General features: G+C 64.9%; 88 protein-coding genes, 1 other RNA gene, 1 pseudogene and 1 riboswitch (1 of these 91 cut by a window edge). Of the genes and pseudogenes, 38 read left to right on the top strand and 52 right to left on the bottom strand.

Annotated features, from left to right (window positions below; genetic code table 11):
* From ftsZ to murB, 6 genes and pseudogenes are all read right to left on the bottom strand, one after another.
* Positions 1-273, bottom strand: partial view of a cell division protein FtsZ gene (ftsZ, locus tag Q0030_RS22785; protein WP_298371900.1) — the 5' end (the start) only. It extends 1,512 nt beyond the left edge of the window; 273 of the gene's 1,785 nt are visible here — the first part of the coding sequence; its start codon is at positions 271-273; the stop codon falls past the left edge of the window.
* 89 nt (positions 274-362) lie between these two features.
* Entirely contained in the window at positions 363-1,679 is a 1,317-nt protein-coding gene (gene ftsA, locus Q0030_RS22790; RefSeq protein WP_298371902.1) for a cell division protein FtsA, read from the bottom strand.
* Positions 1,676-2,683, bottom strand: a complete 1,008-nt coding sequence (locus Q0030_RS22795) for a cell division protein FtsQ/DivIB (protein WP_298371904.1) — start codon at positions 2,681-2,683, stop codon at positions 1,676-1,678. The genes ftsA and Q0030_RS22795 overlap by 4 nt, the downstream gene beginning before the upstream one ends.
* Positions 2,623-2,945 (bottom strand): annotated as a pseudogene (locus Q0030_RS22800) (D-alanine--D-alanine ligase); the annotation flags it as partial. The pseudogene Q0030_RS22800 and the gene Q0030_RS22795, both read right to left, overlap by 61 nt.
* Positions 2,946-3,017: 72 nt before the next feature.
* Positions 3,018-4,004, bottom strand: a complete 987-nt coding sequence (locus tag Q0030_RS22805; protein ID WP_298371906.1) for a D-alanine--D-alanine ligase — start codon at positions 4,002-4,004, stop codon at positions 3,018-3,020.
* On the bottom strand, positions 4,004-4,921 hold the full coding sequence (gene murB, locus Q0030_RS22810) for a UDP-N-acetylmuramate dehydrogenase (RefSeq protein ID WP_298371907.1): 918 nt from the start codon (positions 4,919-4,921) through the stop codon (positions 4,004-4,006). The genes Q0030_RS22805 and murB overlap by 1 nt, the downstream gene beginning before the upstream one ends.
* 20 nt (positions 4,922-4,941) lie before the next feature.
* On the opposite strand from murB, the gene Q0030_RS22815 reads away from it, so the two are divergent.
* Positions 4,942-5,277 (top strand): GIY-YIG nuclease family protein, encoded by a 336-nt coding sequence (locus tag Q0030_RS22815; RefSeq protein WP_298372039.1) that lies wholly within the window; start codon positions 4,942-4,944, stop codon positions 5,275-5,277.
* A gap of 56 nt (positions 5,278-5,333) precedes the next feature.
* Here Q0030_RS22815 and murC read toward each other — a convergent pair whose 3' ends face one another.
* The 11 genes from murC to rsmH all read right to left on the bottom strand — a co-directional run bounded on the left by murC (position 5,334) and on the right by rsmH (position 19,166).
* A complete protein-coding gene (gene murC / locus Q0030_RS22820; RefSeq protein WP_298371909.1) occupies positions 5,334-6,737 on the bottom strand; it encodes a UDP-N-acetylmuramate--L-alanine ligase in 1,404 nt (467 codons plus the stop codon).
* Between the two features lie 186 nt (positions 6,738-6,923).
* Positions 6,924-7,763 carry a class I SAM-dependent methyltransferase gene (locus tag Q0030_RS22825; RefSeq protein ID WP_298371911.1) on the bottom strand — a complete coding sequence of 280 codons (840 nt, stop codon included), beginning with the start codon at positions 7,761-7,763 and terminating at the stop codon, positions 6,924-6,926.
* 37 nt (positions 7,764-7,800) lie between these two features.
* Positions 7,801-8,901: an undecaprenyldiphospho-muramoylpentapeptide beta-N-acetylglucosaminyltransferase gene (gene murG, locus Q0030_RS22830; protein WP_298371913.1), complete on the bottom strand. Its 1,101-nt coding sequence runs from the start codon at positions 8,899-8,901 to the stop codon at positions 7,801-7,803.
* A 35-nt stretch (positions 8,902-8,936) separates the two neighbouring features.
* Positions 8,937-10,088 (bottom strand): putative lipid II flippase FtsW, encoded by a 1,152-nt coding sequence (gene ftsW / locus Q0030_RS22835; RefSeq protein WP_298371915.1) that lies wholly within the window; start codon positions 10,086-10,088, stop codon positions 8,937-8,939.
* 321 nt (positions 10,089-10,409) lie between these two features.
* Positions 10,410-11,810 (bottom strand): UDP-N-acetylmuramoyl-L-alanine--D-glutamate ligase, encoded by a 1,401-nt coding sequence (murD, locus tag Q0030_RS22840; protein ID WP_298371917.1) that lies wholly within the window; start codon positions 11,808-11,810, stop codon positions 10,410-10,412.
* A gap of 8 nt (positions 11,811-11,818) precedes the next feature.
* Positions 11,819-12,925: a phospho-N-acetylmuramoyl-pentapeptide-transferase gene (gene mraY / locus Q0030_RS22845; RefSeq protein WP_028332550.1), complete on the bottom strand. Its 1,107-nt coding sequence runs from the start codon at positions 12,923-12,925 to the stop codon at positions 11,819-11,821.
* A gap of 10 nt (positions 12,926-12,935) precedes the next feature.
* Positions 12,936-14,369 (bottom strand): UDP-N-acetylmuramoylalanyl-D-glutamyl-2,6-diaminopimelate--D-alanyl-D-alanine ligase, encoded by a 1,434-nt coding sequence (locus Q0030_RS22850; RefSeq protein WP_298371920.1) that lies wholly within the window; start codon positions 14,367-14,369, stop codon positions 12,936-12,938.
* A complete protein-coding gene (locus Q0030_RS22855; RefSeq protein ID WP_298371922.1) occupies positions 14,366-15,823 on the bottom strand; it encodes a UDP-N-acetylmuramoyl-L-alanyl-D-glutamate--2,6-diaminopimelate ligase in 1,458 nt (485 codons plus the stop codon). Before Q0030_RS22855 ends, Q0030_RS22850 begins: the two co-directional genes overlap by 4 nt.
* Positions 15,824-15,946: 123 nt before the next feature.
* A complete protein-coding gene (locus Q0030_RS22860) occupies positions 15,947-17,704 on the bottom strand; it encodes a penicillin-binding protein 2 (protein ID WP_298372041.1) in 1,758 nt (585 codons plus the stop codon).
* 11 nt (positions 17,705-17,715) lie between these two features.
* Entirely contained in the window at positions 17,716-18,168 is a 453-nt protein-coding gene (locus Q0030_RS22865) for a hypothetical protein (protein ID WP_298371923.1), read from the bottom strand.
* 2 nt (positions 18,169-18,170) lie between these two features.
* Entirely contained in the window at positions 18,171-19,166 is a 996-nt protein-coding gene (gene rsmH, locus Q0030_RS22870; protein WP_298371925.1) for a 16S rRNA (cytosine(1402)-N(4))-methyltransferase RsmH, read from the bottom strand.
* Positions 19,167-19,643: 477 nt separating this feature from the next.
* Here rsmH and Q0030_RS22875 point away from each other — a divergent pair, with 477 nt between their 5' ends.
* Together Q0030_RS22875 and Q0030_RS22880 are read left to right on the top strand one after the other, a co-directional pair.
* A complete protein-coding gene (locus Q0030_RS22875; protein WP_298371927.1) occupies positions 19,644-20,495 on the top strand; it encodes an N-acetylmuramoyl-L-alanine amidase in 852 nt (283 codons plus the stop codon).
* A gap of 251 nt (positions 20,496-20,746) precedes the next feature.
* Positions 20,747-20,971 (top strand): hypothetical protein, encoded by a 225-nt coding sequence (locus Q0030_RS22880; RefSeq protein ID WP_298371928.1) that lies wholly within the window; start codon positions 20,747-20,749, stop codon positions 20,969-20,971.
* A gap of 83 nt (positions 20,972-21,054) precedes the next feature.
* Here the strand turns inward: Q0030_RS22880 and Q0030_RS22885 are convergent, their stop codons facing one another.
* Both Q0030_RS22885 and Q0030_RS22890 read right to left on the bottom strand, forming a co-directional pair.
* Complete coding sequence (locus Q0030_RS22885; protein WP_298372042.1) at positions 21,055-22,290, bottom strand: RNA polymerase sigma factor; 1,236 nt, start codon at positions 22,288-22,290, stop codon at positions 21,055-21,057.
* 72 nt (positions 22,291-22,362) lie between these two features.
* Positions 22,363-22,719 (bottom strand): YciI family protein, encoded by a 357-nt coding sequence (locus Q0030_RS22890; protein ID WP_298371930.1) that lies wholly within the window; start codon positions 22,717-22,719, stop codon positions 22,363-22,365.
* Between the two features lie 237 nt (positions 22,720-22,956).
* On the opposite strand from Q0030_RS22890, the gene Q0030_RS22895 reads away from it, so the two are divergent.
* Entirely contained in the window at positions 22,957-23,112 is a 156-nt protein-coding gene (locus Q0030_RS22895) for a hypothetical protein (RefSeq protein WP_298371932.1), read from the top strand.
* 7 nt (positions 23,113-23,119) lie between these two features.
* Entirely contained in the window at positions 23,120-23,320 is a 201-nt protein-coding gene (locus Q0030_RS22900; protein WP_298371933.1) for a hypothetical protein, read from the top strand.
* A 21-nt stretch (positions 23,321-23,341) separates the two neighbouring features.
* Here the strand turns inward: Q0030_RS22900 and Q0030_RS22905 are convergent, their stop codons facing one another.
* Both Q0030_RS22905 and Q0030_RS22910 read right to left on the bottom strand, forming a co-directional pair.
* The gene (locus tag Q0030_RS22905; protein ID WP_298371935.1) at positions 23,342-23,776 is read right to left on the bottom strand and encodes a PAS domain-containing protein; all 435 of its coding nucleotides are present in this window, start codon (positions 23,774-23,776) and stop codon (positions 23,342-23,344) included.
* A 105-nt stretch (positions 23,777-23,881) separates the two neighbouring features.
* Positions 23,882-24,781, bottom strand: coding sequence for a LysR family transcriptional regulator (locus Q0030_RS22910; RefSeq protein ID WP_298371936.1), 900 nt, complete (start codon positions 24,779-24,781; stop codon positions 23,882-23,884).
* A 134-nt stretch (positions 24,782-24,915) separates the two neighbouring features.
* Between Q0030_RS22910 and rnpB the strand changes: the two genes are divergently transcribed.
* Positions 24,916-25,330, top strand: an RNA gene (gene rnpB, locus Q0030_RS22915) — RNase P RNA component class A.
* 107 nt (positions 25,331-25,437) lie between these two features.
* On the opposite strand, the gene Q0030_RS22920 is transcribed toward rnpB, so the two are convergent.
* A complete protein-coding gene (locus Q0030_RS22920; RefSeq protein WP_298371937.1) occupies positions 25,438-26,889 on the bottom strand; it encodes a GntP family permease in 1,452 nt (483 codons plus the stop codon).
* A gap of 4 nt (positions 26,890-26,893) precedes the next feature.
* A complete protein-coding gene (locus tag Q0030_RS22925; protein WP_298371938.1) occupies positions 26,894-27,913 on the bottom strand; it encodes a patatin-like phospholipase family protein in 1,020 nt (339 codons plus the stop codon).
* A gap of 230 nt (positions 27,914-28,143) precedes the next feature.
* Here Q0030_RS22925 and Q0030_RS22930 point away from each other — a divergent pair, with 230 nt between their 5' ends.
* Entirely contained in the window at positions 28,144-28,323 is a 180-nt protein-coding gene (locus tag Q0030_RS22930; protein ID WP_298371939.1) for a hypothetical protein, read from the top strand.
* A 169-nt stretch (positions 28,324-28,492) separates the two neighbouring features.
* Positions 28,493-29,020, top strand: a complete 528-nt coding sequence (locus Q0030_RS22935) for a hypothetical protein (protein ID WP_298371940.1) — start codon at positions 28,493-28,495, stop codon at positions 29,018-29,020.
* Between the two features lie 68 nt (positions 29,021-29,088).
* On the opposite strand, the gene Q0030_RS22940 is transcribed toward Q0030_RS22935, so the two are convergent.
* A complete protein-coding gene (locus Q0030_RS22940; RefSeq protein ID WP_298371941.1) occupies positions 29,089-29,805 on the bottom strand; it encodes an alpha/beta hydrolase in 717 nt (238 codons plus the stop codon).
* Positions 29,806-29,911: 106 nt separating this feature from the next.
* Here Q0030_RS22940 and Q0030_RS22945 point away from each other — a divergent pair, with 106 nt between their 5' ends.
* Entirely contained in the window at positions 29,912-30,655 is a 744-nt protein-coding gene (locus tag Q0030_RS22945) for a sulfite exporter TauE/SafE family protein (protein ID WP_298371942.1), read from the top strand.
* Between the two features lie 492 nt (positions 30,656-31,147).
* On the opposite strand, the gene Q0030_RS22950 is transcribed toward Q0030_RS22945, so the two are convergent.
* The 3 genes from Q0030_RS22950 to Q0030_RS22960 all read right to left on the bottom strand — a co-directional run bounded on the left by Q0030_RS22950 (position 31,148) and on the right by Q0030_RS22960 (position 36,274).
* A complete protein-coding gene (locus tag Q0030_RS22950) occupies positions 31,148-32,947 on the bottom strand; it encodes an ABC transporter ATP-binding protein (protein WP_298371943.1) in 1,800 nt (599 codons plus the stop codon).
* Positions 32,948-33,312: 365 nt separating this feature from the next.
* Complete coding sequence (locus tag Q0030_RS22955; RefSeq protein WP_298371944.1) at positions 33,313-34,902, bottom strand: DHA2 family efflux MFS transporter permease subunit; 1,590 nt, start codon at positions 34,900-34,902, stop codon at positions 33,313-33,315.
* A 43-nt stretch (positions 34,903-34,945) separates the two neighbouring features.
* Positions 34,946-36,274 carry an HlyD family secretion protein gene (locus Q0030_RS22960; protein ID WP_298371945.1) on the bottom strand — a complete coding sequence of 443 codons (1,329 nt, stop codon included), beginning with the start codon at positions 36,272-36,274 and terminating at the stop codon, positions 34,946-34,948.
* 188 nt (positions 36,275-36,462) lie between these two features.
* Between Q0030_RS22960 and Q0030_RS22965 the strand changes: the two genes are divergently transcribed.
* From Q0030_RS22965 to Q0030_RS22980, 4 genes are all read left to right on the top strand, one after another.
* Entirely contained in the window at positions 36,463-37,110 is a 648-nt protein-coding gene (locus tag Q0030_RS22965; RefSeq protein ID WP_298371946.1) for a TetR/AcrR family transcriptional regulator, read from the top strand.
* A 138-nt stretch (positions 37,111-37,248) separates the two neighbouring features.
* On the top strand, positions 37,249-38,319 hold the full coding sequence (locus Q0030_RS22970; protein ID WP_298371947.1) for a helix-turn-helix transcriptional regulator: 1,071 nt from the start codon (positions 37,249-37,251) through the stop codon (positions 38,317-38,319).
* 134 nt (positions 38,320-38,453) lie between these two features.
* Positions 38,454-39,296 carry a GNAT family N-acetyltransferase gene (locus tag Q0030_RS22975; protein WP_298371948.1) on the top strand — a complete coding sequence of 281 codons (843 nt, stop codon included), beginning with the start codon at positions 38,454-38,456 and terminating at the stop codon, positions 39,294-39,296.
* A 162-nt stretch (positions 39,297-39,458) separates the two neighbouring features.
* On the top strand, positions 39,459-39,752 hold the full coding sequence (locus tag Q0030_RS22980) for a hypothetical protein (RefSeq protein ID WP_176529805.1): 294 nt from the start codon (positions 39,459-39,461) through the stop codon (positions 39,750-39,752).
* A gap of 78 nt (positions 39,753-39,830) precedes the next feature.
* Here Q0030_RS22980 and Q0030_RS22985 read toward each other — a convergent pair whose 3' ends face one another.
* The 4 genes from Q0030_RS22985 to Q0030_RS23000 all read right to left on the bottom strand — a co-directional run bounded on the left by Q0030_RS22985 (position 39,831) and on the right by Q0030_RS23000 (position 44,425).
* Positions 39,831-42,503, bottom strand: coding sequence for an alpha/beta hydrolase fold domain-containing protein (locus tag Q0030_RS22985; protein ID WP_298371952.1), 2,673 nt, complete (start codon positions 42,501-42,503; stop codon positions 39,831-39,833).
* 436 nt (positions 42,504-42,939) lie between these two features.
* Positions 42,940-43,644: an SDR family oxidoreductase gene (locus Q0030_RS22990; protein WP_298371954.1), complete on the bottom strand. Its 705-nt coding sequence runs from the start codon at positions 43,642-43,644 to the stop codon at positions 42,940-42,942.
* 78 nt (positions 43,645-43,722) lie between these two features.
* The gene (locus tag Q0030_RS22995; RefSeq protein ID WP_298371956.1) at positions 43,723-44,043 is read right to left on the bottom strand and encodes a DoxX family protein; all 321 of its coding nucleotides are present in this window, start codon (positions 44,041-44,043) and stop codon (positions 43,723-43,725) included.
* Position 44,044: 1 nt separating this feature from the next.
* Positions 44,045-44,425 carry a DUF4267 domain-containing protein gene (locus Q0030_RS23000; protein WP_298371957.1) on the bottom strand — a complete coding sequence of 127 codons (381 nt, stop codon included), beginning with the start codon at positions 44,423-44,425 and terminating at the stop codon, positions 44,045-44,047.
* A gap of 122 nt (positions 44,426-44,547) precedes the next feature.
* On the opposite strand from Q0030_RS23000, the gene Q0030_RS23005 reads away from it, so the two are divergent.
* The gene (locus tag Q0030_RS23005) at positions 44,548-45,138 is read left to right on the top strand and encodes a TetR/AcrR family transcriptional regulator (protein WP_298371959.1); all 591 of its coding nucleotides are present in this window, start codon (positions 44,548-44,550) and stop codon (positions 45,136-45,138) included.
* Positions 45,139-45,189: 51 nt separating this feature from the next.
* Here the strand turns inward: Q0030_RS23005 and Q0030_RS23010 are convergent, their stop codons facing one another.
* From Q0030_RS23010 to Q0030_RS23030, 5 genes are all read right to left on the bottom strand, one after another.
* A complete protein-coding gene (locus Q0030_RS23010) occupies positions 45,190-45,420 on the bottom strand; it encodes a hypothetical protein (protein WP_298371961.1) in 231 nt (76 codons plus the stop codon).
* A 140-nt stretch (positions 45,421-45,560) separates the two neighbouring features.
* Entirely contained in the window at positions 45,561-45,944 is a 384-nt protein-coding gene (locus Q0030_RS23015) for a response regulator (RefSeq protein WP_092115949.1), read from the bottom strand.
* A 111-nt stretch (positions 45,945-46,055) separates the two neighbouring features.
* On the bottom strand, positions 46,056-47,273 hold the full coding sequence (locus Q0030_RS23020; RefSeq protein WP_298371965.1) for an extensin family protein: 1,218 nt from the start codon (positions 47,271-47,273) through the stop codon (positions 46,056-46,058).
* A gap of 790 nt (positions 47,274-48,063) precedes the next feature.
* Positions 48,064-48,276, bottom strand: coding sequence for a hypothetical protein (locus Q0030_RS23025; RefSeq protein WP_298371967.1), 213 nt, complete (start codon positions 48,274-48,276; stop codon positions 48,064-48,066).
* A 233-nt stretch (positions 48,277-48,509) separates the two neighbouring features.
* On the bottom strand, positions 48,510-49,349 hold the full coding sequence (locus Q0030_RS23030; RefSeq protein ID WP_298371969.1) for a DUF2147 domain-containing protein: 840 nt from the start codon (positions 49,347-49,349) through the stop codon (positions 48,510-48,512).
* Positions 49,350-49,529: 180 nt separating this feature from the next.
* Here Q0030_RS23030 and Q0030_RS23035 point away from each other — a divergent pair, with 180 nt between their 5' ends.
* The 5 genes from Q0030_RS23035 (at position 49,530) to Q0030_RS23055 (ending at position 54,604) form a co-directional block, all read left to right on the top strand.
* Complete coding sequence (locus tag Q0030_RS23035; protein WP_298371971.1) at positions 49,530-50,300, top strand: DUF2147 domain-containing protein; 771 nt, start codon at positions 49,530-49,532, stop codon at positions 50,298-50,300.
* A 220-nt stretch (positions 50,301-50,520) separates the two neighbouring features.
* Entirely contained in the window at positions 50,521-51,624 is a 1,104-nt protein-coding gene (locus tag Q0030_RS23040; RefSeq protein WP_298371973.1) for a helix-turn-helix domain-containing protein, read from the top strand.
* Positions 51,625-51,751: 127 nt separating this feature from the next.
* Positions 51,752-52,366, top strand: a complete 615-nt coding sequence (locus tag Q0030_RS23045; protein ID WP_298371975.1) for a septation protein IspZ — start codon at positions 51,752-51,754, stop codon at positions 52,364-52,366.
* Between the two features lie 156 nt (positions 52,367-52,522).
* On the top strand, positions 52,523-52,849 hold the full coding sequence (locus Q0030_RS23050) for a hypothetical protein (protein WP_298371977.1): 327 nt from the start codon (positions 52,523-52,525) through the stop codon (positions 52,847-52,849).
* A 72-nt stretch (positions 52,850-52,921) separates the two neighbouring features.
* Positions 52,922-54,604, top strand: a complete 1,683-nt coding sequence (locus Q0030_RS23055; protein ID WP_363323479.1) for a FecR domain-containing protein — start codon at positions 52,922-52,924, stop codon at positions 54,602-54,604.
* A gap of 16 nt (positions 54,605-54,620) precedes the next feature.
* Here Q0030_RS23055 and Q0030_RS23060 read toward each other — a convergent pair whose 3' ends face one another.
* Both Q0030_RS23060 and asd read right to left on the bottom strand, forming a co-directional pair.
* The gene (locus Q0030_RS23060; RefSeq protein ID WP_298371979.1) at positions 54,621-55,418 is read right to left on the bottom strand and encodes an NUDIX domain-containing protein; all 798 of its coding nucleotides are present in this window, start codon (positions 55,416-55,418) and stop codon (positions 54,621-54,623) included.
* A 159-nt stretch (positions 55,419-55,577) separates the two neighbouring features.
* On the bottom strand, positions 55,578-56,447 hold the full coding sequence (gene asd / locus Q0030_RS23065; protein ID WP_298372046.1) for an archaetidylserine decarboxylase: 870 nt from the start codon (positions 56,445-56,447) through the stop codon (positions 55,578-55,580).
* A 34-nt stretch (positions 56,448-56,481) separates the two neighbouring features.
* Here asd and Q0030_RS23070 point away from each other — a divergent pair, with 34 nt between their 5' ends.
* On the top strand, positions 56,482-58,146 hold the full coding sequence (locus tag Q0030_RS23070; RefSeq protein ID WP_298371981.1) for an aminotransferase class III-fold pyridoxal phosphate-dependent enzyme: 1,665 nt from the start codon (positions 56,482-56,484) through the stop codon (positions 58,144-58,146).
* A 317-nt stretch (positions 58,147-58,463) separates the two neighbouring features.
* On the opposite strand, the gene Q0030_RS23075 is transcribed toward Q0030_RS23070, so the two are convergent.
* The 3 genes from Q0030_RS23075 to Q0030_RS23085 all read right to left on the bottom strand — a co-directional run bounded on the left by Q0030_RS23075 (position 58,464) and on the right by Q0030_RS23085 (position 61,102).
* A complete protein-coding gene (locus tag Q0030_RS23075; protein WP_298371983.1) occupies positions 58,464-59,081 on the bottom strand; it encodes a hypothetical protein in 618 nt (205 codons plus the stop codon).
* A 241-nt stretch (positions 59,082-59,322) separates the two neighbouring features.
* A complete protein-coding gene (locus Q0030_RS23080) occupies positions 59,323-60,012 on the bottom strand; it encodes a methyltransferase domain-containing protein (protein ID WP_298371985.1) in 690 nt (229 codons plus the stop codon).
* 34 nt (positions 60,013-60,046) lie between these two features.
* Positions 60,047-61,102: a glycosyltransferase family 1 protein gene (locus Q0030_RS23085; RefSeq protein WP_298371986.1), complete on the bottom strand. Its 1,056-nt coding sequence runs from the start codon at positions 61,100-61,102 to the stop codon at positions 60,047-60,049.
* Between the two features lie 138 nt (positions 61,103-61,240).
* Between Q0030_RS23085 and Q0030_RS23090 the strand changes: the two genes are divergently transcribed.
* Both Q0030_RS23090 and Q0030_RS23095 read left to right on the top strand, forming a co-directional pair.
* The gene (locus Q0030_RS23090) at positions 61,241-62,626 is read left to right on the top strand and encodes a TAXI family TRAP transporter solute-binding subunit (RefSeq protein WP_298371988.1); all 1,386 of its coding nucleotides are present in this window, start codon (positions 61,241-61,243) and stop codon (positions 62,624-62,626) included.
* 111 nt (positions 62,627-62,737) lie between these two features.
* Positions 62,738-63,520 carry a sulfite exporter TauE/SafE family protein gene (locus tag Q0030_RS23095; protein WP_298371989.1) on the top strand — a complete coding sequence of 261 codons (783 nt, stop codon included), beginning with the start codon at positions 62,738-62,740 and terminating at the stop codon, positions 63,518-63,520.
* Positions 63,521-63,545: 25 nt separating this feature from the next.
* On the opposite strand, the gene Q0030_RS23100 is transcribed toward Q0030_RS23095, so the two are convergent.
* Positions 63,546-64,760, bottom strand: a complete 1,215-nt coding sequence (locus Q0030_RS23100; RefSeq protein ID WP_298371991.1) for an acyltransferase — start codon at positions 64,758-64,760, stop codon at positions 63,546-63,548.
* Positions 64,761-65,008: 248 nt separating this feature from the next.
* On the opposite strand from Q0030_RS23100, the gene Q0030_RS23105 reads away from it, so the two are divergent.
* The 3 genes from Q0030_RS23105 to Q0030_RS23115 all read left to right on the top strand — a co-directional run bounded on the left by Q0030_RS23105 (position 65,009) and on the right by Q0030_RS23115 (position 68,825).
* Positions 65,009-65,698 (top strand): L,D-transpeptidase, encoded by a 690-nt coding sequence (locus Q0030_RS23105; protein ID WP_298371993.1) that lies wholly within the window; start codon positions 65,009-65,011, stop codon positions 65,696-65,698.
* Between the two features lie 208 nt (positions 65,699-65,906).
* Complete coding sequence (locus tag Q0030_RS23110) at positions 65,907-67,475, top strand: DUF4403 family protein (protein ID WP_298371995.1); 1,569 nt, start codon at positions 65,907-65,909, stop codon at positions 67,473-67,475.
* A 135-nt stretch (positions 67,476-67,610) separates the two neighbouring features.
* Entirely contained in the window at positions 67,611-68,825 is a 1,215-nt protein-coding gene (locus tag Q0030_RS23115; protein WP_298371996.1) for an ABC transporter substrate-binding protein, read from the top strand.
* A gap of 133 nt (positions 68,826-68,958) precedes the next feature.
* Here the strand turns inward: Q0030_RS23115 and Q0030_RS23120 are convergent, their stop codons facing one another.
* The 5 genes from Q0030_RS23120 to Q0030_RS23140 form a co-directional block, all read right to left on the bottom strand.
* Complete coding sequence (locus Q0030_RS23120; protein ID WP_298371998.1) at positions 68,959-69,111, bottom strand: hypothetical protein; 153 nt, start codon at positions 69,109-69,111, stop codon at positions 68,959-68,961.
* Positions 69,112-69,270: 159 nt separating this feature from the next.
* On the bottom strand, positions 69,271-69,573 hold the full coding sequence (locus tag Q0030_RS23125) for a hypothetical protein (RefSeq protein WP_298372000.1): 303 nt from the start codon (positions 69,571-69,573) through the stop codon (positions 69,271-69,273).
* Positions 69,574-69,789: 216 nt separating this feature from the next.
* Positions 69,790-70,467: a TetR/AcrR family transcriptional regulator gene (locus Q0030_RS23130; protein ID WP_298372002.1), complete on the bottom strand. Its 678-nt coding sequence runs from the start codon at positions 70,465-70,467 to the stop codon at positions 69,790-69,792.
* 95 nt (positions 70,468-70,562) lie between these two features.
* Positions 70,563-71,351: an enoyl-CoA hydratase/isomerase family protein gene (locus Q0030_RS23135; RefSeq protein ID WP_298372003.1), complete on the bottom strand. Its 789-nt coding sequence runs from the start codon at positions 71,349-71,351 to the stop codon at positions 70,563-70,565.
* A 25-nt stretch (positions 71,352-71,376) separates the two neighbouring features.
* A complete protein-coding gene (locus Q0030_RS23140) occupies positions 71,377-73,122 on the bottom strand; it encodes a CocE/NonD family hydrolase (RefSeq protein WP_298372006.1) in 1,746 nt (581 codons plus the stop codon).
* Positions 73,123-73,609: 487 nt separating this feature from the next.
* Between Q0030_RS23140 and Q0030_RS23145 the strand changes: the two genes are divergently transcribed.
* The 4 genes from Q0030_RS23145 (at position 73,610) to Q0030_RS23160 (ending at position 79,458) form a co-directional block, all read left to right on the top strand.
* Positions 73,610-74,581: an HlyD family secretion protein gene (locus Q0030_RS23145; protein WP_298372007.1), complete on the top strand. Its 972-nt coding sequence runs from the start codon at positions 73,610-73,612 to the stop codon at positions 74,579-74,581.
* Positions 74,578-76,908, top strand: a complete 2,331-nt coding sequence (locus tag Q0030_RS23150) for an ABC transporter permease (protein WP_298372009.1) — start codon at positions 74,578-74,580, stop codon at positions 76,906-76,908. Before Q0030_RS23145 ends, Q0030_RS23150 begins: the two co-directional genes overlap by 4 nt.
* Positions 76,895-77,866, top strand: a complete 972-nt coding sequence (locus Q0030_RS23155) for an HlyD family efflux transporter periplasmic adaptor subunit (protein ID WP_298372011.1) — start codon at positions 76,895-76,897, stop codon at positions 77,864-77,866. The genes Q0030_RS23150 and Q0030_RS23155 overlap by 14 nt, the downstream gene beginning before the upstream one ends.
* 194 nt (positions 77,867-78,060) lie before the next feature.
* Positions 78,061-79,458, top strand: coding sequence for a glycerophosphodiester phosphodiesterase family protein (locus Q0030_RS23160; RefSeq protein ID WP_298372012.1), 1,398 nt, complete (start codon positions 78,061-78,063; stop codon positions 79,456-79,458).
* Between the two features lie 419 nt (positions 79,459-79,877).
* On the opposite strand, the gene Q0030_RS23165 is transcribed toward Q0030_RS23160, so the two are convergent.
* Positions 79,878-80,255 carry a PRC-barrel domain-containing protein gene (locus tag Q0030_RS23165; RefSeq protein WP_298372014.1) on the bottom strand — a complete coding sequence of 126 codons (378 nt, stop codon included), beginning with the start codon at positions 80,253-80,255 and terminating at the stop codon, positions 79,878-79,880.
* 287 nt (positions 80,256-80,542) lie between these two features.
* Between Q0030_RS23165 and Q0030_RS23170 the strand changes: the two genes are divergently transcribed.
* Both Q0030_RS23170 and Q0030_RS23175 read left to right on the top strand, forming a co-directional pair.
* Positions 80,543-81,280, top strand: a complete 738-nt coding sequence (locus Q0030_RS23170; protein ID WP_021079973.1) for a response regulator — start codon at positions 80,543-80,545, stop codon at positions 81,278-81,280.
* 2 nt (positions 81,281-81,282) lie between these two features.
* Positions 81,283-82,641 (top strand): ATP-binding protein, encoded by a 1,359-nt coding sequence (locus Q0030_RS23175; RefSeq protein WP_298372017.1) that lies wholly within the window; start codon positions 81,283-81,285, stop codon positions 82,639-82,641.
* Positions 82,642-82,687: 46 nt separating this feature from the next.
* Here the strand turns inward: Q0030_RS23175 and Q0030_RS23180 are convergent, their stop codons facing one another.
* Positions 82,688-82,882, bottom strand: coding sequence for a hypothetical protein (locus Q0030_RS23180; RefSeq protein WP_050403193.1), 195 nt, complete (start codon positions 82,880-82,882; stop codon positions 82,688-82,690).
* A 365-nt stretch (positions 82,883-83,247) separates the two neighbouring features.
* Here Q0030_RS23180 and Q0030_RS23185 point away from each other — a divergent pair, with 365 nt between their 5' ends.
* From Q0030_RS23185 to thiC, 6 genes are all read left to right on the top strand, one after another.
* Positions 83,248-83,775 (top strand): lytic transglycosylase domain-containing protein, encoded by a 528-nt coding sequence (locus Q0030_RS23185; protein WP_298372019.1) that lies wholly within the window; start codon positions 83,248-83,250, stop codon positions 83,773-83,775.
* A gap of 199 nt (positions 83,776-83,974) precedes the next feature.
* A riboswitch (TPP riboswitch) is annotated at positions 83,975-84,118 on the top strand.
* The gene (locus Q0030_RS23190) at positions 84,106-85,119 is read left to right on the top strand and encodes an FAD-dependent oxidoreductase (RefSeq protein ID WP_298372021.1); all 1,014 of its coding nucleotides are present in this window, start codon (positions 84,106-84,108) and stop codon (positions 85,117-85,119) included. (Overlaps the previous riboswitch by 13 nt.)
* Positions 85,110-85,307 (top strand): sulfur carrier protein ThiS, encoded by a 198-nt coding sequence (gene thiS / locus Q0030_RS23195; protein ID WP_298372023.1) that lies wholly within the window; start codon positions 85,110-85,112, stop codon positions 85,305-85,307. The genes Q0030_RS23190 and thiS overlap by 10 nt, the downstream gene beginning before the upstream one ends.
* A gap of 176 nt (positions 85,308-85,483) precedes the next feature.
* Positions 85,484-86,266: a thiazole synthase gene (locus Q0030_RS23200; protein ID WP_298372024.1), complete on the top strand. Its 783-nt coding sequence runs from the start codon at positions 85,484-85,486 to the stop codon at positions 86,264-86,266.
* Positions 86,253-86,861 (top strand): thiamine phosphate synthase, encoded by a 609-nt coding sequence (locus Q0030_RS23205; protein WP_298372026.1) that lies wholly within the window; start codon positions 86,253-86,255, stop codon positions 86,859-86,861. Before Q0030_RS23200 ends, Q0030_RS23205 begins: the two co-directional genes overlap by 14 nt.
* 182 nt (positions 86,862-87,043) lie before the next feature.
* Positions 87,044-88,942 carry a phosphomethylpyrimidine synthase ThiC gene (gene thiC / locus Q0030_RS23210; RefSeq protein WP_298372028.1) on the top strand — a complete coding sequence of 633 codons (1,899 nt, stop codon included), beginning with the start codon at positions 87,044-87,046 and terminating at the stop codon, positions 88,940-88,942.
* A gap of 161 nt (positions 88,943-89,103) precedes the next feature.
* Here thiC and Q0030_RS23215 read toward each other — a convergent pair whose 3' ends face one another.
* The 3 genes from Q0030_RS23215 to Q0030_RS23225 form a co-directional block, all read right to left on the bottom strand.
* A complete protein-coding gene (locus Q0030_RS23215; RefSeq protein ID WP_298372030.1) occupies positions 89,104-90,090 on the bottom strand; it encodes a RelA/SpoT domain-containing protein in 987 nt (328 codons plus the stop codon).
* A gap of 8 nt (positions 90,091-90,098) precedes the next feature.
* On the bottom strand, positions 90,099-91,145 hold the full coding sequence (locus tag Q0030_RS23220) for a DUF262 domain-containing protein (protein ID WP_363323480.1): 1,047 nt from the start codon (positions 91,143-91,145) through the stop codon (positions 90,099-90,101).
* A gap of 185 nt (positions 91,146-91,330) precedes the next feature.
* Entirely contained in the window at positions 91,331-93,001 is a 1,671-nt protein-coding gene (locus tag Q0030_RS23225; protein WP_298372034.1) for an NAD(P)/FAD-dependent oxidoreductase, read from the bottom strand.
* Between the two features lie 164 nt (positions 93,002-93,165).
* Here Q0030_RS23225 and Q0030_RS23230 point away from each other — a divergent pair, with 164 nt between their 5' ends.
* Positions 93,166-93,561, top strand: a complete 396-nt coding sequence (locus Q0030_RS23230) for a hypothetical protein (RefSeq protein WP_298372035.1) — start codon at positions 93,166-93,168, stop codon at positions 93,559-93,561.
* The last annotated feature ends 200 nt before the right edge of the window (positions 93,562-93,761 follow it).

The following is a 93,761-nucleotide window of genomic DNA, read 5'->3' on the forward strand; positions in this document are numbered from 1 at the left end:
CTCGTCCATGACCTCCTGCGCGGCCGCAGCGCCGACATCGGGCTGCGAACCGGCGCCGAGCCCCTGGGTGACCTGGGTGCCCATCTGAATGATGCGCTGCGCCTTCGACATGGTCAGTGCCTGCGCGTCGGTGTTGGCGACGACGAAGTCGACGCCCTGCAACCCGGCGGTGATCATGTTGTTGACGGCATTACCACCCGCGCCGCCGACGCCGAAGACGGTGATCCGCGGTTTCAGCTCGCTGATGTCAGGGGGTGTCAGATTGAGTGCCATGGTTGCCTCTCTCGATTATGCGCGCGTTGGTTCGTCCCGGCCGCTGGCCGCAGGAGCTGGTGAAAATGCAATGAGCCGGGGTGCGGTCATCAGAAGCCCTCGCGAAGCCATCGTCCGACCTTTCCGAAGTAACCGTCTGTCCCTGTCCTGAGCTGCCGCGTGCGCCGCGGTTCGACATGTTCAAGATGTGCGTATTGCGGATAGACCAAGAGGCCCGTCGGCACCGAGAACGAGGCGCCCTTCGCCTCGTTCGGCAGCCGGCCGAAGCCGAGCGGACGGCCGATGCGGACCTGACGGTTCAGGATACGGGTGGCAAGCTCGACGGTGCCGGTGAGCTGCGACGCCCCGCCGCTCAGCACGACGCGCGCTCTCGGCTCTGCCGCAAAGGGGGAATCCGCGAGCCGGTCACGGACCATTTCGAAAATCTCCTCGGCGCGATGCCGGACGATGTTCGCGATCGTGGCGCGGGACACGATTTGCGGAGTCTCCCGATCGTCGCCTGCAGTGGGAACGGACATCAGCTCGCGCGAGTCCGAACCGCCGGTCAGCACCGTGCCGTATAAAGTCTTGATTCGCTCGGCATCCGCAATGCACGCGCCGATGCCGCGCGCAAGATCCATCGTGATGTGTTGCCCGCCGAGCGCAAATCCGGATGCGTGCACGAGGCGGCCGCCGGAGTAAGTCGCGATCGTCGTCGAGCCGGCGCCCATCTCGACGACGGCGGCGCCGAGATCGGCCTCGTCATCGGTCAGCACCGACAGGCCGGCGACATAGGGGCTCGACGCCATGGCCTCGACGTTGAGATGGCAGCGCTCGACCACCAGCATCAGGTTCTTGGCGACCGTCGCGTCCGACGTCACCACGTTCATGTCGACGCCGAACTGGCGCGCCACCATGCCTTTGGGATCGCGGATACCCTTGACGCCATCGAGCGCGTAGCCGACCGGCAGCGCGTGCAGCACGGTGCGGCCGGCGCCGGCGGCGTGGCGCATGCCGGCCGAGGTGACGCGGCTGATATCGTCCGCGGTCACCGAGCCGCCGTGGATATCGGCCGCGGCTTCAACCAGCTGGCCATGCAGCCTGCCGCCGGAGACCGACAGCAGGACGGACTCGACACGGACCTTGGCCATGCGCTCGGCCAGCGCCACGGCATGGCGCACCGCCTTCTCGCATTCGGCGAGATCGACGACGGAGCCGGCCTTGACGCCGCGCGACTGGATCTGGCTGTAGCCGATCAGTTCGACCGCGTGGGTGCGGCCGCGCAACGCCTCGTTCGGCGGCGACGGCTTGAGCCGCGCGATCATGCAGGCGATCTTGCTGGAGCCGACGTCGAGCGAAGCCACCATCGCGGTGCGCTTCTGCATCGGGCGGGTCTTCGGGGTCAAATTGCGATCAAGGCCGGTCATGCAGCGTCCCCGGCCTTCTTCTTGGACTTCTTGTCCTTGAACAGTTCGTCGCGCGCCTTGCCGGCTTCCTCGGACAATTGCACGATCAGCCGATCAGGCAGGCGCATGTCGACGGCGACAATGTCGCGCGAGAACAGCTTCTCATCCTTGTCGAGCCTGGAGAGCGCGGCCAAAGCGTTGCCGACGTCGTTCTCGGGCAAGCGGACGTCGAGGCCGTCCTTGAGGCGCAGGTTCCAGCGCCGCTCGCCGACGAAGATCGCGGCCCTGGTCACCGAACGCACTTGCGGATAACGGTCGAGCAGCGCCAGGAAGTCCTGGGCGCGAGTGTCCGCGCCCTTGCCCACCACCAGCGGCAGATTGAGGAAGCGGCGCGAGACGTACGGCTCGAGCACCGCGCCGTCGGAGGCAATCACCGACAGGCGGCCGTTCTGCTGCCACAGCGCGAAGGCGGTGCGCTCGACGATGTCGATCTGCAGCCGGCCCGGATAGAGCTTGAGGATCGTGGCGTCGGCGATCCAGGGATTGGCCTTCAGCTTGGCGCGCACGGTATCGGCGTCGAGGAACAGCAGCGAGGAGCGGCCATTGACGCCGCCGATCGCAAGCACCTCGTCCTGGCTCAGCTGCCTGCGGCCGTTGATGCCGACGGTGGTGATGCGGAAGCCCGCGGAATTGGCCAGCGCGTTGCGGGTGTCGCTGAGCGCGGTGGTGAACTCCTCGAGATGGCCGCCCCTGACGATACCGAAGCCCAGGCTGCCGAACAGGATCGCGAGCGTCGCGACCAGGCCGATGCGGCGCGGCAGATAACGTTCGACCAGCAGGATGTAGCGGTTCGGCGGCTCGCGATCGATCACCTGCGGCTGCCTGGCCGGGCGCTGGCGGCGGCGGGCGAGATGGGCGCCGACATACTCGCGCAGCAGCACCGCCGCTCCAATAGCGGCTGCTCTCAGGTCAGCTTGAGGCCCCAGCGATCGCAGCGATCGGGTGAGGCGTCCTGCACCATCCATTGCACGAGCTCGTCACATGTTGCGCCCGCAAACCCTGCGGGGTCCCGGCACAAATCACGTCTCGGCTAGACCGGTGGGATTAGAGAGGCCCCCTGTTCCCTGGTTGCGATCCTCGAAGCGGTAATCCGCGACAGCTCACGCCCCGGCAGCCAAGCGCTACATGCGCCGCCAGCGTTAACCTTCGGGCTTCCTGGTAAACAAATGGTAAAGGAGTTCAGCCTGAGGTGTATTTTGATCAACGCTCTGAATACTTTGCCGCGAACCCGTTAGCATTTTAGCAACAGCGCCCGGGTTCCATCCGGCCGAGTCGGGCGGGTTCCCCACCCGATCGGCCTTAACTCCTGGCGCGGAGGCGGCCGAGCTCGATCTGGTCGGCCAGGAAGTCGGCAAAGGCGATGCCCTGTGCTTTCAAGGCCTTAGGGTACAGCGATGCCGCCGTGAGGCCGGGCAGCGTGTTGGTCTCGAGGTAGACCGGGCCATTGGCCGACACGATGAAATCGCTGCGCGAATAGCCGGTGCAGGACAATGCCCGGTGCGCCCGCAACGCATGGTCCATGATCGCGGCGCTGACCTCGGGCGCGAAGCGGCCGGGGCAGATCTCCTGGGTCGACTTCAAAAGGTATTTGGCTGTGTAGTCGAAGCCCCCCTCCGCCGGCACGATCTCGATCGGCGGCAGCGCGAACACCGTACCGTCGGATTGCTCGAGCACGCCGCAGGTCGCCTCCACGCCCGATACGAACGGCTCGATCAGATAGTCTTCATGCTTGGCGGCATTGCGGACCGCGACGAGGTCCTGCTTGGCGTTGACGAAGATCAGCCCGTAGCTCGATCCGTCCCTGGCGGGTTTTGCGATCAGCCTGCCGTGCTTCGCGAAGGCATCGTCGATCTGCTCGACGGTGATGCCCAGCGGCGCGTTGAGGCCCGCGATCGCGGCGAAGCGCTTCGCCGATGGCTTGTCGAACGCCAAATGCGACGACGCCGAGCCGGAGCCGGTGAACGCGACGCCGCGCATCTCGCACATCGCCTGCAATTCGCCGTTCTCGGCGCGGCCACCGTGCAAGCCGAGCACCAGCACACGCTGCTCGGCACTGGCTTTGTCGAGTGCCTGGTCGAGTACGATGCCGCGACCATCGGGCTTGAAGTCGATCTCGAAGGGCCGCGTGTGGCCGAGCAGCTGTTCGGACGTCACCGCATGCACGGTGTCGTCGACGTCCCAGAACCAGAGATCAGCGTCGGGCAGCGCCCGGTGCAGCGCCTGCGCGCTCGCCACCGAGACCAGCCGCTCCTTGTTGGTACCGCCGAACAGAATGGTCACCTGCATCAGCTTTTCCCGATCCGCTTGATTTCCCAGTGCAGCTCAATTCCGCTGGTCTGCTTGACCCGCTCGCGCACCGTCTCGCCGAGCGTCTCGATGTCATGCCCGGTGGCGTTGCCGGTGTTGATCAGGAAATTGCAGTGCATCTCCGACACCTGCGCGCCGCCGACCTTGAGGCCGCGGCAGCCGGCAGCGTCGATCAGTTTCCAGGCGCTGTTGCCCGGCGGATTCTTGAAGGTCGAGCCGCCGGTCTTCTCGCGGATCGGCTGCGCGGTCTCGCGATGGGTCTGCACCTCATTCATGCGGGTACGGATCGCGTCCGCATCGGTGATCCTGCCGCGGAAGCGCGCCGAGGTGAACACGATCGACGGATCGACGCCAGAGTTGCGATAGACGAACTTCATGCCGGCATTGTCGAACGTGTGCTTCACACCGTCCCGGCCGATGCCAGTGGCCTCGATCAGCACATCCTTGGTCTCGCCGCCATTGGCGCCGGCGTTCATGCGCAGCGCGCCGCCGATCGTGCCGGGAATGCCGAAGAAGAATTCCATGCCGCCGATATTTGCAGCAGCCGCCGTCTCGGCCACGCGCTTGTCGAGCGCCGCGGCGCCGGCGGTGACGACATCGCCAGCCGCACCGGTCTCGCCAAAGGCACGCGGCGCCAGCCGGATCACGACGCCCGGCACACCGCCGTCGCGCACGATCAAATTGGAGCCGACGCCGACGACATAGACCGGCAGCTCCTGCGGCAGGCGCTTCAGGAAATAGGCGAGATCATCCTCATCGGCCGGCGTGAACAGCACCTGCGCCGGCCCTCCGACGCGAAACCAGGTCAACTCCGAAAGCCGCTGGTTCGCCAGCAGCCGCCCGCGCAGCTCCGGCATCGCGGCTTTCAGGTCGGGCGTGATGTCCGGGAAGGTCATACGTGACCTCTCCATCCGTCATGGCCGGGCTTGTCCCGGCCATCCACGTCTTGCAGTATCTCCACATGGCAGGTGGATACGTCTACTTTCTGACCAACCGTCCGAACGGTGTGCTCTACGTCGGGGTAACGAGCGATCTCGTCCGCCGGATATTCGAGCATCGTTCCGGCTTCGTCGACGGCTTCACCAAGCGATACGGACTGAAGCGGCTGGTCTATTTTGAGCAATTTGACGACATCCGTACCGCCATCCAGCGCGAACACACCATCAAGCATTGGCCGCGCGCTTGGAAGATCCGCAAGATCATCGCAGCGAATCCGGACTGGGAAGACCTGTACGACACGATAGTGCAGTGAAGACGTGGATGGCCGGGACAAGCCCGGCCATGACGTGGTGAGATACGAGGCCTCCATCACCCCAGCGCCTTCAATTCGCCGGGCAATGCGTAGGCCCACTGCGTGATGTTGCCGGCGCCGAGGCAGACGACGAGGTCGCCGGACTTGGCGAGGCCGTGAATGATCTTCGCAAGCTCGCCGGCATTCGGCAGCGGGACAACGTTGCGATGGCCGTGGGCGCGCAGGCCGGCGGCGAAGTGATCGCGGTCGATGCCTGCGATCGGCGCCTCGCCGGCCGGATAGACCTCGGCAACCACGACCGCATCGGCATCGTTGAAGCAGGTGCAGAATTCCTCAAACAGCGACTGCAGGCGGGTATAGCGATGCGGCTGCACCACGGCGACGATCTTGCCGTTGGTGGATTCCCGCGCCGCCTTCAGCACGGCCGCGATCTCGACCGGATGATGGCCGTAATCGTCGATCACGGTGATGCCGTTCGTCTCGCCGGTCTTGGTGAAGCGTCGCTTGACGCCGCCGAAGCCGGCCATGGCCTGGCGGATCACGTCGTCGGACACGCCGAGCTGATGCGCGACCGCGATCGCTGCTGTCGCGTTCGACGCGTTGTGCCGCCCCGGCATCGGCAGCATGATATCAGCGATCTCGTGCGTCGCGCCCGACTTGCGATCGCGGATCGCGACCTTGAATTTCGAGCCACCGCCCATCGGCGTCAGATCCAGCAGCTGCGCATCGGCCTGCGGATTCTGCCCGTAGGTGATGATACGGCGGTCCTCGATCTTGCCGACCAGCGTTTGCACCACGGGGTGATCGGTGCACATCACGGCAAAGCCGTAGAACGGAACGTTCTCGACGAAATTGCGGAATGCGTCTTGGATCGCCTCGAAGGTCTTGAAGTGATCGAGATGCTCGGGATCGATATTGGTGACGATGACGACATCGGACGGCAGTTTCAGGAAGGTGCCGTCGCTCTCGTCGGCCTCGACTACCATCCAGTCGCCGGCCCCGAGCCGCGCGTTGGAGCCATAGGCATTGATGATGCCGCCGTTGATCACGGTCGGATCGAGCCCGCCGGCATCGAGCAACGTCGCCACCATCGTGGTCGTGGTGGTCTTGCCATGGGTGCCGGCGATCGCGACGCAGCTCTTCAGCCGCATCAGCTCCGCCAGCATCTCGGCACGGCGCACCACGGGAATGCGCCGCGCGCGCGCCGCCATCAGCTCCGGATTGTCGCGCTTGATCGCGGTCGAGACCACCACGACATCGGCGCCATCGACGTTCTCGGCGGCGTGGCCGACCGAGACCTTGGCGCCCTTCTTGCGCAGCCGGTCGAGGTTGTAATTGTCAGACGCGTCGGAGCCCTGCACGGTGTAGCCGAGATTGATCAGCACCTCGGCAATGCCGCTCATGCCAATGCCGCCGATCCCGACGAAGTGAATGGGTCCGATCTCGCGCGGCAGTCTCATGTTCCGGTTCCTGATATCATCGTCTTTGTGCGCCTCACATTGGTCGCGCTGTGTACTGGATGCCCCGCTTTTCCCATGCGTGACAAGGGCTTTTTCCACCCCGCAGCCGCGGAAATGTCGCTGTCGTCAGCTAGCGGCCAGTGGTTGCGACCTGACGTCACGGACATCTCCATCTCGGCCCAGCGGCTACGCCGCTCCCGGCCGCACAACGCGCGCCGCGAGCTCATCCTGCATCTCGATGACGCGAAGATAATTGCGCAGCCGGTTGGTCTCGAGCGCACGCAGCAGCTTGTTCTGGTGATAGGGCAGCACGAGCTCGGCAAGCTGTGCGCTCCAGGCGGCGTTCATGTCGAACAGCACCCCTAGGCCGAACACGGCGGGGATCTCGGCGAAGCCGAACTCCCTGCCCTGCGCAAGCTCTTCGGCGAGGAAGTCATCGATCGCAGTCATCACGCCATTGCGCGCGCCGCCGGCGACGTTTGCGAATGCGGCGAAGCCCGCCCCGCGAAATCCACGGCCTTCGACCAACACCGGGCGATCCAGCGTGGCGCCGGCGTTGAAACTGTGCGGGTGACGAAACTCAGCGGGAATCTGGCCGGGCGCGTAATACATGTCGCGGCGCCCGCAGGGCCAGCCGACATCGTGAAGGAAGGCCAGAACGGGCTTGCCGTTACGGCGGCTGATCGCCTCGATCTGCCTGAGCTCGTGATACACCGTGTACCAATTGTGGTCCCCGTCGACGATCCAGGCGTCGGGTGCATCCAGTTCGCCGAACGCATCGAGGCTGGGCTTCGCCACGTGACGCACATCCGGATTGGCGCTCACCCAATCGAGGAATTCGCGCTTCGGCGCCGGATCGACACTGGTGAACTGGCCGCCGCGGGCCCGGCAGTGATCGGCGAGCAGCGCGGACATGCCGCCATACTCGGCACCGATCTCGACGATATCTCGCGCATCCGCCAGACTCAGCGCTTCGAGGATCAGGTCCGAGAATTCCGAGACGGAGTGAATCAAAAGACCCGTCATGATCAAGTCTCCCCCGGCGTCCTGCCGGATTGGCGCATCAAATTCCGGCCACCTTGGCAACCAGATCGGCCAGCCGCTCGGCGGCATCGAGCCGGCCGACACTGCGCGCGGCTCCCGCCATCGCGGTCAGCCTCTCGGGCTCCGCAGCGAAGGCCGTTATCTCGGCTGCGAGCCGTTCCGGCGTGAAGTCGCTCTGCGTGATGCGCAGCGCGCCGTTCGCCTGCGACAGCACGCCGGCATTGGCGAACTGGTCCTGATCGATTGCGCCCGGCAGCGGCACCAGGATCGAGGGCCGGCCGATCGCGGCGAGCTCGGCGACGGTGCCGGCGCCGGAACGCGAGATCACGAGCTGGCTCGAGGCCAGCCGCGCCGGCAGATCAGGAAAGAACGGCGCGAGCTCGGCATCGATCTTGAGCCGGTCGTAGACCGCGCGCACCCGATTCATGTCCTCGTCGCGCACCTGCTGGGTGATGATCAGCCGGCTCCATAGCGCGGGATCGAGCTGCTCGATCGCCGGCGGCACGATGTCGCTCATCACCCGCGCGCCCTGGCTGCCGCCGACAACGAGCAGGCGCAGCGGCCCGTTCACTTCGGGCGGGGTGTATTTCACCGCGGCGGCGGCGAGGATCGCGGGGCGCATCGGCGTGCCGACGGTGGTCGCCTTGCCGGCGAGCGCGGGATCGCGATCGAGCACGCCGGGCAGCGAGGTCGCGATCGCGTTGACGCGGCCGGAGAGGAAGCGGTTGGCGCGGCCGAGCACCGCATTGGCGTCGTGAATGATGCCGGGGACGCCAAGCATCCGCGCCGCCATCAGCGGCGGCAAGGTCGGGTAACCGCCGAAGCCGACGACGACCGACGGCTTCAGGCGGCGCACCACATTGGCGGCCACCAGCGTGCCGTAGCCGAGCATCAGCACGGTCCGCGCCAGCGAGATCGGGTTGCCGCTGCGCACGGTCGCGCTCGGCACGAGCTCGATGCTCTCCCTGCCGAACAGGCCGGAGTAGCGCAGCGCGCGGCCGTCGGTCGCAAGCCGCACCCGCAGGCCGCGTCTGATCAGTTCCACGGCGAGCGCTTCGGCCGGGAACAAATGGCCGCCGGTGCCACCGGCCGCCAGCAGAATCAGGGGCGCGTTGTCCATGGTTTCCAGATAACCGACGCCGCAGTCACAGTCACCTACGCATAGGCGCGCCGAGCGCTGGCGCCTTCCATCGATTCGACCTCGGTGCGCGGCCGCTGCCGCGTCAACGCCAGCATCATGCCGACGCCATAGGCGAGCGAGACGAACGAGGAGCCGCCATAGGAGATGAACGGCAGCGTCATGCCCTTGGCCGGGATCAGTTGCAGATTGACCGCCATGTTGATCGTCGCCTGCACGCCGAACAGGATCGCAAGCCCCGATGCCGCGAAGCGCGAGAACATGTCCTCGGTGGCGTACGCTCGCGTCAGCGTGCGGATCACGATGAAGCCGAACAGCGCGACCAGCATCAGGCAGAGGATGATGCCGAATTCTTCCGCCGCGACCGCGAACACAAAGTCCGTGTGGCTGTCCGGCAGGCTGCGTTTGGCGATGCCCTCGCCCGGCCCGAGCCCGAACCAGCCGCCGTTCCAGAACGCTTCCATCGCGGTGTCGACCTGGAAGGTGTCGCCAGAGGCAGGATTCATGAAGCGCTTGATGCGGCCGGCGACGTGCGGCACCAAAAGATAGGCGCCGAACAGGCCGGCGCCCGCGGCGCCGGCGAGCCCGAACACCCAGATCATCCGCATGCCCGCGATGAAGAACAGCGCGCCCCAGACGGTGAGGATCAGCATGGTCTGACCGAAGTCGGGCTCCATCACCAAGAGCGTGACCAGCATCATCAAGAGCACCAGCGCCATCGAGGTTGCCGGCATCTCCGGCCGCTTGGTCGATTCCGCGAACAGCCAGGCCGCGACGATCACGAAGGCGGGCTTGGCGGCTTCGGAGGCCTGGATGTTGACGCCGAGCAGCGTGATCCAGCGCCGCGAGCCCTTGACCTCGGGCCCGATCAGCAGCGTCAGCACGATCAGCACGATCGAGACCGCGAACACGATCAGCGCGGTGCGCCGGATCTGCCGCGGCGTCATGAACGACACCCCGATCAGCACGATCAGTGACGGCACCAGGAACATGACGTGGCGGTTGAAGAAGTGGAACGGATCGAGCCCGATCCGGGTCGCGACCGGCGGGCTCGCCGCCAGCGACAGGATGACTCCGGCCAGCATCAACGCGGCGATCGCCACAAGCAGCAGCTTGTCGACGGTCCACCACCAGTCCGAGAACGGGGTGCGTTGGTCACGGGCGAGCATGGGCGTCCCCAGATGGCAGAGATAACGTCCATTCGTGGCGCAGGATGGTTTCCAAGGGGTTAACGGGTTGGGTAACTTTTGAGGGAGGGATTTGGGAGGCTCGTTCACTACTGCGAGCCCACGCACAGCTGTCGTCCCGGCGAAGGCCGGGACCCATACGCCGCAGCAAGTGTAGTGAATGGGACTCGTCGTTCCAGCGACGCCCAACAGTATCATTTTGTGGTTATGGGTCCCGGCCTTCGCCGGGACGACGGCGAATGCGTGGCGCGGTCTGATGGGTTTCGCTGCGCTCTACCCATCCTACGATTCTACAATCAGCCGTCACACCACCGGCTTCACACCCGGCAGCGCCTGGACGATGTCGCGGAAGGCTGTGCCGCGGATTTCGAAATTGCGGTACTGGTCGAACGAGGCGCAGGCCGGCGACAGCAGCACGACGGCCTCTGCGAGCCCCGACGCTTCCGCATCGCGCGCGGCGCTGGCGATCGCGACGTCGAGCGTGCCGGACATCTCATGCGCGACGCGGTCGCCGAGCGTGCCGGAGAATTCGGCCGCCGCCTCGCCGATCAGATAGGCCTTGCGGATGCGCGGGAAATAGCCGGTGAGGCCCGTGATGCCGCCCGCCTTCGGCTTGCCGCCGGCGATCCAGTAGATGTCGGCGAACGACGACAGCGCGTGCGCGGCGGCATCCGCGTTGGTGCCCTTGGAATCATTGACGAACAGCACATTGCCGCGGCGGCCGACCTGCTCCATGCGGTGCGCCAGCCCCGGGAAGCTGCGCAGGCCGTTCTGCAAGACGTCGGTCGCGATGCCCATCGCCAGCGTACAGGCGGAGGCGCAGGCGGCGTTCTGCGCATTGTGCAGACCGCGCAGCGAACCGATACCGCCGAGCCGCGCCACCTCGCTGCGCGCCGCGCCGGATGCGCGCACGATGGTCTCGTGCTCGACATAGAGGCCATCGGGCAGCGGGTTCTTCACCGAGATGCGCACCACGCGCTTGCCGGCGCGATCGAGCCGGTCGGCGATGTCGCGGCACCAGCCGTCGTCGACGCCGACGATCGCGGTGCCGCCCTGCTGCACGCCTGCGACCAGCCGCTCCTTGACCGCGGCGTAATGCTGCAGCGTGCCGTGGCGATCGATGTGGTCCTCGCTGATATTGATCAGGATACCGACGGAGGGGTCTAGCGACGGCGCGAGGTCGATCTGGTAGGACGACATCTCGATGACATGGACGCGGCCCATCCGCGGCGGCTCCAGCGACAGGATCGCGGTGCCGATATTGCCGCCCATCTGGGTATCGTAGCCGGCGACCTTCATCAGGTGCGCGATCAGCGCAGTGGTGGTCGACTTGCCGTTGGTGCCGGTGATGGCGACGAATGGCGCGTTCGGTGCGTGACGGCGCCGCTCGCGGCAAAACAGTTCGACGTCACCGATCACCTCGACACCGGCCTCGCGCGCCTTCGACACGCTCCAGTGCGGAGCCGGATGGGTCAGCGGCGCGCCAGGGGTCAGGATCAGCGCGGCGAAATTCGCCCACGACACGGTGCGCAGATCGGCGGTGGTGAAGCCGGCCTGCGCCGCCTTGGCGACATTGTCGGCACTGTCGTCGGCCGCGATCACTTCCGCGCCACCGGCCTTCAGCGCGTGGCAGCTCGCAAGCCCGGAGCCGCCGAGCCCGAAGACTGCGACCGTCTTGCCCGAGAAGGAGGTGACCGGGATCATGGCGACGCTCAGCGCAGCTTGAGGGTGGAGAGGCCGGCGAGCGCCAGCATCACCGAGATGATCCAGAACCGGATCACGATCTGCGGCTCGGTCCAGCCCTTCTGCTCGAAATGATGATGCAGCGGCGCCATCCGGAATACGCGCTTGCCGGTCAGCTTGAACGAGGTGACCTGGACGATGACCGAGACCGCCTCCAGCACGAACAGGCCGCCGATCACCGCAAGCACGATCTCGTGCTTCACCGCGACCGCGGTGGCCCCGAGCATGCCGCCGAGCGCGAGCGAGCCGGTGTCGCCCATGAAGATCGAGGCCGGCGGCGCGTTGAACCAGAGGAAGCCGAGACCAGCGCCAAGTACCGCGCCACACAGCACCGCCAGTTCGCCGGTGCCGGCGACGTAATTGATCTGCAGATAATCCGAGAACACCGCGTTGCCGGTGAGATACGAGATCATGCCGAAGCTCGCGGCCGCGATCATGACCGGTACGATGGCAAGGCCGTCGAGGCCGTCGGTCAGGTTCACCGCATTGCCGGCGCCGACCATCACGAAGGCGCCGAAGATCACGAAGAACCAGCCGAAATTGATCACGAGGTCCTTGAAGAAGGGAATCACGAGCGACGTCGAGGACACATCGCGCCCGAGCCGAACCAGCGCGTAGGTGGCGGCGAGCCCGATCACCGCCTCGATCAAGAGCCTGAGCTTGCCGGCGAAGCCGCTGTGCGACTGCTTTGTGACCTTCAAATAATCGTCATAGAAACCGACGAAGCCGAAGCCGAGCGTCACCGCCAGCACGATCCAGACATAGGGATTGAGCGGGTTGGCCCAGAGCAGCGTCGACACCACGAGCCCGGACAGGATCATCAGCCCGCCCATGGTCGGCGTGCCCTTCTTGGAGATCAGGTGCGACTGCGGACCATCGGTGCGGATCGGCTGGCCCTTGCCCTGCCGCAGCCTTAAGTGATCGATGATCCAGGGCCCGAACAGGAACACGAACAGCGCGCCGGTCACCATCGCGCCGCCGGTGCGGAAGGTGATGTAGCGGAACACGTTCAGAGCGCTGCGGAATGCCCCAAACCCCGGAACGGTGTTGGACAGTTCGATCAACCAGTAGAACATTCAAAAAGTCCTATACCGCTTCTTCGTGCGCGGCCTTGTCGGGGAAGCGTTTTTCCAGCGCGCTGACAATGAGCTTCATCTTCGATCCCAGCGAGCCCTTCACCATGATCACGTCACCGGCACGGACCGCGGCGACCGCTTGCGCTTCGAGCGCCGCCGAACTCTCGGCATAGCCTCCCCGCTTGCCGGTGGAAAGGGCATCCCATAGATTCCGCATCAGCGGACCACAACAATATACAAGGTCGATGCGGTTGGCGGTCACGGCTTCGTTGAGGCCGCGGTGCAGATCGGGGCCGGTCGGCCCGAGTTCGAGCATGTCGCCGAGCACGGCGATGCGGCGGCCATGAGGCCCAGTCTGGGCCTGGCCGAGCACGTTGAGCGCGGCGCCCATCGAGGCCGGGTTGGCATTGTAGCTCTCGTCGATCAGCGTCGCCTCGCCATGGCCGACCTCGAGCGTGCGGCGAAGACCGCGGCCGGTCGGGGCCTCGAGCTGCGACAGCGACAGCGCCGCGCGCGCGATATCGGCGCCGAGCAGCGAGGCGCCCGCCAGCACCGCGAGCGAGTTCATCGCCATGTGGCGGCCGGGCATGCCGATCTTATAGGTGATGTCGTGATCGAGAATGTCGGCGTGCACCGCCGAGCAGGTCGCGTGCAGCGACAGGTCGATCAGCCGCGCCTCGGCGCGCTTGTCGGCGCCGAACGAGACGATGCGCGAGATGCCGGCTTTCTTCGCCTGCTTCTGCAGCCGCGCGAATTGTCCATTGTCGCGGTTGAGCACCACCGCACCATTGGGCTCCAGCCCTGCGAAAATCTCCGCCTTGGCGTCGGCGATCGCCTCGATGCCGGAGAAGAATTCCAGATGCACCGGCTCGATCGTGGTGATGACGGCTACATGCGGCCGCACCATCTTGACCAACGGCGTGATCTCGCCGGCATGGTTCATGCCGATCTCGAACACCGCAAAGCGCGCGCTCGCCGGGCAGCGCGCCAGCGACAGCGGCACGCCCCAGTGATTGTTGAACGACGCGACCGAGGCATGGGTCTCGCCCTGCGCCGACAGCACGCGGCGCAGCGCCTCCTTGGTCGAGGTCTTGCCGACCGAACCGGTCACCGCGATGATCTGCGCTTTGAGCCGCGCGCGCGAGGCATGCGCGAGCTCGACGAGGCCGGCGAGCACGTCGTCGACCACGAGCAGCGGCGCGTCGGCGGGAAATTTGTCGCGCTGCGCGGTTTCGACCACGGCGAGCCCGGCGCCGGCCTTCAACGCGGTTTCGACGAAGGCATGGCCGTCATGGACGTCGCCCTTGATGGCAAAATACGCATCGCCCTTTGCAATGGTGCGGCTGTCGATCGAGAGACCGGTGACGCCCTCCGGCAGTGCGCCTTGCGCGGCGGCGCGCATCGCTTGCGCCATCGCATCCGAGGTCCACAACATCGTGCTCATGCGCCCTCCTCGGCCAATGCATTCGCGACCGCTTCATGATCGCTGAACGGCAGCGTCGTGCTGCCGACGATCTGCCCGACCTCGTGGCCCTTGCCGGCCACGACCAGCGCGTCGCCCGGCTCGAGGCCGGCGATCCCGGCGCGGATCGCAGCGGCGCGGTCGCCGATCTCGCGCGCGCCCTTTGCGGTGGCCATGATCGCGGCGCGGATCGCCTCCGGCTTCTCGCTGCGCGGATTGTCGTCGGTGACAATGATGTGATCGGCATTCTCGGCGGCGATCGCGCCCATGATCGGGCGCTTGCCGGCGTCGCGGTCGCCGCCAGCGCCAAAGATCACGACCAGCTTGCGCTTCGCATAGGGCCGCAGCGCCTGCAGCGCCTTGGCGAGCGCATCAGGCTTGTGGGCGTAGTCGACGAAGATCGGCGCGCCATTGTGCTCGCCGACGAATTCCAGCCGGCCCTTGGCGCCTTCGAGATGTTCGAGCGTGCCGAACACGTCATCGGCGGCGCTTCCGGTGCCGATCGCAAGGCCGGCCGCGACCAGCGCGTTCTCGATCTGGAATTCGCCGACCAGCGGCAGCCGGATCGCGTATTTGCGGCCGCGGTGCTCGATCGCGAGCTGCTGGGCAAAGCCTTCGATCGCGGCGTCTGTGAGCTTGATGCCATCGGTGGCGTCGGCGTTGCGGCCGACCGTGATGATACGTAGGCCGCGCGCCCGCGCCGCATCGATCACCTCTCGCGAGCAGTCGTGATCGGCCGAGATCACCGCGGTGCCGCCGTCGGCGACGAGATCGCGGAACAGCCGGAGCTTTGCAATCAGGTAATGCGCGACATCGGGATGATAATCCATGTGGTCGCGCGACAGGTTGGTGAAGCCGCCGGCTTCGATGCGCACACCGTCGAGGCGATACTGGTCGAGGCCGTGCGAGGAGGCCTCGAAGGCGAGATGGGTGACGCCGTCGCTCGCGATCTCGTCGAGCTGGCGATGCAGCGCGATCGGATCGGGCGTGGTCAGAGAGCCGTAGACGGTGCGCTTGTCCGAGACGAGACCGATGGTGCCGATGCTCGCGGAGGAGTGACCGAGCCGCTGCCAGATCTGGCGCGTGAACGCCGCGACCGAGGTCTTGCCGCTGGTGCCGGTCACCGCCGCGATCGTCGCAGGCTGGCGGGAAAAGAATTTGGCGGCGGCTAGCGCCAGCGCGCGGCGCGGATTGGGCGTGATGACGAACGGAACACGGCCGTGACCTTGCGGCAGATGGTCGCTGGCGACCGCGACTGCGCCCGCGGCAATCGCTGCATCGACGAAGCGCGCGCCATCGGTCCTGCTGCCGGCCAGCGCGAAGAACAGATCGCCCGGCTTCACCGCACGGCTGTCGACCGCAAGCCCTCCGACAATGAGCGAGGAGGCACTCGGATCAATCGTGGCATCATCGCCGAAGAGGTCGCGAAGTCTCATGATCTTCCAGTCTGGCCGGCGCCGTTCTGGCGCCGCTATCTGAGCATGATCTGTTCGGAAAACCGCTTCACACCTTGCGCTATCGCGGCCGTTCCGGTCCCGATCATGCTGTAACCATACGCCTTACTGGGTTGTTCTGGATGCCGCAAGAATAAGGCGGTCGGACGGCGGCAGGTCGAAGCGCGGTTCAACGCCCAAAAGCGGCGCAATTCGGGCGATCACGTTGCCGCCGGTCGGCACCGCATTCCAGCCCGAGGTGATGAAGCCATAGGTCTCCTTCAGGGGCTGCGGCTCGTCGAGCATGATCAACAGCTGATATTTCGGATTGTCGGCGGGCAGGATCGCGGTGAAGGCGTTCAGCACGCGCTTCTTGGCGTAGCGGCCGTTGATCACCTTCTCCGCGGTGCCGGTCTTGCCGCCGATATAGTAGCCCTTGACGTCGGCCTTCTTCGCGGTGCCGATCTCGGCGTTGAGCCGCATCAGATAGCGCATCTTGTCCGAGGTCTCGGGCTTGATGACGCGCTTGGCCAGCGCCATCGCTTCCTGCTCGGTGCGCTTCAAAAAGGTCGGCGGGATCAGGTAGCCGCCATTGACCAGCGCGTCGATACCCATCACCGCCTGCAGCGGCGCCACCGCGATGCCGTGACCGAACGAGATCGTGACGGTGTTCAATTCGCCCCACTTCTTCGGCACGATCGGCGAGGCGCTCTCCGGCAATTCGGTGCGCAGCCGCTCCAGCTGCCCCATCTTGCGCAGGAAGGCCTTGTGCGCGTCGACGCCCATCGCCAGCGCGATGCGCCCGGCGCCGATGTTGGAGGAATAGTAGAACACCTCCTTCATGTTGATCATGCGGCCCATGTTGTGATCGTCATGGATCGCGAACTTGCCGTAATGCAGCGGGCCGCGCGCATCCCACATCGAGTTGAGATCGAACCGGCCGCTGTCCAGCGCCATCGCCAGCGTGAACGCCTTGAAGGTCGAGCCCATCTCGTAAACGCCGGTGGTCAGGCGGTTGATGCGATCAGGGTCGTGCGCCTCCTTCGGATTGTTCGGATCGAAATCCGGCAGCGACACCATCGCCACGATCTCGCCGGTGCGCACGTTGGAGACGAGGCCGGAGGCGGCCTTGGCCTTGAACTTCTCCTTCGCCTTGATCAGTTCGTCGCGCAGCGCGTGCTCGACGCGCAGGTCGACCGACAATTCCACCGGCTTCTGCAGCCGGTCGGTGGCGAAGCCCGCGCGGTGCAGATCGGCCAGACCGTTATTGTCCAGCCACTTCTCCATGCCGGCAATGCCCTGGTTGTCGATGTTGACCAGGCCGATCAGGTGGGCGACCTCGTTGCCGGTCGGATAGACGCGCTTGTTCTCGCGCAGGAAGCCGACGCCGGGAAGGCCGAGGCGGTGGATGTCGAGCTGCTGCTTCGGCGTGATCTCGCGCTTCAACCAGACGAAGCCCTTGCGCGAGGACAGACGGTCGCGCACTTCGCTGGTGTCGAGGTCGGGCAAGGCCGCGGTCAGGAGCTCGATCGCCTCGTCCTTGTCGATCAGGCGGCGCGGCTCGGCGAACAGGCTCGGCGCCTTGACGTCGGTGGCGAGAATTTCGCCGTTGCGGTCGGTGATGTCGGGCCTGGCGGTTGCGATCGCATCCTGCGAGGCCGTGCGTCGTGCGCCATGGCTGTCGGCGCCGACCGCGAACAGCACCAGCCGTCCGGCCAGCACGCAATAGACCGCGGCGAAGGCGAGGATCGCAAGACCGACGCGCGCGCGCGCTTTCGCGGCACGATCGACATTGCTTCCATACAGCAGCGTGCGGATCAGCCGCGTGCGCCAGGGTTCAGCGGCTTTTCCGGCCGGCTTGCTGGCGGGTGCCGGATCGGTCATGGCAGGTCCCGTCATTGCTGATCTCCCCCGCCCTGCTCGGAATCTTCTGCGGGCGCAGGCTGGTCGGCGGCCGGCTGGTCGGTCGCCGGCTTGCCGATCGATCCGGTCGTGCTGTCCGGCGCGGCGGCGGCCTCGATGGTGTCGATCATCGCGCCGATCGGATCGCGCGAACCGGGTCGCGTGAAGCTCGGCGGCCGCTCCGGCAGGTTCTTCAGGGAATCGTACTGATTGGCGTTGACCGGCTTCAGCGGCAGATGTCGCTCAGCGAGCCCCTGCAGCCTGAGCGGCGCGTCGAGCTTGGCCCATTCGGCACGCAAGGTGGCGATCGCGTTGCGCTGCTCGCGGATCTCGGCATTGAGCTGCAGCACGCGTTCGACTCGCGCGGTCGATTCCATCTTGATGCGGTAGACATAGGATGCCGCGAAGATCAGCATGCCGATGACGAGGAGATGGAGGAGGCGCATCGTCAGCCTCCCCGCTTCAGGTCGGACAGCCGCGGCCAAGACGGCAGGTCGTCGTCGGCATGCGCCGGCGCCGCGGTGCGCTCGGCTGCGCGCAGCTTGGCCGACCGGGCGCGCGGATTGGCCGATATCTCCGCCTCGCCCGGCGTCACCGGGCGCTTGGTCAGGATCTGAAAGCTCGGCGCGGATTGCGCCACTTCGGGCAGATGCCGCGAGCCGCTGGAAACCTTGCCGCGCTCGGTGAGGAAATTCTTGACGATGCGGTCTTCCAGCGAATGGAACGAGACCACGGCAAGCCGGCCGCCCGGCTTCAGCACCCGCTCGGCCGCGGCCAGCGCCCGATACAGCTCATCGAGCTCTTCATTGACGAAGATGCGCAGCGCCTGAAAAGTCCGCGTCGCCGGATGGATCTCGTTCGGCTTGGCGCGCACGACTTTCCCGACGATGTCGGCGAGCGCCTCGGTCGTGGTGATCGGCGCGTCCTTGCGCGCGGCGACGATGGCGCGGGCGACGCCGCGCGAATGCCGCTCTTCGCCGAAGATGTAGATGATGTCGGCGAGCTGCTTCTCGGAAGCGGTGGCAACCACATCGGCCGCGGTCAGGCCGCTCTGCGCCATCCGCATGTCGAGCGGACCGCCCAAGCGGAACGAGAAGCCGCGCTCGGCCTGGTCGAGTTGCATCGAGGAGACGCCGACATCCATCACGACGCCGTCGACCTGATCCGCCCCCTGCGATGCGCAGACCTCGACGAGACTGGAGAAGCGGTCCTCGACCAGCGTCAGGCGACCGTCCGCGCCGTCGACCAGATCGAAGCCGCCCGCGATCGCGGTGCGGTCGCGGTCGATGCCGATGACATGCGTACCGGCGACATCGAGAATCATGCGGCTGTAGCCGCCGGCGCCGAAGGTCGCGTCGACATAGATGCCGCCGGCGCGCGGCTCGAGATAGCCGACCGCCTCGCGGCCCAGCACGGAAATGTGACGGGGAGCACGCTCGCTCATGCGCCGCCCCTGGACAGGGCCGCGTTGCTGGCATGCAAGCTGGCTGCGCGCCGACTCATTGCGTCTCGAATCCTCGCGCTGGCTGTTCCGGCAAAAAGGCCGCTGCGTGATCCCAGCGCCAACTCCCGCCCTCGGCCGCAAATCCTGATATCCGACCGGAATTGGGAGGGTTTCCATGGGATTTCGCGCAACAGCGGACCTTGGCCGTCCCCCGAAACCGGTTCGGCACTTCACCTCTCAGTAACGGCACTTAACGTTAAGAAAACGTTGATGATCGGTTAGCGGAACCGCGCGACTTTGATCCGCATTCGAGTGATAGCCTCGGCCCTCGCTTCGGGCATCATCGCGCGGCTCATCATGGAGCCCGTGGAACCGGCAGGCCGATTGCGCGGCCCGCACGGTAAAGGAATAGTAAACGCCTATTTGTTTATCCATATGTCAAAATGCGTTCTCCTGGTTCGGGTTTGAGTGATTCGTATGGCTTCTGGTTCGTCCTCGTCCGGCAACGCTGATTCGAAGCGTCAGCGCGTCCTTCCTGTTCCGAAGGGCGTGGCCGACGTGAAGACGTTCACGCCGGATTCCTCGATCGCCTCCGACGTGATCCCGTCGATGAACTTCGGCGACCGCGCCGACGACCGGCAGCCCGACATGATCGTGCTGCACTACACCGGCATGCCCGACGTCGAGGGCGCGATCGCCCAGCTCTGCACCGCCGGCACCGAGGTCTCGGCGCATTACATCGTGCTCGAGGACGGCCGCATCGTGCAATGCGTGCCGGAGAGCAAGCGCGCCTGGCACGCCGGCGTCTCCGCCTGGGCCGGCGAGGACGACATCAATTCCTGCTCGATCGGCGTCGAGATCGTCAATCGCGGCCACGATTGGGGCTATCCCGACTTCCCGCTGCGCCAGATCGCGGCCGTCATCGCGCTGTGCCGCGGCATCATGCTTCGGCGCAAGGTGGTCGCGCATCGCGTGCTCGGCCATTCCGACGTCGCGCCGGGGCGCAAGAAGGATCCCGGCGAGAAATTCCCCTGGCACTCGCTGGCCAATTCCGGCGTCGGGCATTGGGTGCAGCCGGCGCCGATCGTGCGTGGCGACGCGCTGCAGCTTGGCGCGATCAGCGACAGCGTCTCCAACATGCAGGCCGCGTTCCGGCGCTACGGCTACAACATCCCGACCAACGGCAAGTTCGACGGCCCGACCATGGAGGTCGTCACCGCCTTCCAGCGTCACTTCCGCCCCGAGCGCGTCGACGGAATCGCCGACCGCTCCACCATGGCGACGCTGCACGCGCTGCTCGAGACCCTGCCGCCGGATGCCGCGAGGTAGGCTCGGTCTTTCCATCGTCATTGCGAGGCGCCAACGGGTCGCGCAAAATGCGCGCCCGATGACAGGCTCCGCGGCGACTTGTCCGCCGAAGCCTCGGCGAAGGCGGAAGCAATCCACGTTTCGGCGTGCGGCGCGATGGGTTGCTTCGCTCCGCTCGCAATGACGCTTCCGCCGAAATCCTCACGCGCAAACTGGAACTTTTTTCCGTGTCCCGCCTTCTTAATTGGGGCGGTCTGAGTGGAGATTCGTCCATGTTCAAAGCACTCATCACCGGAGCTGTCGCCGTCGGCCTCATCGCAGCTCCAGTAGCCGCAGGTGCGATGTCGACCCAGGACAAGTCGATGTCGACCCATCACAAGACCCACAAGGTCCATCACGCGCAGAAGAAGATGATGGCGCCCGGCACCACGACCGGCATGTCGAGTGGAACGACGACCGGGCAATCGACCGGCGCCAAGGCCAAGACAGGGTACTGAGCACGTTCGACGCCGCGCGGCACGCTGACGATCGTTGATATCAAAGGCGTGCCCTCGCACGCCACGCACGAGATGAGGCGATGTCACCCCATCTCGGTGATGCGGCGTGCATAGAGCCGCCGCAGCGGCTCGAGCTGCGTCGCCGCGGTCGCGGCATGATACGCCTGCCGCGCTTCGTCCTTGCGGCCGAGGCGGCGCAGCAGATCGGCGCGCACCGCAGGCAGCTGGTCGTATCCCTTCAGGCTGCCACGCGCGTCCAGCGCATCGATCAGATCGAGCGCACGCGCCGGGCCGTCGACCATCGACACCGCAGCGGCATGATTGAGTTCGATCACCGGCGACGGGCTGATGCGGAGCAGCACCTCATAGAGACCGGCGATCTGCGGCCAGTCGGTATCCTCATAGCTCGGCGCCCGCGCATGCAGCGCGGCGATCGCGGCCTGCACCGCGTAGGATTGCGGCCGGCCCGGCATCTGCAGCGCCTCCTCGACCAGCCTCACACCTTCGGCGATCTGCTGGAAATCCCACAGCGAGCGGTTCTGCTCCTCGAGCAGCACGATGTCGCCGCCTGCGGTCTGGCGGCCGGCGCGGCGCGCATCGTGCAGCAGCATCAGCGCCAGCAGGCCCTTGATCTCGCCGCGCGCCGCAATCAACCCGTCGAGCAGCCGCGCCAGCCGGATCGCCTCGCGGGCGAGATCGGGCCGCATCAGATCCTCGCCGGCGGTCGCGGCATAGCCTTCGGTGAAGACGAGATAGATCACCGCGAGCACGCCGGTGAGGCGCGGCTCCAGCGCCTCACGCTCCGGCACCTCATAGGGAATGCCGGCGAGCTTGATCTTTTGCTTGGCACGCAACAGGCGCTGCGCCATCGCGTCCTCGCTGACCAGGAACGCGCGCGCGACCTGCGCCGTGGTCAGACCGCACACCGTGCGCAAGGTCAGCGCAACCTGGACCTCGGCGGCAAAGGACGGATGGCAGCAGGTGAAGATCAGCCTCAGCATATCGTCGTCGAGCGTCGCATCGGCCGGCTCGGGCGGCGCCTCCGCATCCAGCAACAATTGATGCGTCAGTTCCTGCTGCTTGCCGCGAAACGCGGCCGCGCGGCGGACGCGGTCGATCGCCTTGTTGCGGCCGACATTGACCAGCCAGGCGCGCGGATTGGCGGGGAATTCACCGATCGGCCAGCGCTGCAGCGCGACCGCGAAGGCCTCTTGCAGGGAATCCTCGGCCAGATCGAAATCGCCGACGAGACGGATCAACGTTGCGAGCGCCCGGCCCGCCTCGTCGCGAAACACTTTCTCGATCTGGCTCGGGGTCATGGCCATCAATCGTTGCTCAACGGCCGCGCCAGGTGACGCGGCCGCTGCATTCATGATGCGATAATGCCGTCATCACGGGTTGTCGTAGATCATCACCGGCCTGACTTCGATCGAGCCGGTCTTGGCGCCGGGAATCCGCGCCGCAAGGCCGAGCGCGGTGTCGAGATCCTTGGCCTCGACCAGATAGTAGCCGCCGAGTTGTTCGCGGGTTTCCGCGAACGGACCATCGGTCGTCAGCGTCTTGCCGTCGCGAACCCGCACGGTGGTTGCCGTCGACACCGGCTGCAGCCCGTCGCCGGCCTTGAAGTGCCCGCTCTGGATGATGGACTGGGTGTAGGCGCCGTATTCCGCCGTCACGGCCTTGCGGTCGTCAGCGGTCATATGGGCGTATTGCGCGTCGCTCCGGTAGATCAGCAGCAAATATTGCATCTCGTCTCTCCTCTTGATCGGCTGGATCGCCGACACCCAGTCGAACGGGCGGCATGCAGGACGACAGGGTCAGGATAAATTATTTTGGCCGCCCCGCGTGAGCGCTTCTCCTGCCCGGCAGCGGGCGGACTCCGGCCGATGTTTATATCTGATAATCCGATATCAATCGCCAATATTATTCGTTTGTTAAATTCATGGCCACGCGTAGCCTTGGGTCGGATATCAGGAGGACTGGCCATGACATTACTGCTGCAGTCTGCAACGCGCCTTTCCCGGCTCCTGCTCTGGATGCTGTACCGGATCCTGCGCGGCCGGATCGTCGCGCAACCGGGCCACCGTGCCAGCCAGGTCGCCTCTGCCATCGCCGCGGCCGGCAATCCGCTCGGCGTCTGAACAGGCCATGCGACGAGGCATCACGCGCCTGACGGCGCTGCGTCGGCTGATCGCCGATGAGGGGCTGACCATCGCGATCCTTGCGGCGGTCGCCTCGGCGACGGGAATCGCGTTCGGCTTCGGTGCGGAAGCCGACATTGTCGCCTCGATGCTGATTATCGGCCTCGTGACGGCGTTCGCGGAAGCCCGCCTGCGATCAGGAAAATAGCTGGCGTCACCACCAGCAGCCTTACGAGGATGGGCCGCTCTGCTGCGCCGCGCGGCGCCGCAAGTCCTTCAGCTCCTCGAAACGCTTCGTCACGTCGCGCATCACCGCCACGGTGCCGGCGACCTTGTGCTCCGCGTCATGCAGCATCACGATGGTGAATTCGACGGAGATGCGCGCGCCATCCTTGGTTAGCGCAGGCACCGACAACAGATCACCCTGACCGTAACGGCTCGTCCCGGTCGCCATCGTGTGGCGGAAGCCGGCCCAGTGACGCGCGCGCAAGGCTTCCGGAATGATCAGGTCGAGCGATTGTCCGACGGCCTCCTCAGGCGTGAAGCCGAATACCCTGACCGCGCCGGGATTCCACAGGGTGATGCGGCCTCTCGCATCGGTCGCAACGATCGCGTCGGACGCACCGTTGAGCAACGCATCTCCCACCGCTGCCGCAATGTCCATCGCCTGACCTCCTGCTGATCCCGATCCTGCTCTGGGCTCTGGCGAACGCGCTGACAAGCGAAGAATGCCGATGCAACCGATCGGCGATGCCGATAGCAATTGCGATCAACGTCGCCGCCGGGTGCCGGTCCTGGCCCGCGGGACCTCGGTGGCGGCCTGGACCTGAGATGCGGCGAGGCGATGCATGATCGCGACCGCACGCGCCAGATGGTCGTCCTGGCGGTCGGCCGGATAGGCGACATAGGCCGGCATTGCAAAGGCGGGAGCGCCGGCGACGGCGTGCAGCCGCCGCGCCTTCAGGAGCGGCTCCACGATGCGGCGCGCGAAGAAGCCGGAGCCGCCGTTCTCCAGCAGATGCTGCAATCCGAGCCAGCCGATGTTCACCGTCAGCGCGGGGCCGGCGAAGTTCGGAAACAGCGTCGCGTGACGCGCGTAGAATTCCGGTCCCCAATCGACATAGACATAGCCCTGCCCCGGCTCCGGTGCGCTCTTGGGATCGGTCGACACCAGGATGAGCTGCTCCTCGAACAGCTGCTCGACCTTGAGGCCGGGGCGGCTCTGCGGCGTGTACATCACGCCGATATCGATGCGCCCCTCGACCAGCCCCTGCATCAGTTCGGGCTCGAGCGCGCTCTCGGCGCGGATCGAGATATCGGGATGCGCCCGCGTCATCAGCGGCAGCCAGCGCAGCAGATACTCTTCCCAAAGCCCGATGCGGCCGCCGACCACCAGGGTTGCGGAAAACCCCTTGGGGATTCCGACATCGTGGCGCGCCTGCTCGACGGTGCGGACCAGCACCGAGGCATGGCGCTGAAACTGCCGGCCGGCCGGCGTCAGGGTGGTGCCGGCCTTGTTGCGCACGAACAGCACGCAGCCGAGTTGCTGCTCGAGGGTGTGAATGCGGGTACTGACCGTCGACTGGCTGACGTGAAGCCGTTCCGCCGCGGTGATGAAGTTGCCGGCGCTCACCACCGTCAGGAACGTCCGGGCCAGTTCGGTGTCCATGGCGCCTCAACCGTTGGTTCGATCAAGTCGATATCAAAGGCCTCACCTTCGCGGATGTCAAAATCGAGGGCCGGCGACCGGTTAACCATCGCAATCGCTTGACGCGGGCGGCCAAAGCCCGCATGCACAGGCCGTCAGTCGGCCGGACGGCCGCTCCCGCTGGTGCCGAAAGGCCGCGGGGGAGGAAAGTCCGGGCTCCATCGACATGCGGTGCCGGATAACGTCCGGCGGGGGCGACCCCAGGGAAAGTGCCACAGAGAACGAACCGCTCCCTCCTCGGAGGAAGCAAGGGTGAAAAGGTGCGGTAAGAGCGCACCGCGTGTCCGGCAACGGAGACGGCATGGCAAACCACACCGGGAGCAAAACCGAATAGGGACGGCAACGCGGTTAGTTCGTGCACGCGCGATAACACCGCAGGGCGATGTCAGGCCCGCTGTCCGGGTAGGTTGCTCGAGGCAAGGTGCAAACCTTGTCCCAGAGGAATGGCCGTCGCGTACCATTCGCAAGAATGGTGCCCTACAGAACCCGGCTTACAGGCCGGCTGATATTTTGGAGTATGAAGGGCTCGGCGTAACACGCCGGGCCCTTCGCCAATTTCAGTAACTTCATCCAGCTACACGCGCCCGCGACCGGTCGAGCCGACCCATCGTCTTGCGTCAGAACGACCCGAACGCGGTGCCGATCGCAATCACCGCGGCGAGAGCAATGACGGAACTCACAATGCCGACCATGACGATGTCGAGATAGCTGTCGCGATGCTTGAGCCCGCAGATCGCAAGCAGGCTAACGACCGCGCCGTTGTGAGGCAGAATGTCCAGTGTTCCCGAGCCGATCACCGCGACGCGATGCAGAAGGCCGGGATCAATACCTGCCTCCGCGGCAAGACCCATATAGGTCTTGCCCAGCGCATCGAGCGCAATCGTCAAGCCGCCAGAAGCCGACCCCGTCAGCGCGGCAAGGATGTTCGTCGCGACTGCGAGCGACACCAATGGGCCGCCCTCAATTCGCAACACCCACTCCCGCACCACGCCGAAAGCGGGAAGCGAGGCGATAACGGCGCCGAATCCGACAAGGCTTGCGACGCTCAGCGCCGGCAGGACCGACGCATTCGCACCGGCATCCATGGTCCGTCGCAGTGCGGGCAGTCGCGTCCAATTGCAGAGTATGACCGTCACGATCGCTCCCCCCAACGCCACGACAACCGACCAGACACCGGCAACGGCTGCCAGTGATGTATTTCCCCATCGCTGTTCGGCCAGGAATGAGAAATCAAGCCGGGGCAGGACAACGAGCGACATCAGCAGATTGACTGCGACAACGACGATCAGGGGAAGGATGGCGTTGAAGACCGGGACGGCAGCATCGCTGTGATGTCCGTGGCGGATCTCCGCCGGGTCGAATTCTCGCGCCGTCGTCGCCCGCTCGCGCAACAACTCGTCGTCGACTGCATCCGCCGAAACCGGCGGCTCGTCGCCATAGCCCTCATTTGCGCGACGCGCGGCTTTCTCTGCGCGAAGAAGCCACCACAGCCCGACACCAAGCATGATCATCGATGCGACAACGCCAAGGCCCGGTGCGGCAAACGGAGTCGTGCCGAAGAACGGCATCGGTATCGCATTCTGTATCGACGGCGTGCCCGGCAGCGCCGACATGGTAAAGGTCGAAGTCCCGAGAATAACCGCCGCCGGCACCAAACGACGCGGAATCCCCGCCGTGCGAAACAGCGACTGCGCCATCGGAACGATGACGAAGAATGCGACGAAGAGGCTGACGCCGCCGTAGGTGACCAGTGCACCCGCGAGCACGACCGCGAGGACGACACGACGTTCGCCCAGACATCGGGAGATGAAGCCCGCGACCGCACTAACCGCGCCGCTGTCATCCATCAGTTTCCCGAACACGGCGCCGAGCAGGAAAATAGGAAAGAACTGCGCGAGAAACTCCGACGCGCTGCCCATGAAGGTCTGCGTCCAGTTGGCAAGCAACGGCTCGCCACCGAAGGCTGCGGCCACCAACGCACAGAGCGGCGCGAGCAGCAGGACACTCCAACCGCGGAACGCAAGACCGACCAGCAGTCCAAGCCCGACGAGAATGCCAAGTAGACCCATCGGCTCAGCACTCCGCCAGCAGAATATCCAGATCGGCGGTCGAGCGCTCACCGATATCGGCGCCATGCGCGTCGAGGAATTCGCCGGCGGCACGCCGCCCCTCCTCGTGCAGCTTGGTCACGAACGCCCATTCGGCATTGAGCTTGGATGATGAACCGAACGTCGCAAGCATGTCGCTCTTGATCCGATGCGTTTTCATCTGGGCCCAGCGGGCGCCTTCTCCGGTGCCGGGGTCGGCAACCTGACGAAGCAACGCGATCATCCGCAGCTCTTTTGCTAGCGGCGAATTGAATGAGATCTCGTTGAGCCGGTTGAGAATGTCAGCAGCCGTGCGCGGCTGCTCCGGCCGCTCGGTCGGGTTGATCTGGACCACGACCGTATCGTGTGCGTCGGTCTCGCGGACCAGCGGCGTGACCGTGGGATTGCCCGCATAGCCGCCGTCCCAATAGGGCTCGCCATCGATCTCGATCGCACGAAACATCGTTGGCAGGCAGGCCGACGCGAGCAGGACATCCGCGGTAATCTCCGCGTTGCGAAAAATCCGCCCCCGCCCCGTACGGACCCGTGTGGCGGTTATGAAGAGCTTGATCGGCGCGCGCGCAAGACGCTCGAAATCGATGCTGTCGTTCAATATGTCGCGCAGCGGATTGAAGCCGAGGGGATTGAGGTCGTAGGGTGAAAGCATCCGCGACATCAAATCCGTGAAGAGATAGGCCGGAGAGCTGTCGAGCGACCAGCGTCCCATCAGACGGTCGAGCGGCGAGCGTTGCAACGGACTGAATGCGGCGGCGCGTGAGACGCTTCGCCAGTACTTTTCAAGCGCTTCGCGTGCGCCCGCAGCGCCGCCCGCGGTCCAGCCATCCGCCAGCACGGCAGCATTCATTGCTCCGGCCGATGTCCCGGATATGCCCGCAATCTGAAACCATGATTCTTCGAGAAGTCGATCCAGCACGCCCCATGTGAACGCGCCATGCGAGCCTCCACCCTGGAGCGCCAGATCTACGAGCACGGGGCTGCGGTTCATGAGGCCATGTTCACCAGCACGCGAGACGCTGATTATGTCGCGGTTTGGCGGAACATGCGAGGTAAAGTTGCGGTCACCGTCAGGTTCCGATGGCGGACTTCGCGAAGGATGTTGCTTCATCGCGCCGCGAAGCGAACCAATCGCGTTGGTGCCGCCATCATCGCACGTTTCTTAAAAGGCGACATAATGGGTTGGCGGGCGTAGGATGTCTGCCTCGCGGAGGATCGCAGATGGACCTTCAGAAGATCATGGCGAAGGCACGGGATATCGCCAAGAGCACCGGCACGATCACGACCGAACAACTGAACGGGATGTGCCCCAACAACATGGAGCCCGATGACATCGCGGCTCTCTTTGCGGCTCTGCGGACTGAGGGGATTCGTCTCAAGGATGACGAAGCAGAAAAGTAGGAGCCACCGTACTTTGACCCTATGGCAAGGCGATCGATCGCTGCGATCGAAGCACTGTCCCAGTTTGGATGGTGGCAGTTTGGCCATCCGGCGGCATTGCAGCTATGATCCGCTGAAGCTGGACGTGTCCTTCTGCCCGCGATTCAAGAAATCAAGAGGAGGAATGGTAATGTCGGTCGCCTGCAAGTTCGAGCGCAGCATTCTCAACCACGAAGAATATGAAGCAATCCGCCTGACGCATCATCCCGCCATCTATGGCGTCGAGGTGGCCGAGCTCGAGGCCATGCGCCCCCGCTTGCGCAAGATGCGCGACAAGGAGCGAACGGTCGGCCGGCAAAAGCAGCGAGAGAGCCGCGGAAAGGCCGAGGCTCGGGGGACAAGCTTTCCGGGAACCGCCAAGCATGCTTCAGAACGGAAGCAAGTGTTCGCAGCGGCGTTGAAGCGGGTGAACACGGAGCTCAAGCGTCAGCACAATCTGGCGACTCGGACCGCGCATGTCGAAGCAGCTCGAAAGGCCCTCGCGCTGCACCGAGCCGCGAACTTCACGACCCGTCCCTCGGCCGGAGCAACCGCGAGCGAAGGCATGGCGCCGAAGCCGAGCGAACGCCGAAGAAATATCATTGCAGGTGCGAAAATCGGAAGAGTGTCGCAGGCGACGAAGGTCGCTCAGGCCGTGCGCGACGCGCGTGGTGGATGACCGCAGGCTAACAGACGCACCTGATTGCTCCGGGGCGAAGCTTGGCATCGCCCCGGAATAGCGGCTCGTCAGGAAACGATCTCCATGAGCAGCGCCATCAACGTCTCCGGCGCGGTAACGTTCGGCGAGTGGCTGGCGTCGATCTCGAAATAGCGCCAGCCGGGTTCATTCTTGATGCGCCTGGCGAACTGGCCGAACGTATCGGCTTGGGTGGTCCGGGTGGCGTAGATGTAGCTGCGCGGCAGGCTGGTCTCGCCGTGTTGCAGCGTCAGCTTCTGCTCGAAGCATTTGATCGGCATGTCGACGCGGCGCGCGGTGAGCCATTCGACATCTGCGGGAGACGTATCCGGCGGCGTCGGCATCGGCGGGATGCGCCAGCCGTCGCCGTCGCTTGCGAGCTCGCGCATGGTCTCGATGGCCGCCCCGTTGAGATCGAACAGCGACTGGCCGTCGCGCGGCACAAAGGCGTCGATATAGATCATCTGCGCGACGCGCTCGCGCACCCGGTCGGCGACGCCGGTCGCGACCATGCCGCCATAGGAGTGGCCGACCAGCACGATGTCGCGCAAATCTTCGTATGAGATGACGCTGAGCACGTCCTGGATATGCGCCTCCAGGTCGAGCCCTTGATGGGCAAGGTGCGCGCGCTCGCCGAGCCCGGTGTAGCTGGGCGTCACGAGCCGGTGCCCGGCGGCCTGCATCAGGGGATGCATTTTCTTCCACGCCCATCCGGCTGACCAGGCGCCGTGACAGACCAGAAAGGTTTTCGACGAGTTCGCAGTCATGGGGAAGCTTCCATTCCGATTGTCGTTGATGAGCCGTGATTTTGAAGTGTACCCACCGCCTGCGTCGTGTAAACGTCGCGGCAATGTACAAAACAACGAGACGAGGATGAACCCGGCAAGCTACGCGGTCCTGTTCTTCGGCGCGCTTGCCGGCGGTTTCGTCTCCGGTCTTGCCGGCTTCGGCACCGCGCTGATGGCGCTCGGCATCTGGCTCTATGTGCTGCCGCCGACGCTTGCGGTGCCGCTGGTGCTGGTCTGCTCGGTGATCGCGCAGCTGTCGACGCTGCCGTCGATCTGGAAGACCATCGACTTCCGTCTGGTCTGGCCGTTCGTCATCTGCGGCCTCGCCGGCGTGCCGATCGGCATCTTGCTGATCGCCCGCGCCGACCCCGAGGTCTTCAAGCTGACGATCGGCGTCTTCCTCCTGGTGTTTCCGACCCTGCTGTTCCTGCAGCGCAAGCCGATGTCGATCGCCTTCGGCGGCAAATGGGCCGACGGCGCGATCGGATTTGCCGGCGGCATCCTCGGCGGCCTCGCCGGATTGTCCGGCCCGCTTCCGATCCTGTGGGCGAGCCTGCGCGGCTGGGGCAAGCAGCAACGCCGCGGCGTGTTTCAGATCTTCAACTTCACGATCCTGGCGGCCGCGCTTCTGGTCCAGATCGCAAGCGGCCTGGTGAAGCCCGAATTGATTTGGCTCGTGGCCTGCGCGTTTCCGGGAACGCTGCTCGGCGCCTGGCTTGGCTCGCGCCTCTATCACGCCCTCAGCGACCGCAATTTTTCCGACGTCGTGCTGGTGCTGCTGTTGCTGTCCGGCGTGGCGCTGGTGTGGAACGGGCTGGCGCCGAAATAATGCTGGCGTGGCGCTTCATTTAAATTTGACGTTCCGGCGAGGGCAATGGTTGATTTATTTGGCCCTATCCAGCCCCATAGCGTGCTTGGAAGCGTAAGAATGGGTGTCGAGCAACAACATGTCCAACCGACAGCCTGAAGTTGGAGCCTCGAGAGCAATACAAGTAGTTCGGCTTGCGATCTTATTTGGGTACGCAATTGCTGCATTCGGTTGCCTGACTTATCAGGGAACCATGGAAAGGCAATTTCTGACTGGTCGAAAGGTCCCAATGCCTGCGTTGGAACAGACTGTCCCTCTGTCGATAAAGTCGAGCACGACCTACGTAACCCCGTCCGAGCATACTGTTTATCTTCGAGTGGCTTGGGGCGCGTACGCAGCCTTCCTCATTGGTGCGATGAGCGTGGTGTCACTCAAAAAGTGGCCGATCCGCTGAAACAGGTCTGTTACCTCGCGCGGCTGACGGGACTCTGCCCGTCAGCCACGCGCCATCACTCACTCCGCCGCAGCCTGGCCGAACTCGGTCGCCTGCCGCTCGAACAGGCCGCGGTAGATACCGCCCTGTCGTGCGGCAAGCACCTCATGCGTGCCCTGCTCGACGATCTCGCCGCGATCGAACACCAGGATGCGATCCATGCTGCGCACGGTCGACAGCCGGTGCGCGATCACGATCGAGGTCCGGCCCTTCATCAGCCGCTCCATTGCCTGCTGGATCAGCGCCTCGGATTCCGAATCGAGGCTCGAGGTCGCCTCGTCCAGGATCAGGATCGGCGCATCGGCCAGGAAGGCGCGCGCCAGCGCCACGCGCTGCCGCTCGCCGCCCGACAGCTTGACGCCGCGCTCGCCCACCAGCGTGCCGTAATCCTTCGGCAGCCGCATGATGAAGTCGTGCGCATTGGCAAGCCGCGCCGCCTGCTCGATCGCCTCCATGCTGGCGCCCGGCCGGCCATAGGCGATGTTCTCCGCCAGCGTGCGGTGAAACAGGATCGGCTCCTGCTGCACGATCGCGATCTGGCTGCGCAGCGATTGCTGCGTCGCCTTGGCGATATCCTGACCGTCGATCAGGATTTTGCCGCCGGAGACGTCGTAGAGCCGCTGCACCAGCTTGACGAAGGTCGTCTTGCCGGAGCCGGAGCGCCCGACGAGGCCGACGCGCTCGCCAGCATCGATGTCGACCGACAGCCCGTCATAGAGCGGCAAGCGATGGCCGCCATAGTGGAACGTGACGTCGTCGAACACGATACGGCCGCCCTGGATGTCGATCGTCCTGGCATCGACCGCATCGACAATGCCGAGCGGCTCGCCATGGATCTGCACCAGCTCCTCCATGTCGTTCACCGAACGCTGCAGGTTGTTGATGTGCATGCCGACATCCCGCAGGTACGCGTGGATGATGTAGTAGCTGGTCAGCACATAGGTGACGTCGCCCGGCGTGGCTTGGCCGGCCGCCCACAGCAGGATCGCGCCGCCGATCACCGAGGCGCGGAAGCACAGCAGCACCAGGAGCTGCGCCGTCGAGGTGTGGTTGTAGCGGAACCAGGTCCGCCGCACCCGCCGGCGCCAGCGGCTGATGACACCGTCGAGCCGCATGTCCTCGCGCGTCTCGGCGCCGAACGACTTCACCACCGCGTTGCAGGTCAAGGCATCGGCCAGCGTGCCGCCGACCTTGGTGTCCCACGCATTGGAGACGCGCGCGGCAGGCGCGACGTAGCGCACCTGGAACACCATGGTCATCGCGACATAGATCACCGAACCCACGGCGATCACCGCGCCGAGCGATGGCCAGTGCAGCCCGAGCAGGATCATCGAGCCGAGCAGCACCACGAGCGACGGCAACAGCGCCATCAGGATGGTGTCGTTCAACAGGTCGAGCGCCCACATGCCGCGCGTGATCTTGCGCACGGTGGAGCCCGCGAACGAATTGGCGTGCCAGTCGGTCGAGAAGCGCTGCACGCGCATGAAGGCCTGCTGTCCGACATCGGACATCGTCTTCAGCGTGAACGGCACGATGGTCTGGATACCGACCAGCCGCAGCATCAGCGACAGCGCGCCGAGGCCGACGATGGCGCCGAACGCCAGCATCGCCGCATGGCGTGCGGCGGCATCGGTCGCGCCCGCGGTCAGCGCGTCGACCAGATGGCCGGAGAATACCGGCATGAACAGGTCGGCCGCGGTCGCGCCGAGGAATCCCGCCGTCACCGCGAAGGCGCGCAGCGGCTGCTCCAGCCAATGGCGGAACACGAATGGCAGGACGATCCGGATCGCGGCCGGTCGCTTGTTGGTCAGAGAGGTCATGGCACATTCCGGCCGCGCTTCTGCTGCGCAAGCCGGCTCCATCTGAGGCGACATGCGGACGGAATCCGGCCGCTTATGTCGCTGGAAATTGTAGATAAATTGTTGGGAAGTTTGGATGATCGGGCATCAAGCCCGTTCAGCGCTGGGACCTAACGCGCGAGAGCGCCCAGGAGCAACGAACGCGGGCGCACGGTCTGCGAAACAAACGACATCATGTGCATCTCCCCGGTTCGTGAAACGATGGCGCTGCTTATAAATGCATCACGCGCGATTGGCAAGATGACAAGCGCGTGAGTGCGTCAACGTGTCGATGATGCAACGCTCTGCACGCGACCGGGCACACATCGCGCGCGAAGCCGATGCGCTCAATGCGCGTCGCCGCCGCCCGTGGTCAATGACGGCGGCTTGTTGACGAACAGCACCAGAACGCTGAGCGCGACATAGAACAGCGACAGCATGAGGAAGGCGTCGCCATAGCCCATCACCGCGGCCTGCCGGTGCACGATCTGCGAGAGCTGCTTCATCGCCATGATGGCGGAATCGCCCATGCCCTGCATCCGCTGGGTGAGCATGTTGAGGGTCTCGACCGCGGTGGTGTTGCCCCAGGTCACGCGGTCCTGCAATCGCGAGATATGCAGATCGGTGCGGTCGTTGAGCACCTCGTTAATGACAGCGAGCCCGAGCGCGCCGCCGAGGTTGCGCATCAGGTTGAACAGGCCGGAAGCGTTCTTGACGCGGTCCTGCGGCAGCGTGGCGAGCGCGATGTTGTTGGTCGGCACCATCGCGCACATCATGCCGATGCCGCGCAGGATCTGCGGCAGCAACAGCTCGTAGAAATCATAGTCGCGGGTGATCCAGGTCATCTGCCAGGAGCCGAGCGCGAACGTGACGAGGCCGAAGGCGATGATGTAGCGCAAATCGACCTTCTGCATCAGCCGGCCGATGACGGGCGCCATCAGGAACATGGTGACGCCGGAGACGAACATGGTCTCGCCGATCATCAGCGCGCTGTAGCCGCGGATCTCGGCGAGATAGCGCGGATAGACGTAGGTCAGGCCGTAGAGCCCGATGCCGATGCAGAATTGCAGCACGCAGCCGACCGCGAAGTTGCGGTTGGAGAAGGCGTAGAGATCGACGATCGGCTCCTCCGCGGTCAGCACCCGCCAGAAGAAGGCGATCGCCGAGACGAAGCCGACCGCGGCGCAGACCGCGACCGAGGTGTCCTGCAGCCACTCATATTGCGGGCCTTCCTCCAGCACATATTCGAGCGAGCCGAGGAAGCCGCCCATGAAGATCAGGCCCCACCAGTCGAAGCGATCGAGCAGCGCGAAGTTCGGCTGGTCGAAATCGATCAGCGCCAATACGCCAATGGTGATGATGACGCCGGGCACGATGTTGATGAAGAACAGCCAGTGCCACGACATCAAATCGGTGATGTAGCCGCCGACGGTCGGGCCCACCGTCGGCGCAAGCGTCGCGACTAGGCCGATGATCGGCGCCACGATGTAAAACTTCGAGCGCGGGAAAATCAAATAGGCCGAGGCGAACACCGTCGGGATCATGCCGGCGCCGAGAAAGCCCTGCAACGCGCGCCACAGGATCATCTGCTCGATCGAGGAAGCGAAGCCGCACAAGAGGCTCGACACCGTGAAGCCGAACGCCGAGATCGCAAACAACAGCCGGGTGCCAAGTGCGCGCGACAAGAAGCCGGACAGCGGGATCGCGATCACCTCGGCGATCAGATAGGCGGTCTGCACCCACGACACTTCGGTCGAGGATGCCGACAGGCCGGCTTGGATCTCGGTCAGCGACGCCGAGACGATCTGGATGTCCAGGATCGACATGAACATGCCGAACACCATGATGATGAAGGCAAACAGCCGCTTCGGCTGGATGCGCTCGGACTCCGAGGCGCCGGTCATCATCGAGGGCGAAGCAGTGGTCGCGTCGGCCATGGGCTCATCAGGCTCCGAGCCTCGGACTGCGTCCGAAGCTTCATCACTGCGGATGGATCATCATCGGTGCGTCGAGGTCGGTATCGGCGTCGGCATCGGCCGCGCCCTCTCGCGTGTCGACGGTGGTGTAGACCGACATCCCGGCGCGCAGCATGCCCTGCTTGGCGACGCTATTCGGCACCCGGATGCGGACCGGCAGGCGCTGCACGATCTTGGTGAAGTTGCCGGTGGCGTTGTCGGGCGGCAGCAGCGTGAACACCGAGCCTGCCGCCGGCGAAATGCTGTCGACGATACCGGTGAACTTGCGGAAGCCGTAGGCGTCGACCTTGATCGTCACCCGCTGTCCGGTGCGGATGCGCTTGAGCTGGGTCTCTTTGTAGTTGGCGTCGATGAAGACGCCGTCGAGCGGCACCACATTGCCGAGCCGCTGGCCGACATTGATGTAGTCGCCGGTGTTGACCAGGCGGTTGGAGAAGGTGCCGTCGACCGGCGCGCGCACCTTCGTGAAATCGAGGTCGCGCTCGGCCCTGGCGAGCTGGGTCTGCAATTCGGCGAGCTGGGCGCGGGCCTCGGCCTGCTGCGCCTTGGTCACCTCGACATTGTCCTTGGCAGCATCATAGGCCGCCTGCGCCGAGCGCACCGCAGCCGCCCCCTGGTCGCGGCCGGCTTCGGACACTTCGAAGGTGGCGCGCGAGGCAAAACCCTTGGTGCTCAGCGCCTGCTGGCGATCGAAATCGAGATCCGCGCGCTTCAGGCCGGCCTGGGCGGACACCAGCTGCGCCTGCGCCTGCTCGACCGAACTCACCGCGGCCGCGACCTGGCGGCCGATGCGCTCGATCGTCGCCTGCTGCGTCCCGATCCTGGTGCGCGCGGCGTCGACCGCGATACGATAGTCGCCGTCATCGATCCGGAAGATCACATCGCCTGCCCGCACCAGCGCGTTGTCGCCAGGCAGGATCGCAGCGATATGGCCCGCGACGCGCGCACCGAGCATGGTGTTGTTGGCGCGGACATAGGCGTCGTCGGTCGAGACATAGAAGCGCCCGACCATCAGGTAGTAAGCGGCATAGCTCGCGGCGGCGAGCGCCAGCAGCCCGACCACGCCCATCATCACGAATTTGCGCTTGCCGGACTTCGGTGCCGCGGCGGCGGGCGACGCCGCCTTCTCGGGCGCAGAAGCGGGCGGTGCCTCGGCGGGACGCCTGTCACCGGGACCCTTTTCGACAGGCCCCCTGGCCTCGTCGGCCCTTTTAGCTTCGTCAGTTCTGGCCTGCTCGCCGAGATCGACGGATGCGTCGCGCGCCATCGCGTCCTCAGCCATCTCAGGCTCGGAACGAACAATGCGTGCAGCCTGATCCCGTGCTGCGGCCATAACCGAGGCTCCCCAGAAAAAACTCGACACGCGCATGGCGGAAGAACGGCCGTGCGGTGCATCGTCACTCCCACCAATACCATTGACCGAACGGTTCGGTCAATCTACATTCCCGCCGAGCGGATTATAAGGCTTCGATTCTTCCCGGACTGATTCCGGGTTGGGTTCTTTCGCGAGAAGCTAAATCAATGGTTGCAGCGTCCCCAAACCCCCTCCACCTCGTCGCCGGCGACGAGGAGTCCTCGAAGCGCCGCCAGATCCTGGACGGCGCCCGCAAGGTGTTCCTGGAGCTCGGCTTTGACGGCGCCAGCATGGGCGAGATCGCCCGCGCCGCCGCCGTCTCCAAGGGCACCCTGTACGTGTATTTCCCCGACAAGGCCGGGCTGTTCGCGGCGATCGTCGAGGAGGAAAAGCACGAGCAGGGCAAGGTCGCCTTCAACTTCGATCCGGCGCGCGACGTCGACACCACCCTCCCCGAATTCGGCCGCGCGTATGTCGCGGTGCTGTGTCGCCCCGGCGGCGGCTCGGCGATCCGCACCGTGATGGCGATCGCCGAGCGGATGCCCGAGCTCGGCAGCCGGTTCTACACCCATGTGATCGCCCACACCGTCGACCGCTTCGCGGCCTATCTCGAGGCGCGCGCCGCACTCGGCGAGCTGGTGATCGACGACTATCAGCTCGCGGCCTGGCAGTTCATGCAGATGTGCCAGGCGACGCTGTTCCAGGCGTTCATCTTCCAGGCCAATCCGTCGCCCTCGCCGGAGCGGATCGCTGATGTCGTCGACAGCGCGACGCGCGTGTTCTTCGCGGCATACCGGCCAAAGCAAGCGGATTGAACCCCGGCCGTCGCAAGACAGGCGCGTAACGATCCAATACGACTATTTCTTTTGGAAGGACCGCAACTTGGCGCTTGTCGCGCGACGCCACCTCGCGCGACAATTCCCAGCATGAACGGGGATATCGACCCAGATCGAATGTCCAGCGTAATGGCGCGGCTGGGGGACGCAGTGGTCGACCCGACGGCGTGGACCGACATCATGACGTCGATCTGCGAAGCGGTGGGTGCAACCGGCGCCGTGCTGCTGCAAAGCGACGTGCGGACCCCGGACGTGCCACGCACGGCGTCGACCGAAGAGATGGTGCAGCTCTACTTCGCACACAACTGGCATGAGCAGGATTCGCGCGCTCCAGGCATTCCGCGAGCAATGGCCGGCGAAGTGATCACCGATCAGGACTTGCTGACACCCGAGCAGATCCGGTCCGATCCGATGTACAATGAGGTGCTGTATCCGTTCGGCTTCAAATGGTTCGCCGGCATCGGCTTCTGGGCCGACAGCGCACCGTGGGTGCTGACGTTGCAGCGCACCGGAGAGGAAGGACTTTTCGATACACGCGAGACGCGGCTGCTGGCGCAGCTGGGGCCGCGCCTGACGGAGACAGCGACACTGTCGACTGTGGTCGGCCGCATCGCGCTCTCCTCCATGACCGGCATTCTCGACCGGGTGCGGCAGCCGGCCGTCGTACTCGACCGCGCAGGCCTTGTGATCGATCGCAACGCAGCCGCCGATGCCGGCTTCGATGCGGACATCAGGATCAGGGATCGCCGGCTGATCGTGCGCGACAGGGCGGCACAGGCGCGGCTTGATCAAGTCGTCGATCTGATCCGCGCCGCACCCGAGCGCGCGGCGCTGCCAATCGAGCCGATCCTGATCCGCCGTACGCAAAAGGGGCCGGTGGTTTTGCGCGTGTTGCCGATCGACGGTGCGGCACGCAACGTCTTCCTCGGCGCACGGGCGATGCTGGTCTTCGTCAATTTGACGCCACACGCGATGCCCGAGCCTGGCTTGATCGCCCAAGCATTCGACCTCACGCCGGCAGAGGCGCGGCTGGTGGCGCTGCTCGCGGGCGGCCTCTCGATCGCCGACGCTGCCGAACGGCTCGGAATCGTTCGTGACACGGCACGCAACCAGTTGAAGTCGGCCTTCGCCAAAACCGGCACGCACCGCCAGCCCGAACTGGTCAGCCTCGTCCTTCGTATCGCCTGAGCATGGCGCCGCACCGGCGCGGTCCCTGCGGCCTCCTCAGCTTGACGGACCCACACTCTTTAGGCCCCCAAGGGGGATTGTTCTCCCGCCGTCGATGTGCACGATCAATAACCGGCGCGAAGAGATCATCGGCCATGAACGAGATCATCATACGCACGATGCAGCCCGACGAAATCGCGCTGGCGGTGGACTGGGCCGCGGCGGAGGGATGGAATCCCGGTCTCGCCGATGCGCCCTGCTTTGCCGCCGAAGATCCGCAGGGATTCTTGATCGGCGAGCTCGACGGAGAGCCGGCCGCGGTGATCTCCTGCGTCAATTACGGCACGCGTTTCTCTTTCCTCGGCTTCTACATCGTGCGCCCGGATCTGCGCGGCCGCGGCTATGGTCTGAAGATCTGGAACGCGGCCATCGCGCATGCGCATCCGCGCGTGATCGGGCTCGATGGCGTGGTGGCGCAGCAGGCGAACTACCAAAAGTCCGGCTTCGCGCTCGCTTACGCCAATGTGCGCTACGGCGGCACGGTCACCGTACCGTCCGCGCCGAACGCCGGTATCGTCGCGCTGACCGAGGTGCCTATGGCGCTGGTCGAGACCGATGACGCCACGGTGTTTCCCGCACCGCGTCCGGCCTTCCTGCGTGCCTGGATCAACACATCAGGGCATGTCGGACGCGCGCTGATGCGCGACGGCCGGCTGGCCGGCTGGGGTGTGATCCGTCCATGCCGCACCGGCCGCAAGATCGGTCCGCTCGTCGCCGACGACCGCGCCGCCGCTGAGTCCATTCTTTCGGCATTGCTCGCCAGCGCAGGCAGCGGCGACATCTTCCTCGATGTTCCCGCGGTCAACCGCGACGCCGTGGCGCTGGCGCAAGGCCTCGGGCTGTCGCCGGTGTTCGAGACCGCGCGGATGTATACCGGCGCGATCCCGCCATTGCGGATCGATCGCGTGTTCGGCGTCACGACATTCGAGCTCGGCTAGACGAGCCCATGCGTTCAAATGCCGCACGGCCGCGGACGCGGCTCCTGTGAAGCCACTCATAACGCGATTATTCAACAGGGAAATACACTTCTGGTTGAGCGAAAGAGCCAGTTCGGCGCACTTCCGCGCGCTGCGCTCGTCCGCAACAGAAGGAGGTGTCGCATGGCGTTCCTGTTTTTCAATTTCCGCAGCATGGGCCTCAGCGAGGCGCTCGCCAATGTCGGCGAGCTCAAGGGCGTCGTCGCCAACACGCTGAAGCAGAACGGCTTCACCGATGTCGTCAATACCCAGTCAGAGGTCGCCGGCAACAAGAACGGCGTTCGCGTGTCCATCCTGCATCTGCACAATGTCGATCGGCAGTTCTGGCAGGTGTTCATGGCCGGCGGCGATAGCGCGGCCACCAAGCAGACGCTCGACGACGTCGTGAACAAGGTGGAGCACCTCGCCTTCCTCTAGAGCTTCCGGCTCCGATTGAACTGGAGCTGCGGAGTCGTGCGAAATCCCCGCGGGCAGGCCGCGGGGATTTGCGCTCCCCTAGTTCGCCGCGGCGTTGACCTTCGGCGCGGCGACGTTGTCCTGCTCCAGCTCCTCGGGCAGTCCGGCGAAACGCCTTAGCGCCTTCGCCATCTTCACGCGGCCACTGACGCCGGTGATGATGACGTCGACCATCACGAACGACGAGTGGAAGTGGCCATTCCCCTTGAGCTGCTCGACCTTGACGCCGACTTTCGCGAGCGCGTCGCCATAGGCATTGCCCTCGTCGCGCAGCGGATCGAACTCCGCAGTCGCAATGAACGCCGGCGGCAGGCCTTCGAGCTTGCCGCGCAACGGCGCGACGCGCGGATCGGTGCGGTCGGCCGGCGAGCAGTACAGGTCCCAGAACCAGAACATCAGCCCACGGGTCAGGAAGTAGCCGGCCGCGTTGTCGACGTAGGACGGCCGGTCGAACGAGGAGTCGGTGACCGGGCAGATCAACAGCTGGCCTGCGATCTCGGGCCCGCCGCGATCGCGCGCGAGCTGACAGGTGACGGCTGCGATGTTGCCGCCGGCGCTCCAGCCCGCGACCAGCACCGGCCCTGCCCTGCCGCCGAGCTCGGCGGTGTGGGCTGCGATCCAGCGCGTCGCCGCAAAGCCGTCCTCGGCGGCAGCCGGGAAGCGATGCTCGGGCGCGTGGCGATAGCCGACGCTGACGATGATCATGCCGGTGCGCCGGCACAGATCGCGGCAGAACGGATCGTCGGACAGTTCGTCGCCGAGCACCCAGCCGCCGCCGTGGAAATACACCACGATCGGATGCGGCCCCGGCGTCGCCGGCCGGTAGAGCTTGTACGGCAGCGGACCGTCAGCGCCCTGCAGCATACCGGTGCCGACCTCGCCGACCGGGCGGCCGGCAGGACGGCCCTTGTTGAACTCGTTGAGGAAGTCGCGCGCGCCCTGCGCCCCCATCGTCTCGATCGGCGGCAGATTCATCTCGCCGAGCATATTGAGCACCAGCCGCACATCCGGCTGCAAACGCACCACCTCGCCGTCATTGCACTGCTCGGCAACTCCGGGACCGGAGAGCTTGAAGCCGAGCATGCCGCGCCCGACGACCTCGTTGCAGATGCTGCGATACGGACCGACGCCGCCGGTATAGGGCATCACGCCCTGTGGCTTGCCGGGCACGTTGGCGCCCGTGTACCAGGTGTTGGCGAGCCGGTGCAGCGTCAGCGTCGCGCAATCGGCCATGTGCCGCTCCCAGCCGGCCTGCGCGGTCTCGGTTGCTTCCATCGTGGTGAAGCCGGCATCGCGCAGCGCGGCGATACGATCGACCACCCAGTCGACATGCTGCTCGATCGACACCGCCATGTTCGACAGCACCGACGGGCTGCCGGGACCGGTGATCATGAACAGATTGGGAAAGCCTGCGACGGTGACGCCGAGATAGGTCTGCGGTCCGTGCGCCCAGACATCCGACAGCGACTTGCCGCCGCGGCCGGAGATCGGATGCACCGCCATGATCGCGCCGGTCATCGCGTCGAAGCCGGTGGCGAACACGATGACATCGACATCGAAGCTGCGCTTGTCGGTCGAGATGCCGCCGGCGGTGATCGCCTTGATCGGTTCCTGCCGCAGATTCACCAGCGTGACGTTCGGACGGTTGTAGGTTGCATAGTAGTTGGTATCGAGGCAGGGACGCTTGGCGCCGAACGGATGATCGTGCGGGGCGAGCGCCGCCACCGTCTCCGGATCTTTGACGACGGCACCGATCTTCTCGCGGATCAGATCGGCGACCAGTCTGTTGCCGTCGACATCGACCGCCTGATCGGCCCAGAGCTGGGTCAGGATGTGGACGAGGTCGCCCGCCGCCCACGCCTTCTCGAACCGCTCGCGGCGCTCGGCGTCGCTCAATTGCCAGCTCACCACGGTCTGCTGCGGATACGGCACGCCGGCCATCGACCAGCGCGCCTGCTCGCGATAGGCCGCACGGTCGGTCTCGAAGAAGGTCTTGCGATCCTCCGGCGCCGGGCCATTGCCCGCGGGCAATGCGAAATTCGGCGTGCGCTGGAACACGGTGAGTTGCGCGGCCTGTTCGGCGATCAGCGGGATCGACTGAATGCCCGACGATCCGGTGCCGATCACGGCAACGCGCTTGCCCTTCAGGTCGACGCCCTGATGCGGCCAGCGGCCGGTGAAATAGATCTCGCCCTTGAAGTCCTTGACGCCGTCGATCTCCGGCGGCTTCGGCGACGACAGGCAGCCGGTCGCCATGATGTAGTAGCGGCACGAGACATTGGCGCCGTTGTTGGTCGCAATCTGCCAGCGCGCGGTGGCGTCATTCCACGTCGCCTGCGTGACCTTGGTGCCGAAGCGGATATCGCGGCGCAGATCGTAGCGGTCGGCGACAAAGCCGAGATAGCGCAGGATTTCCGGCTGGGTCGCGTATTTCTCCGACCAGGTCCACGCCTGATCGAGCTCGGGATCGAAGGTGTAGCTGTAATCGATGGTCTGGATATCGCAGCGCGCGCCGGGATACCGGTTCCAGTACCAGGTGCCGCCGACGTCGGCGCCCTCTTCAAGCGCAACCGCCGAGAAGCCCGCCTTGCGCAGCCGATGCAGCAGATAGAGACCGGCGAAACCGGCGCCGACGACCGCGACGTCGACTTGTTGCGTGGTCTCGCTGTGCGTGGAGTCCGAAGCGCGTGCTGCAACTGCTGCGTCTGGCATGCCATTCCTCCCGTATGTTTTGATTTGACGGAAGGCTAGCGCTGCGCTTTCAGTTTGTCATCACGACAAACGCAATCTGTGGTCGCCGCAATTGTGACGCGTGCAGCCTGGAACGCGACGCGCAGCGCGTAGACGCAAGTGCGTCGGGCGTTGCGACAAGGCCGCGTCAGCGCTCGAAGCTAGACCGTCGTCCCATAGGCGTACGAACGCCGCCACACTCTTCAATGTCGTCCCGGCCGAGTGCGCGCTTGCGCACGGAGCCGGGACCCATAACCACCGATGGTCATTGTTGTGCGTCGGTGGAACGACGAGCCCCTTCCACAACATTCGCCGCGGAGTATGGGTCCCGGCTTTCGCCGGGACGACGGCGAATATTTGGTGCCGTTTGTGAGTCATAAGCTCACTTGCCTTGAGGATGACGGGCTTACTGGTCGTTTCAAACCGACCGCATCAAACCGCCATCGACACGGATGTTCTGTCCGGTGATGTAGCCCGCACCGTCGGAGACGAGGAACGCGATCGTCGCGGCGATCTCCTCCGCCTTGCCGTAGCGCTTCATCGGCACGCTGTCGCGGCGCGCGTCGGTTGCCGGCAGGCTGTCGATCCAGCCCGGCAGCACATTGTTCATGCGGACGTTGTCGGCGGCGTAGCTGTCGGTGAACAATTTCGTGAACGCGGCGAGCCCGGCGCGGAACACCGCGGAGGTCGGAAACATCGCGCTCGGCTCGAATGCCCAGGCGGTGGAGATGTTGACGATCGCCCCCGATTTCTGCGCCTGCATGTGAGGTGCGACGAGACGTGTCGGGCGGATCACGTTCATCAGATAGACATCGAGACCGGTGTGCCACTGCTCGTCGGTCAGTTCCAGCACGCCCGCGCGCGGGCCGTGGCCGGCGCTGTTGACCAGCGCATCGATGCGGCCCCAGCGCGCCATCACGCCGTCGACGGCGCGCTTCAGATCATCGTTGGAACGGTTCGAGCCGGTGAAGCCGACGCCGCCGAGCTCGGCCGCCAGCGCCTCGCCCTTGCCCGACGACGACAGGATCGCAACGCGAAATCCATCTGCGGCAAGCCGCCGCGCCGCCGCCGCTCCCATGCCGCTGCCGCCTGCGGTGACGAGTGCGACCTTCTCTGCTGTCATGATCGAGATTCCATTGATGACGAACCTGACGCAAGGTCTATCATCAGGGATCGCGCCGCGCGACACCCCGGGCGGCGCTCAGGACGAGGTCGCGGCAAGTGCGATCAAGACGACGAAGACGCCAAGTGGCACAAGATGAGAAAAATCACTGTGGCGCAGAGCGGTCAAAACCGCGGCCGCAATGATGGCCGCCCCAAGCACGAGGCCAACAACCCGACTGGCGGGAATTGCAATCAGAACAGCGCTTATCAGTTCCAGTCCACCGGTCAAAATGCCCCACCAGCGCGGGTAGCCCCACCGAGCGAAATCGCTTTGCGTCGCTGACGTGCTGATCGCGTTGAAGAGGCCCGCGCCAAAGAAACCGGCAGCGAGCAGCCAGATTGAGAGAGCATGCATCATCTCAGGGCACTCCAATGATCAGGGGCATCGCTGCAAGGACCATGATCACCGCCGTGAGACCGTGCATGCCGAAGGCGCTCTTGGTCGAGCCTTTCGCTGCAAGAATGAGCAGCATGTCCCCTATGGGGATGATGGCTTCAACCAGCAGGATGATGCCGACCTCGCGCGGCGCGCCGAACACCATGAACGCCAATACGGCCAATCCCGCCACAATGTCGCGCACCCCCTTGAGGCGAAGCCACCAGACGATGTTGGGGCCATTTTCAGGAAGCGGCAGGCCGAAACTGCGTGTCGCGGTTGTCGGGCTCGCGAGATAGCTGGTGCCGATCGCGATAATTCCCAAGGCCAGGAGCAATCCCGTTCCGAGTGCAAACCAATGCATCACACCGTCCCTACCTAGCTTTAGAACAATATCTAGCAATGCTAGATATATAGCAACGCTAGATTTTCAAGCGCAGGTATGATATTGATATATTTGGACCTTCCGGTCCGGGAGATCGACGATTGGGTACGGCTGAGCGAAAAGCCAGGGACCGGGCTGCGCGCGAGCATCGCATTGTCGCGGCAGCGCGGGCGATCGCAGAGCGCGAAGGATGGGATGGCGTTACGGTCCGCCGTCTCGCCGACGAGATCGAATATAGCCAGCCCGTCCTCTACTCACATTTCAAGAACCGGGATGCGATTGTTGCGGCAGTTGCCGTCGAGGGCTTCAAGGAACTCACGGTCGCACTACGCGAAGCAGCGAGCGGATCGACAGGACGAAACGCCCTCAAGAATGTCGCCTTGGCCTATCTCGCCTTTGCGCTGGATCGTCCCGCGCTTTACGACGCCATGTTTGTGCTGCCAACGGATTTGCGGTTCGCCGAAGCTGGCACCAGACCCGAACTGCGGGCCGGTTTCGAAGCACTCGCGGCGGTCGTCGCGCCGTTTTGCGTCGAGGTAGCTGATGTGACGGAGACTTTTTGGGCAGCCCTCCATGGGCTCGCTGCACTCGAACGTTCAGGCCGAATTAGGCCCAGGATGCGCGGCGAACGCATAGCGCTTATTGTCCGGGCGATCGTCGTTTCCGGAAACAGCGCGCGTGCTCGCGGCTGAGATCGTTCACTTCAACGACTGGTTCGGCGCATCGAGACCATGGCTGCCCGCTTATGAGTCTACACGCTCGTCTGCCGCAATGTCGCACGACTTCCGGAACACCTGCTTCGAACAGGCGTCGAACCTCGCCACCGGCCGGTCCATCTGCCACAGTTCGATATCATGACGGTCGACAAGACGGCTGGCCGATGTGACGGCTGCATCGTCATCGCTGCAATCCATGTTGACCACGCCGATGGATCGGCTGTGCGGTCCGACGATATAGGCGCGATAGGTCGTCATCTTCGTTCTCCGGCTGTTGCGGCGAAGATGAGCGCGAGGGCGTATGAATTCGAGAAGAACCGCGACGAGAACTTATAAAGACGGAATAAGCGCCTGCCGCGAACAGCCCACCAGGCGCGGCAGGCGGCTCGAGACCGCCGTCAGGCCGGCGCGCCGTTCTTGAGCAGCTTCGCCACAGCCGCAACCAGCTCATCGGGCGAGAACGGCTTGTTCAGCAGCACGCTGTCCGGCACGCCCCGGGTCGGCCACTCGTCGCCGCCGCCGCCGGTGATGTAGAGCACCGGGAAAGACGGATCGATCTCGCGGGCACCGCGTGCCACCCGCCAGCCGTCGAGCCGGCCAAGCAGGCGGATGTCGGTGACCAGCGCGCTGTATTTGGTGCGGAACGCCTTCAGCAGCGTCAGGGCTTCCTCACCCGAGCCCGCGATCGCCGGCTCATAGCCGCCGTCCCTCAGGGCGTCCTCTACCATCATCTGAAGATCACGATCGTCTTCGATGACGAGAATGATCGGCACGTCTTGCAAAGCTATCCCCCGGAAATCAGCCGGGTGCACCCGGCTCAGCGAGCATATGCAGCAAATAGTGGCTACCGTTTGCACGGCACCCCCAGTAAAAATACGGGTATCAGACGCGTCCTATTCGTCGGCGAATTCGTCTTCTTCGTTGACCCCCGCCTTACCCCGCGGGGCCGGCTTTCTGCCGCCGAGCGATCCTGTGACATAAGGTTCGCGCGCTGCATAGGGGCTACGGCCGCCGGCACGCGCCGCGACCTCTTCGCCGGAGACGGCAGCGGGCTGGCAGATCAGGCGCCGGCTGGCCCGGCGCATCAGATCCACATGGATGTGGTCGTAGTGATAGACGTTAGAGCCTGGCGCCAGCACCGTGGTGAATTGCTGGCAGGCGGCCGCCTGGACATCGCGCAGGAAGCCCTGCTCCTCCGGCAGGCCCTTCCAGCCATCCTTCACCGAGATGCGTCGGCCATCGGCGAGCGTGAAGGCCGCGATATCGAGCGCATTGCCGAAGGCATGCTCGGAAATATGCGCGTGCGAATTGCCGTTCATGCCGCGGCAGGAATAAGCCGAGATCTGCTTGATCTCGACGACGCGCGCGCCGAACCAGCGCTGCGCCGCCGGCTGCACGGAATCGGCGAGCCAGCGCTCCAGCACCGAGACGATCGGACACGCGAGCGTTGCGGCAGGCTTCACTGCGACCGGGCCGACCGCCATCACCGGGTTGCCGTTCGACGGGCCGAGCCGCGGCGGCGGCGCCGCGCCGGATGGCTGCTGGGAATAAGGCGCAGGTGAATAAGGCGCGGCCGCGCCCTCGCGCTGCCGATTGCCGGGCAAGCCCGGATAATAAGCTCGCTCGCCGCTGGCATCTGGCGAGCCCTCCGGCGGCAACTCGATCTCGCCCTGCTGCGGCGGAACGCCGGGCGCCGACAGCGACACCGGTCCGTTCGGCTGGCTGCCATAGCTCGGCTGGCCGACAGCCTGTTCGGAGTACGGCGCCTGCGACGGCGGCGGGCTCGGCTGACGATTGATCGGCCAACGCGGCTGGTTGCCGACCGACGCCGGTGGACGCAGGCTGTCGTCGGCAAATCCGTAAGCTGAACTGGCTTCGCCGAGCGCGGCGACCTTGAGCGGAAACTCGGCGCCACAGACACCGGGGCCGGAGATCGGATCGATGCGGACGAGGTCCGGGCCTTCCTTGACCGCGCCGGATTTCAGGCAAGCGGCCTCGGCCTCGGCCCGCCACGGTTCGCGCTCGGCAGTCTGGAACAGACCGCGACCGCAACCAGCAAGCGACACAAGGACAAGGGAGCCGACGAGATACAAACGAACTCCACGCGTCATGGCGCGGAGGTTCTGCGAATTTGATTAAAGACTCTTCAACGCATTTCGACTGTTTGATTTCAGCCGTCTTTAACCATGCGGTGGAACCCGGCACGGCAACCCGCGCGATCGCATCGATCTCGTTGTGTCAACAGCCGCCGCGAATGCTCTGCATCACGACGCAACGGGGCGAGGTGATCGCCACCGCGCCGTTTGATCGCGAATGCATTGGGTTCGACATCCTGTGTCCGGCATCATCATTCACCTTTAGATTGCTTTTGACGACATTACAATCTTGCTGAAATCAGACAGACGGTATCCGAGACGGGTGGCCCGTACCCAACCGGCAAAGCCACGGAATATATTTGCAGGCGCTTCAACGCCTTGATTCGGCGCCTGTTTGAGCCACGCATCGCAATGCGGCATCACGGGGGAACCTCGAGCTTGGCAGCAAGGCTGACTTTTTCGGCCGGGAACCACTTGCTAGTTTTTGCGTTAATGCGGGTAGCGATGTGAACCAAGGGAGCGTCCAATGGATTTCGCGAGTCCTCTGCTGAGCAAGCTGAGCATTGTGGCCGCGTACATCGCGTTCGCCTTCGTCGGCGCCATCATCCTCGGCCTGTTCTAAAGCATTCGACCAGGTCATCAGTTCAGCGCCCGGCGGCCGCCCTCGCCGGGCGCTTTGCATTTTCAAACGCTCGGCGCCCGACTCTATCCACGTCATTGCGAGGAGCGACAACGACGAAGCAATCCATACATCCGCATGCAGAACAGTGGATTGCTTCGCTTCGCTCGCAATGACGGAGACATCTCAAAAATTTGTGCAACTCGATCCGGTGATGCCGCCGATCGTGAAACCGTGGCAGACGAGGCCGGCATTGTCGGGGTCGGGATAGCCGTCGTCGCGCCGGCGCGGCTCGCGGATGGCGTGGCTGAAGCGCCAGCCGCGGGCGCGCATGCAGCTCTTGTATTGCCGCGACGTCGGCGTGCCGTTCTGCGGCGCGCCGAACTCTGCATCGCACACTGCGGCGTCGCCATGCAGCGCGTCGTCGCCGCGCTTCTGTTTTCGACATGTTGGTGTAGATGTCGTTGTCGGCATGGGCGGCGGCGACACTGCCGGCGAGCAGCAGCGCGACCAGGCTCAGGCGTTTCATGTTTGCCTCCATCGCTTGCGACGACAGTGTTGACCTCTATCGGTCGCCCGGGAGGCAGCAAACGGTTCGACGGCATCCGGTTACAAATTGGACAGCTGCGCGTTCAGGAGCGCGGCTCACCCCGGAGTTGCCCCTGCGTGATCACGCGCTGCCGTGCGCGCGAGACGCGAACCCAGTCGGCACTGGTGCAGTAGACGCGGCCGAGCGCGCAGGACAAGACCCGCAGTCTGTCGGCCCCCTTCAACTCGATCGTGCCGTAACGGATGGTGCCGCTGCCCTGGCTGGTGACGCCGCCATCCCAGCGCGCGTCCTGCTTCGGCTTCATGTTGATCAGCACCGCTTCGCCGAGATCGCGCGTGGTCCTGTCGAGCGCATAGCCGCACAACGCCATGCCGCAGAGCCGGATGCGCACCAAATTATTGGCTTCGGTCTGCCAGTCGCCGATCGGACCGTCGTCCGCCTCGTCGGTCTCGCGCGAGACGCGCATCACCGGCGGCGCCGGACGCGCAGGCGCTGCGGGTACCGCAGCCGGCGGCGGCGGCGGAGCTGCGACGACCGGCGGTGGCTGGGGCGTCATCACCCGCGGCGGCGACGGTGCTGACGGTGGCGGAGCGGCAACGGGCGCGACTGGGACGGGCTTGTACACGATGATCGGCGGCGGCGCGGCAGGTGCTGCCGGCGCGGGCGCAGGCAGCGCGCTGGCGGCCGGCGTGGCCGGGATCGCAGGCGTCGCCGCGGGCGCGGGCACCGGCTTGATCGCGCGGCCGTTGTCAGCGCCGTCGTCGCGCCTGGGGCCGCCCGAGACCGAGACGCAGGACAGCGAGCGGCAGCGCGTCGAATCCAGATGGACGCGGTGGCCGCCAATCGAGAACGTGATGCCCTCACCGGCATGGGCGAAGGGCGTGAACAGCATCAGCGCGACGAGCAGGCAGAAGCGCTTCATCGAAGCCTCCAAAACATCCGATGACGCTAGGGGCTCCGTGCTCGCGGCGCAGTGATCTCGGTCACCGTGGCGAGCCATTCGGCTCTGCCCGCAACGTGATGCACATCACGGAAGCGGGAGCCGATCGCGCGTAGCGTCCGCACCAATCGCCGCCCCCCGCTCAAAGCCATGGAGACCAAGATGAAGAAGCTCGTTGCGATCGCCGCGCTGCTGATGGCCACCACATCAGCGCATGCCGGCGGCACCGGCATCACCTTCCAGATCGACGGCCAGCGCATCCATGTCGAGGCGCCGCGCAATTGCAGCGCGCTGTCCTGCATCCGCATCTCGGCGCCCGGCTACAACGGCACGATCGGCGGCATCAGCAAGACTCTCGGCTCGAAGTCCGACGACGATGACGATGTCGCCTCGTCGACGAGCTCGCCGCCACCCGCGCCACCGCCGGCGCCCGCACCCGCGCCGGTTCAGGCCGCCGCGCCGCAGCCGGCTGCGCCGGCCGCTGCCGCGGTCCCGCCACCCGCTCCTCCCGCTGCATCGACGACGGTTGCCACCGCGGCCCCCCCGCCGGTCGACCACCCCGCGCCCGTTGCGCCTGCACCAGCCCCGGTCGCCGCACAGCCAGCGCCGCAGCCGCAAGCCGCTCCTGTTGCCGCCGCGCCGGCACCGGCGACCGGACCGATCGGCGTTTGGGCCACCGAGGAGAACAAGGGCAATGTCCGCGTCGAAGCCTGCGGCACCAATCTGTGCGGCTACTCCGAGAAGACCAACGAACGCATCCTGATCAACATGAAGCCCGACGGCAGCAAGTGGAGCGGCCGCATCCACGATCCCGACTCCGGCCGCAACTACGACTCGACGATCGCGATGAAGGGCCCGAATGCGATGCGCGTGCAAGGCTGCGCCTTCGGCGGCATGTTCTGCGGCGGCCAGACCTGGAAGCGGGTCAGCTAGGACGCGAGCTCCGAGATCCGCCTGAATAAATCACCTCCGTCATGGCCGGGCTTGTCCCGGCCATCCACGTCTTTCCCGCTGAATCAAATTAAAGGCGTGGATGCCCGGCACAAGGCCGGGCATGACGAGACGATTGAAGGTGCCCAGCTTCATGTCGATCGCCGGACGCGCTATAAGCGCAGCCGTGTCGAGGTTGAATCGAACCTGCGGGCGGCTTGCGATGGCGATGACGGCTCTTGAACTCGGTCTCCGGGGCGCGGTGGTTGCGCTGTTCCTGGTGGTTTGCGCGGTGCTGCTGCTGCGCTACGCGGCGGTGCATCGCGCCGCGCATCTCGGTGCCGCGATGGGCGTTGCCGGCGCGGCCTACGCGATTTCGACGGCACCATTCTTTCCCGCATCGTCATTCGGCTGGAGCTCTCCGTTCGTCGCCTTCGCGATGGGCTCGCCGGTGATCTTCTGGCTGTGGGCGCGCGCGATGTTCGACGAGCGGTTTACGCTGCGGCCCTGGCACGCGGCGGTGTGGACGCTGCTCGCCGGCCTTGGCGTTGTGAGTCACAATTGCTGGACCATCTTGCCCGATCTCGCCGGGCGGTGCGGCCGCGCCCTGGCGCTGGCGACGATCGCCTTCGCCCTGCTCGGGATCGCGCAGATTCCGAAGGGATGGCGCACCGCCGTGACAACGGCACGCGGCCGGATCCGGATCGCGCTGCTGATCGGCATCGGCCTTCAGATGATGTTCGCCGCCGCGGCCGGGCTCGCCGCGATTCCGACCCGCTCCATCAGCCTCAGCGCCGCACTCGCGCTTGCCGCATTCGCGCTGATCGCGATCTGGATGATGCTGTTCGATCCGCCCGAGAGCCAGCCGGCGGTTGCCGGCGGCGGAAGGGGCCAGTCCGCGCCGGTCGCGCGTTCGCTCGCGAATGCCGGGCCGCCTGCCGCCAGCCAGGCCGCGCTCAATCATCTCAAGCACCTGATGGCGACCGAGCGGACCTACCGGCAGGAGGGGCTGACCATCGGCGTACTGGCGGTCAAGCTCGGCATGCCGGAATACCGGCTGCGGACGCTGATCAATGACGGGCTCGGCCACCGCAACTTCAATGCCTTCCTCAACCGCTACCGGCCCGACGAGGCCAAGGCGGCGCTCGCCGATGCCGGCCAGGCCGAGGTGCCGGTGCTGACGATTGCGCTCGATGCCGGATTCCAGTCGCTGGCGCCGTTCAACCGCGCCTTCAAGGCGGACACCGGGCTGGCGCCGACCGAGTTTCGGCGCCGGGCGACAGCCGCGCAAACCACGGACACCGCAGAAATCGCCCGGCCGGGGTGAGAATTCACTCCTCGATTTCAGAAATCGATAGGCTTGCGGTCCCACAATCTGCCTTTGCTGTGCCGGCACAGGCGCGGATTGCGTCACGGCGTGACATGACAACGTGGCAAGCGGAGTTCGAGGGCCGATGAAGCACTTTTTTACCGCGGCAAGGCTGCTCGCCCTCGACCTGGCGTCGACCCTTGTCTTTCTTGTTCTGTTCCTGCTGACGCACAACACCGCGCTTTCGGTCGGTATCGGCATCGCGTTCGGTGTCACGCAGATCGGCATCCAGATGGTGCGCCGGAGGCGGATCGACACCATGGAATGGCTGAGCCTGTTCCTGGTGGTCACCGCCGGCACCGCGACATTACTCACGAATGACCCGCGCTTCGTGCTGTTCAAGCCGAGCGTGATCTACGCCATCGTCGGCGTCGTGATGCTCAAGCCCGGCTGGCTCAACCGCTATCTGCCCGAGATCGCGCAGACCGTCGTGCCCGATGTCGCCGTCAAGGTCGGCTACGTCTGGTCGGGGTTGATGTTCGTCTCCGCCGCCGTGAACGCCTTCGTCGCGCTGACCTGTGAGATCACGACATGGGCCGTCGTGATGCCGATCTTCGGCATCGTCAGCAAGATCGTGGTGTTCCTCGGCGGCTTTGCCGCGATCCGCTTCACCGCCAGGCGCCGCATCCGCGCCATGCCCGAGGCCCAGCGCGAGGCCGTGCTCGCGCTCGAGGGGGCTCCGGCGACGGCGACACCGTAAGGGCTGACGTCAACCGTCCGCGTGTGGTTAACGAAACAAGCGGGGCACGCGACGAAACCATTTTTCAGTGCGCACGAAGAATTGCCGAAACCAAGCCTGCCTAGTGATGGCCTCGACAACGCGCTGCAACGGCGCGACCACCACAAGGGGGACATCATGGCTTTCACCGCTTCGACGCTGCGTCATGGCAAACTGCTGGCGGCAACCGCGTTCACGCTCGGTCTGCTGACGTCGGCGTCCTATGCCTACACCGACGAACAGCAGCAGATGTGCACCGGCGACGCGATGCGGCTGTGCAGCTCGGAAATCCCCGACGTCGATCGCGTCACCGCCTGCATGGTGCGCCAGCGCGCCCTGCTCAGCGACGGCTGCAAGGCGGTCTTTCACTATGTCCCTCCTGCGACGGCCGCGCAGCCCGCTAACTATGCTCCCGCGGCCAAGCCGGCGAAGCCACTCAACATCACTCCTCACAAACGCGGCTAACCAAAACCCCCAACAACGACCAAGCGCCGCGCTTCCTTCCGGGAGTGCGGTGCTTGATCGTTCGGGTCCGCCATGACAACAAGGCAGAACCGTTCATTCGGCATTCAGCCTGACGCGGCTCAATTGCCGATCCCCAATGCCTCCCGGGAATCGATGGTGATGCGCCGCGCCTTCCTTTATGCGCTCCTGCTTGGTGCCGGCGTCACGATGGGTTGGCATACAACAGCCAATGCCGCGCCGGAGCTGACGCAGTTTGCGCAAGCGCAGCCTGCACCGGCGCCCTCGGCCGCCCCGGCGCCGAATGCGACACCGTCAACGCCAGCGCCTGCGACGCCCGCTCCGGCCGCCGCGCCGCAGGCCGCAGCTCCCGAGCCGATCGGCAACGTCGCGACGCTGACCGGCACCGCCACCGTCACGCGCAACAACTCCACGACGCCGCTGCAGATCCGCGACGACATCTTCGCCAATGACGACCTCGCGACATCCGCGACCTCCTCGCTCGGCATCACCTTCAACGACGGCACCACCTTCAACCTGAGGGCCAACGCCAGGATCACGATCGACAACTACGTCTACGAGGACGGCGGCCAGCAGAACAGCGCGCTGTTCAACGTCGCCAAGGGAACCGCGGCGTTCGTCGCCGCAGCCGTCGCCAAGACCGGCGACATGAAGATCTCGACCCCGACCGCAACGCTCGGCATCCGCGGCACCACAGGCCTTGTCGAAGTACCGGAAGGCGCGAATGCGACCGGCAACAATGTCGGCATCAAGCTCTATCCCGACGCCGACGGACATGTCGGCCGCATCGAGGTCAACGACCGCAGCGGCGCCTCGCTCGGCGTGCTGACGCGCGGCGCGAGCGGCTTTGCGATTCGTCCAGGCACCGGCGGCGCCCGCTTCGCCGCGGTGCCGCTGACGATCTCGCCGCAACAGATGACGCGCGATCAGGGTTTCGTGCGCGCGGTGCATTCCGCGCAGACGTTGGGCCGTCAGGTCGTGACCGAGCAGCGTGACTTCCGCAGAGCCAATCCCGACTTCCGCAGGGCCAACCCGGCCGCGCCCTATCCGAATCGTGGCCAGCCGGTGCAGCCGAACCCGCAGCGCCAGAACGGCCTGCCGGGCCAGAACCGCAATGCGCCGCAGCAGCCGGGTCAGCAAAACCGTCCGGGCCAGTTGCAGCAGCCCGGCCAGCCGAACCGTCCGGGCCAGCCGCAGCAACCGGGCACGCAACCGGGCACACCTGGCCGGCAGGGCTCGCAGCAGCAGCCGGGCACGCAGCAGCAAGGCGGCGCACAGCACGCGCTGCCCGGCCAGCCCGGCGGCACGACACTGCCGCACGCGCCCGGCGTCCAGACGCCGGGCGGACAACGGCCTGCGGGACAACAGCCCGCGCGCCAAGAACCTGCGCGCCAAGGACCCTCACGCCAAGGACCCTCACGCCAAGGCGGCGCAGCGCCACCCGTCGGGCAACAACCGCCTGCACGTCAAGGCGGCCTGCAGCCCGGACGCACACCGGTGCCGGGCGGCGCGCGCCAGCCGGGGCAGCCAAGTCAACCGGGCGCGCCGCGACAGGGCGCGGCGCAGCCTGCGCCGGCGGCACCCGGCCAGGCGCGGCCCGGCATTCAGCAGGCCGCGCCTAGCGTCCGCCCCGGCATGCAACAGCCCGCAGTGCAGCCACGCCCCGGCGTCCAGCAACGGCGCGCACCGCCGCCGCGCGCGGCGAGGCCGCAGCCCAAGGACAAGCGTCACAATTGATTGGAAACGCGCGGCGTCAGGCCGCGCGGCGCAGCCAGTCGCGCACGCGCTCGATCAGGTTCTTGCGCGGGGTCGGCTGCACGGCTGCGGCAACGGGTGCGATCTCGCGCGCGGATGCCGGCGGCGCTTCGGGTGCAGTCACTTCAACGACGTGCTCGCGCTCGGCCACTTCTCCGGCATCCGTTGCGGCATACTCCGGGATCACGGCCGGCTGATCCGGTTCTAGATCTGCCGTCCGCGCATCAACGGCCGCGGGCACTTCCGCGACCGCGCGTGCTTCAGCGAGCGCAGGCGTATCGATGACCACGGGCGCGCCAGCGACCGGCTCTTCTTCGGCAAGCTGGGCGCGCCGTCGCTCCGCGGTCGCAACCCGCAACCGCGCGCGCCGCTCACGCTCGGCGTTCGCCGCGGCCTGCAACGCGATCGGTCCGACATTCTCCAGGAACGCGCGCTCATAACCGCGCGACAGGCGATCGAGCGCTTCATCGAGCGGCAGCCAGTCGACTTCCCTGATGTCGCTCATCAACGCGCGCACCGGCTTGCCGCCGGCATCCATGCGCCAGTAATGCACCACCTTCGAGCGTCCGCCTGAATCATAGACCAGCGTGCCGAGGAATTCATGCACCTCGACGTCGTGGCCGGTTTCCTCCAGCACCTCGCGCTCGGCGGCGTCGCGCGGCGTCTCGCCATCGTCGAGCTTGCCCTTCGGCAACACCCATTCATTGCGCTTGCGCAGGCGCACGACGGCAAAGCGCGGTGGAGCCTCCCGCCGCAGCACAATGCCTCCCGCCGCCAGAACAGGCGTCCGCGCCATCTCGTGTCCATCAGGTTTGCGATTTAGGATCGTCGCACGACGATCCCAACCATTCTAAAGCATGATCGGGAAAAGTGGAAACCGGTTTTCCCTGCGACAAACGCAAAAGCGTTTGCGCGGAGATCATGCTCAAAGAATGACGCGCAGGAAACAGCGAGATCAGTTCGTAGGCTTTTTCAACAACGGTTCGCCGCATTTGATCCGTGTTCCCTCCGCGACATTGTCGCAGAACTCGAAATTATTGGGCGCCAGCACGATGATGGTCGAGCCGTGCTCGAACCAGCCGAGTTCGTCGCCCTTCTTCACATGCGCGTCACAGGGGAAATCCACCGGGCCCCGCGACTGCGCGTTCAGCGTGATGTCGAGGAAATGCAGGCGGAGGCTCGCCACCAGGATGGCGGCGACCGGAACCAGCGTCAGCGCCTCGCCGGTCGGAAGCTTCGCGCGCAGCACCGCGCGCTCGTTCTTGCAGAACAGCCGCTCGACCCGCTTCAGCGCGATCGGATTGACGTTCCAGACGTCGCCGTGAATGAACGTGACCTTGTCGATCGCAAGATCATACGGCGCGTGAAAGCGGTGATACATGCTCGAGGTCAGCCGCAGCGTGACGAAGCGGCCGTTGCTGTGCTGCTCGACCAGCGCGGGATCGCCGAGAAGATCGAGCAGCGAATAGGGTGCGCCCTTGACCTGGAACAATTGTCCATTCTCGATCCGTCCATGCGCGCCGATGATCGCATCCGACGGGCTCGCGATGATGGCGGGATCGGCCACGGCCGGGCGCAGGCCGGGCTTCAGCTCGCGGGTAAAGCAATCGTGCAAACTCTTGAACTCGGTCTTCTTCGCCTCGGACAGATCGAGGTCGGAGAACAGCTTCCAGCAGGCGATCGAGGCATCGCGCACCAGGGGGTTCTCGACCTTGGAGAACCAGCCCATGAAGCGGGTGATCGCCGCCCGCGGAATCCGGTTGGTTAGCAGGAAATTGAGGTCTTCCTGCTGGGTGAATGCCGAGATCAGGCCCTTGACTGTCATGAATTTGTTAGGTGCCGAGGCTAGCGCTTCTGTCATGGAAACATCCCTTCCGATTCTCTCGCTGTCCGCCGCCGCGCTTGCCGGCGCCGCCGCAGCTTTCCCCAAAATTCAGGCCCGCCTTGCGCTGTCGCGAGCCAAGCACCGCTCGCTGACCGGACATTCCAAGATGTCCAAGATGGTCGCGCGCATGGTGCCGCACTACGAATTCGATATCGACGAGTTCTTCCGCTCCGACGGAGCACCGAAGGACGTCGCGATGCAGCGCCAGGACGGCTTCTTCCGCCTCGCCGGCCTCTACGCGGATCGCTACCCCAAGGGCCGCGCGCTGACCGCCGAGGTGACGGAGCGGATCTCCGACCTGCAGTTCACCGAAACCTACCGCGCGCCGTTCCAGTACAGCCGCCTGGTGCGCGAGCATCTCGGCACCTCGGCCTTCGTCGAGGCGTCCAGCGGCGTCACCGTCACCGACCTCGACGGCAATGTGTCCTACGACCTCACCGGCTCCTACGGGGTCAACATCTTCGGCAACGACTTCTACAAGGAGTGCATCGCCGAGGGTGAGAAGCGCGCGCACGCGCTCGGCCCCGTGCTCGGCCCCTACCACCCGATCATTGCCGACAACGTCAAGCGGCTCTGCGAGATCTCCGGCCTCGACGAGGTCTCGTTCCACATGTCCGGCACCGAGGCGGTGATGCAGGCGGTGCGGCTTGCGCGCTACCACACCAAGCGCACGCATCTGGTTCGTTTCGCCGGCGCCTATCACGGCTGGTGGGGCGAGGTGCAGCCCGGCGTCGGCAACCCGGTGTCGCCGCACGAGACCTTCACGCTCGCCGACATGTCGGAGAAGACGCTGCACGTGCTGCGCACCCGCAAGGACATCGCCTGCGTGCTGGTCAATCCGCTGCAGGCGCTGCATCCGAACGGCAACGCGCCCGGCGATTCCGCGCTGGTCGATTCGTCGCGCTCCTCCCGCTACGACCGCGCCGCCTACACCGAATGGCTGAAGAAGCTGCGCGAGGTCTGCACCGAGCGCGGCATCGTCTTGATCTTCGACGAGGTGTTCGTCGGCTTCCGCCTCGCCGCCGGCGGCGCCCAGGAGTATTTCGGCGTCAAGGCCGACATGGCGACCTACGGCAAGAGCCTCGCCGGCGGGCTTCCAGTCGGCGTGGTGTGCGGCCGCAAGGACTTGATGCGGCGTTTCCGCGACGATCGGCCGGCCGACATCTGCTTTGCGCGCGGCACCTTCAACTCGCATCCCTATGTGATGACGGCGATGGACGAGTTTTTGAGCCGGCTCGCCAGCCCCAACTTCCGCTCGATCTACAACGGGCTGGAGGAGACCTGGAACGGCCGCGCCGAGGCGCTCAACGACCGGCTCAAAGCGCAAGACCTGCCGGTTCGTGTCGGCAACATTTCGTCGATCTGGACCGTCTCTTACACCGAGCCGTCCCGCTACAACTGGATGCTGCAATATTATCTGCGGGCCGAGGGTCTGGCGCTGAGCTGGGTCGGCACCGGCCGGCTGATCTTCAGCCTGAACTACACCGACGCCGATTTCGCCGAGGTCGCCGACCGCTTCGTCGCGGCAGCCGAGAAGATGAAGCGCGACGGCTGGTGGTGGCACAAGGAAGGCCTCACCAACAAGAACATCAAGCGGCAGATCCTGAAAGAGATGGTCGCCGTGAGGTTCGGGCGCTGAGGCGACGCGCGGCTCTCGCGCTCCCTCGTCCCGCTGCTGTCCTTCTTTCACCTCTCCCGCTTGCGGGAGTCGAGACGAGCGCAGCTCGCTCTTAGGTCGGATCGCATCGAACGATGCGATCCGGGTGAGGGTTCTCTCCCCACGAAGATTATCGCAAGCGGCGATACCTCCACCCCACCCCTCCCCCGCAAGCGGGAGAGGGAGCGCAGTCCCGTTTTGGCCAACAGCGCGGCGGAGTCTCTTCACGATAGCCCTGAGACGTAGATGCCCGGGACGAGCCCGGGCATGACGCAGTTCAAAGACGTTGGGAGCAACGATCAGGCGTGCCTGACGTGCTTCTCGAGACCCGGATCGATCAGCTCGCCCTTCATCAGGAACAGCGGCGCCTTGTGATAGAGCTTCAGGTCGTGGAAGGGGTCGGTGACGATCTTGGTCATCCAGACGAGGCCGGTCTCGATGTCGCGGATGAAGAACAAATGGATGGTGCGGAACAAGAGGCCGCCGATGCCGACCACGAGCCAAATCTTGGCGACCTGACGGGTGAAGTCGCCCATCGTGACCCAAGGCTTGAACAGGCCGAACAGAGTCGGATCGAAGTACAGCACCATCGGCGACAGCGCCCAGATCGCCATCAGCACGACCTTGCGCTGCAAATTGTAGCCGACCTTGATGTCTTCCTTGTGCTCGTGGGTCGCCTGGTTGACGTGGTCATACCCCTTCGGCTCGAAGAAGAAGTGACCGGCCTGGCGCGAGGTCATCGAGACCAGCCAGCCGACCAGAGCCGACACGACCGGATCGAAAAACAGCATCACATAGGCGAACAGGAAGCTCAGCGCGCTGACGAAGTGCAGGCTCTGGTTGATCCGGCTGTGATGGTAGAAGCGATGGTCATCCCAGCGCTGGGTACGCAGCTCTTGCAGAAAATTCTTGATCATTGGTTCCCCCAACATCTTTCGGGACAGGATTTACAGGGATTCGATGTATCGCGTGTGACATCATCATAATGACATATGACAATGCGGAGCGACGCCTTGACGCAACCGGAGAAGGGTCTCGCCTCATCCCGGCGAGGTTTACGGGGATGAGGCGAAGGAGATCGTAGCCTCCTGGCCTGGGGTGCGCTGTGCGCCACCTCACCCAAGAGGACCGGCGGGCTCAGCCGCCTGGCCAACCGCCTCAGGCGGCCTTGGCGACGTCCGCCTTGCGGAAGCGGACCAGCGAGAAGTGGCCGAGCGGTGGGATCAGGCGGCGCTCCGCCAGCTCCATGCCGCGCACGCCGGCCAGCCACTTGGTGTAGCGCGACCAGGCGAATTCGGCGGTTCGGAACCCGAGCGGGCGCACCACCGGCTGCAGCTTCTGCTCGATGAAGCGGCGCACGCCGGCATCGGCGCTGACGCGGGTCAGGATGATCAATTCGCCGCCCGGACGCACCACGCGGGCGAACTCGTCGAGCGCGGCTTCCGGGTTCGGCACCGCAGACAGCACGTACTGCGCCATCACCACGTCGAACGAATCGTCGGGGAATTCGAGCTTCTCGGCGTCCATCACCGCGAGGCCCTCGACATTCTTCAGGCCCTGCTCGGCAACCCGCTTCTTGGCCTTCTCCAGCATCGCCTCCGAGATGTCGGTGCCGAAGATGCGCACATTCTGGCTATAGAGTGGCAGCGAGATGCCAGTGCCGACGCCGACCTCGAGCACGCGGCCGCCGATCTTGTTGGTGGCCTGGATCGCAGCCTGCCGGCCTTTGCTGAACACGCCGCCGAACACGAGGTCGTAGATCGGGGCCCAGCGGTCATAGGCCTGCTCGACCGTTTCGCGGTCGAAGTCCATGGAACGGTCGGCGCCCAGCTTGATGATTTCAGCCATAGATAAGTCTCTCGTCTTTCGTTCGTTTGAGCTGTTAATTCGGAACCGCACTGCGGCCGGCGACGCGGCGGGCGGGCCGCGGTGCGCGGCTCGGCTGCAACGTGGCCAGATTGCCGATGAACTGACGCGCACTGTTTTCCCAGGAACGCTCCAACGCAAAATTGCGGCAGTCGGCGCGCGACATGTTCAGCGCGCGCAGGCAGGCGCTGCGCAGATCGTTGTCGATCGCGCCGATCGGATGATCCGCGATGACGTCCTTTGGGCCGGTGACCGGGAACGCCGCGACCGGCGTGCCGCAGGCCAGCGCCTCGAGCTGCACGACGCCGAAGGTGTCGGTCAGGCTCGGGAACACGAAGACATCGGCGGCGGCGAGGTGCGAGGTCAAATCCTGGCCCTTCTTCTCGCCGAGGAAAATCGCGTCGGGATATTTCTGTTCCAACGCCGCCCGTTGCGGGCCGTCGCCGACCACGACCTTGGAGCCCGGCAGGTCCAGCGACAGGAAGGCGTCGAGATTCTTCTCCACCGCGACGCGGCCCATGGTCATGAAGATCGGCCGCGGCAGATCGAGCAGCGCCGGCTGGTCCGGATTGAAGATCCTGGTGTCGACGCCGCGGGTCCAGAAGCCGAGCTTGCGGAAGCCGCGCTCGGCAAGCTCTGTGCGCAGCGAGTCGGTCGCGACCATCGTCATCGATCCGGCGGCGTGGAAGTGGCGCAGCACGGCATAGCCGACGCTGTCAGGAATTCCGGTGCGCACCGAAACATATTCGGGGAAGCGCGTTGTATAGGAGGTGGTGAAGGCGAGCTTGTTGCGCTGGCAATAGCCGCGCACCGCCCAGCCGATCGGTCCTTCGGTCGCGATGTGGATCGCCTCGGGCGCGGCCTCCTCGATCCGGCGCGCGATCTCGCGGCGGTTCGGCAGCGCCATGCGCAGGCCCGGATAGGTCGGCACGCCGACCGAACGGAAACCGTCGGGGGTAAGGAATTCGATCTCGGCGCCGAGGGTCGCTGCGCTGCGCGCAAGCGACGTCAGCGTCCGAACCACGCCGTTGACTTGCGGATGCCAGGCATCGGTCGCAACGAGTATGCGCATCGCAGGAGACCCAAATCGTTAATCTTGATTCTGCTCGCACGACGTTCTGACATGGATGTTTCAAACGTATGACGTCATCGAAATGTTAGGTTGTTTTTCACGGCGAACTGCCGGTTTTTCGTGTAACATGACAGCCAGATGTCAGAGCAGCAGAGTGAACATCCCAGCACCACGCGTCGCAGGCTCAAACGGCGAAACTCCTCGCTCCTGATCCTGGCGGCCGGCATCTTCGTGTTTGCCGTCGCCGCAGGCGTGCTGTTCTACGGGCTGCGTCCGGTGACGCTGAAGATCGCAGTCGGCCCGACCGGCAGTGACGACGTCAAGCTCATCCAGGGCTTCGCGCAGGCCTTTGCGCGTGACGGCAGTTCGGTGCGGCTAAAGCCGGTCACGACACAGGGGGCCGCCGAAAGCATCGCGCTGTTCACCGCGAACAAGGTCGACCTCGCGGTCGTGCGCGGCGATCTCAGCCTGCCGGCGAGCGCCGAGGCGGTTGCGATCCTGCGCAAGAATGTCGTTGTGCTGTGGGCACCGTCGGGCGGCAAGGGCAAGCCGCGGTCGGCGAAGATCAAGAGCATCGACGATCTCGCCGGCCACAAGGTCGGTGTCGTCGGCAGCACCCAGGCCAACGTCACGCTGTTGCGCGTGATCCTGACCGAGTCCGGCATCAACCCCGACAAGGTCACGATCAGCCAGTTCGCCGTCAACAAGGTCGCCGATCTCGCGCGCGATCCCTCGCTCGACGCCTACATGACCGTTGGGCCGCTCGACAGCAAGATCACGGCAGACGCGATCGCGGCGACGGCGGCCGCACGCGGCGAACCGAAATTCCTTCCCGTCGACGTCTCGGAAGCGATCGCGCAGAAGCATCCGCTCTATGAGTCCGAGGAGATCGCCGGCAGCATCTTCTCCTCGTCGCCGGCCCGGCCCGAAGACAAGGTCGAGACCGTCGGCGTCAATCACCTCATCATCGCACAACACACGCTGCACGAAGCGACCGTCGGCACGCTCGACCGGCAATTGTTCACGCAGCGGCTTCAGGTCGCGCGCGATCTGCCGGCGGCGGCCAAGATCGAGAAGCCGGACACCGACAAGGATGCGGCACTGCCGGCGCATCAGGGCGCGGCCGCCTATATCGACGGCACCGAGCGCACCTTCCTCGAAAAATACTCCGACTACATCTGGGGCGGCATTCTGCTGGTCTCCGGCCTCGGCACGGCGGGCGCCTGGCTGCGCCACTACGTGAAGCGCGACGAGCGCGAGCGCTACATCACCCACCGCGACGGGCTGCTGACGCTGATCGCGCGGGTGCGCCGCGCCGAGACGCCGGAGGAGCTCGAGGCAATGCAGGGCGACGCGGACGCGCTGCTGCGCGAGGCGCTCGATTGCTACGACGACGGTGCGATCGAGGAAGGCGATCTCTCGGTGATCGGGCTGACGCTTGAGCAATTCCATCACGCCGTCTCCGACCGCCGCGCGGCGATGGGCGGCGACCGGCCGGGCCTGCCGAAGATGCGCGCCGGCTAGGCGCACACGCCGATTGCACCGAGAGCAATGTGCACCGAGAGCAATGTTTGGATTGCGCGTGCATGCGCGCGTGGCCATGTTGAGTACGACCGCAACGCTCAGCACGACACCATGATCACGTCCATCATCTCCGACATGCCCGCGCCGTTCGTGCTCGCGGTCGCGCTGGCCGGCGTCTTCCTGATCGCCTTCATGAAGGGCGCATTCGGCGGCGGCTTTGCCATCGTCGGCATCCCGCTGCTCTCGCTGGCGATGGATCCGATCGCGGCCGGCGCACTGCTTGCGCCGCTGTTCGTCGTCATGGACATCACGGCGCTGCGGTTCTGGCGCCCCAATACGTGGTCGCGCGTCGACCTCGCGATGCTGCTGCCGGCGCTCGTCGTCGGCATCGGCCTCGGCTATTTCGTGCTGCGCGATCTCGACCGGCATGCCGTCGAGATCGTAATGGGCCTGGTGACGCTGGTGTTCGCCGCGCTGTGGTTCATCGGCGGCGGCGAGATCAAGCCGCGTCCGCGCTCGACGATCAAGGCCAGCTTTGCCGGGCTCTCCTCCGGCGTCACCACGATGGTCGCGCATTCAGGCGGGCCGCCGCTTGCGATCTATCTGCTGCCGCTCGGCATGTCGAAGGCGCTTTACGCCGGCACCACCAGCCTGTTCTTCACGGTCGGCAACCTGCTGAAGGCCGGTCCGTGGCTGGTGCTCGCCACGCCGTCGCGAAGCCTGTGGATGCTGATGGCACTTTGCGTGCCGGCCGTGCCGGTCGGCGTCTGGGCTGGTTGGCGGCTGCACGAACGTCTCGACCAGCGCGCGCTGTACCGCGCCTGCTACGCCATTCTCGTTATCACCGCGGCCAAGCTGCTGTGGGACGGACTGGCCGGATACGTTCAGCTCTGAGCGCCAACAGCGTTGTTGCTGCTCGTCAGGAAGATCGCCTGGTGCCGCTGACGGAGATGGCAAGCGGCCCGATCCCCTCGAGCATCTCGACCATATCCTCCGGCTCGAGCCGCTTGCGCGCCACGAACGAGAAATGGCGGCGCAGCTTCAAGACCGGCTTCTCGATCCAGTGCCAGGAGAACGCCGCGAAAGCCGTGATCAGCACCAGCGCGACGGCGAACTGGACAATCAGCGACGCGCTCGGCAGCCAGACCTTCACCACCTGCTGCATCGGAAAACCGTACAGATAGATTCCGTAGGAATAGTCGCCCCTCGAAAACAGCGGCAGCCGCGGCAGCTTCGAGACGCCGAGGAACACGGTGATGTAGACCAGCGCCGGAGCAATGACGGCATTGAGGACAGGCTGGGTGATCCAGGCGGCCGGCCCGAGCAGTGCTGCTCCGAGGCAGAGCGCGCAGCAGACGGCGAGAATGCGCCCGTCATAGGGAATGCGGTCGCGGTAAAGGTAGATCGCGATCCCGAGCAGGCAGGCAACCGGCAGTTTCGCGCCGCGCCCGAGGAACAGCGCCGTGCTGAAGATCTTGTCATACAGCGTGCCGGCGACGCCCGGAGGCAGTTGCGACGGCGTTGCGGCATGCCCCGTGATCTGCACGGCAAAGCCGATGCCGACCAAGACGACGACGCTGAGCACGATCAGCGCCGGCCTGCGCAGCAGCCCCAAGGTCATGATGACCGCCATCACCGCGTAGCAGCCATATTCGAACGGCACGGTCCACAGCGAACTGTTGACCTCCGGCGCGGGATTGCCGGTGAACACGCCCGGCAGGGTGTAGTTCACGAGGCCGACGACATTCGTGAAATATTTGTAGGTGCCGGCGCTGGTGAAATAGTCCCAGAGCGGCAGCGTGGTGAAGATCGGCCCGAGGATCAACGCCGACAGCACGATCTCGACCGCAAGCGCCGGAATGATCCGCATTCCGCGATTGATCAGGAATTCCTTCAGGCTGAGCCGCAGCCCGCTTGCAGCAATCAGGAATCCGCTCAATGCGAAGAACATCACGAGAATGGCAAATTGCGGAAGCCAGAGGATCCACATCGGATCGGCGTCGCCGCGACCGGTGGCGACATAGGACGTATGCCCCGCGACGACGGAGATGGCGAGCGCAACGCGGAGAAAATCGAACCCGGGACCAAAGCCTTTCTGCTGATCCAGCATGCTGCCGATGGAAGGCGCTGGCATGATTTCCACTCCATTCCAAACCACGCCTTCGGAGAGCAAGCGCCGTGCCAGCAATGATGTCTTGGGATGGGACAGTCCCCGGCAACGCGCCCTTAACCGTGCGACGAAACACCGACGAAACAAATCCCTAACGGCACGAAACCATTTTGGCGATTTCGTGCAAACGTCCTGAAACGCCTCACCTGTACTGGTTTGACCCAACGACGCGCCGGAACTGGCGCGCAGGGCGCAAACAACAGGGGTCGACAATGTTCAATTCCATCAAGCTGAACGCACGTCTCGCTGCCGCCGCCTTCGGTGCGCTGGCGATTGGCGCCGTCGCTTTCTCGAATTCCGCCGCGGCCGCTCCGCTGCCGCTGTTTCCCTTCATCCTGACGCCGCCGACCGAGGCGGTGCAGCCGCCGGTGCAGTCGATGCCGCAGGCACAGGAGGAAGACCGTTCCGTCGAATTGCCCGCCCGGCTGCGTCGCCAGGTCGTGGCCTATCCGACCCGCGAGGCGGCCGGCACCATCATCATCGATACCCCGCACACCTATCTCTATCTCGTGCTCGGGAACGGCCAGGCGATGCGCTACGGCATCGGCGTCGGCCGCGACGGCTTCACCTGGTCGGGCACCCAGACCATCACCAAGAAGGCGGAGTGGCCGGATTGGACCCCGCCGCCGGAAATGATCGCCCGCCAGCCCTATCTGCCGCGCCACATGGCCGGCGGCCCCGGCAACCCGCTCGGCGCCCGCGCCATGTATCTCGGCGGCACCGTGTACCGGATCCACGGCACCAACGCGCCGGAGACGATCGGCACCCACGTCTCCTCCGGCTGCCTGCGCCTCACCAATGAGGACGTCACCGACCTCTATTCGCGGGTCAACGTCGGCACCAAGGTGATCGTGCTGCCGATGACCGACCGCCGCGCCGACCTCGGCTCGGCCGTCCGCTAGACCCGACACATTCAGACATTGACGACGGCTCCGGCATCATGCCGGGGCCGTCGTCGCGTTCATAATCGTTAACGTCCAGATCGTTAACTTCCAGGTGATCTCGGGCGACCGGCCCGCTTCCGCCCCCGAAGCAGCTTGATCCCGCCACACTGGCGCCGTCGTCGGCGGGCCTGTACAACCCGTCAAGTTGATTTCATCCGGGGGAATGATGCGTCTACCGATGCATCCAAGAACGATCGCGCTCGGGCTCACGGTGGTGCTGGTCTCGTTCGCGATCAGCCTCAAGGCCATGGATTGGCTGGCGCCGAGCGTCACGGTGCAGGCGCCACCGCTGGTGCAGCTGCCGCCGCTGCCGCAGGCGCCGCGGTCCTCGACGGTCGTTGCGCAGGTCTCGGTCGCGCTGTCGGCGATCCGCGATGCCGCCGAACGCGGCGCGCCGAAGACCTTCGGCGGCAAGGCCGACAACCCGGTCCAGCAAATCCTGCAGAATGCCGACATCGGCTGGTCCGCCTCGCGCGGGCCGATCGCAGCCACCGGCGCGCAGGACGTGCTGACGCTGACGACCCCGATCAACGGCACGCTGAAGGTCACCGGCTCGCTGTCGGCGCAGGCGACCGGCGCGGTCAGCAACGCACTCGGCAGCCTGCTCGGCGGCAATGTCGCCAAGCAGATCGGCGCCGTGAACATCAAGAACATCAACGCCAATGCCGACATCAAGGGCAGCGTCACGCTGACCGCGCGGCCGAAGCTCGGCGCGTCCTGGCGGATCGAGCCGAACCTGCAGGCGCAGGTCAATCTCGGCGACACCAGCCTGTCGGCCGCCGGCGTCCGCATCAGCGTGCCGGCCCAGGTCAAGCCGGTCATCGACAAGGCGGTCGCCGACCAGATTTCCGTGGTCGAGGCGCGGTTGCAGAACAATCCGGTGTTCCAGAACGCCGCCCGCACGCAATGGGCCAAGGCGTGCCGCTCGATCCCGCTGCAGGGCACCGGCGGCACCGCGTCGATGCCGCCGATGTGGCTCGAGCTGCGGCCGACCCGCGCGATCGCCGCGCAGCCGAAGGTCGATGCGTCCTCGCTGATCCTGACCATGGGGATCGAGGCCGAGACGCGGATCACGGAGACGCAGACCACGCCGAACTGCCCGTTCCCCGACAAGCTCTCGATCGTGCCGCCGATGCCGAGCCAGGTCTCGGTCGGCCTGCCGGTCGACATGTCCTTCACCACGCTGACGCAGCTCGTCGAGGCGCAGTTGAAGGGCAAGACCTTCCCCGAGGACGGCTCCGGCCCGGTCGACGTGACCGTCAAGAGCGCGAGCATCGCCGCCTCCGGCGACCGGCTTTTGATCTCGCTTCTGGTGCACGCCAAGGAGAAGAAGAGCTTCTTCGGCCTCGGCGCCGAGGCGACCGTGCACATCTGGGGCCGGCCGCGGCTGGATCAGGCGGCGCAGACGCTGCGGCTGGCCGACGTCGAGCTGGCGGTGGAGTCCGAAGCCGCGTTCGGCTTGCTCGGCGCCGCCGCGCGCGCGGCGATCCCGCATCTGCAGCAGGCGCTCGCCGACCGGCTGGTGGTCGACCTCAAGCCATTCGCGACCAATGCGCAGCGGAAGATCACCGCCGCCATCGCCGACCTGCAGAAGAACGAGGAAGGCATCCGCGTCGACGCCGACGTCAACAGCATCCGCCTTGCCGGCATCGCGTTCGATTCGAAGACGCTCCGGGTGATCGTGGAAACCGACGGCACCATCAAGGCCGCCGTCACCGCGCTACCGGCGCTGTAGGGCACAGATCCCGGCGTTCCATCCGCCGCGCGGCATACGCATGCCCAAAAAGTCGTCTTTGCGACAGGTTGCCGCACCGGATAGAAGGTGCCTCGTGGAAGCAACCTCGAACGAAAAATCAGGGAGAGAAACACGATGAAATCGCTCTTGGCCGCAGCAGCGGCCGGCCTCGCGCTTGCGGTCTCCGGCACCGCGGCGAACGCCCAGATCTCCGACGACGTCGTCAAGCTCGGCGTGCTCACCGACATGTCGAGCCTCTATGCGGACGCCACCGGCAAGGGCTCGGTCGCCGCGGTCGAGATGGCGGTCGCAGATTACGGCGGCAAGGTGAAGGGCAAACCGATCCAGGTCGTCGTGGCCGATCATCAGAACAAGCCCGACGTCGGCGTCAGCATCGCGCGCAACTGGTACGATAACGAGAAGGTCGATGCGATCCTCGACGTGCCGACCTCGTCGGTCGCGCTGCCGATCTCGGCGCTGACGCGCGAGAAGAACAAGATCCACATCAACTCCGGCGGCGGCTCCTCCGATATCACCGGCAGCGCCTGCTCGCCCAACACCGTGCACTGGACCTACGACACCTACGCGCTGTCGAACGTCGCCGGCAAGGCGATGGTCAAGCGCGGCGAGGACACCTGGTTCTTCGTCACTGCCGACTACGCCTTCGGCATGGCGCTGCAGCGCGACGCCGCCAACGTCGTCAAGGAGACCGGCGGCAAGGTGCTCGGCGAGGTGCGCCACCCGCTCAACTCGTCGGACTTCTCGTCGTTCCTGCTGCAGGCGCAGGCCTCCAAGGCCAAGGTCGTGGCGCTGGCGGATGCCGGCGGCGACACCACCACCGCGCTGAAGCAGGCCGCCGAGTTCGGCCTGGCCCAGGGCGGCCAGAAGCTGATCGCGCTGCTGATGGAAATCACCGACACCCATGCACTGGGGCTGAAGGCGACGCAGGGCCTGATCGTCACCGACGCCTTCTACTGGGACATGAACGACGAGACCCGCGCCTTCTCGAAGCGCTTCAACGAGAAGGTCGGCCACATGCCGACCATGATCCAGGCCGGCCTCTACTCGGCGACCATGCATTACCTGAAGGCGATCGAGGCGATCGGCACCGACGAGGCGCCGAAGGTGATGGAGCAGATGCGCAAGACGCCGGTCAACGACTTCTTCGCCAAGAACGGCCATATCCGGATCGACGGCCGCATGGTGCACGACATGTACCTGTTCGAGACCAAGAAGCCCGAGGAATCCAAGGGCGAGTGGGATCTCTACAAGCTGATCGCCACGGTGCCCGGCGACGAAGCCTTCCGTCCGCTCGACAAGGGCGGTTGCCCGCTGGTGAAGTCGAACTGACGAGCACGCCGCTGCGGGCGGCCATGCCGCCCGCATGCGTGCCCGATCACAGCCAATGAAAATGCGCCCGGCCGGCACCGGGCGCATTTTTCTTTCCGCGGCAGGTCCGGGTGATCGCCCGCGTCAGGCGGCGCTAATCGCCGTTCGCACCGGGGATCATCCAGGTCGAATACGTCTGCCAGACGCCGTCGCCGAGATTGCGTTGATAGGCGATGAAGTCGGCATGGTCGCCGTGCACGAGCTCATAGCGATAGTACCTTGAGAGGTCGTCGATCTGCTTGGTCATGGAACATCTCCGTCATAAGGGAAAGCCACTGTTATTCGACGTAGTCGAGGCAGGCTCACGGTCAATAGCATGATGATGATCATTCAATCACAGACGCGAGAGCCGGTCCGCCCCGTCGAGGATGCGGGTCGATCGACCCGCATCCTGTTTGCTCGGGTCTCAGCGCCGGGCACGGTATGAGCGGTGGTGCGGCATCTGAGCGATGCCGATGCCGCTCTCCTGCGCCTGAAGCGCCTGCAACACCGCCGGCGGCTCCAGCACGAGTTTGGCCGCCGGGGTCGGCGCGCCGTTGTTGAGCACGTCGCGATACGGATACAGCGCCTGGTAGGCGGCCGGTTCGGAGATCGCGGCCTGGGCCGAGGCCGCGGTCGCCGTGACGGCCGACAGCGCCGCAACCAGCGCGATGGTTTTCAACGTCCTGGTTCTGAATGTCCTGGCGAGATGGGAAATCCTGGTAGCCATGGTAACGCTCCCGCGATTTACATCGCATACGATTAATTCGTTCCCGCCTGATAAAGGCATGGCACGACCGGGCTTCAAGTATCCCGATTTAATCGGATGCGATTTATTCGGACGCGGGGCTTCAAATATCCGTGTGATCCGGGTGATCTTGCGCGGCTTGCAGGACAGGTCTGATCGCGCGGCACGGCTGCAGCGTCGGCGACGCTCGCAAGTGCTTCAGCCGCGTTCCTTGGGCACCTCCCCGAACACCGTCTCGTCAACGAGGCGCCAGTACGCCTCGACGACCTTCGGGTCCGCGGACGACAGTCCGCCCGTGACCTGCATTTCCGGCCCAAACTCGGAAAGCGTCGCGGTCAGGCTGACCATCATGTAGTGAAAAAGCATGGGGTCGACGGCGGGGAGCAAACCCTGCTTCTGAACCGCGATGATCTGCGGCAGCAATCGCTCCAGCAGCGGAGCCAGGATCGCTTCCGCCACCCATTTCAGCCGCGGATTGTTTGTCAGCGTCTCCTGCCGCATGAAGCGGTGAAATTCAGGAAATGCGACCGTGTACCGGAACAGTGTCGTGTATTCCTGGCGAAGCCGCTGCAGCGGCGACAAATCGGATGTCTCGGGCGCGGAAATATCCCAGCCGGCGCGAATCTGGGCGAAGGCGTGCTCCGCTGCGGCCCGCCACAGGATGTCCTTGCTGCGATAGTGATAAGTGATCAGCGGATGCTGCAGGCCGAGCCGATCGGCGATGGCACGAATGCTTGCGGCTTCGAACCCGCGTTCGGCGAATTCGGCGATGGCTGCATCGAGGATCGAGGCTCGGGTCTCGATCGAACGTTGTTGTTCGGCTCGCTGCCGCGGGCGGCCGCGACGCGCAGCCGCCGGGCTCGCTTTCTTCGTCATGCGGCCTTGGCCTAACATGGTTTGCGGCCCAACGTCACGCGACGTGTCCTCGAGCCCATCGCCAGCAGCCGTGCCGTCCTTGTTGCGCAGGCGGTCTATTTGCCTTCGAACACCAGCGGCGGCGGCTCGATGTCCTTGTCGAAGGCCGCGGCGGTGTTGACAAAGCCGCGCTGGGCGTCGGGGCCGTCGTAGAGCTCCATCGCGACATCGAGCATCACGAGGTCCGCGGCGGCGACGCCGCCGCTTGACCACGCCTTGAGCAGGGTGCGCGTCGCGGCATATGATCTGGTCGGCCCTGTCGCGAGCTGCCGTGCCAATGCAGTCGCCGTCGCCGTCAACGCACTTTCGGGCACCACATGGGTGGCAATTCCGAGCGTGCCCGCTTCGGCTCCGGAGATCGGCTCGCCGAGCATCGCAAATCGCGATGCACGCGCCCGCCCGGCGCGCTCGGCGATGCGCTGCAACGCGCCGGCGATCGGCAGCATCGCCGTCGTGACCTCGACACAACGGAAGGTCGCGTTATCGGCTGCAACGAGGAAATCGCACGCCAATGCGAGCTCAAAGCCGCCGCCGAAGGCTATCCCCTGCACCACCGCGACCGTCGGGATCTTCAGCATCTCGATGGCGCGATAGGCGATGTTCACGTCGGCAACGAACGTCCTGAACCAGTTGACGTCCTTGCCCGGCCATTCGCGCACTTCGCCGCCGAAGCTGAAATGCGGCCCTTCGGCGCGAATGACGAGCACGCGAATGTCGCTTTGACTGGCTTCACGCACCGCCGCGCGCAGGTTCTCCGCGAAACGTGCGTCGAGGCGGTTGAATGGCGGATTGGCGAGGACAATGTTGCCGATGGCGCCGTCTCGTTCAAATCGGATCGTCTTCATGGTCGCGTTCTCCTTCTGGGAGGCCTTAGGCCGGACGCCGGTCGGCGGGCTCGGGAATGATCGGCAGCAGCAGATGGGACGGCCGCTCCGCATCCCGATAGACCTTGTGGGTGACGGTCCGGCTGCTGCACACGTGGTACGGGATGTACTCGACGTTGGTCATGGCTCCCGTGCCGGTCGGGACGTCCATCGACGTGATGTCGAGGCAGATGCGATGGCCCGCCTTGAACTGGTTCGCGGTGGCGAGGATCTGGATCTGGTATTCGACCACGTCTCCCGGCTTCACGGGCGCGATCGCATCCTGTGTCAGTTTGTGGAAAGGCTCCCAGGGTTTCGAGCGCTGCTCGTCGAGCGCGCGATAGGACGCCTTCAACCAACCCCGCGTCAGCTCGCGCTCCGGCAATGTCGACGGAACGTCGCGCTCACCCTCGCGCGCAGTGCGCACCGACACGTCGGGCCCGACGTCCTTGAGCGCGATGATCCAGTTGGTGTCGTCCTGGTCGATCGCAGCATACAGCGTCAGCGTGATCGGGCCGGCGACGGTGACGTCGTGCGGCAAGGGCTCGGTCATGTAGCGCAGCCGCTCGACCTTGGTCGTCCGCGTCACCGGCATCTGCGTGAAGACATCGGGCTCGCGCGCCGAAGCGCCGACCTCCGCGGCCGGCCGCGGCGGCTCGGTCGACAGCGTCTCCCAATGCGAGAGATAGTATTTGGTCCACTGCGTCTCCGGCAGCGGCCAATTCGTGCCGGTCCGCCACTCGTTGGCGCCCATCAGCCAATAGCGCACCGGTGGCTCGTTCATGATGCCGGTGTCGTGCCCCTTCAGCCAGTGATCGTACCAGCGGATGATTTCATCGTGGTGCTGATGGAACGGCCGCTCGAGATGCGCCGGCCCGGTGAACAGCAGCTTCTTCGGCGCATCGACGTTCTGGAAATAGTGTTGGGCGCCAAGCCAATGCAGCTTGTAGGTATACGCATAGGCGCCCGAGCCCGTGTAGAACGGAATCTTGATCTTCCGGAAAGTCTCTTCCGCACGCTCGACGGTGCCGTCCGCCTCCCAGGGATGCGTCATCATGAGATACATGATGAAGGTGCGCTGTCCCTTCTGGGTCAGGATGTTGTAGAGGTTGATGTACTGCTTGAAGTCCGGGTTGCGCATGGCCCGACGCCAGAGCTCTTCCTCGGCGGGCGGCAGCTCGGCGGGGCGGTCGCGCGATTCATGGACGGTGCTGAAAACGTCGAGCAGATAAGGGAAGCTGTGCAGCACGCCGCCGGGATTGAAGTCGCGGAATCCGAACATGCCGCCATAGGCGCTGCACGCGTCATAGGGGAAGATGGCCTTCAGCGCAGGATGCCCCTGCGCGGCCGCGCGCCATTGCTCGCCGGCAAATCCCGAGATTCCGACCATCCCGACCTTGCCGTCGGACCATGGTTGCTGCGTGATCCATTCGATCAGGTCGTAATGGTCGGTGTCCTCGTGGCCGTAATGCCCTTCCGACTTGGCCGAGCCGCGCGGCTGCGCGATCACGTGGACGTAGCCATTGGCGATGAAGCGACGCGTATCGCCCGCCTCGATCGGACCGAACCACAACGGCGCGTGAGCCGGTTGCGGCGGCAAGACGTCCGCGATGTCGGGGCCCTGGATGTCCTTGTTGTGCAGCGCTGAGGCGTACAGCACGGGGTATCTGCCGGCTGCGTCCGGACGGTAGACGTCGACCGCAAGGCGGGTCCCGTCCCTCATGGCGACGCTGATGTCGCGTTCCTCGATCATCGTTTCATCCCGGTGTTCGCGACCATTTTCGGTCGATGGCCCGTGGCGGTGGAGGCACTCTGCCCGCCCGGTCGAACGCACCATGGCATAAAACTTTACTATCGTAAAGTATAATTATCATACCCTCGGAACACGACGGAACGGCTCGATATTCCTCGGCAGTTCCGAAATCCCGGGATGATCGTGGTGGCGGGCGCGGCTGGAGGGTTCGATGCGCCCACCATCTCCATCCGAGACGGACGCCATACCGTGCGCCACGCGCCCGCGTCGGCAGCAGCGGATGCGGTTGCTCCGGTCAAATTCGAGCCGGATCGGACAGGCTGGCGAGGTTGGCAGGATTTAACATCCACGCCATAGTGAATGACTATCCTGGTCATGAGCCAATGTGGGGTCAGCTATGGACGTGTCACCTTCTGGTAGCGAGAGCCGAAGCACGTCGGAGCCACCACAAGCAGCGCGCCAGGACAATGCGCACGCCGCGACGCGCATGCCGGCGATCATCGTCGGCGTCGTTGCCGCCATCATCGTTGCGCTGTCGATCTATTATCTGCTGCGGCCCGAGCCGCTGCTCGTGCAGGGCGAGGTCGATGCGACGCGGCTCGATATCGCCGCGCGCGTCGACGGACGCGTCAAGAGCATTCCGGTCGAGCGAGGTCAGAACGTGGCGGCAGGCGCCGTCCTGGTGAGGATCGACAATCCGGAAACGCTTGCAAAGCAAGACCAGATGCGCGCCGCCAAGGCCGTTGCGGATGCGCAACTCGCCAACGTCATGGTTGGAACGCGGGTCGAAACCATCGCCGCGCGGAAGGCGGAGATGGAACGCGCGGAGGCCGCGCAGGTGCTGGCGCAGAAGACCTTCGATCGCGCCAAGACACTGACCGAGCAAGGCAACGCGCCGCAGGCGCGTCTCGACCAGACCACCGATGCGCTGCACGAGGCCGAGCGCGGGCTCGATCAGGCGAAATCGGCCTATGAGCAGGCGGTCAACGGCTACACCAAGGAAGAACGCGCGATCGCGAAAGCCAATGTCGAGAAGGCCGAAGCCGACATTCAGAGCGTCCAGTCGGTGATCGATCAGCTCGCGGTCTACGCTCCCGTCGCGGCGCAGGTCTATCAGCGCAACGTCGAGCCGGGCGAGTTCGTCTCGCCGGGCGTGCCGCTGGTGACGCTGATCAATCTGGCTGATCTGTGGATCCATTTCGATCTGCGCGAGGATCTGGTCAAGGGCCTGAAGGTCGGCGACAAGTTCGACGTCCGGATTCCGGCGCTCGACGACCGCCATGTCACGGTCGAGGTCAAGCTGATCGCCACCAAGGGCGAATATGCGAGCTGGCGGGCAACCCGCGCCACCGGCGATTTCGATCTGCGGACGTTCTCGGTCCGCGCCTATCCGGTGCAGCCGGTGCCCGAGCTGCGGCCGGGCATGAGCGCCTATCTCGACTGGCGGTCGCGCCAATGAGGCTGGCATCGCAGCCCGGATTCTGGCGGGTCGCACAGCGCGAGTGGCAGTGGCTGTTGCGCGACCGCGTAGCCTTGCTGCTGATCTTCGGCGTGCCGCTGTTCGCCTTCGTGGTGCTGACGACGGTGTTCAGCCAACCGGTGATCCGCGGCCTCGGCGTCACCATCGTCGACACCGACAAGTCGGACACCTCGCGCGCGCTGACGCAGCAGGTCGCGGCGTCTCCGAGTCTCAGGATCGTCGACGATTCCGGCTCGCTGTCGTCAGCCGTGCAGGACATCCGCTCCGGCAAGGCGATTTCGGCGATCTTCATCCCGCCGAATTTCGAACGCGACCTGAAGGCCGATCGCCGTCCGCAGGTGGTCGGCTTCTACAACCAGCAATTCCTGACCGCGGCCGGCATTGCGTCGTCGGGCCTGAACGATGTGCTGTCGGCCGCCGCGAGCGCGGCCGCTCCCGCCAATCGCGCCGCCCCGGCCCCTGCGTCGATGGGAACGCTGACCGCGGAGACCATTGCGCTGGTCAATCCGCAGAAGAACTACGCGCAATTCCTGCTGCGCGCGCTGCTGCCGACGATCATCCACGTGGTGATCACGCTGGCCGCGGGCTATTCGGTCGGCTCCGAATTCCGCCGCCGCAACGCCCGGGAATGGCTCGAGAGCGCCGGCGGCGATCCGATCGCCGCGCTCGCCGGCAAGCTGGCGCCGCTGTTCGTGATCTTCATCCTGATCATGCTGGCCCAGCCGCTGATCCTCGAGGGCGTGCTGCAAATTCCCTTCAAGGGCGACGTGCTGCTGATGATCGCCGCGGGCCTGCTGCTGATCATCGCCTATCTGTCGCTCGGCGCGCTGCTGCAGCTCTTGGTCGGCGACCTCGCGACCGGGCTCGGACTTGCCGGCCTGATCGCCTCCCCTGCGTTCGGCTATGCCGGTGTCGGCTTTCCCACCATCGGCATGAATACGTTTGCGCAGGTCTGGAGCGCGATCCTGCCGCTGCGCTGGTACATGGCGGTGTTGATGGGACAGGCGGCGCGTGGATTGCCCGCCTCGGAATCGGCAATTCCCTTTGCGGCACTCGCCGGCCTCACGCTGCTGTTTGCCGCTCTCGCCTTGCTGCGGATGGCGAGCCTGACGCGCAGGGGCTGGTTTGCGACGGCGCGGCCGGCCGAACCGGCGGTCAGCGAGCAGACGCCGTCAGGCGTCGGCGGCGCCTTCGTGGCGGAGTGGCGGCGTGTGCTCGGAACGCGCAGCGCCTTCAGTCTGCTGTTTCTCGCGCCGCTGGTCTACGGCATCTACTATCCGCAACCCTATCTGAACCAGATCCTGCGCAAGCTGCCGATTGCGGTCGTCGACAATGATCTCAGCGATCTTTCCCGCCAGGTCGTCGAGACGCTCGATGCCAGCGGCACATTGAGCGTGACGGTTCGCGCCCGCACCCTCGCGGAGGCAAGCACCGCCATCGACCGCGGCTATGCATTCGCCGCCGTACAAATCCCGCCCGGCACTGAGCGCGATGTGCTCAAGGGCCTCACCGCTCACATCCCGGTCTACGCTGATGCCACCTATCTGTTCATCTTCAGGTCGACCGCAGGCGCCGTCGCCACCGCGATCGGCACGCTGACATCCGAGCTGGTGTCGCGGGGCGCCCGCGCCGACGGAAGTCTGGTCAAGGCGAAGCTCGCGAGCCTCAGCCCGGCCAACGTCCTGCTGCAACCGATCTTCAATCCGGTCGGCGGCTATGCGAGCTACATCGTCCCGGCGGCGTTCATCCTGATCCTGCAACAGACACTACTGATCGGCGCGGCGATGCTGACCGGCACGGCGCTGGCAAACTCCCGCAACACGGTCGCGGGCGTGTTCGGGCGCGGCGTTGCCCATCTGACCATCTATCTGCCGGCGCTCGCGCTCTATCTGATCGTGCTGCCGCGGATCTATGGTTTCTCGACGCTCGGGCATCTGCCGCAGATCTTCGCGCTGGCGACCGTCTTCCTGCTGGCGACGAGCTTCCTGGGACAGGCGATCGGCGCCTGGTTCACGCGGCCGGAAAACGCAACCATCCTGCTGCTGGCGACCAGCCTGCCGCAATTCTTCACCGCCGGCTTCGCATGGCCGCGCGAGGCCATCCCCCCTGCGGCCACGGCACTCGGCCGGCTGTTCCCGGCCGACTCGGCGATCGACGGCCTCGTGCGGATCAACCAGCTCGGCGCCAGCATCTGGGAGGTCTCGCACGACTGGCTCAGGCTGTGGTGCCTGGCATTGGGTTATTTCGTACTCGCCGTGATCTCCGCGCTGGTGTTCAAGAGAGGACAGCAAGATGCCCAACGCTAGGCGCGTCGCCATTGTCGCGATCCCGCTTGTGCTCGTCGCGGGTGCGCTGATCTATGCCGAGAGCCGCGCGACGCCGGCGCCCGCAATCGTCGGTGTGGTCCGCTCGACCGAGGTCAGGATCGAGCCGGAAGTGAACGGCCAACTGGTGTCGATCGCGGTCGAGAAAGGCGCGCAGGTGCACGCCGGTGACGTTCTGGCGCGGCTCTCCGCCGTCGAGTTGACCGCACAGGCGGACCAGGCGCGGGCTGCGCTCGCCGCCGCAGTGGCGAGCCGCAACAACGTCTATGCCGGCGTACGCCGCGAGCAGATCGATACGCTGAAAGCTGCGATCTCCAAGGCCAATTCGCGGCTCGACTATGTGGAGACCCAGCTCAAGCGGATCACCACGCTGGCGAGCCAGAGCTTTGAAACCCAGCAGGCGCTCGACCAGGCCGAGAACGACGTTGCCGCAGCGCGCGCCGGCGTGGCGGCATCCCAGGCGAATTACGATGCGGGGGTGGCCGGGCCGACCAGGGAGGAGCGCGCCATCGCCGACGCGCAGGTGCAGGCGGCGGCAGCCGCCGTCGCGGTGCTCGAGCGCCGTCTCGACAAGATGGTGCTGCGCGCGCCGGTCGACGGCGTGGTCAGCGTGATCGCCGCGGAAGTCGGCGAGAACGTTCGTGCGGGCCAGCCGATCCTGATGATTGCGGCGGCCGGCAAGCAATGGCTGTCGTTCAATGTGCGCGAGGACCATCTCGGCGGTCTTGCGATGGGCAAGACGGTGAGCGTGATACCGAACGGCTCCGGCGCCGCCACCAAGGCTGCCATCACCGAGTTGCGGCCGCTTGGGGTGTTCGCCACCTGGCAGGCCGAGCGCGTGATCGGCGATCACGATCGCAACACGCTGCGCCTGCGTCTCGACCCCGCGGGCGCCGCGGAAGGTGTCGAACCCGGCATGAGCGTCCGGATCGAGCGTTAACGCGCACACAACGCCCGGCCGCGAACCGCGATGACCTGCGCCCTCCGGCGCCTCCCGGAAGCTTTGTCTGCTCGCCTTGCCCAACAGTCATCGGACTGTCAGAAGATTGCGACAAGAAGACAACAGCGTCGGCCCTGTTCGGCTCGGCCCTTATGGCATCGCCCCGATGCCACGCAAAAAATGGAGACTTGGCCGTGAGGCAGATTCGTTCGCGACGGAAGCTGCATGTTGGCGCGATGCTGCTCGGTGCTGCGGCTTTGGCGGTCCTGCTGCCGTCGATGGCGTCAGCGCAAACCGGCCCGGCGCCGGCCGGCGCCAAGCCGTTCCTGACCGTCGACGGCAAGCAGCCGCTCGTGATCGGGCATCGCGGCGTGCCGGGCCTGGTGCCCGAGGAGACCGAGGCATCGTATGAGCTGGCCGCCGATCTCGGCACCGACGCGCTCGAAGAGGACCTGCATCTGACCAAGGATTGCGTGCTGGTGGCACGCCACAATCCATGGCTGGGCGACAACACCAACGTTGCCGAAGTGGCGAAGACCAATGCCGCGGTTGCGGCCCGCAAGCGCACGGCGCCGGGCGTTGCCGTCAAGGTGAAATGGGCGCAAACGCCGACCAGCGGGCCGGCCGAATATCCCACCGACCTGATCGATCCGGCCGATCCCAAATCGGTGCTGAAGGCGCTGATCGTCGACGGCGACGACCACACCAACGATTGGTCGATCACCGATTTCACCATGGCCGAGCTGAAGACCTGGATCGCCGGCACCACTTATGATGCAGCCAACGAACGGCCAAAACTGTTCAACGGCAAGTTTCCGATCATCAGCTTCCAGGACATCATCGACATCGCCAAGGCCAAGAGCAAGGCGACGGGGCGCACGATCTCGGTCTATCCGGAAACCAAGAATCCGACCTGGAACAATGCCCAGGCCATCGCCAATGGCTGCGGCGCGCCCGGCAGCCACCCGCTCGAGGACGCCCTGATCAAGATCATCAGGGATAACGGCCTCAACGCGAAGGACGCGCCGATCATCGTTCAGAGCTTCGAGCCCGGCAGCCTGAAATACATGCGCAGCCATGGACTGGAAACGCGGCAGGTCCAGCTGATCGACGGCAACGGCGTTGACTTCAAGACCGGCAAGGTGCTGCTCAATAACATCGCCAATTCCCGTCCGTACGACTGGACGGTCGCGGGTGACGGTCGCACCTTCGATGCGATGCTGACGCCTGCGGGCCTTGCGGAGATCAAGACCTACGCCGACGGCATCGGTCCGTGGAAGGCCTATATCGTGCCCTACAAGATCTCACCGTGGAAGGACAACAACGCCGACGGCACGCCCTACAAGGGATCGACGGCGGACGCGTCGACGCAGGACGCCACCAGCGTGATTGCCGACGCGCACAAGCTCGGCCTGTTCGTGCATGTCTTTACGTTCCGGAACGAGAAGAAATATCTGGCGGCCGACTATCGCGCCGACCCGAGCCTGGAATATCTGAAGTTCTTCCGTCTCGGCGTGGATGGCGTCTTCACCGATTTCACCCACACCGGCATCGCCGCCCGCGCTGCTTATTTGCGTGAACTCGGCTGGTGACACCGCCAACAAACGCGGATTTCATGCACTTTACGACAAATGCGCCTGGCATGGCCGGGCGCATTCGTCTTTCAGGCAACGTAATCCGCGTTAGTCGGTCGCGTATTTGAACTCGGGCATCATCTTCAACTCTTCCTTGGTCGCGCTTGGTCGCGCCCGATGCTGGGAACGCCATGGAAGCGATGCGGCAAGCCCGAGGGTTGCGCACCTTCCGACGCATGGAACGTTGCGGTCCTTGACGAAAGCGATCGTGATCTCTCAAGCAGGCTGCGGTTGAGCCTCACGACCGCGCCGGACGCGCAGTCCCTGATGTGACGATGTTTGGCTCACTAAGTCGTCCCGGCGAACCGCGCTCATCCGCACGCGCATGCCGCAGCGCGCCCGCGCCTCGGAAGCTGATTGAGCGCGACGTGCCGCGCTCAGAAGCCGCCCCAATAGGGCGGCACGCCGTAGAAGCGATGCAGCTCGACTTCCTGCGAGCGGTCGCCCCAATCGAAATCCTTGTCGGCGCGGAACGACGGCGCGCGCTTCAGCTCGTCATCCTCGATGTCGAGCTCATAGGCCTCGAACTTCGAGTTGTAGTGCAGCCGGCCCCACGGCAGCGGAAGCAGATTGGTTCCGATCCCGAGGAAGCCGCCGAAGCTCAGCACCGCGTACGACACCTTGCCCGAGATCTTGTCGATCATCAGCCGCTCGATATGGCCGATCATGTCGCCATTGGCGCGGCGCACCGCCGTCCCTTCAACGCGATCGCTTGCAATGAGCTGATGCGGCCTTGTCCTGACCTCGACAGCCATCTCACCCTCCTGGCCTGAAAGAGAAATAACGCGTCGCCGGGGGAACGGGTTCCGGCCCTGGTTATGGCAGCCGCCCTTCCCTTTTCCGTGCCGCCATATCGCCGCGGGACCGGCGTGCGGCATCGGAGACTTCCGCCCGTATTTCAACAGATTAGGCTTGATGACAGAACGATAACTTTTCTCCACAGCGTCGACCTGTTAACTCGTTATGCCGGGCAAGATTCCAGAAATACACTGAAACAAAATTCCTGAGCCGCTTCCCCCGAATCACGGACAAAAGAGTCGGTATGACCCAGGCTGCGCCCAATATCCTCGTCGTCGAGGACGACCGCGAAACGCGGTCTCTCATCGCAAAATATCTCCGCACCAATTCCTGCCATGTCACGACCGCTTCCGACGGCCGCGAGATGGCCAAGGCCATGACCGACCACCGCGTGGATCTGCTGGTGCTCGACGTCATGCTGCCGGGCGAGGACGGCCTCAGCCTGTGCCGCAAGGTGCGCGCGGAGTCGCAGACGCCGATTATCATGCTGACCGCGCGCGGCGAGGACGTCGACCGCATCCTCGGCCTCGAGATGGGCGCCGACGATTACCTGGCCAAGCCGTTCAACCCGCGCGAGCTGCTGGCGCGCATCAATGCAGTGCTGCGCCGGCAGGCCGCCGCGCGCAACGCCAGCGCGATCGAGGGGGCGACCACGCTGACCTTCCTCGGCTGGCGCATCGACATCCGTCTGCGCGAGCTGCGCAACCCCGAAGGGGCGCGCGTCGCCATGACCAGCGCCGAATTCGACCTGCTGCGCACCTTCTGCGAACGACCCGGCCGCGTGCTGTCGCGCGACAGCCTGCTCGACCTGACGCAGGGCCGCAGCGCCGGCTCGTTCGAGCGTTCGATCGACGTCTTGGTCAGCCGTATCAGACGCAAGATCGAGCCCGATCCGCAGGAAGCCACCATGATCAAGACGGTGCGGTCCGGCGGCTATGTGTTCACGCCGAGGGTGGAGGCGGTTGCCGCCACGAGCAACTGACCATGAAGCTGCTGCGCGTGCTGAGTCTGCGGGGGATCGGCGCCCAGATGGCGGCGCTGGTCGTCGTCTCGATCGTCGCGCTGCACCTGATCATCACCGCCACCTTCCTGATCCATCGCCCGGACCGGCCGGAGCCGTCCGATCGCTGGCACACCCAGCTCGCCGCCGCCGCACAACTGCTCGGGCACGCGCCGGCATCGGAGCGGCCGCGGCTCCAGGCCGACGTCATCAGAGCCTTCCCGCAGCTTGCGATCGGTGATTTCACGTCCGATACCAGCGCCCTCACCGAGACCGACACGCCGAGCCTGCACGCGCTGCGCCGGCTCGGCGCCGGCTATCGTGTCTTCCAGCTGCCGCGCGAGGCGGGCGGCACGCCGCATGACAACGAGATCCGCCGCGTCGCGATCCGGCTACCGGATGGCAGCATGTTCGCCGCGAACCTGATGCCGGACCAACACATGCGGCCGTTCTGGGGCGGGCCGTGGATGATGACGGTGCTGTTCGCCGTCATCAGCGTCACCTTGCTCGGCCTGTGGGCGGCATGGGCGCTGACGGCGCCGCTGTCATCCTTCGTCAAGGCCGCGGAGACCTTCAGCCTGAACGGCGCGGCCGCGCCGCTGCCCGAACGCGGCCCCGAAGAGATCCGCTCGCTGGCCAAGGCGCTGAACCGGATGCGCGAGCGCATCACGGCATTGATCGACGACCGCACCAAGATGCTGGCCGCGATCAGCCACGACCTGCGCACACCGATCACGCGGATGCGGCTGCGCGCCGAATTCATCGAGGACGAGACCCATCGCCACCGCATGCTGCGCGACCTCGACCAGATGCGCACGATGCTGGAATCGGTGCTGTCGTTCCTGCGCAACGACCGCAAGCTCGAGGAGATGACGCTGGTCGACATCGCGAGCACGCTGCACCTCGTTACCGACCAGTTCGCCGACATGGGACACAAGGTCAGCTACGAAGGTCCGCAGCACGCGATGGCGACCGCACGGCCGGCCGACCTGCATCGCAGCATCACCAATCTGGTCGACAATGCCGTGCGCTTCGGCGGCGAAGTTGCGGTTCGCCTCGACGTCAAGCCGGATCGCCTCGTCATCGACATCGAGGATGACGGCCCCGGCATTTCGGACGCGCACAAGGCAAGCGTGCTGGAGCCGTTCGTGCGCGGCGACCACGCGCGCAACATGGACGAGGCCGAAGGCTTTGGCCTTGGCCTGTCGATCGCCAACGCCATCGTGCTCGCGCATGGCGGCACGCTGTCGCTGCACGATCGCAAGCCGCATGGGCTCGTGGTCCGGATCGAACTGCCGGCGCGGCAACTGCTGCTGCATTCGCCACGGAAGTCCGCGGCCTGATCAACCGGGGCTGATCGGCGACGAAACCGAACCGATAATCAAGGCATCAGGCGGCGAGCGGCGTGAGCTGCGCTGTGTCGTAGATCGCGATCGCCTCGAAGCGGTAATTGCAGGCGCGGCAATTCCACAGGAACGACGTGCGCCCCTCGCTGTGCTCCACCCAATCGGGCCGGGCGATCGGCTTGCCGCATTGCGCGCAGGGATTTTCGCGAGGCATATAGCCGGTGTCCTGACGGACCATGGCGCATCTCCCGAATGTTGTTTCTTGCGTGCTTTTGAATGGACAGACGTGCTGACTCAACACGCTCGCTGTCACTGAGGAGTGTAGACCTTCATCGAGTCGTTTGCACGACAATCCGCTGTGGATAGTGTGCGGCACAAAGCGAGCGAGAAAATCGGAGACCAAAACAATTTTCGGCTGAGACGATTGAAGCAAACAATTTGATGCATCTGTCTTCGCTATCGCGTCGTCCGCTTCACCCGCACCCGGACAATCACGGACGCAGAACGTTCGCTGATGCGAAGGTTTTGCCACATTCCTGCCCGCTCGCCGTACCATTGAGACCGCAGAACCGACGCGCGTTTGATCACCCCGGGCGACCCGAGATGAAGACCATTCAGAGCCTTAGCTGCCTTGCCGCCGCGATCGCGGTGCTGGCGTCCTGCGCCAGTGCGCGCGCACAATCGCGGGCGCAATATGAGGCAATGGTGGCGGCCGAGGCCCAGGCCAACCTGGTGCCGGAAGAGCTGGTGCATCGCGTCATCGTGCGCGAGAGCAAGTACCATCCGCAGCTGATCGGGCGCGGCGGCGCCATCGGGATGATGCAGATCAAGCTCGCGACCGCCCGCGGGGTCGGCTACACCGGTACCGCCGAAGGTCTGCGCGACGCCGCGACCAACCTCAAATACGGCGTCAAATACCTCGCCGGCGCCTATCGCGCCGCCAATGGCGATTTCGATCGAGCCGTGCGTTATTTCGCGGGCGGGTATTACTACGTCGCAAAGCGGCAGCGCGGCGGTCACCTTAAGGAGGCGATGCATGGCGGCGCGGGCGCGCCACCGAAGGAGCTCGCCAAGCAAGACCAGATGTCGGCCGAGACCGCCGAGCCGAAGCCGGAACAGGCTTCCAAATAAGTGTTTGCGTGTCCCGGACGCGGTGCAACGTGCAAGCGTTGCTCCGCAGAGCCGGGACCTGCGTTTCGCGCGAATAGGCCCCGGCTCAGCAGCGCACCGCTGTCGCGCTGCGCTGCGTCCGGGGCACGAGCGCTCTGCGCACGCCGCGGTGCAGCTCGTGGCATACAAGTTGACACATCCGCCCATCCGCCTACATTAGGGGCGTTCCGAGGGGTGCTCCGAAGGAGGAGCTGAGATACCGCAAGCTTGGACTTCGCCACCATGGCGATCAGTTCGGGACCGCGGTGACCCTTTGAACCTGATCCGGGTCATGCCGGCGAAGGGACAGGGATGTACCAGACGTCAAGACTGCGGGGGGATTCCCCCGTCTCCATCATCGGCGCAGGCATAACCGGCGCCTGGCATGCGTTGTTGCTCGCAGAGGCCGGACGTGCCGTCACCCTGCATGAGCGCAGTGACGCTGCGATGACGCAATCCACAAGCCATTGGGCCGGCGGAATGCTCGCGCCCTGGTGCGAGGCGGAAGCCTCCGAGCCCGTGATCTCGCGGCTCGGCATTCGCTCGCTCGACCTGTGGCGACGGCATTTTCCGGAAACGGCGTTCAGCGGCTCGCTGGTGGTGGCGCATCCGCGCGACCGCGCCGATTTCGAGCGCTTTGCCCGCCTCACCACTGGTTATCGCCGGCTCGACGCCGACGGCGTCCGCGAACTCGAACCGTCGCTCGAGGGCCGCTTCGGTAGTGGCCTGTTCTATCCCGAGGAGGGCCATGTCGAGCCGCGCCGCGTGCTGCCGCGGCTGCATGCCGCGATCGCCAAGGCCGGCGGCGCCATCAAGTTCGGCAGCGACGCCGAAGCTGATGATCTCGACGGCCTCGTGATCGACTGCCGCGGTCTTGCCGGGCGCGACCGCGAGCCGAGCCTGCGCGGCGTCAAGGGCGAGATGATCGTCATCGAGACCGCCGAGGTCGAATTGTTGCGCCCGGTGCGGCTGATCCATCCGCGCTGGCCGCTTTACGTGATCCCGCGCGGCGATGGCCGCTTCATGCTGGGGGCGACCTCGATCGAGGCCGAAGACAACGGCGTCAGCGTGCGCTCGGCGCTCGAGCTGTTAGGGGCCGCCTATGTCGTGCATCCGGCGTTCGGTGAGGCGCGCATCGTCGAATTCGGCGCCGGCCTGCGCCCGGCCTTTCCGGACAATCTGCCGAAAATCAGGATCGAGCAGGAACGCATCACGGTGAACGGGCTCTACCGTCACGGCTTCCTGCTCGCGCCGGCGCTGGCCGAGCTGACGCTCGCCTATCTTTCGCGCGGCGAAATCGACAATGAGGTGATGCAATGCGCGTGATCATCAACGGCGAGCAGCGGGAGATCGCGGCTTTGAGCGTCGATGCGCTTCTCGCCGAGCTCGACTACGAGGGCACCCATTTCGCGATCGCAGTGAATTACGACGTGGTGCCGAAGGGCCGCTGGGCCGACACCGCGCTCAAGGCCGGCGACGAGATCGAGATCATTACGCCGCGGCAGGGAGGGTGATGTGAGTTTGTTCGCACGCTCCCTCCCCGTGTCGTCCCTGCGAAAGCAGGGACCCATACTCCGCGGCCCTTCAATGAGGCACGCGGGGCGACGTTCCCTCCGGCAATTGCCGATCGTGGTTATGGGTCCCTGCTTTCGCAGGGACGACAGCTTGATTTGAGGAGACACCACGGATCATGGTCACCTTCTACGGCAAATCCTTCCCCTCGCGCCTGCTGATCGGCACGGCGCTGTATGCGTCGCCCGCGATCATGCAGGGCGCGATCCGTGCCTCGGGCGCCAGCATCGTCACGGTGTCGCTGCGGCGCGAGGCGGCGGGCGGCAAGACCGGCGATGCGTTCTGGGCGCTGATCCGCGAGCTCGGCGTCACCGTGCTGCCGAACACCGCGGGCTGCCGCAGCGTGCGCGAGGCGGTGACCACCGCAAAGCTGGCGCGCGAATTGTTCGGCACGCCCTGGATCAAGCTCGAAGTGATCGGCGACAACGACACGCTGCAGCCCGACGTGGTCGGCCTTGTCGAGGCCGCCACCATCCTGATCAAGGACGGTTTTGAAGTGTTCCCCTATTGCACCGAGGATTTCTCGGTCGCCTCGCGGCTGGTCGAGGCCGGCTGCAAGGTGGTGATGCCGTGGGCCGCGCCGATAGGAAGTGCAAAAGGCATCACCAACCGCGACGCGCTGAAGCTTTTGCGCGACCGCCTGCCCGACATCACGCTGGTGGTCGACGCCGGGCTCGGCGCGCCGTCGCACGCCGCCGAAGCGCTCGAGCTCGGCTATGACGCCGTGTTGCTCAACACCGCGGTGGCGAAAGCCGCCGATCCCGTTGCGATGGCCAATGCCTTCCGCCTCGGCGTCGAGGCCGGCCGCATCGCCTATGAAGCCGGGCTGATGGAAGCCCGCGACTTCGCCTCCCCCTCCACCCCTGTCGTTGGGACCCCGTTCTGGCATGCCGTATCCTGATCCGTTCTATCCCGTCGTCGACAGCATCAAATGGGTCGAGCGACTGACCAAACTCGGCGTCGGCACCATCCAGCTGCGCGCCAAGGAGCTCGACGATGCCGAGGCGCTGCAGATCGTCAGCGACGCGCTGGCTATCACGAAGGGCACGCCGACAAAGCTCGTCGTCAACGACTATTGGCGCGCGGCGATCGTCGCCGGCGCCGAGCACCTGCATCTCGGCCAGGAAGACCTTGCCGACGCTGACCTCTCTGAAATCCGCAAAGCCAAGCTCACGCTCGGCGTCTCCACCCATGACGATTCCGAGCTCGCCACCGCGGTCGCGGCGAAGCCCGACTATGTCGCGCTCGGCCCGATCTTCTTCACGACGTTGAAGTCGATGCGGTTCGCGCCGCAGGGCATACCCAAGATCACCGAGTGGAAGAAGCGGATCGGCGCGATCCCGCTTGTTGCGATCGGCGGCATCAAGTTCGAGCACGCCGCCGAGATCTTCGCCGCCGGCGCCGATTCGATCGCCGTCGTCAGTGACGTCACCCAGAACGCCGACCCCGACGCGCGGGTGCGGCAATGGCTCGGCCTCCGTGCGGAGGCCGCGTGATGAATACAACCCTCGCCACACACACTCTGCCGTCATCGCCCGGCTCGACCGGGCGATCCAGTACGCCGCGGCGTCTCCGTATCCCCCCGCGGCCTCTGGAATACTGGATCCCCGCTTTCGCGGGGATGACAGCGGTACTCAATTCACGCGCAGCGATGCCAACGAACTAAACGGAGGATCTCATGAACATCCGCTCCAACCCCGACACCACGCTCCCCGCCGTCACGACAGGCTCGCTGCCCTCCTCGCGCAAGATCTTTGCAATCCCTGAGGCCGCGCCCGACATCCGCGTTCCCTTGCGCGAGATCATCCTGTCCGAGGGCGCCGGCGAGCCGAACCTGCCGGTCTATGACACCTCGGGCCCCTACACCGATCCGGCCGTGACGATCGACGTCAACAGCGGCCTGCCGCGCAATCGCCTCGCCTGGGTCAAGGAACGCGGCGGCGTCGAGGAATATCAGGGCCGCACCATCAAGCCGGAGGACAACGGCAATGTCGGCGCATCGCACGCCGCCAAGGCCTTCACCGCGCACCACAAGCCCTTGCGCGGCCTCGACGGCCACAAGATCACGCAGCTGGAGTTCGCCCGCGCCGGCATCATCACCAAGGAGATGATCTACGTCGCCGAGCGCGAGAATCTCGGCCGCAAGCAGCAGCTCGAGCGTGCCGAGGCCGCCCTTGCCGATGGCGAAAGCTTCGGTGCCGCGGTGCCGGCCTTCATCACCCCGGAGTTCGTCCGCAGCGAGATCGCGCGCGGCCGCGCCATCATCCCCTCCAACATCAACCATGCCGAGCTCGAGCCGATGATCATCGGCCGCAACTTCCTGACCAAGATCAACGCCAATATCGGCAACTCGGCGGTGACCTCGTCGGTCGAGGAAGAGGTCGACAAGATGGTGTGGGCGATCCGCTGGGGCGCCGACACCGTGATGGACCTCTCGACCGGGCGCAACATCCACACCACCCGCGAATGGATTTTGCGCAACTCGCCGGTACCGATCGGCACCGTGCCGATTTATCAGGCGCTGGAGAAGTGCGAAGGCGATCCCGTCAAGCTGACCTGGGAGCTCTACAAGGACACGTTGATCGAGCAGTGCGAACAGGGCGTCGACTATTTCACGATCCACGCCGGCGTGCGGCTGTCCTACATCCACCTCACCGCGAACCGCGTCACCGGCATCGTGTCGCGCGGCGGCTCGATCATGGCGAAGTGGTGCCTGGCGCATCACAAGGAGAGCTTCCTCTACACCCATTTCGACGAGATCTGCGACCTCATGCGCAAGTATGACGTCTCATTCTCGCTCGGCGACGGCCTGCGCCCCGGCTCGATCGCCGATGCCAACGACCGCGCGCAGTTCGCCGAGCTGGAGACGCTCGGCGAACTCACCAAGATCGCGTGGGACAAGGGCTGCCAGGTCATGATCGAGGGCCCCGGCCATGTGCCGATGCACAAGATCAAGATCAACATGGACAAGCAGCTCAAGGAATGCGGCGAGGCGCCGTTCTATACGTTGGGCCCGCTGACCACCGACATCGCGCCGGGCTATGACCACATCACCTCGGGCATTGGCGCGGCGATGATCGGCTGGTTCGGCTGCGCGATGCTCTGCTACGTCACGCCGAAGGAGCATCTGGGTCTCCCCGACCGCAACGACGTCAAGGTCGGCGTCATCACCTACAAGATCGCGGCGCACGCGTCCGACTTGGCCAAGGGCCACCCCGCCGCGCAGCTCCGCGACGACGCGCTGTCGCGTGCCCGCTTCGACTTCCGCTGGCAGGACCAGTTCAACCTCGGCCTCGACCCCGAGACCGCGAAGAACTTCCACGACGAGACCCTGCCGAAGGAAGCCCACAAGGTCGCGCATTTCTGCTCGATGTGCGGCCCGAAGTTCTGCTCGATGAAGATCACCCAGGACGTCCGCGACTACGCCGCGACACTCAACGATCCGACCGGCGTCGGAGCGTCGATCTCAGGCACGATCGAGGACGGCATGGCAACGATGAGCGCCAAGTTCAAGGAGATGGGCGAGAACCTGTATCTCGATGCGGACAAGGTGAAGGAGAGCAATCGGGTGTTGTGAGGAGCCGACGGCGACGCCGGCTTGCACGGCGTCGCTGCCGCGATGGAGCGCTCTCCACTTAAGGCCCGAATGCCCTTGTTGCGCCGACTCACAGGCTGGGCGACAAAATATCAATCGGCGGACGCTCCTGTCCAGATGGGCGCGCCATGCCTCCCTGCCTACTAGTTTTTCTTGTCGTACTTGAAGACTGGAGTGAGAGCGCGCACTTCAGGAAAGAGTTGCACCAACTGCTCGGTTACGTGGCAGGAGTATTTTTGTAGCGGCCCAGTCAGCATTCCGCCCTGGCAAAGCATTCCCATACATACTTGCAGGAGTGACGCGCTTCTCGGAAATGACTCCTCGGTGAACGCTCGCAGACGTATGTCTAATTCAGATAGAGCGTCTTCTAACCTTACCTTCTTTTTCGACGCCCGAATCATCGACGTCAAGTTTTCCGCGAACCGCGTCATGTCCTTCGGGCCAGCTTCGCTCGGGATTACCCCATCGGAATTCAGCTTTTCGATCAAGTCGACCACTCGTTGCCTGTCTTTCAGCTCAGGCCACGGCGATTCGCTAATTGCCGCTGCAAGCTGTTCAAACTGGACGATGGAAAGATCGAGTTGCTCCGTCGCGGATTTTATTTGGGCGGCAAGCCGAAATCGCCTCCAATCAATATTGTCTGACTTGTAGGTAAGGGGATGCGTAGAAACAGTCCACGCGTGTTCAAATGCTGTTCGAATTTGAATTTCGAACTTAATGTCGAAAATCGAGAGTGAATCCCCGACATCGAGACCCTCGGGCATGTTGATAAACCCGTACAATCTTGTGGAATCGAAACGAAACACTTCCGGTGATTTTCTCGTGGACGACCTTCGCTTAACGTCGACGATACGGAAAACCCGACTACAGTAGTCTAACGCTGCCTCCTCGTGAGGTAGGTTAGGAATAACCATCGTACACGCAACGAGATCGTCCAACTCCTCGAAGGAACCATATCGACCGGTCTCAATTTTTTCTGCTGCCGATTCGATCGTCTTTATGCGAGCTATGAGCGGAAGCAAGTTTGATTGGGCATAAGGCCGCAACGAATTCGTTAAACGTTGTTCGATCTCTTGCAGATAGGGCGTGAGTTCCCCGTACGCCTTAATCAGGGGCTGCGGAATGTTCACGGATTTGCCTATGGTACCGCAATGTTTCCGGAAAGAATTTCAACTAGAGTATTAATTCTGGTTTGCCTGGGTCCTGCATCGTTAGACGCTGCACGGCTCGCGTTAAAATACGATAGGGCGGGAGGAAAGGCGTTGCGCTTCTGCTCGTCCTCAACGACTTCGATAAAGCGATCGAGACGGTTAAATGCCGGTGCTGAAGCGGGCGCTTGACCCGATCTGGACAAGGAGCATACGGCTCCGACCAACGAGTAGAAATCGGCTTGGTTCTTGAGCCGAGTACGCGCCAGATCGCCCGAATTATCACTCCTCACTATTTCATCGATCTTCTGGATCGCTTGTCGATACTCACCCACCGTGTCTTCCATCTTCTCCCATTCCGGGTCGCGACTGCTAAATGCAGCATCCAAATCGTCTTGGGAATAAGACTTCGGTCCCTCTTCGATCAACAACAGGAGTTGGGCGATGAATTCGCTATCTCGCATCTGCTTTCGCGATGCAGGCTGGATAAACGGAAAATTCCTTGGAAGAGTCGCGAAGGTCCATTCCGACAATTCCTCCACCTTGGAGATAAACAGCCCCGAAAACTTTGCGTGGCGCAACTCTTGACGAGTTAGCTTGGCAACATTTCGATTAATGCGGTCGAACACCGTATTGATGAGGTTTTCATCCTCCGATGGGATGAATTCGACAGCAAATTGATATCTCCAGAAACCGCGCTTTGTGTCGTCATCCAGATCTTTGAAGTATTTGTCGCGATGCTTTGCAATCGACGCCTCGGAGGAGACGGGAAATTGATTCCCGGCAAACTCGAATAAAGTAAGCAGTCGCTGCTTACCATCGACAACGCTGTACTTTGCCACACCTTCTGGGGCGATATCTTCGTAAAGAAATATCGCTGGACAGGGATACTCATTGAGAACCGTGTCGACGAAGAAATCCTTGTAGGGTTGATTCCAGATGCTCCTCCGTTGATAGGGAGGATCCATTTCTAGAAGATTCCTGTTATACAGATCCCATAGCCAGGACAGGGATTGGAAGGTTGCTTTTCTTTGCATCGTTGCACTTTGCTCGCGCCATAGCTGCGATTAGACATGTAGCTACTTCTAATAGAATACCGTACGAGCGCAGAACGCAATACTGAGACGGTTGATAGGACCGATCTAAGCCTGATCTCGGTCTTGCGCCACAAAAACGTAGTCATGGAGCAAGCGGCGGAATCAAGCCGCTGATAGACGAAAGTCTATGCCGACGCACTAACCGTCACCACCTTTACGTCGGTACCCGAGCCCCCACCAAACTCGATCTCCCGATACCCCTCCGCCGCCACGCCGTTGATGATCCCCAAGAACTTCGGCGTGCCGCCGTTGTAGACGAAGTAGCGCACCGTCCCCTCCTCATGGCCGGGGACGTTGGAGTTGTAGCCGGTGAACCAGCCCTTGGCTTTGCGCATCAGCATGATCTCGTACATCTTTTTGACATGCGCGGTCCAACGCTCCTGCGCTTCCAACGCGGCGTCGGCGCGGGTCAGACCGCGGTCCCACATGTATTGCAGCAGGTTGGTGCACCAGTTGACGCCGTTCTCGATGCCGCGCGGGAAGTTCGTCGACGCGGAGGCGCTTTGCGGGCCGGTCGGCATCAAGAGGTTCGGGAAGCCGTGCACGAGCATGCCGAGGAAGGTCGACGGCGCCTGCTTCCATTTGTCGGCGAGTTTTGCGCCGCCGATGCCTGATATGTCGATCAGATCATAGGCGCCGGTGATGGCGTCGAAGCCGGTGGCGTAGACGATGATGTCGAAGTCGTAGTCGCGCTCGGTGGTGCGCAGGCCGGTCTCGGTGACGCGCACCAGCGGCGTCTCGGAGAGATCGACGAGATGCACATTGTCGCGGTTGTAGGCCTCGAAGTACCGGGTCTCCAGCGGCAGGCGCTGCACGCCGAAGCCGTGATCCCTCGGGATCAGCTTGTCGGCGACCTTCTGATCCTTCACGCGGCCGCGGATGCGACCGGCGATGTATTCCGACAGCTCCGCATTGGCGGCCTCATCCATGAAGATCTCGCGGAAGTTCGCGAGCCAGATGCCGAAGCCGGGCTCGTCGTAGAGCCTGTCCCACAGCTTAAGCCGCTCCTCGCGGCTCACCTCGTAGAAGCCACGCTTGTCGGGGCCGTGCACGAAGCTGCCGGGCGTCAGTGCGCAGGCGGCGAAGATCTCGTCATAGCGCGCGCGGATGTCGGCCATTTCAGCTTCCGAGATCTCGCTGTTGTTGAGCGGCGCGCTCCAGTTCGGCCGGCGCTGGAACACCGTGAGCTCGCCGACCTTGTCGGCGATCTCGCCGATCACCTGGATGCCGGTGGCACCGGTGCCGATCACGGCAACCTTCTTGCCTGCGAGATCGACCGGCTCGTGCGGCCAATAGTAGGTGTGGAACGAGCGGCCCTTGAAGTCGGAGGTGCCGGGCACGCGCGGCATGGTCGGCGCCGAGAGCAGCCCGATCCCAAGCACCACGAAGCGGCAGGTCAGGGTGCGGCCGTCGCTGATCCTGAGCTGCCAGAGATCGCGCGTTTCGTCGAACTGCATCGCCTCGACCTTGCAGCCAAACTGCATGTATTTGCGCAGGTCGAACTTGTCGGCGACATAATTGAGGTAGCGCAGATTCTCGGGCTGGCCGGAGAAGCGCTCCTTCCAGTGCCACTCGTCGAGCAGCTCGCGCGAGAACGAGAAGCCGTAGGTGTAGCTTTCGGAATCGAAGCGGCAGCCGGGATAGCGGTTCCAGTACCAGGTGCCGCCGAGATCGGGCGCGGCTTCGAGCACGGTGGCCTCAACGCCGAGATCGGCGAGCCGCTTGATCTGGTAGATGCCGGCAACGCCGGCGCCGACCACGATCACCTCGTAGTGAGTCTTCGCCTCTCCCGTCATGTCCTGCTCCCGAAATTCTTCTTGATCTGTTGCGCTGGATTACAGACCCTTTTGCCTGATCAGGCAACCGGGCGCGACGTGTGGTCCGGTCACGCGACTTGCGTTGAGGCGCTACCTGCACCACATCGATCACTGCAATTCGACGCGCAATCCGGAAGAGCACCATGACCGACAATCTCACCGGCGTCTGGGACGGCAGCTATGTTCAGCCAGGCAGCATGGTCACGTTCCTGGCGACGCTGATCGACGCCGGCGGCGCGCTCGGCGGCAGCGTGACCGAACCCTGCGTGATGCCGGGCTGTCCGCTCAGCTCGCACAATGCTTCGCTCGCGGGTCACCGCTCCGGCAGCGCCGTCTCGTTCGTCAAACGCTACGAGCCGCGAGGCTACGGCTATGACACGGTCCACTATGAAGGCGCGGTCAACGCCGACGCGACCGAGATCGACGGCCGCTGGAGCATTCGCGGCACGGCGTACTCGGGAACGTTCCTGATGGTGCGCTCGGCGGGGCCAGCGCAGGCTGTCACGACTGAAGACGAGATCAAGGAGCCGGTGCGCTAGCGCGTGACGGGCTTAGGTTGAACGGCAGTCGCAGAGGCGGTGCGCTCCCTCTCCCGCTTGCGGGGGAGGGCTGGGGTGGGGCTCTCTCCACGAGTCGTATTGTGGAGAGAGCCCCCACCCGGATCGCATCTTCGATGCGATCCGACCTCCCCCGCAAGCGGGAGAGGTGCAGCAACGCTGCCGCCGACCAATTCTCGAAC

This window comes from uncultured Bradyrhizobium sp. (genome assembly GCF_947648125.1).
Classification (GTDB): Bacteria; Pseudomonadota; Alphaproteobacteria; order Rhizobiales; family Xanthobacteraceae; genus Bradyrhizobium.

What these genes read in the sequence shown, in the direction of transcription:
- Q0030_RS22935 (WP_298371940.1), top strand. Translation starts at nt 28,493, where the DNA reads ATGTCGGTCGCCTGCAAGTTCGAGCGCAGCATTCTCAACCACGAAGAA.
- Q0030_RS22905 (WP_298371935.1), bottom strand. Translation starts at nt 23,776, where the DNA reads ATGGACATTGCGGCAGCGGTGGGAGATGCGTTGCTCAACGGTGCGTCC.
- Q0030_RS22865 (WP_298371923.1), bottom strand. Translation starts at nt 18,168, where the DNA reads ATGCGCCTCCTCCATCTCCTCGTCATCGGCATGCTGATCTTCGCGGCA.
- murD (WP_298371917.1), bottom strand. Translation starts at nt 11,810, where the DNA reads ATGATCCCGGTCACCTCCTTCTCGGGCAAGACGGTCGCAGTCTTCGGG.
- Q0030_RS23165 (WP_298372014.1), bottom strand. Translation starts at nt 80,255, where the DNA reads ATGGCTGTCGAGGTCAGGACAAGGCCGCATCAGCTCATTGCAAGCGAT.
- Q0030_RS22860 (WP_298372041.1), bottom strand. Translation starts at nt 17,704, where the DNA reads ATGACCGATCCGGCACCCGCCAGCAAGCCGGCCGGAAAAGCCGCTGAA.
- Q0030_RS23110 (WP_298371995.1), top strand. Translation starts at nt 65,907, where the DNA reads ATGCGTCTACCGATGCATCCAAGAACGATCGCGCTCGGGCTCACGGTG.
- thiC (WP_298372028.1), top strand. Translation starts at nt 87,044, where the DNA reads ATGAACATCCGCTCCAACCCCGACACCACGCTCCCCGCCGTCACGACA.
- Q0030_RS23045 (WP_298371975.1), top strand. Translation starts at nt 51,752, where the DNA reads ATGAAGCACTTTTTTACCGCGGCAAGGCTGCTCGCCCTCGACCTGGCG.
- Q0030_RS22960 (WP_298371945.1), bottom strand. Translation starts at nt 36,274, where the DNA reads ATGGCCGCAGCACGGGATCAGGCTGCACGCATTGTTCGTTCCGAGCCT.
- Q0030_RS22930 (WP_298371939.1), top strand. Translation starts at nt 28,144, where the DNA reads ATGGACCTTCAGAAGATCATGGCGAAGGCACGGGATATCGCCAAGAGC.
- ftsA (WP_298371902.1), bottom strand. Translation starts at nt 1,679, where the DNA reads ATGACCGGCCTTGATCGCAATTTGACCCCGAAGACCCGCCCGATGCAG.
- Q0030_RS23190 (WP_298372021.1), top strand. Translation starts at nt 84,106, where the DNA reads ATGTACCAGACGTCAAGACTGCGGGGGGATTCCCCCGTCTCCATCATC.
- rsmH (WP_298371925.1), bottom strand. Translation starts at nt 19,166, where the DNA reads ATGAGCGAGCGTGCTCCCCGTCACATTTCCGTGCTGGGCCGCGAGGCG.
- Q0030_RS23185 (WP_298372019.1), top strand. Translation starts at nt 83,248, where the DNA reads ATGAAGACCATTCAGAGCCTTAGCTGCCTTGCCGCCGCGATCGCGGTG.
- murB (WP_298371907.1), bottom strand. Translation starts at nt 4,921, where the DNA reads ATGACCTTCCCGGACATCACGCCCGACCTGAAAGCCGCGATGCCGGAG.
- Q0030_RS23090 (WP_298371988.1), top strand. Translation starts at nt 61,241, where the DNA reads ATGTCAGAGCAGCAGAGTGAACATCCCAGCACCACGCGTCGCAGGCTC.
- asd (WP_298372046.1), bottom strand. Translation starts at nt 56,447, where the DNA reads ATGACAGTCAAGGGCCTGATCTCGGCATTCACCCAGCAGGAAGACCTC.
- Q0030_RS23010 (WP_298371961.1), bottom strand. Translation starts at nt 45,420, where the DNA reads ATGACGACCTATCGCGCCTATATCGTCGGACCGCACAGCCGATCCATC.
- Q0030_RS22850 (WP_298371920.1), bottom strand. Translation starts at nt 14,369, where the DNA reads ATGAGCACGATGTTGTGGACCTCGGATGCGATGGCGCAAGCGATGCGC.
- Q0030_RS22985 (WP_298371952.1), bottom strand. Translation starts at nt 42,503, where the DNA reads ATGCCAGACGCAGCAGTTGCAGCACGCGCTTCGGACTCCACGCACAGC.
- Q0030_RS22925 (WP_298371938.1), bottom strand. Translation starts at nt 27,913, where the DNA reads ATGAACCGCAGCCCCGTGCTCGTAGATCTGGCGCTCCAGGGTGGAGGC.
- Q0030_RS22955 (WP_298371944.1), bottom strand. Translation starts at nt 34,902, where the DNA reads ATGGCCGACGCGACCACTGCTTCGCCCTCGATGATGACCGGCGCCTCG.
- Q0030_RS23120 (WP_298371998.1), bottom strand. Translation starts at nt 69,111, where the DNA reads ATGACCAAGCAGATCGACGACCTCTCAAGGTACTATCGCTATGAGCTC.
- Q0030_RS23220 (WP_363323480.1), bottom strand. Translation starts at nt 91,145, where the DNA reads ATGCAAAGAAAAGCAACCTTCCAATCCCTGTCCTGGCTATGGGATCTG.
- Q0030_RS23055 (WP_363323479.1), top strand. Translation starts at nt 52,922, where the DNA reads ATGACAACAAGGCAGAACCGTTCATTCGGCATTCAGCCTGACGCGGCT.
- Q0030_RS23125 (WP_298372000.1), bottom strand. Translation starts at nt 69,573, where the DNA reads ATGGCTACCAGGATTTCCCATCTCGCCAGGACATTCAGAACCAGGACG.
- Q0030_RS23040 (WP_298371973.1), top strand. Translation starts at nt 50,521, where the DNA reads ATGGCGATGACGGCTCTTGAACTCGGTCTCCGGGGCGCGGTGGTTGCG.
- Q0030_RS23070 (WP_298371981.1), top strand. Translation starts at nt 56,482, where the DNA reads ATGGAAACATCCCTTCCGATTCTCTCGCTGTCCGCCGCCGCGCTTGCC.
- Q0030_RS23020 (WP_298371965.1), bottom strand. Translation starts at nt 47,273, where the DNA reads ATGACGCGTGGAGTTCGTTTGTATCTCGTCGGCTCCCTTGTCCTTGTG.
- Q0030_RS23135 (WP_298372003.1), bottom strand. Translation starts at nt 71,351, where the DNA reads ATGAAGACGATCCGATTTGAACGAGACGGCGCCATCGGCAACATTGTC.
- Q0030_RS23150 (WP_298372009.1), top strand. Translation starts at nt 74,578, where the DNA reads ATGAGGCTGGCATCGCAGCCCGGATTCTGGCGGGTCGCACAGCGCGAG.
- Q0030_RS22890 (WP_298371930.1), bottom strand. Translation starts at nt 22,719, where the DNA reads ATGCAATATTTGCTGCTGATCTACCGGAGCGACGCGCAATACGCCCAT.
- Q0030_RS22975 (WP_298371948.1), top strand. Translation starts at nt 38,454, where the DNA reads ATGAACGAGATCATCATACGCACGATGCAGCCCGACGAAATCGCGCTG.
- murC (WP_298371909.1), bottom strand. Translation starts at nt 6,737, where the DNA reads ATGAGACTGCCGCGCGAGATCGGACCCATTCACTTCGTCGGGATCGGC.
- Q0030_RS22970 (WP_298371947.1), top strand. Translation starts at nt 37,249, where the DNA reads ATGTCCAGCGTAATGGCGCGGCTGGGGGACGCAGTGGTCGACCCGACG.
- Q0030_RS23060 (WP_298371979.1), bottom strand. Translation starts at nt 55,418, where the DNA reads ATGGCGCGGACGCCTGTTCTGGCGGCGGGAGGCATTGTGCTGCGGCGG.
- Q0030_RS23225 (WP_298372034.1), bottom strand. Translation starts at nt 93,001, where the DNA reads ATGACGGGAGAGGCGAAGACTCACTACGAGGTGATCGTGGTCGGCGCC.
- thiS (WP_298372023.1), top strand. Translation starts at nt 85,110, where the DNA reads ATGCGCGTGATCATCAACGGCGAGCAGCGGGAGATCGCGGCTTTGAGC.
- Q0030_RS22885 (WP_298372042.1), bottom strand. Translation starts at nt 22,290, where the DNA reads ATGACCCCGAGCCAGATCGAGAAAGTGTTTCGCGACGAGGCGGGCCGG.
- Q0030_RS23080 (WP_298371985.1), bottom strand. Translation starts at nt 60,012, where the DNA reads ATGGCTGAAATCATCAAGCTGGGCGCCGACCGTTCCATGGACTTCGAC.
- Q0030_RS22965 (WP_298371946.1), top strand. Translation starts at nt 36,463, where the DNA reads ATGGTTGCAGCGTCCCCAAACCCCCTCCACCTCGTCGCCGGCGACGAG.
- Q0030_RS22825 (WP_298371911.1), bottom strand. Translation starts at nt 7,763, where the DNA reads ATGACGGGTCTTTTGATTCACTCCGTCTCGGAATTCTCGGACCTGATC.
- Q0030_RS22945 (WP_298371942.1), top strand. Translation starts at nt 29,912, where the DNA reads ATGAACCCGGCAAGCTACGCGGTCCTGTTCTTCGGCGCGCTTGCCGGC.
- Q0030_RS22990 (WP_298371954.1), bottom strand. Translation starts at nt 43,644, where the DNA reads ATGACAGCAGAGAAGGTCGCACTCGTCACCGCAGGCGGCAGCGGCATG.
- Q0030_RS22805 (WP_298371906.1), bottom strand. Translation starts at nt 4,004, where the DNA reads ATGCAGGTGACCATTCTGTTCGGCGGTACCAACAAGGAGCGGCTGGTC.
- Q0030_RS23075 (WP_298371983.1), bottom strand. Translation starts at nt 59,081, where the DNA reads ATGATCAAGAATTTTCTGCAAGAGCTGCGTACCCAGCGCTGGGATGAC.
- Q0030_RS23000 (WP_298371957.1), bottom strand. Translation starts at nt 44,425, where the DNA reads ATGCATTGGTTTGCACTCGGAACGGGATTGCTCCTGGCCTTGGGAATT.
- Q0030_RS23175 (WP_298372017.1), top strand. Translation starts at nt 81,283, where the DNA reads ATGAAGCTGCTGCGCGTGCTGAGTCTGCGGGGGATCGGCGCCCAGATG.
- Q0030_RS22940 (WP_298371941.1), bottom strand. Translation starts at nt 29,805, where the DNA reads ATGACTGCGAACTCGTCGAAAACCTTTCTGGTCTGTCACGGCGCCTGG.
- Q0030_RS22880 (WP_298371928.1), top strand. Translation starts at nt 20,747, where the DNA reads ATGTTCAAAGCACTCATCACCGGAGCTGTCGCCGTCGGCCTCATCGCA.
- ftsW (WP_298371915.1), bottom strand. Translation starts at nt 10,088, where the DNA reads ATGCTCGCCCGTGACCAACGCACCCCGTTCTCGGACTGGTGGTGGACC.
- murG (WP_298371913.1), bottom strand. Translation starts at nt 8,901, where the DNA reads ATGGACAACGCGCCCCTGATTCTGCTGGCGGCCGGTGGCACCGGCGGC.
- Q0030_RS23095 (WP_298371989.1), top strand. Translation starts at nt 62,738, where the DNA reads ATGATCACGTCCATCATCTCCGACATGCCCGCGCCGTTCGTGCTCGCG.
- Q0030_RS22895 (WP_298371932.1), top strand. Translation starts at nt 22,957, where the DNA reads ATGACATTACTGCTGCAGTCTGCAACGCGCCTTTCCCGGCTCCTGCTC.
- Q0030_RS22900 (WP_298371933.1), top strand. Translation starts at nt 23,120, where the DNA reads ATGCGACGAGGCATCACGCGCCTGACGGCGCTGCGTCGGCTGATCGCC.
- Q0030_RS23145 (WP_298372007.1), top strand. Translation starts at nt 73,610, where the DNA reads ATGCCGGCGATCATCGTCGGCGTCGTTGCCGCCATCATCGTTGCGCTG.
- Q0030_RS22855 (WP_298371922.1), bottom strand. Translation starts at nt 15,823, where the DNA reads ATGAGACTTCGCGACCTCTTCGGCGATGATGCCACGATTGATCCGAGT.
- Q0030_RS22795 (WP_298371904.1), bottom strand. Translation starts at nt 2,683, where the DNA reads ATGGATGGTGCAGGACGCCTCACCCGATCGCTGCGATCGCTGGGGCCT.
- Q0030_RS23035 (WP_298371971.1), top strand. Translation starts at nt 49,530, where the DNA reads ATGAAGAAGCTCGTTGCGATCGCCGCGCTGCTGATGGCCACCACATCA.
- Q0030_RS22875 (WP_298371927.1), top strand. Translation starts at nt 19,644, where the DNA reads ATGGCTTCTGGTTCGTCCTCGTCCGGCAACGCTGATTCGAAGCGTCAG.
- Q0030_RS23180 (WP_050403193.1), bottom strand. Translation starts at nt 82,882, where the DNA reads ATGGTCCGTCAGGACACCGGCTATATGCCTCGCGAAAATCCCTGCGCG.
- Q0030_RS23230 (WP_298372035.1), top strand. Translation starts at nt 93,166, where the DNA reads ATGACCGACAATCTCACCGGCGTCTGGGACGGCAGCTATGTTCAGCCA.
- Q0030_RS22910 (WP_298371936.1), bottom strand. Translation starts at nt 24,781, where the DNA reads ATGGACACCGAACTGGCCCGGACGTTCCTGACGGTGGTGAGCGCCGGC.
- Q0030_RS23130 (WP_298372002.1), bottom strand. Translation starts at nt 70,467, where the DNA reads ATGACGAAGAAAGCGAGCCCGGCGGCTGCGCGTCGCGGCCGCCCGCGG.
- Q0030_RS23205 (WP_298372026.1), top strand. Translation starts at nt 86,253, where the DNA reads ATGCCGTATCCTGATCCGTTCTATCCCGTCGTCGACAGCATCAAATGG.
- Q0030_RS23155 (WP_298372011.1), top strand. Translation starts at nt 76,895, where the DNA reads ATGCCCAACGCTAGGCGCGTCGCCATTGTCGCGATCCCGCTTGTGCTC.
- Q0030_RS22815 (WP_298372039.1), top strand. Translation starts at nt 4,942, where the DNA reads ATGGCCGGGCTTGTCCCGGCCATCCACGTCTTGCAGTATCTCCACATG.
- Q0030_RS23105 (WP_298371993.1), top strand. Translation starts at nt 65,009, where the DNA reads ATGTTCAATTCCATCAAGCTGAACGCACGTCTCGCTGCCGCCGCCTTC.
- Q0030_RS23115 (WP_298371996.1), top strand. Translation starts at nt 67,611, where the DNA reads ATGAAATCGCTCTTGGCCGCAGCAGCGGCCGGCCTCGCGCTTGCGGTC.
- mraY (WP_028332550.1), bottom strand. Translation starts at nt 12,925, where the DNA reads ATGTTCTACTGGTTGATCGAACTGTCCAACACCGTTCCGGGGTTTGGG.
- Q0030_RS23170 (WP_021079973.1), top strand. Translation starts at nt 80,543, where the DNA reads ATGACCCAGGCTGCGCCCAATATCCTCGTCGTCGAGGACGACCGCGAA.
- Q0030_RS23050 (WP_298371977.1), top strand. Translation starts at nt 52,523, where the DNA reads ATGGCTTTCACCGCTTCGACGCTGCGTCATGGCAAACTGCTGGCGGCA.
- Q0030_RS23030 (WP_298371969.1), bottom strand. Translation starts at nt 49,349, where the DNA reads ATGAAGCGCTTCTGCCTGCTCGTCGCGCTGATGCTGTTCACGCCCTTC.
- Q0030_RS22950 (WP_298371943.1), bottom strand. Translation starts at nt 32,947, where the DNA reads ATGACCTCTCTGACCAACAAGCGACCGGCCGCGATCCGGATCGTCCTG.
- Q0030_RS23085 (WP_298371986.1), bottom strand. Translation starts at nt 61,102, where the DNA reads ATGCGCATACTCGTTGCGACCGATGCCTGGCATCCGCAAGTCAACGGC.
- Q0030_RS23200 (WP_298372024.1), top strand. Translation starts at nt 85,484, where the DNA reads ATGGTCACCTTCTACGGCAAATCCTTCCCCTCGCGCCTGCTGATCGGC.
- Q0030_RS22995 (WP_298371956.1), bottom strand. Translation starts at nt 44,043, where the DNA reads ATGATGCATGCTCTCTCAATCTGGCTGCTCGCTGCCGGTTTCTTTGGC.
- Q0030_RS22920 (WP_298371937.1), bottom strand. Translation starts at nt 26,889, where the DNA reads ATGGGTCTACTTGGCATTCTCGTCGGGCTTGGACTGCTGGTCGGTCTT.
- Q0030_RS22980 (WP_176529805.1), top strand. Translation starts at nt 39,459, where the DNA reads ATGGCGTTCCTGTTTTTCAATTTCCGCAGCATGGGCCTCAGCGAGGCG.
- Q0030_RS23100 (WP_298371991.1), bottom strand. Translation starts at nt 64,760, where the DNA reads ATGCCAGCGCCTTCCATCGGCAGCATGCTGGATCAGCAGAAAGGCTTT.
- Q0030_RS23140 (WP_298372006.1), bottom strand. Translation starts at nt 73,122, where the DNA reads ATGATCGAGGAACGCGACATCAGCGTCGCCATGAGGGACGGGACCCGC.